The sequence below is a fragment of the Arthrobacter sulfonylureivorans genome (assembly GCF_047607445.1).
Classification (GTDB): domain Bacteria; phylum Actinomycetota; class Actinomycetes; order Actinomycetales; family Micrococcaceae; genus Crystallibacter; species Crystallibacter sulfonylureivorans_A.
In genome coordinates, this window is sequence record NZ_JBLKRT010000007.1 from 1 (window position 1) to 112,879 (window position 112,879).

Sequence of the window (112,879 nt, forward strand, 5' to 3'; positions counted from 1 at the left end):
CCGTCGCCAGCGCCTCGCCCGGGGCCTACGCTTTCGCCGATGCCGAAGTCATCACCGTCGTCGTCGCCGGTGCCGGGCCCGGACCGCGGGCCAGATCCTGCCTCAGGAAGCAAGGCCACCGCTGACCCGAAGGATTCCTTGCGGCCGTCCGTTGGCAGTACCACCCGCCCACATCCGGAGCCTGCGCCTGTTCCCCCGCAGCGCACGGCTGCCCCAGGGTCCGGCCTGCAGGAGGATACCGTCAGTCGTCGCCCGGGCGCGGAGCGACCGGGGCAGGGATCTCGTTGGACATATCCCACTCCAACGTCCAGCCCAGATCATCGAAAAGATGGCTCAACAGAATCGCGGTAAAGCCCCAGACCACCACTCCGTGGACCAGGAAAGCCGGGCTGCGGAACATCTGGTCACCCCGCCGGAGCACCGACATGCGACGGTTGGCAGGGTCGAGCAGGTCCGCGACCGGTACCCGGAAAACCTGTGCGGACTCGGCGAAATCCACCACCGCCACCGGCGAGGGAGAAGCCCACCAGGCCAGAACGGGCGTGACCAGGAAGTTGCTGACCGACAGCGGGATGTCCGGCAGGACTCCAAGAACCTCGACCCCGGTGGCGTCCAGCCCGGTCTCTTCCACGGCTTCACGCACTGCGGCGGCGACCGGGCCGTCGTCGTCGGGATCAATGGAGCCGCCCGGAAAAGCCACCTGCCCTGGGTGCGAGCTAAGGTTGGCGGCGCGCTCCACGAAGAGCACATCAAGGTCATCCGGCACGGCGGAATCATGGAAGTGGGCCGGCGCATCGTCCAGCGCACCGAAGAGCAGGAGCACCGCTGCCGGCCGGACAGCTTCCGGATCCAGGGCGGCGTTATACCAGCGCTCGCGTTCACGGACGGAAAGCCGCTGTTCCATCGGCAGCTCCATCAACCGCTGCAGATCCTTTTTGGCGCTCATTGTCAGGCTCCCAGCGGGTAACCTGCGGCGCGAAGCTCCTGGCGGGTCTCACCGGCCATCATCCGGGCCAGAAGTTCCTCACGTCCCGGCGCCAATTCGTACTTCAGCAGTTTCCGGGCCTTCTCCGGATCGACTTCACCTTCGCCGTAGGACGGGCACCATTGGGCCACCGGGCAGGCGCCGCAGGCCGGCTTGCGGGCGTGGCACACGCGGCGGCCGTGGAAAACCACATGGTGCGAAAGCATGGTCCAGTCCTTGGGTTCGAACAGTTCCGCAACGTCGAACTCCACTTTGACGGCGTCGGTGGAATCGGTCCAGCCGAAACGGCGCGACAGCCTGAGGAAGTGCGTGTCCACGGTGATCCCCGGAATGCCGAAGGCATTGCCGAGCACCACATTGGCGGTCTTGCGTCCGACGCCGGCGAGCTTGACCAGGTCTTCGAGGTTGCCCGGGACCTCGCCGTCGAATTCGTCGACGACCTGGCCGGCCATTTTGAGCAGGCTCTGGCTTTTGGCCCGGAAGAATCCGGTGGGTTTGATCAGCTCCTGCAGTTCCGCCTCATCTGCCTCGGCGAGCGCGCGGGCATCCGGGTAGCGTGCGAAGAGCACCGGCGTGGTCATGTTGACCCGGACGTCGGTGGTCTGCGCGGAGAGGATGGTTGCCACCAGCAGCTCGAAAGGATTGCGGAAATCAAGCTCGGCCACCGCGTAGGGGTAGTGTTCGGCGAGCTCCTTGTTGATCCGACGGGCCCGGCGTTTTCGTGCCAGCAGGGATTCTTCGGTCTTGCGCCGGCGGGTGGCCGGCGCCTTGTCAGGCACGCTCAATGTTCGTCAGGTCCCTCAAGACGCCCACGCGCCCGTCCGTGTGCTGAACCAGGAATTCGTCCCCCCGGTCCTGCAGCGCGAGGATCCACGAGCCGGGTTCGACGGTGAACATGACCTGGCCGGTGTTCTCGTCCAAGACCGGGCGGGTGCGTCCAACGGCGAACCAGAAGGCTTCGTACTCCTCCTCGGCTTCGTCATAGGCATCGCGCGTCGCGCTAATCGGAGACGACGCCGAGGCAGCCTTGGCAGGGCCGCGGTCAGCACCGTTCGCTGCGACGGAGGGCATCGCCGCGGTCGCCGCTTCCGGGACGGCGTCGGCACGAGTCGCGCCGGTTCGGGCTGTTGCTTCGCCAGCGGCAGCCGCGCCCGTTGGGGCTGCGGTTGGCTCGGCAGCAGCGGCAGTCTCGCCGGTCTCGGCTGGCTCGGCAGCGGCAGCCGCCCCGCCGAGCGCTCCGCCGGCAGGTACCGCCGTCTCCTGCGGTTCACCGGCCCGGGCCTGTGCCGCCGTGTCGCCGCGATCCTGGGTATCGGCGGCGCCAGCGCCGGCTGTCCCCGGAACCCGCTGGCCAGCGCCGGACGGTTCAGGGCTCCCCACCACCGTATTGGCGGAGTACCCCACGTCGCGGGCTACACCGTCGGCGGCGAGGGTAGCTGCCCGCGTGGTTGCCGATGCGCTCGAGTCTTCCGTCACCGGGATGCCGACGGCCTCGCCGTCTGCGGCACCGGGCGCGACGGAGTCGTCGGCTTCGAGGTCCGAGGCCTGCTGCACTCCGACCGGGGTGGCCGCGGTCTCCCGCCCAGCGGCATGGGTCGAGGCACCGGTGGCAGTTTCCCGCTCTTGAGTCGCTTGCGCTGCTGCGGCAGCACCCGCAAAGCCGGCTGCCCCGTTGCCGGATGGCGCGGCAAACTGGCCGGTGGCCGGCTGTTGCGCGCTGCCTTGGTCCCAGCCAGCTGCAGCCGGGGCTGTGGATCGGTGGGCACCGGTTGCACCGCCAGGGACCGCCTGATCGTGGGTGGCAGGCAGTCTACCTTCCGTGCCGTACGGTGCGCCGGGACGCTGGACGCCAGGCTTCGCTGCCTTCGGCCTGGGGGCGGCAGGAACGGCGTCCCGCGCCACCGGGTGGGCCGGCGTCTCGGGACGGCCCGCGAAATCTGCGGCCAGCTGCGGGATCCACCGTCCGCAGACGGTCCCGGCGAAGAGGACCAGCGCGCCGATGAATCCAATGACTCCGCTGACGCTGTACACGGTGACGATGGTCAGGAAGTAGAAGGCCAAGGCAAGTGAGGCCACCACGGAGGCGAATTGATCAACCGAGAGGGAGCCGATCCGCAGCGGCGTTTGCGGTGCCAGGCGGCGCACCACAAAGAGCACCAGTACCACCGCCGGCAGCAGGATGCCCAGTGCCAGTTGGAACAGCCCGGCCGAATTCCACAAGTTCACCCCGATGCCGCGGATCACTTCGAGAGGCAACACCGAGGAAAGGAACAGCAGAACGACGCCGGCGCCCACCACCAGGTCTCGCACGGTGAAGGGGCCGGCCACCGCGGTTCCTGCCGTGGCGTGGGTCTGGGAGCTCTGTGACATCGTCGTTCCTCCGGGTCGTTGCGGTTGCAGAGCGGGCCAGGCCCGCGTGCAACGTTCTGGCGCTGGTCTCAGCGTAGTCAAGGAACCTACCCTTCACTAGCCGGTTCACCGCCGTCGAACGCACTGGCTTGTGCCGTTCAGCGCAGATTCAAGACCTTTTGCATCGAGCTTTGTGACGGCCGACACTGCGGAAGGCGCACAAAGGATTAGGCTGAAAAGCAGCAGATGCGCCCGGCCAACCGAAGCGGGTGCACGCCAACGACCGCAGCAAAACGAAGGGGCCTTCTTATGTCTGAAGCCAACGGAACGCAAACTTCCACCGCCGCCGGCGACGCCTTGGAGAACCTGCTCCAAGAGAACCGCAAGTTTGCGCCGAGCGCTGAATTCGCGGCGGCAGCGGTGGCCAAACCGGGTGTCTACGCGGAAGCCGAGGCAGACCGGCCAGCGTTCTGGGCCCAGCAGGCCCGCGAGGTCCTGTCCTGGGACAAGGACTTCAGCCAGGCCCTGGACTGGTCCGAGGCACCCTTCGCCAAATGGTTTGTCGGCGGCGAACTGAACGCTGCCTACAACGCGCTGGACCGGCACGTGGAAAACGGTCTGGGCGACCGGGTGGCGATCCATTTCGAGGGCGAACCCGGCGACACCCGCAGCTACACGTACGCGCAGCTGACCGAAGAGGTAAAGAAGGCCGCCAACGCGTTCGAATCCCTCGGCGTGGCCAAGGGCGACCGGGTGGCCGTCTACCTGCCGATGATCCCGGAAGCGGTGATCACCATGCTGGCCTGCGCGCGGATCGGCGCCGTGCACTCGGTGGTCTTCGGCGGATTCTCCGCCGATGCCCTGCGGTCCCGGATTGACGACGCCGAGGCGAAACTGGTGGTTACCGCCGACGGCACCTGGCGCCGCGGCAAGCCCTCCCCGCTCAAGCCGGCCGTGGACGAGGCTCTGTCCGCCCCCGGACACACCGTGTCCAACGTCGTGGTGGTCAAGCGCAACGGCGAGCCGGTGGACTGGCACGAGGGCCGCGACCAGTGGTGGGCGGACACTGTGGAGACCGCCTCCGCGGAACACAGCCCGGTGCCGCACGACTCCGAGCACCCGCTGTTCATCCTCTACACCTCCGGCACCACCGGAAAGCCGAAGGGCATCCTGCACACCACCGGCGGCTACCTCACCCAGTGCGCCTACACCCACAAGGTGGTCTTCGACCTGCAACCGGAAACCGACGTGTTCTGGTGCACCGCGGACATCGGCTGGGTCACCGGCCACTCCTACGTCACCTACGCCCCGCTGATCAACGGCGCCACCCAGGTCATGTACGAGGGCACCCCCGATTCGCCGCACCAGGGCCGCTGGTGGGAGATCGTGGAAAAGTACAAGGTTTCCATCCTGTACACCGCGCCGACCGCGATCCGTACCATGATGAAGTGGGGCGAGGACATCCCGGCCAAGTTCGACCTGTCGTCCATCCGTGTCCTCGGCTCCGTGGGCGAGCCCATCAATCCGGAGGCCTGGATGTGGTACCGCCGCGTCATCGGCGGCGACAAGGCTCCGATCGTGGACACCTGGTGGCAGACCGAGACCGGCGCACACATGATCGCGCCGCTGCCCGGCGTCACCGCCACCAAGCCCGGCTCTGCGCAGGTCGCCGTGCCCGGCATCGCCGTGGACGTGGTGGACGAACTCGGCGCCTCCGTCCCGGACGGGCACGGCGGCTACCTGGTGGTCCGCGAGCCGTGGCCGGCCATGCTGCGCGGCATCTGGGGCGACCCGGAACGGTTCAAGGAAACCTACTGGTCCCGGTTCGAGAACATGTACTTTGCCGGCGACGGCGCCAAGAAGGACGACGACGGCGACATCTGGCTGCTCGGCCGGGTGGACGACGTCATGAACGTCTCCGGGCACCGGCTCTCCACCACCGAGATCGAATCCGCGCTCGTGTCCCACCCGGCGGTCGCCGAAGCCGCCGTGGTCGGCGCCAAGGACGAAACCACCGGCGAAGCCGTTGTCGCCTTCGTGATTTTGAGGGGCAACGCGGCCGAAGACCCGGACATCGTCGCCACGCTGCGCGCACACGTGGGCAAGGAGATCGGCCCGATCGCCAAACCGCGCACCATCCTGGTGGTACCGGAACTGCCCAAGACCCGCTCCGGCAAGATCATGCGCAGGCTGCTCAAGGACGTCGCCGAAGGACGCGAAGTCGGCGACGCCACCACCCTGGCCGACAACACCGTGATGCAGCAGATCGCCGCCTCGCTGAAGGGCTGACGCCGAGCAACAACCCACATGCCGGAGGCGGCCGCTGCCAGTGATGGCGGGCGCCTCCGGCATATGGACGGAGACAGCAGCGTGGGATCGCGCGCAACAGAAAATCTCGCCGGCATCACGATTGAGGCATAGTAAAGGCATGACTGCAGACACCCCCACATCCCGCCGCGTCCTGGTACTCAACGGCCCGAACCTGAACCTGCTCGGCACCCGCGAGCCCCAGGTGTACGGCACGGCCACCCTGGCGGATGTGGAGAAACTGGCCGCTGAGGCCGCGACGGCGCGTGGCTGGACCGCCGAGTGCTTCCAGTCCAACCATGAAGGCGCGCTGATCGATGCGGTCCATGCTGCCCGGGAAACGGCCGATGCGATCATCATCAATCCGGGCGGCTACAGCCACACCTCCGTGGCCCTCCGCGATGCTCTCTCCGGTGTGGCGCTGCCGGTAGTGGAAGTGCACATCACCAACATCCACAAACGCGAACAGTTCCGCCACCACTCCTACATTTCCGGCGTTGCCGACGCGGTAATCGCAGGTGCTGGCATCACCGGCTACCGGCTGGCAGTCGAATACCTCGCCGAAGTCCTGTAGCGGGACAACAAGCGGGATAGCGCGTGGAGGCGGCTGACTGGTACCGGAACTTCGGATTGTATGAGGCCGCGGGCCAATCCGAGACCTACGTCGAGTGGACCCTGGGCATCAGCCAAGACCCCGAGGTCCTGGACTTGATCAACGCCCTCCCGCCGGCGAAACGCCAGCCCAATCTGGTCCTTGCCGCAGCCCGCTCGCTCGGCGTCGGCACGCCCGACTACGCCGGCTTCCGCAGGTTCCTGCTGTCCCATTGGGATGCGGTCCGTGCCGTGGCACTGGCCCGCTCCACCCAGACCAACGAGCCTGGCCGCTGCGCCGTCCTCCTGCCGTCCCTCGCCGCCATCGCCACGGCCGAGGCGAAGCCGCTGGCTTTGATCGAAGTGGGCGCCTCGGCAGGTCTGGTGCTCTATCCGGACCGCTACCGGTATCAGTACGACGGCGGAGCGATCCTCGCGCCACAGACCGCCCCTTCCGCGGGGGCCGGGTTGCGAAACAGCGGTGGCCCGCGGGCTGACGGAACCGCGCCGGAGCCTCCCGTCCTGGCCTGCGCAACCTCGGGCAACCCTCCGTTGCCGACGTCGCTGCCGGGCGTCAGCTGGCGCGCCGGAATCGATTTGAATCCCTTGGACGTGACAGTCGCCGGTGACGTTGCCTGGCTGGAGGCTTTGATCTGGCCCGGCCAGGAGTCCCGTGTCCTCCGGTTGCACCGGGCCGTCGAGGTGGCCCGGCGCGATCCGCCTCGCCTGGTGGCCGGCGACCTGAACCAACTGCTTCCCGAACTCGTCTCCCAAGCACCCCAGGAAGCGGTCGTCGTCGTGCTCCACTCAGCGGTGCTGGCTTACCTGCCGGAGCCTGACCGACTGCGGTTCCGCACCATGATTGACGGGCTCATCCGGGACCGGGGCGTGCATTGGTTGGCGAATGAAGGCCCGGGCGTGATGCCGATGCCTATTGGCAGCTCCGGCGTCCCGGGTCTGGATGACCGGACGCAGCGGGGCCGCTTCCTGCTCTCCCACAACGGTCGGCCGGTGGCCGTCACCGGTCCGCATGGCCAGTTCCTGGACTGGTTCCCGCCGAAAAGCGCTTAGCGGGTCACGCACTGGCCGGCGGAGATGGTCTCCTGGTAGCCGGATGCCGCATCCACCACCGGCTGGACCTCCGCCAGCGTCAGCGCGTAGCCCACCGGCACGTTCTGCGTGGACTTGGCGAACACCACACCGGCGACGTTGCCGTCGGCGTCCAGCAGCGGTCCGCCGGAGTTGCCTTGCTTCACGTCCGCGGCCAGGGTGTACACCTCAAGCGAGGACGGGTCCGCACCGTAGATATTCTGCACCAGCACCTGGGAACGGCCCTGGACGGTGGCCGGGTTGCTCTGGAACGGTCCACCGGCGGGGTAGCCCTGGAAGGCGGCAAAGTCGCCGTCGGACAGTTCTCCACCCAAGGGCAGCGGCCGCACGTTCAAGCCGTCCACGGCCAGTACGGCCAGGTCACGCACAGCGTCAAAGAACACCACTCGTCCCGGCAGCACCCGTCCGTCCGGGATCTCCACCACCGGTTCATTGACGCCGGCCACTACGTGCGCGTTGGTCAGCACACGGTCCTGCGCCACGGCAAAGCCCGACCCCGTCTGGTTCTGTCCGCACTGGAAGGCCGTGCCGGCAATCCGCAGCACCGATGCTGACGCTTGGTTCAGCGCCGCGGTGTCCGTGCTGGTGTCGGGAACCTGCGCCGGTTCGGCCGGTGCCTGCGGGTCCAGCACCATCGGGATGCCATCCGCCACCACGACGGAACGCACTTGGGCAGCCCAGGCCTTCACCGGATTCGGGGTCAGGTGGTCGATGGCGGCGATCACCTTGGAAGAAGCAATCTGCTGGGAAACGAAAGGCACACCCATGGTGCCCAAGCTGAACGCCAGCATGGAGACCACCAGCGCCGTCACGGCAAGGTTCATCGCCCCGCCCAGCAAACGGTCCACCGGCCGCAGCGGGGGGAAGTCCATCCGCCGCCTGATGCCGGCGCCGATCCCCGATCCGAGGGCATGGCCCAGCACCACCAACAACACCGCCACGGCGATGGTTGCAGAGAGCCGCCATCCACTGTCGGGCACCCACTGGCTGACCAGCGGAATCGCGAAGAACGCCGCAACGGCTCCGGCCACGATGCCCACGATGCCGCCGAGCGTGACCACAAACCCCTTGCGCAGGCCGGAAACCAGGTAGGACAAGAGGATCAGAAGGAGGACGATGTCCAAGATGGTCAGGCCGAAAATCACACATTCTCCGTAGCGGTCGGATGTGCACTAGTCTAAGCCGTCCACCTGTGGGAATTATTCAGGCAGCCCGGCCGTTGACCACTCCGGTAGATGCTGCGCGGCCCATCACGCCGCCGGTTTTCCCGTCCTCTGGGAGCGAAAAGCCTTGTGGAAGATGTCACAAACGCTTTACATACGGCAAAATAGTAGCCAGTGCCCCCACGGGAGAGCAGCCTGACACACGCCGAACAGTACTAAATTGGAGAATTCATGGACGTAGAGATCCTTCGCCGCGCACCTCTTTTTGCCACCCTTGACGACGACGTGTTTGCAGCGCTGACCGACGAGTTGACCGAGGTCGACCTGTCCCGCGGCGCTTCGGTGTTCCGCGAAGGTGACCAGGGCGACCAGCTCTATTTCATCGTCTCCGGCAAGATCAAGCTGGGGCGCACCGCCAACGACGGCCGCGAAAACCTGGTAGCCATCCTCGGCCCGGGCGAGCTTTTCGGCGAGATGGCCCTGTTCGACCCGAGCCCGCGCAGCACTTCCGCAACCGCTGTCTCCGAAACCCGCCTGGCCGGGCTGAAGAACGAGAACCTCCGCGGCCTGCTGGAAACCCGTCCCGAGGTTTCGGCGCAGCTGCTGCAGGCCTTGGCCCGCCGCCTCCGCCGCACCAACGATTCGCTGGCCGACTTGGTCTTCTCCGACGTCCCGGGCCGCGTTGCCAAGGCCCTGCTGGATCTGGCCGACCGCTTCGGCCGCCCGGCTACGGACGGCATCCTGGTGGCGCACGAGCTGACCCAGGAAGAGCTGGCCCAACTGGTGGGCGCTTCCCGTGAAACGGTGAACAAGGCGCTGGCCGAGTTCGTCCAGCGCGGCTGGCTGCGCCTGGAAGCACGCGCCGTGGTCATCCTGGACATCCAGCGTCTGCGTCAGCGTTCTCGCTGATTCTCCACTGAAAAAGTACGACGGCGGGGGCTCACCGGTTGGTGGGCCCCCGCCGTCGTACGTGGATGGCTGTAGTGATTGCGCGGGATGGCTGTGATGATTTCGCGCTCAGCGCCCCCGCTGGACGGCCCCGCCTTCGGCAGCGGCGCTGGCCACCACCTGCAGCATCGGCACACCGTCCACCAGCACCAGCTCCGGATGGTAGCTGCGCTGCGGGCGCTTGTGGGATAGGTAGGCGATGCAGCCGCGGGCCGACGCGATCTTCTCCACGGTGATCTCCACCGCCGGCGACGTCACTTCACTGAAGGTGAGTCCCCGCGTGTCCGGCTGGTCCACCGCATCGCCCAGCGCGGTGGTTTCCCGCCCCGCCATCAGCTCCTGCGCGGGCAGCCAAGCAGCCCAGACGCCCTTGCTCTCCAACAGGGATGGCCTTTGCGTGGCTGGCTGGGCGGCGGCGAAGTAGCGCGTGTCGAACCGGCGGTGGGCGAAGTCCGGGCTCAGCCAGTGGGACAGAGGCTTGAGCAAATCAGTGCGCACGCCCAGCCCGCGCCGGGCAAGGGCCTCGGCGAAGGTTTTCTCCTGCCCGGCGACCGCCTCGCGGGTGCGCATCCAGTCCGCGCCGGAGGTGGATTCCGGCAGGCTGGACTCGTCCGGGCCGGCCAGCAGCACGCCGGTTTCCTCGAACAGTTCGCGGATCGCAGCCATCACATGGGCCTGGGCAATGCGATGGTCGTTGATCCCCATGCTTTCAGCCCATTTGGCCGGCGACGGCCCGAACCAGGTGACAGGCTCGCCGTCGGCATCATCCAGGCTGCCGCCGGGAAACGCCACCGTGCCCAGAGGAGAGGAGCCAGACCGGTAGCCGAGGTAGGTTTCGGTACCGGCCGGCCCGTCCCTGACCAGGACCACGGAGGACGCCAGGCGCGGCTTCCGCGGCGTGCGTTCCCCGTGCTCGAACCAGCTGTGGGCGGCGCCCAGCTGGTCAGGAGGCAACGGGAACAGCCGCTGCTCCTCCCGAAGCGGACTAGCTGAATTCGGCAATCAGCTCTACCTCAACCGGCGAATCCAACGGCAGCACGGCCACCCCGACGGCGGAGCGCGCGTGGGCGCCGGCGTCGCCAAGGACCTGTCCCAGCAGTTCGGACGCTCCGTTGATCACGCCCGGCTGGCCAGTGAAGGAAGGATCGGAGGCAACAAAACCGACGACTTTGACGATCCGGGTGATCCGGTCCAAGTCGCCGATCACGCTCTTGACGGCTGCCAGCGCATTCACCGCGGCCGTCGCTGCCAGCGTCTTGGCCTCGTCGGCGCTGACCAGGCCGGCGCCCTCGCCCACCTTGCCCACGGCCGGCAGTTCGCCCTGCACAAACGGCAGCTGCCCGGAGGTGTAGACGTAGTTTCCGCTGACTACCGCCGGGACGTAGGCGGCCACCGGAGCTGCGGCCTCCGGCACAGACAGGCCCAGGCCGGCGAGCCGTTCTTCGACGGCGGACATCCGGGCTTCGGTCGTTTCGCTCATGGCTACTGCTTCTCCCGCTTCAAGTAGGCAACCGGGTTGGTCCCGTTCGGGCCCGGGATGACCTGGACGAGCTCCCAGCCGTCGTCGCCCCACTGATCAAGAATCTGCTTGGTAGCGTGGATAATGAGCGGAATTGTCGCGTATTCCCATTTGGTCATGAGTCAAAGCCTAGCGCTTGCTTGTAAAGTGGACCCCATGCCCGCTCGCAAATCACCCTTCTTCGACACTGCGACCACCCTAGGCAAGATTGTTGGCTTCCTGGGTATCAGTGCGCTCTGCGGCGTCCTGGCAGCAGGCCTGCTGGTTCCGGCCGCTGCCGTAGCCGGTGTCGGAGCAACGTCATCGATCGAGTACTTCGACCAGCTGCCGGACGAACTGCAGACGCAGCCGCTGTCCCAGCCGTCGCGGATCCTCTCCGCCGACGGCAAGCTGATCGCGACGTTCTATGCCGAAAACCGTGTGCCGGTCAGCCTGGACAAGGTTTCCCAGCATATGCAGGACGCCATCACCTCCATCGAGGACGTGCGCTTCTACGAGCACAACGGCGTGGACCCGCAGGGCATCATGCGTGCCGCGGTGACCAACTTGGCGGGCGGCGACCTGCAGGGCGCCTCGACGTTGACCATGCAGTACGTGAACAACGTGCTGATCGACGCCGGCGCTTCAGCGGGCAAGGGCGCCGACGAGCTCACCATCAGCGGCACCAAGGACATCGGCGACAAGCTCCGCGAAGCGAAGCTGGCCATCGCCGTCGAAAAGGAATTCAGCAAGGAAGAGATCCTGCAGGGCTACCTGAACATTGTGTTGTTCAGCGGCCAGGTATACGGGATCGAAGCTGCCGCCAAGACATTCTTCGGCGTTTCCGCCGCGAAGCTCACCATTCCGCAGTCCGCCATGCTGGCCGGAATGGTGCAGTCGCCCAACTACTTCAACCCGGTGAACAACCCGGAGGCCACGCTGGAACGGCGCAACACCGTGCTGGCCGCCATGCTCAACGCGGGCAAGATCACCAAGGCCGAATACGACGAAGCCGTCGCCACCGACTTGGACCTGAACCTCAAGCCGGTGCGTTCCGGCTGCGTAGCGGCCAACTTCGCCGACTACTTCTGCAGCTACGTCCAGCACGCGATCATGCAGTCGGACGCCTTCGGAGCGGATGCTACCGAGCGTGCCAAGCTACTGGCCCGCGGCGGCCTGACCATTAAGACCACGCTGGACTCCCGCCTGCAGAAGGAAGCCCAGAAGCAGATCGAGCAGGAAGTCCCGCAGGGCGATAAGTCCGGCGTCGGTTCCTCCATGGTTTCGGTGGAGCCGGGCACCGGCAAGATCCTGATGATGGCTCAGAACACCAAATACAGCCCGGAAGATGGCGCAGCCAACACGGAGCTGAACTACAACGTGGACGCCGACATGGGCGGCGGCAACGGCTGGCAGCCCGGCTCCACCATGAAGCCCTACACCACCATCGCCTGGCTGGAAGCGGGCAAGGCGCTGAACGCGTCGGTAGATGCACGCCGCACCACGTACCCGGCACAGTACAACTGGCAGGCCAGCTGCCTCCCGCCGGACGCCTGGTTCAGCGAGTGGGACTTCAAGAACGCGCTGCCCGGCTACGAGCGCACGATGACCGCCAGCCAGGGCCTAACCTGGTCGATCAACTCCGCCACCGCTGCGATGGCCGCGCAGTTGGATCTGTGCGACATCCAGGACGCGGCAACCCGGCTCGGCGTGCGCACGGCCACGGACAAGGAACCGATCAGCATCGAGCATCCGTCCTTCATCATCGGTACGACCAACGTTTCCCCGATGACGATGGCCGCCTCGTTTGCCGCCTTTGCCAACGGCGGCGTGTACTGCAAGCCGATCGCGCTGGCCTCCGTCACGGACGCCGCGGGCAACAAGTACAAGGTCCCGAAGAAGTCCTGTGATCGGGCCATTTCCGAAGACGTCGCCGCTGCCATCAGTGTCCCGCTTGAGAACCTGGTCAATCTGCGGCTTGGCGGAATCCACCCGATCGGTGTTCCCGCCGCGGCAAAGACCGGCACCACGGACAAGTCCGAGTACACCTGGACCGTGGGTTACACCAAGGGCATCTCCACCGCTTCCTGGGTGGGCAACCCGCACGCGTACAAGTCGATCAACAACCTCTCGATCAACGGCGTCACCCGCAGCTATGTTGACGGCGCCACCATCGCCGGCGGGCAGTGGACCGACTACATGGAGAAGGTCGCCGGTTTGTACAAGACCGGAGGCTTCGGATCAGCCCCCAGCAGCATGCTGTATCCGCCGCAGCCGAAGAAGATCGAGACCGACGACAACAAGGACTCGGATTCCGGCAATAGCGGCGACAATGATTCAGGCGACTCCGACAACGACTCCGGTGGCTCGGACAACGGCAACGGGGGCGGCTCTGACAACGGCGGCGGCAATGGCAACCGCAACGGGAACGACGACTGACCGTGGACGCTGAAGCGCTGCGAGCACGGCTCCGCACCGCAGGCAAGCTGGCCCTTGGGGCTGCTGCCGCGGGCGGGGCCGCGTTCGTTTACGGCTCGGCCATCGAGCGCAACCTCTTCGGGCTGCGCGAAGAATCGCTGCCCATCCTGCCTGCTGGGCAGCGTCCGCTGAAGATTCTGCATTTGTCCGACATCCACATGGCGCCCGGACAGTTGCTCAAGCAGAAGTGGCTGCCGCGGTTAGTGGCGCTGGAACCTGATTTGGTGGTCAACACCGGCGACAACCTCAGCCACCGCCAGGCCGTGAAACCCCTGCTGGACTCGCTGGCTGGGCTGATGGACGTGCCTGGTGTTTTCGTTCCGGGTTCCAACGACTACTACGCCCCGGTGCTAAAGAACCCGTTCTCCTATCTCACCGGACCGTCGAAACAGCCCAAGGATTACGGTTCACGGGAGCTGCCGTGGCGCGAAATGCACGCCGCCTTCGGCACCGCCGGCTGGATTGATTTGACCAACCGGAACCAGTCGATCGTGGTGGGCCGAGTCCGTTTGGACTTCACCGGAGTGGACGATCCGCACCTGCAGCGGGACCGGTACGTCGGTTTTCCCAACGGATCCAGCTCCGCGGACAGCGCCGCCCACCTACGCATCGGCGTTGCCCACGCACCGTACCAGCGCGTGCTGGATCAGTTCACCGCCGGCGGCGCCGACCTGATCCTGGCGGGACATACGCACGGAGGCCAAGTGTGCATTCCCGGCTACGGAGCCTTGATCACCAATTGCGATCTGCCGACCTGGCGCGCACGGGGCCTGACCTACTGGGAGCACCAAGGACGCAGCGTGCCGCTGAACGTCTCGGCAGGTCTGGGAACATCCCGGCTGGCTCCGATCCGCTTCGCCTGCCGCCCGGAGGCGGTATTGCTGACGCTAACACCGACTCCATCCGCCGGTGAGGTCACGCCCCCGGGTCTCCGGCTCGGCTGAGTTCGCAGCGCTGGTTGCGCCGCTGCCCCTCCCCTGAGGCCATCCCAAGCCGGCCAGAAGCGGCTTCTTTCGGGGGCTGGACCCTGCACGACGTTCCGCAACTTTAACGTCCCGGATCATTCAATGCGATGGGGTGGGATGTGGGTTTGCCAGTAGGTGTTGCGCAGGGGTTGGCGGTCGGGGTCGATGTAGTCGGGCGGGGTGAACCAGGGGATGCCGTCGCGGACGGTGATGGTCCAGTTGCCTTGTTCGATCAGGTCGTGGTGGAGGCCGCAGAGGCAGACGCCGTTGTTGACTTCGGTGCGGCCGCCGGCCCACCAGGGCACGATGTGGTGCGCTTCGGTCCAGAACGCGGGCATGGTGCAGCCCGGGAAGGCGCAGCCTTTGTCCCGGATGAGCAGTGCCCGGCGGATCGCGCGGTTGAAGAACCGTTGTGACCGACCCAAATCCAGGACTTCGCCCTTGGAGCCGAGGATCGCGGGGATGATCTCGGCGTCGCAGGCCATCCGGCGCACGGTTTTGGCCGAGACCGGGCCGTTGAATACCGCGTTGCCGCCGCCGGTGAGCAGTCCGGCGAGTTGTTCGTAGCCGGCGGTGACCATGACCTGGGTGCGGTGCCCGCCGGAGTCCGGGAGCCGGCCGGTGTTCAGCGCGATCCGGCACGCACCGACCAGCCCGGCCAGCAGCTTCTGCGCCCGGGTGAAGTCATCGAGTCCTTCCAAGACGGCCGGATCAACCCCGCCGTTAGCTGACTCTGCCTCCGCAAGATCGCCACCCGCCTCTGGCACGGGCGTGGACGAGGCGGAGCCCGTCTCGATACGGCCGGCGTCTTGACTATCGGCCACCGCAATACCGGTCCCGTCATCCGTGGGTCCAGCGTCCCCGGTGTTGCCGATGCTGCCGGTGTCGGGGGTTCCGCGTCCGTGCAGGCCGGCGTCGGTGGCCCCGCTCTCGCGCGGGGTGGTTCCGGTGCGGGCCGGGGTGTTGGCGGTTTCGATGGCGCCGGATTGGATGCGCGGGTTTGCGGCGCTGTTCATCACGGTGGCGAGGGCTTCGTATTGGTCGTCGGTGGTGTTGATGACGAACTGGTGCAGTCCGCGCCGGCGTCCACGGTAGAACATGCCCTGCCGGGCCCGCAGTTCCTCCTCCGAGGGCTCGGCGCCGTCCTGGTCGACCGCTGTTTCCCAGGTTTTGGCGACCATCGCCAGCGTGTCCGTGTCGGTCTCGGCGGCCTGCCGGGCCAGCGACGCTTCCATCGCTTCCAGCGTCCCGGGGTCGGGAGCGGCGTGGCCGGCCCGGGCGATGGAATCGGTGACCAGGGCCGCGGCGTGACCGCTGATTTCGCCGGCGGCCATCGCTTCGGCCAGCACGGGCAGGGCCGGGGTGCCGGGTTCGCCGTCGAACCTCACCGGCGCGGTCACCGCTTTGCCGACCCGCATCCGGCGGCGGGCTTCGATGATGCTGATCCCCAGCCTCGAGCGCAGGTACTCGGCGTTGTTCCGGAACTCGGTCTTCCGCCGCCGCTGCTGTTTCTGACCCGCGCCGCCCGGCCCCGCCGGCTCAAGGCCTACGGGGTGGTCCGAAGCGTCGCCAGCACTAATCGCCGCGGCCGGGTCCGCCCACCCCGCTGCACCGGCGGCATCCTGTGCGTCTGCAAAGGTACCGGTGGTGGCTGCGGTTTCCCCGTTCGCGGCGATGTCCGCACGCTCCACCGCATAGGCGCCGGCGGCCTGCAGGAACTCCACAACCTTAGAAACGTCGTCGACAGCCGCTACCGTGTTAGCCAACTCACGGGTGCTCAGCGCCCCTGACCCGGCGGTGAAACAGTCGGCGATATCCTGCAGCATCGCACGCACCGCGAAGAGGGATTCCTCCATCTCTCCGGTCCGGTCCAACGGTGCAAGCGCCATACCACAATTTTATTCGTAGACACATTCGACCCGCCATCGAAACAACCCAATGTGTAGGGATAGTGAGATCCCACAGCGTAGAAGACAAGCGGAAGGCGATGGGGAGCGGGCGGTAGGCGGCGGCAGCAGGTGGCAGCAGGCACACCCAAACGGCAAACGGCTAGCGGCAGGCGATAGAGAGCCGGGGCGCAAACGGCGGGGGCAGGCGATTGGGAGCTTGCGGTAGGCAGCGTCGCGTGCGCAGATGGCAGGGCAGCAGGCGGCGGCAGGCACACCCAAACGGCAAGCGACTAGCGCCAGACGGAGGAACCGTGCGCCTTACGCACCCCGGTTTATTCGGGTGCGACAGCCGTCTCCTTGCTTGCGGCCCGCCACTTGGCCCAGCCGTAGAAGTGCAGCAGCGCATTCAGCACCGTGAAAGCCAGCCCTTCCGACAGCCAGACGGGGTTGTCAAAGCCCATCGAGCCCCGGCCCACGACCACATTGCCCAGCCCCATGAGCGCCAGGGCGATTCCGAGCCACCACGCCTCAACCACCCCGCGCGCCAGACCGAAGTACAACAGCATGGTGAGTGCGTTGACCAGCAGCGTGTGCACGATTGCCGCAACGTCCGTCATGTGCACGACCATCATCGGCACGACCTCGATGCCGTAGAACACCAGAACCAGCGCCACGAACACGGCCGCCGCTATGCCGTCCCGGCGTGTGACGGCATGCACCGGCGGCCGCCCGTCCGCCGCCCGTTTGCGCCACCGCCACCAGCCGTAGGCGACGATGGCAGGCAGCAGCAGGACGCCGAAACTGAATCCACCGCCCGCCACCATCAGGACCATGGACAGGACAGGTTCGATCAGCAGCACCAGCCAGCCTGCCCGTTTCCGCAGTGCCAGCAGCAGCACCGCCAGCATCCTCAAAAGCGGGAAAAGCACCCAGAAGGCAGCCGTCTCCAGGCTGCTGAAAGCTTCGGCCAGATCCATGCACTCCCCCTGATGAACGGTTTCGGCAAGACTAGCAATCACGGCACACGGAATGTGCGATCCCGTGGCCCATTCCAGGTGACCGCTGCCTCGCACTGCTCGCTAGGATGGTTGACGCGGTACATCAAGCACGCCGCGTGACGAAACCCCTGGCCATGAATCGACGAAATGACTGAGCTATCCCTCTGGCGCTCCATCGCCAGGCTCAAGGACTATGTCCGGCCCATCCTGCCCCGCCTGATGCTGGGATTCTTGAGCGCCCTCGGTGCCAGCCTCGTGGCTTTGGCCATCCCGCAGGTGCTCCGCGGTCTCGTTGACACCATCCACACCGGTGGCAGTCCCTCTGAAGTCTGGGGCCCCGCCGGCGTCATTGCCGCGCTGGGATTGGCCGAAGCGGGCTTGGTGTACCTGCGGCGGGTTTTCGCCATCGCGCCGGCCACGGATGTTGAGATGGGCATGCGCACCCGGCTCTACAAGCATGTGCAGCACCTGCCGGCCGCCTTCCACGACCGGTGGGGGTCGGGCCAACTGCTGTCCCGGGCCATGGCCGATCTTGGCCTGATCCGCCGCTGGCTGGCGTTCGGATCGATGATGCTGGTGGTCTCCTTCGTGACGGTAGCCGTGGGTCTGGCGTTGATGTTCGCGCTGAACCAACTGCTCGGGCTCATCTTCCTGGTTGCTGCCGTGCCGCTTGTCTGGCAAGGCTTCCGCTTCCGCACCTCATTTGGTGCCTCCTCGCGGCTCAGCCAGGACCAGGCCGGCGACCTGGCCACCACCGTGGAGGAATCGGTGCACGGCATCCGCGTGCTCAAGGCCTTTGGCCGGGGCAAATACGCGCTGGACAACTTCCACGGGCAGGCGGAAGAACTGCGCCAAACCGAACTGGCCAAGGCCCGCACGCTGTCCAAGTTCCTGGCCACGGTTGTTTCGCTGCCGGACCTGGTGCTGGGCGCCGCCCTGGTCATCGGCATCATTCAAGTAGCCGGCGGACACATGAGCGTGGGCGAGTTGGTTGCCTTCTTTGCCACCGCTGCGGTGGTGGCCGGGCCGGTGGAAGCCATCGGGTCCCTGATGGGCATGACGCTGACGGCCAAGACGGCGCTGGACCGGCATTTCGATGTGATGGACACGGAAAACACCATCACGGATCCGGAAGACCCTCAGCCGGCGGGCCCGGTCCGCGGAGACCTGCGCCTGAACGGCGTCGTCTTTCGGTATCCGGACGCCGCGCCGGACACGTCGCCGGTACTGGACGGCGTGGACCTGCACGTGCGCCCCGGCGAAACCATGGCGCTGGTGGGCGTGACCGGCTCCGGCAAAAGCACGCTGCTGCAACTGGTCCCCCGGCTGTACGACGTTTCCGCCGGGGCCGTGCTGCTGGACGGGACGGACATCCGCCGCTTCCCGCTCACCGACCTGCGCAGCCACGTGTCGGTGGCCTTCGAAGACTCCACGCTGTTCTCCACCTCGGTCCGGGAGAACGTGCTGCTGGGTGCCCGGCCCGGTGACGACAATCCTGAGGGGGTAATGGCCCGCGCGCTGGAGGTGGCGCAGGCCCAGTTCGCCTACGATCTGCCGCAGGGCGTGGAGACCAAGATCGGCGAGGAAGGCCTGAGCCTCTCCGGCGGGCAGCGGCAGCGGATCGCGCTGGCCCGGGCCATCGCGGCCCGGCCGGCGGTGCTGGTCCTGGACGACCCGCTGTCCGCCCTGGATGTGCGGACCGAAGAGGCGGTGACGCAGCGACTGCGCCAAGAACTGCAGGGCACAACCACCCTGATTGTGGCCCACCGGCCTTCAACCGTGGCGCTGGCGGACCGCGTGGCCTTGCTGCAGGACGGCCGCATAGCCGCCGTCGGCAGCCACTCCGAGCTGCTGCGGACCAACGAACACTACCGCTACGTGATCGCCTCGCTGGCTGTGGCCGCCGAGCCCTCCGTCGAAGACGTCCTGGACGCGTAAGGAATCCCGATGAGTTCCATGACCGGGGTCGCCGGCGAAGACAACATCAACCTGGACAAGGCCGACCGCAAAGCCGTCCGCCGGCGCTCGCTGCGTCTGTTGGGCGAACTGGTCTCCCCGCACAAGTGGCTGTTCGCCCTGTCGGTGGTGCTGGTGGTGGTCAGCAATGCCGCCCGCGCGGCCGGGCCGGTGCTGGTGGCCTTCGGCATCAATAATGCCCTGCCCGCCCTGACCGGCGGGGATGCTGCCCCGCTGGTACTGGTCGGCGCAGCCTACGCGGCCATCGCTATTGCCGGCGGCTCGCTGTTGGCCGCCTACACCTACGTGACCGCCCGGCTCAGCCAGGCCATGCTGTTGGCGCTGCGCGTCCGGGTGTTCCGGCACACCCAGCGGTTGAGTTTGGAGTTCCACGAGACCTACACGTCCGGCCGGATCATCTCCCGGCAGACCTCGGACCTAGAGGCGCTGCGGGAGCTGCTGGACAACGGCGTCACCCAGCTGACCTCCGGGGTGATGTTCATGGTCTTCACCGCCATCAGCATCGTGGGACTGGACTGGAAGAGCGGATTGATCATCCTGGTCGCCGCCGTTCCCATCGCCTTCGTCACCCGGTGGTACCAGAAGGGTTCGGAGCTGGCCAACCGTGCGTCCCGCGTGGTCTCGGCCCGGCTGATCGTGCACTTCGTGGAGACGATGACCGGTATCCGCGCGGTCAAGGCCTTCCGCCGCGAGCGGGACAACGCCGCCCGGTTCGATGAACTGGCCGGCGACTACCGCCGCGCCACGCTTCGGAACATCAGGTATTTCGGCGTGCTCCAGCCGGCGTTGAACGGCATCGGGAATCTCACGGTCGCTGCGGTGCTGCTGATCGGCGGCTTCCGCGTGCTGGACGGCGACCTTGCCATCGGCACGCTGGTGGCGGTGCTGCTGGCTACCAAACAGGTTTTCCGCCCCACCGAGCAGATCGCCATGTTCTACAGCTCGTTCCAGTCCGCCTCGTCGGCACTGGAAAAGGTCTCCGGGCTGCTGGAGGAAGAACCCACGGTGGTTCCCCCGGCCAGCCCTGTCCCGCTCGGGAACGCCCGGGGCGCCATCCAATTCCGCAACGCGGTTTTCGGTTACGGCGACGGACGGGTGGTGCTGCCGCACCTGAATCTGGATATCCCCGCCGGCCAGACCGTCGCCGTCGTCGGGCAGACCGGAGCCGGCAAGTCCACGGTCGCCAAACTCATCGCCCGCTTCTATGACCTGACCTCGGGATCCCTCACCCTGGACGGGGTCGAGCTGCGGCAGCTGTCCAATGAGGACCTGCGCCGCGCCGTCGTGATGGTCACGCAGGAGGCGTTCCTGTTCAGCGGCAGCGTCGCGGAGAACATCGCCCTGGGCAACCCGGAGGCCAGCCGCGGGCAGATCGAAGATGCCGCCCGGGCGGTCGGCGCACACGAGTTCATCCTGTCCCTGCCGGAAGGCTATGACACCGACGTCAACAAGCGCGGCGGCCGCGTTTCGGCCGGGCAGCGGCAACTGGTCTCCTTCGCCAGGGCCTTCCTGGCGGATCCCGCCGTGTTGATCCTGGATGAGGCCACCGCCTCACTGGACGTTCCGAGCGAGCGCCAGGTCCAGGAAGGCCTGCAGACATTGCTCGGCAACCGCACCGCGCTGATCATCGCGCACCGGCTGTCCACGGTGGAGATTGCCGATCGCGTGCTGGTGGTCCATGACGGCCAGGTGGTGGAGGACGGGTCCCCCGCGGAGCTGATCGCCGGCAGCGGCCGATTCGCACAGCTGCACGCCGCGTGGAAGGATTCGCTGATCTGATCCGGGCAGGCAGCCGGACGCCGATTTCTCGTTTCGGACCTGTCTCCGCTATCCTTGAACAGTTGCTTTCGCGGTCATTATGACGACGGCGGGGCACCGGTATCGGGGTGTGGCGCAGCTTGGTAGCGCGCGTCGTTCGGGACGACGAGGTCGCAGGTTCAAATCCTGTCACCCCGACCATAGAGAAGAACTCCCGCTGCTCATCCGAGCAGCGGGAGTTCTTGCTTTTCCGCTCCCGCGCCGAGTTTGTACCGCCGGGAAGTTGTGAACCCGCCCCTAAAGCGGGAAGTATGGACCCATGGCTTCACAGCAGCGCTCGGCGCTCATCGTAGGGGCCGGAATCGCCGGGCTCGCCACTGCGCGGGCTTTGCAGCGAACCGGCTGGAAAGTCCATGTGGTCGAACGCTCCGGAACGCTGCAGCCGATGGGCACCGGACTCACCATCTGGGCCAACGGAACGCGCGCCCTGGACCGCCTCGGCCTGCTCGCTGCCTTCCAGGATGCCTCGCTTCCGGTCGGCGGCAGCTCCCATGACCAGTTCGGCAACGTGCTCGCCAGCTTCAGCAGCGATGACATGCGCCACCGGTACGGCCACCCGCTGCGGGCGATCCACCGCTCGGACCTCACCACGCTGCTGAACGACTCGCTGTATGTGAACACCGTCCATCTGGGCCTGCAGGCCGTGAAGTTCCGCCGCGATGCGCATGGCGGAACGGTCACGCTGAACAACGGCGGCAGCATGCACGCCGACCTGGTGATCGGCGCCGACGGCCTGCGCTCGCTGGTCCGCCACGATCTGGTGGGCGACGGCGCCCCGCGTTCCTCCGGGATCACGGCGATGCGTGCGGTCTGCCCCATCGGCGACCTTGATCCGAACTGGCTCCCGTGGGGCGAATCGTGGGGCAACGGAGAGGTCTTCGGCATGGTGCCGCTGCCCGGCGGGCAGATCTACTGGTATGCCACCATGCCGAACACAGCGTTGGCGCAGAACGGGGACGTCCTGTGGCGCACGCTGGCCCTGCAGCGCTTCGAACATTGGCACCCGGCCGTCCGGGCCGTCATCCTCGCCACCAAGAGCCAGGACATCATGGCCCACGAGCTCTTCGATCGGAAGCCGGTCCGGGCCTGGTCCGGCAACCATGCCACCTTGGTGGGCGACGCCGCGCATCCCATGTTGCCGTTCCTCGGCCAGGGCGCGGGCCAGGCGCTCGAGGACGCCGTCGCGCTGGCCGATGCGCTGGCCGCGGATTGGAACATCACCACAGCCCTGCGCAGCTACGAACGGGTGCGTGCCCCGCATACCGCCAAGGTCGTCGGCAAATCGCGCAAGATGGCGGCGATGGCCCGGCAACAGAAGCCGTGGAAGCAGAAACTCCAGCGGTCGCTGATCAGCGCGATGCCGCAGTCACTGTTGCACCGGCAGTTGGATGACGTGATCGGCCGCGCCGAGGGCTGAGTCGGCCTGTCGTTTGAACGGGGCGCCCGGCAGCAGCCCGGGCCATTGACTGAAGGCCGCGCCCGTACTGGAATAGAGGTAACTCCGTCCCCCAGGGGTGCAGATGTTCCTCGCAGAGTTCGCGCAGCTGGCCATGGCCACCGTGGTGCTGGCGGCTGTGGTTTCGGTGACCTCGTACACGGTCGAACGCGGCCTGCGCCGCTCCCCCGACGCGGACACGGCATTCTGGTACTGCTTTTCCGGGCTCTGCTGCGCCTTGACCGTGGTGCTCGCCGCCGCGGTGCTCTTCCCGGCGGCCGTGCCGCTCTGGCTGCTGCTGGCCGCCGGCTGCGCGGCCCCCGCCGCCTGGCGGATTACCCGCCGGGCAGCCGCTGCCGTCCGCTACCAGGACACCCGCGGCTGGCATGAGGCCGCCGCCCGCCACGATGCCATCCGCGTCCGCTGGCTGGCGTATGAACTGGATCCGGCGCTGGCCATCGATTACCCGGACATGTCGGACGTATCGCGGCCACACACTGCGGCCATGCTCCGGGCCATGAAACACGCGGACGCGCTGCGCTCCCTGGGTCCTGACGACGGCGGGGCCAGCGCCTATCCCACGGCCGTCGCCGAAGCTGCTGCCCGCCTCACGGAGGCCGAACGCGCCGCCGGCCGCTATCCGGAAGCCGGCCCACCAACCGGCCGGACTTTCCTTCCGGTCAGGCGAACGTCCGGCCAGTGAGCCGCTCGTAGGCTTCCACGTAGCGGGCCCGGGTCTTCTGCACGATCTCCTCGGGCAGCGCCGGCGGCGGGGTGTCCGACGTCCTGTCCCAGCCGGAGGCCGGCGAGGTCAGCCAGTCGCGCACGAACTGCTTGTCGAAGGATGGCTGCGCCTTGCCGGGTTCGTATGTTTCCGCGTCCCAGAACCGGGAGGAGTCAGGGGTCAGCACCTCGTCGCCCAGCGTGATGTTCCCCGTCGTCGGATCGATCCCGAACTCCACCTTGGTGTCCGCCAGGATGATTCCGCGTCCGCGGGCAATCTCCTCGGCGCGGGTGTAAATCTTCAGGGTCAGCTCACGCAGCCGGCCGGCGGTCTCCGCTCCCACGGTCTGGACCACGACGTCGTAAGTGATGTTCTCGTCGTGCTCGCCCACCTCGGCTTTGGCCGACGGGGTGAAGATGGCAGGCTCCAGCCGGGAGCCGTCCACCAGGCCGGCGGGCAGCGGAAGCTCGCACACGGTCTGGCTGTGCCGGTATTCCTCAAGACCGGAGCCGGTCAGGTAGCCACGGGCAATGCATTCCACCGGGAACATGTCCAGTTTCTTGCAGATCATCGCGCGGCCGGCCACGGCTTCGGGCACATCCGTGGACACCACGTGGTGGGCCACCGGGCTGTCGCCTGCCGAGAGCTGTTCGAACCACCAGAGGCTCAGCTGCGTGAGGATCCGGCCTTTGTCTGGAATCTCGCTGGACAGCACGTGGTCGAAGGCGCTGATCCGGTCGCTTGCCACCACCAGGACGGTGTCGTTGCGCTGGTCCAGCAGGCCTTCGGCGGCAATGTCCTCGCTGGGGGTCTCCACCTGCTGGGACACGGCCGGGACGTACAGGTCGCGGACCTTCCCGGAGTAGACATGCTTCCAGCCGGGCAGTTCCAGCACGTCGGGGGCGAATGCCATGGCGATCCTCAGTCTCTCTGTGCTTCGGCCTGGGGCAGGGCGTGCGTCGCCGGCACGGTGATGGCGTCCTGGGCAGCCAGCAGGGCGATGTCGCTACGGAACTGCGACCCCTCGAGCCCGATGGTGCCGATGCCTTCGTACGCCCGTTCGCGGGCTTCCACCAGATCTTCGCCCAAGGCGACGACGGCGAGCACCCGCCCACCGGCGCTGGTCACCTTGCCGTTCTCGTCCAGCGCCGTTCCGGCGTGGATCACATGCACGTCCTCCAGGGCGTTGGCCTTCTTCAGCCCGCGGATCCGGTCGCCGGTGCGCGGCGTTCCCGGGTAATTTTCCGAGGCCAGCACCACCGCCACCGCCGACCGTTTGGACCACACCAACTGTTCGGCGTCGTCCAGTTCCCCCTTGGCCGCGGCCAGCAGCAGTCCGCCCAGCGGCGTGCGCAGCCGGGCCAGCACGGCTTGGGTTTCCGGGTCGCCGAAGCGGGCGTTGAACTCGATCACGCGCACGCCACGCCGGGTGACAGCCAGGCCGCAGAACAGCACGCCGACGAACGGTGTGCCGCGGTTGGCCATCTCGCGGATCGTCGGCAGCGCCACGCGGTCCATGACTTCATCGACGAATCCGGGCGGCAGCCAGGACAGCGGAGTGTAGGCGCCCATGCCGCCGGTGTTCGGGCCTTCGTCGCCGTCGAAAATCCGCTTGAAGTCCTGCGCGGGCACCAGCGGGATGGCGCGTTCGCCGTCGGAAATCACAAACAAGGAGACTTCCGGGCCGTCCAGGAATTCCTCGATCACCACGGAGCCGCCGGCGTCGAAGCACGCTTGGGCGTGGGCCAGGGCGGCGTCGCGGTCCCCGGTCACCACCACGCCCTTGCCGGCAGCCAGTCCGTCGTCCTTGACCACGTACGGTGCGCCGAACGCGTCGAGCGCCTCGGCTGCTTCGCTGGCATTGGTGGCCACATGTGCCATGGCGGTGGGCACGTTCGCCGCGGCCATGACCTGCTTGGCAAAGGCCTTGGAGCCCTCCAGCCGGGCGGCTTCCTTGCTGGGGCCGAACACCGGGATCCCGGCCGCGCGCAGCGGGTCCGCCACTCCGGCGGCCAGCGGTGCCTCCGGGCCCACCACCACCAGGTCGGATTCCAGCCGCTGGGCCAGCGCGGTGACCGCTGCCGGGTCGCTGGCGTCCACCGGGTAGGTGGGGACGATCTGCGCGATGCCGGCGTTGCCCGGAGCGGCGTGGACTTCGGTCACAAACGGATCGGCCAACAGGGAACGGATTATTGCGTGCTCGCGGCCACCGGGGCCGATCACAAGTACCTTCACAAAGAACTAGCCTACTTGGCGCGGGGCGGAGCCTCGAAGTTGTTGCGCCGGACCTAAACTAAGTCCATGCCCGAGACATTCAAAGCTGCGGACGCCGTGGAACTGGCGGTCGTTGAACGCAACGGTTTCATCGAATCCCGCCACTTGGGCTCCGCCGTCGTGATGGCCGCGGACGGCACCGTGGTGACCGAACTCGGCGACATCACCGCCCCGATCTTCCCGCGCTCCGCGCTCAAGCCCTTCCAGGCCTTGGCCGCGATGCAATCCGGCGTCCCGCTTCGCGGCGACCAGGTGGCCCTGGCCTGTGCCAGCCACGTGGGATCGCTGGAGCATATGGACGTGGTGGAAGGCATGCTCAAGGCCGCCGGCCTGACCGACGCGGATCTGCGCTGCCCGCAGGCCTGGCCGCAGGACGAACAGGCGCGCGGCTGGCTGGTCCGCACCGAACGCGGACAGCAGCGGCTGGCTTTCAACTGTTCCGGCAAGCACGCCGCCTTCCTGTGGGCCTGCACGGAGAACGGCTGGAACACCCGCAGCTACCTGGAGCCGAACCACCCGATCCAGCGCCGGGTCATGGAAGTACTCGAGGAGTACGCCGAAGAGAAAATCGAGCACATCGCGGTCGACGGGTGCGGCGCCCCGGCCCCGGCGCTGTCCCTGACCGGCCTCGCCCGCGCCGTCGGCAAGCTCACCAAAGCCCCGGCGGACAAGAACGCCGATGCCCGGGCGGCCACCATCGCCACCGCCATGCTGGACTACCCCTGGGCGGTCCACGGCCGCGGCCAGGAGAACACCGTGGTGATGGAGGAACTGGAGATCATCGCCAAGTCCGGCGCCGAAGGCGTGATGGTGATGGGGACGCAGACCGGGGTTTCGGTAGCGGTGAAGATCCTGGACGGCAGTTCCCGCGCCGGCTCGCTGATCGCGCTGACCCTGCTGGCAGCCTGTGACGCCATCGACGTGGACAAGGTCGGACCGGTGCTGGAGGAAGTGGTCAAGCCGGTGCTCGGCGGCGGCCAGCCTGTCGGCCGGCTCCGGCTGGCCCCGCCCATGGTTGCCCTGCTGGACTGAGCCGGAGAACCAACCATGGGAGTACGACGCCGGATCGCGGCGGCAGAGGGCAATGCCGCCTTGGCTGAGTGGCGGGCGGGGGCCACCGACCGAAAGACCACTGCCACGGCGGTGCGGTACGCGTTGGAAGAACTCTCCGAGCGCGCTCCCGGCAACAGCGTGGAAGTGCGGGTGCCGCCGTTCGGCGTCGCCCAGTGCATCGAAGGCCCGCGGCACACCCGCGGCACTCCCCCGAACGTGGTGGAAACCGATCCCGCCACCTGGCTGGCCCTGGTGACGGGGGCTCTAGGCTGGGACAGCGCCGTCGCCGAGGGCAAGGTGGCTGCCTCCGGCCTGCGGGCCGAACTGGCGGATAGGCTGCCGCTCTTCGCCCGGTAGGCTGGAACGCATGACTGCTGAGCAAGAACCGGCCTGCGACAACCGGCAGGCTGATCCGGAACGTCGCGATGTCACCGTCCGCCGGGCGCCCAGGTTCGTCCCCTTCGTCCTCATCTGGGCAGTGTTGGGCGTCGTTGCTGCCGCCATCTCCGCCTACACCGGACCGGAGAACCCCGATTTCACCCGGGGCACGATCTTCGCTTTCCTGGCCGTGCTGTTCGCGCTGGCCGGCATTCTGATCGGATCGCTGCTGTTCCTGGTCATCGACCGGATCAGCGTCAAGCGGGCCAAGACGGCGACGGCCGTTGCCGAGCCGGGACAGGAAGTCACCGAAGGCTCCGTCGCGGATGTCGACGCCACAGCTGCTCCGAGTCATGACGAGCCTGCCGCCGAGAACCGCGATGCTGTACCCGGCGAATCCACGCAGCAGCACGGCAGCGCAGGTGCCGGCGGCGACCAGGACGGCGAATCCGAAGGCGAACGCCGGACGTAACTTGCCGGGGGCCGGCCGTAATTCCCGTCACCTCGATGATGCTGCCCGTCGGGCACATGAGAGAATAAGCGGGTGGCACGCGGTGACGGAAAACTCTCCCATGATCTTCTCCCCGGCGAAAAAGGACCCCAGGATGCCTGTGGCGTTTTCGGCGTCTGGGCCCCCGGTGAAGAAGTGGCAAAAATGACCTACTACGGCTTGTACGCTTTGCAGCACCGCGGACAGGAGTCCGCCGGCATTGCAACCAGCGATGGCAAGCGCATCAACGTCTACAAGGACATGGGCCTGGTGTCCCAGGTCTTCGACGAAACGACGCTTAACACGCTGACCGGGCACATCGCCGTCGGCCATTGCCGCTACTCCACGACGGGCGGCTCCACCTGGGCCAATGCGCAGCCCACGCTGGGCGCGACGGCCACCGGGACGGTGGCGCTGGCCCACAACGGCAACCTGACCAACTCCGCAGAGCTGTACGAGAAGGTGCTGGAGAAATTCGGCAAGCCCGACCGCGGCGAAATGGCCCAGGGGAATACGACTGACACCGCGCTGGTCACGGCGCTGATGGCCGGCCAGGAGGGCCAGTCGCTCGAAGAGCGCACGATGGAACTGCTGCCCAAGCTGCGTGGCGCGTTCTGCTTCACCTTCATGGATGAGGGCACCCTGTATGCTGCCCGCGACACCGCGGGAGTCCGCCCGCTGGTGCTCGGCCGGCTGGAGCGCGGCTGGGTGGTAGCCTCCGAGACCGCCGCGCTGGACATCGTCGGCGCTTCCTTCGTCCGGGAAGTCGAGCCCGGTGAGTTCATCGCGATCGACGAGAACGGGCTGCGCTCCCAGCGTTTTGCCGAGAAAAAACCTGCCGGCTGCGTCTTCGAATACGTCTACCTGGCCCGGCCGGACACCGCCATCAACGGCCGCAGCATCCACGCCGCGCGTGTGGAGATGGGCCGCAAGCTGGCGAAAGAGCACCCGGTCGAGGCCGACCTGGTGATCCCCACCCCTGAATCCGGAACACCGGCAGCCATCGGCTATGCCGAAGCATCCGGCATCCCCTACGGCCAGGGGCTGGTCAAGAACGCCTACGTGGGCCGGACCTTCATCCAGCCCAGCCAGACCATCCGCCAGCTGGGCATCCGGCTGAAGCTCAACCCGCTGAAGTCGGTGGTACAGGGCAAGCGGTTGGTGGTGATCGACGATTCGATCGTCCGCGGCAACACCCAGCGTGCCCTGGTCCGGATGCTGCGGGAAGCCGGCGCGGCCGAGGTGCATGTGCGGATCTCGTCGCCGCCCATCAAGTGGCCGTGCTTCTACGGCATCGACTTCGCCAGCCGGGCCGAGCTGATTGCCAATGGCATCGGCGTTGAGGATGTCCGGGCCTCCCTCGGAGCGGACAGCCTTGGCTACATCTCCGAAGACGGCATGATCGAGGCCACCGAACAGCCGCGGGAGCGGCTGTGCACCGCCTGCTTTACCGGCGAGTATCCGATTGAGCTGCCGTCCGCGGACCGCTTGGGCAAAAACCTGCTTGAGCGCAGCGGCGAAGAACCGGAGCACGGCTCCTGCGATCCAGGGCCGGACTCGGACCTGGAGAACCTCCTGACCGCCGAAGACAAGAAAGAGCGAGTATGACCTCCCCCGAACAGGGCCAGATCACCTATGCCAGCGCCGGCGTCGACGTCGAAGCCGGCGACCGGGCGGTTGAGCTGATGAAGGGTGCCATCAAGGCCACTCACAACTCCAACGTGATCGGCGGGGTCGGCGGATTCGCCGGGCTGTACGACGTCTCGGCCCTGCTGAAGTACCGCAAGCCGCTGCTCGCCACCTCCACCGACGGCGTGGGCACCAAGGTCGCCATCGCACAGGCCATGGATATCCACGACACCATCGGGTTCGACCTGGTCGGCATGGTCGTCGACGACATTGTGGTGGTGGGCGCGGAGCCGCTGTTCATGACCGACTACATCGCCTGCGGCAAGGTGGTCCCGGAACGGATCGCGGACATCGTGCGCGGCATCGCGGCCGCCTGCGAAGTGGCCGGCACCGCGCTGGTAGGCGGCGAAACGGCCGAACATCCCGGCCTGCTGGGCGAGCACGAATACGATGTTGCCGGCGCGGCCACCGGACTGGTGGAGGCGGACGCGCTGCTCGGCCCCGAGCGGGTCAAGGACGGCGACGTCGTGATCGGCATGGCGTCCTCCGGTATCCACTCCAACGGGTACTCCCTGGTCCGCCGCGTGATCAACCACGCCGGCTGGGCCCTGGACCGGCAGGTGACCGAACTCGGCCGCACGCTGGGCGAGGAACTGCTGGAACCTACCCGCGTCTACGCGGCGGACTGCCTGGACTTGGCCCGCTTCGAAGCGGCCGGGGTGCACGGCTTCAGCCACGTCACCGGCGGCGGCCTGGCCGCGAACCTGGCGCGCGTGCTGCCGCAAGGGCTGATGGCCACGGTGGACCGCTCCACCTGGGAACTGCCCGCCATCTTCAAGCTCATCAGCGAACTGGGCAACGTGCCGCAGGCCGATCTGGAGCGGACGCTCAACCTCGGCGTCGGCATGGTGGCCATTGTGGACGCAGCCGGAGCCGATGCCGCCCTGCAGCGGCTGAACGAGCGCGGCATGCCTGCCTGGGTGATGGGGCAGGTTGCTCCCGTCGATACATCGCTGGGCGGCGTCGACTTTGTCCAGGGCGCCAAGGGCGTCGACGGCGGTGCCGTCCACCTGGTCAATTCCTACGCCTGAGTCCTCCCAGACGAGCCGGCACCGATGCCGAACCGCCCCTGCACCAACCGGTGCGGGGGCGGTTTTGCCGTGGCGGACAGGCCCGCGCTTCACACCCCGGTGGGACACTGGGCTTATGGGTGCGTACGTGGTGGTGGTGTTCATCAAACCGGTGCGGGCCGGACACACGTTTCAGCGGAGCGAATGGCCGTTGCACATCACGCTGGCGCGCTTCGACAGCAAACTGCCGCCCGACGGCGTGATGAAGCGGATAGACCGCGCGTTCTCCGGCCTGCAAGCCTTTGAGGTGCGTACCGGGTCGGACGACTTCTTCGGCAGGAACCGTTCCGTGCCGGTGTCGCTGGTGGAACCGCACCCGCAACTGCAGTTGCTGCACGACCGCCTGCTCGACGCCCTCGGCACCGACGTCCATCTGCTCAGCCCGCACCACATGCGCCAGAACTTCCGCCCGCACATCAGCCACCAAGCAGAAGGAAGGCTTCATTCAGGCGATGTCGTGCATGTGCAGCAGGCAGCCTTGGTAGACATGCGGCCCGACGGGGACGCCAAACACCGGCGCGTCCTCGCCGTGTGGAACGGGCAGGCTGAGCCAGCGGTGCCATGACGCCGCTCCGCTGCCGTTCACGGCAGGACTGCCGTGGGCGATCGCTCAACGGTCTGCGGTCACCTGCCCGCGACCGAGCAATACGCCCAGTCCGAGCATCCCCGCACCAAGCACCAGATGCAGCCAGTTATCCGCGTTGTTCAGCGGAACGAAGTTGGCCGGGGAATCGTGTCCGACGACCAGCCCGCAGATCCACAGCACCAGGTAGATGACCCCGCCCCAGATCAGGAAGTTCCGCGAACCGGCACGGCTACGCGACAGCGCAATTCCGGCCACGCCGAAGAGCAAGTGGACGATGTTGTGCAGGATCGACACCTGGAACACCCCCAGCAACATGGCTCCCGAGTGGTGTCCGGCCAAGCTGAGTTCGCCCACATCCGTGGTGATGCCTGGCACAAACCCGAGGACGCCGACCACCAGGAATACTGCGCCAATGAGCAGTGCGGCGTTCTGCACCGCGGACCGCCGGCCGCTGCCGACACCTGTGTTGTCTGTCCGGACCATGATGTTCTCCTCTCGTCAACCGTTTCAGGCGCCCGCATCCCGGTCTGTTCAGCCGCGGACACCTGCCAATAATTCGGAACGAGTTGCCGGACGGATTGGGTCGGTTAAGGCTGGGGTCCAATACGGGCCGGCTCCGGCTCCGAAGACAAGGTGTGAAGACTTTCAAACGACTGCCCCGATCCGTCCTGGCCGCCGCTGCCGGCGTGGTGTCCGCTGGTCTCCTGCTGGGCAGCGCAGAGCTGGTGGGCGTCTGGTTCCGCCCCACCGCGTCTCCCTTGATCGCTGTGGGAGCGGCGTTCATCGATGTCACGCCGACCTGGCTGAAGAACTTCGCAGTGGACACCTTCGGGACGGCCGACAAAGCCGTTTTGTTGGTGGCCATGGGCGCCGTGACGGCCATTCTGGCGGCGCTGGTCGGACTGCTCGCCCGGCGCCGCTGGCGGGACGGCGCCGCCGCCGTGCTGCTGCTGGGCGGCGTCCTCGCCCTGGCCGTGATCACCCGGTCAGGCGCCGAATTCTTAGACCTGCTGCCGACGGCGGCCGGAACCGTGGCCGGCCTGGCCGCCCTCCGGCTGCTGGTGCACCGGCTGCCGCCACCAGGAGCTGCCAGTGCTTCGGATGCCGATCCGACGCCCTCGCGACGCTCCTTCTTTGCCACCGCTGCCGTCCTCACCGTGGCCGCTGCTGTCCTGGCTGCCGGCGGCTCGGCGCTTAAGGGTGTGCGTGGCGGCATCCAGGAGATCCGCCGTGCCTTGCGTCTGCCAGCAGCGGCGGTGCCTGCGAAAGCCCTGCCGCCGGGCGTGGAGTCACCGGTGCAGGGCGTCGTCCCCTTCATCACGCCAAATGCTGACTTTTATCGGATCGACACGGCGCTGGCGGTTCCACAAGTGGACCCGGCGAGCTGGCAGCTGCGGGTTCACGGGATGGTGGACGAGGAATTTACCCTGTCCTTCCCGGAATTGCTGGAGCTGGACCTCGTCGAGTCGCATGTGACCTTAGCCTGTGTCTCCAACCCGGTGGGCGGCGAGCTGGCGGGAAACGCCCGGTGGCTCGGCTATCCGCTGGCGAAGCTACTGGACCGGGCGCGTCCGCTGTCCGGCGCCGATATGGTGCTGTCGACAAGCGCCGATGGCTTCAGCGCCTCCACCCCCTTGGAAGCGCTCAGGGACGGCCGGGATGCCCTGCTGGCCGTCGGAATGAACGGCGAGCCGCTGCCCTTGGAACATGGATTTCCGGTCCGGATGGTGGTCCCGGGTCTGTACGGTTTCGTTTCGGCCACCAAATGGGTTGTGGATCTGGAGGTCACCCGCTTCCGGGACAAGACCGCCTACTGGACGGACCGCGGCTGGTCCGATCGCGGGCCGATCAAGACGGCATCGCGGATCGAGGCGCCACGGCCGTTTGCCAGTGTGCCGGCAGGAGATGTGGCAGTGGGCGGCACGGCCTGGGCTCAACAGCGCGGCATTGACCGTGTTGAAATCCAGGTGGACGACGGCCCCTGGCGGGAGGCCGTGCTCGCCGCGGAAGCCAGCATTGACACGTGGCGTCAGTGGTCCTTCAGCTGGCGGGCTGAGCCCGGGCGGCACTACCTGCGGGTACGCGCCTACGACTCGGTCGACGGACTGCAGACCCCGGACCGGGCGGACCCGATCCCCAACGGCGCCTCCGGCTGGCATTCCATCTCCGTCACCGTAGAGCCCTGAGCCTTGAGCCCTGAGCCGCTTGGAAAACTTTTCCTCGAGGTCCAATCCGCCGGGCCCGCTCCTCCGAATACACGATGACAGCCCGGAGGTTCCGCCTCCTGGGACAGGGCGGCGGCAGCCGCCAACCCAGTAAGGAGAAATGCCATGTTGAAGAGCACTAGCAGGACGTTTGCAGGACTGGGACTCGTAGCGGCAGCAACCTTGGGACTGGCCGCTTGCGGTGCCTCCGGTGAGTCGGAGGCGCCGGGTGCCGCCAGTGCAGAGACCGGTGGCACCGACTCGATGTCGTCCGAGTCGATGGCGGCTGGGGAATCCGACAGCTCAATGGGAGACCCGATGGCAAATCTGGTTGGATCCGGCTGCGCCGATTACGCCGCGCAGGTTCCCGACGGCGCCGGTTCTGTGGAGGGAATGGCCGCCGATCCTGTGGCTGTCGCCGCCTCTAACAACCCGATCTTGACCCAACTCACGGCAGCCGTCTCCGGCAAGCTTAATCCCGACGTGGACTTGGTCGACACGCTCAACAGCGGTGAATTCACGGTCTTCGCGCCGGTCGATGCGGCATTTGAGGAGATTCCCGCGGCAACAGTGGAGAAGCTCAAGTCGGACGCGGACATGTTGACCAGCATCCTCACCTATCACGTGGTGGAAGGCCAGCTAGCCCCGGCGGAGATTGCCGGTGAGCACGCCACGGTACAGAGCGGATCCGTGGAGGTGACTGGAAGCGGCAATGACTTGATGGTCAACGGCGCCAAGGTCGTGTGCGGCGGCGTCCAGACCGCTAATGCCACCGTTTACCTGATCGACTCGGTGCTGATGCCTCCGGGCAAGTAGCAGCGAGCCCTCCGGTTGGGGGTGATGGGGGAAGGTACGACGGCGGCCCGCAGCCGCCGTCTTACCTTGGACAAGCAGCCGCTCCGGGCTGCAGCCGGGAATTAAACTACCGACACAGGAGTCAGGAGGTACACCATGGCCGACGGCCATGAGAACCTTGACCCCATGCGATTGCCATGGCTGCGGTCGGTGGAACCGACCGGACCAGCGACGCATCAGGAACTCATCCGCCGCGTGGCGTTGGGCGACGAAGCCGCTTTTGAGGCCCTTTATGACGCCGTGGCGCCCACCATTTTCGGCCTGGTCCGGCGGGTGGTCCGCGACCCCGCCCAAAGTGAGGAAGTCACCCAGGAAGTCTTCGTGGAAGTCTGGCAACAGGCCGGACGATTCGACGCCGATCGAGGCAAGGCCCTCTCCTGGATTCTGGTGATCGCGCACCGGCGGGCCGTAGATCGGGTCCGCGCCAGCCAGGCCAGCGCCGATCGGGACCTGAGGCAAGGGGTCAAGGAATACCAGGCCAGCTACGACGACGTCGCCGATACGGTAGAACTTCGGCTTGAATCCGAGCGGGTAGCCAAGGCGCTTGACACATTGACCGACAACCAGCGCGAAGCCATCAAGCTGGCTTACTATGGCGGCCATACGCACCGGGAGGTCGCCACCATGCTGCATATTCCGGTGGGAACAGTGAAAACGCGGATCCGGGACGGAATGATCCGGTTGAGAGACAAGTTGGGAGTGGCGTGATGGACGAGCAGTTGCATCTACTGACCGGCGCGTACGCCCTCAACGCCCTGAACGACGACGAACGGGCGGCTTTCGAACGCCATGCCTTGTCCAACGAGGACAGCCGGGAGGAGCTCCGAGGCCTGAGCGAGACCGCGGCGATGCTGGCCTACGGGACGCCGGCCGTTGCACCGCCGCCGGAGTTGAAGGACAAGGTGATGGCCTCCATCCGGAACACCCGGCAACTGCCGGTGGATGCCGTCGTGACGGATTTGGATGCCGGACGGAAGTCTCCGGGAACCGGCGCCAGCCGCGGTAAGGCTTCGCCCAAGAGCACGACGGCGGTGCGCTGGCTGGGCGCGGCGGCGGGCATCCTGCTGGTCGCCACGGCTGCCTTGGGCGGCTGGGCCGTGGGCCTGGCGAGCGAGCAGTCCCAGACCCAACAGCACTTGCAGGCGCTCGCCCACCAGCAGGCAGAAGTCCTGTCTGTCCTGATGGCGGCGGATTCGAAGGTGATACCGGGTCGTTTGCCGGATGGTGCGGTGGTCAACATCGCGGTCTCTGCCCAGAGCGGCAAGGCAGCGGTGATCGCCGAAGGCCTCCCAGCCTTGCCGGAGGACCGCGCCTACGAATTGTGGCTGATTTCCGACGAGGGGGCTGTACCTGCAGGACTAATCGCAGCCACCGGGCAGACCAGCATGAACATGCTGGAAGACATTTCCGGCGCGACCCACGTGGGCCTCACGGTTGAGCCAGCAGGAGGGTCGTCGCAGCCGACCACCGAGCCGATCTTGTTGCAGGAGCTTTAGGGTCCCGAATACCGCACCGCTGCGCCCCCTCCGGAACGGGTGTCCCCGATTACCGGGACAGATTCGTTGCGGAAGGTGGCGGGCGCTGCGCGTTAAACCACGCATAGCTCAAGCAGGGCCGGTGCAGGGAAATGACGCCCGGCAGGGACGGAGCGCCCGAGGCCGGCTAGCCGACGTTGCGGCTGCCTTCGTCCTCGTCGTCGTCGTACTGATCCGCGTACTTGTCCTCGTAACCCGAATAATCCGGCTCAGGCGGACTATCGGAGAATGCGTCGGAGGTGTGGCGTTTCGCAGCGCCGAGTTCGCGCTGGAGAGCAGTGAGGTCAGTGGCCGGGCTGTAGTACTTCATGTCCCGGGCTTGCCTGGTTGCTTTTGCCTTCTGACGGCCGCGCCCCATGGCGTGACCCCCTTTGTACGTCGATCCGGAGGTGGTCGCACGGTAAGACGCACGAGGCTCCGGAATAATTGATCAATTCTGTCGTACCTCTAGGGTACATGGTTTTCCACGCTGCTCGTGGCACGGTGGCCAGCGGCCACGAAGCGGCTCCCCGCCGGCCGGAAACGACAAAATCGTGCCGCACAACGGGATTGTTGGCTAAAGTCATCGTGGACCCGTTCTCCTTTTCTCCCGGAGGACAGCACGCACGGAAGGCAAGTTTCCCCATGAGCGAACAGGACAAGCGGCCTGAGGACCGCGGGAGGCCTTCACCAGAGGGCCCGGAGGATCCCAACGTGCCGGAACCTGACCTCCATGTGAGCGCCGACGACGTCGAACTGGCCGAACCGACCCTGCATGAGGCGCGGATCAGCGACGAAACCGCAGCCGAGGCCGATGTGGCCGTTGCTGCCGCCGAGGCCCAGGCGGTAGAGGAGGAAGCTGAGGCTGCCGGCCGCCTGGTCGGCGGCAACCGCGAGGACGACATCAAAGTTAGCGGCACCGCGCCGGCGGGAGCGGCGGCGGGCGACCAGGACCGGCTGGACAGCGCTGAGTCGATCCAGGACGCGGCGATCCCGGACGCGCACTCACCGGAGCCCTGGCCGACGTCCGCCGCAGCCCCGGCGTCGCCTGCCGCCCCGTCGTCGCCCGCGGTGTCACCGACGTCGCCCGTGCTCCCGCCGTCGGACTGGGAATCCGCACCGGCGAGTACCGACGGTTCCGCGCCGGAAAAGAAGTGGTATGCCACCCCCGACGGCGGCACGGCCCTCAACACTGACAACGACGGCGGCCTGCCTCCAGGCAGTGCCGACGACGGCGCCGCCGAGGATCCGGCTGCCGGCTCGGGCCGAAACATCGATTGGAAGCCGCTGGTCATTATCGGCGCCGTGGTCATCGTAGCCATCGTGATTATCGCCTTGATCGTTTCCAGCCTGACCAACAGTTCACCGGCCGGCGGTGCGGCCAGCCCCTCGACGTCGCAGAGCAAAGCCGAGACAGCGAACGCCGACGGCGTGATCGCCGAGGATGTCTCCCCGTTCGACTTCCAGCAGGGCCAATGCTTCACCGATTTCGAGGCCGTCATGCGTGACGCCACCGTGGTCACCTGCGACACCCCGCACACGGCGCAGCTGGTCGGAACGTATTCCTATGGCGCCGATGAAGAGTTCCCGGGTGCCGACGAACTGAACCTGAAGGCACAGGAGGTCTGCACCGCCGTCGTCCTCAACGACTCCGCGGCCGACCAGCCGGAGCTGAAGGACTCCTACGGGATGCCGTCCAAGGAAACCTGGGCCCAGGGCGACCGCAGAATCGACTGCTTCAAGATCGCCGCCGAAGGCGAAGAGATCACCGGCACGCTGGTGGGTCAGTAAGACCGCTGACGTAAACAGTCCGGCGACCACCGCTTACGCGGCGTCGCCGGACTGTTGTGTTTCCGCCGGGCTCTCTGTCTCCCGCAGGCGGGGTCCGGGTCAGCCGTTACGGACCGCACCTACCTTTGCCTGCACGGTGAGGCCGCCGGCCCCGCCCGCAGCGTCGATTTCCGGCGCATCCACCAGCACCGTGTCGCCGTCGCTGATCTCGCCGGCCAGCAGGCCCCGGGCCAGTTTGTCGCCGATCTCGCGCTGCACCAGCCGGCGCAGCGGCCGGGCGCCGAAGGCCGGATCGAAGCCGGCTAGCGCCAGCCATTCCCGGGCCGCGTCCGTGACCTCGAGCACCAGCCGGCGATCGGCCAGCCGGGCGGCAAGCGAGGCCACTTGCAGGTCCACGATCCGGGACAGCTCCTCGATGCTCAGCGGATCGAAGATGATCACGTCATCCAGCCGGTTGAGGAACTCGGGCTTGAAGCTGGCGTGCACCACGTTCAGGACGGCTTCGCGCTTCTGTTCCTGGTCCATGGATTGGTCCACCAGGAACTGCGAGCCCAGGTTCGAGGTCAGCACCAGGATCACGTTGCGGAAGTCCACCGTGCGGCCCTGCCCGTCGGTGAGGCGCCCGTCGTCGAGCACCTGCAGCAGGATGTCGAAGGCCTCGGGATGGGCCTTCTCCACCTCATCCAGCAGTACTACCGAGTACGGCCGCCGGCGCACGGCCTCGGTGAGCTGGCCGCCCTCCTCGTAGCCCACGTAGCCGGGCGGGGCACCGACCAGGCGGGACACGGAATGCTTCTCCGAATACTCGCTCATGTCGATCCGGACCATGGCGCGTTCGTCGTCGAACAGGAAGTCCGCCAGCGCCTTGGCCAGTTCCGTCTTGCCCACGCCGGTGGGGCCCAGGAAGAGGAACGAGCCGGTGGGCCGGTCGGGGTCGCTGATGCCGGCGCGTGCACGCCGCACCGCATCGGACACCGAGGCCACCGCTTTGCTCTGGCCGATCAGCCGGGAGCCAATGAATTCCTCCATGTGCAGCAGCTTCTGGCTTTCGCCCTGCAGCATGCGTCCGGCCGGGATGCCGGTCCACGCGGAGATGACCTCGGCAATGTCGTCCGCTGTCACCTCCTCGGAGACCATCAGGTCGCGGTCGGCTCCGCCCTGCTCTTCGGCGGCCTGCGCAGTGGCCAATTCCTTCTCCAGCGTCGGGATCTCGCCGTACAGGATCCGCGACGCCTCGGCCAGGTCGCCCTCGCGCTGGGACTTGTCCGCCTGCGAGCGCAGCTCGTCCAGCTTGGCCTTCAGGTCGCCCACCCGGTTCAGCCCGGCCTTTTCCGCTTCCCAGCGGGAGTTGAGGCCGGCCAGCTGCTCCTTCTTGTCTGCCATATCGGCGCGCAGCGCTTCCAGCCGGTCCCGCGAGGCCGCATCCGTTTCATTGGCCAGCGCCAGCTCTTCCATGGTGAGCCGGTCGACGGCGCGGCGCAGCTGGTCAATCTCCTCGGGCGCGGAGTCGATTTCCATCCGCAACCGCGAGGCGGCCTCGTCCACCAGGTCGATGGCCTTGTCCGGCAGCTGCCGGCCGGAGATATACCGGTTGGAGAGGGTCGCGGCGGCCACCAGGGCCGAGTCGCCGATGGAAACCTTGTGGTGCGCCTCGTAGCGTTCCTTGAGCCCGCGCAGGATGCCGATGGTGTCCTCCACGCTCGGCTCGCCCACGTAGACCTGCTGGAAGCGGCGCTCCAGTGCCGGGTCCTTCTCGATGTTTTCACGGTATTCGTCCAGCGTGGTGGCGCCGATCAGCCTGAGCTCGCCGCGGGCCAGCATCGGCTTGAGCATATTGCCGGCGTCCATCGAACCTTCGGACGCCCCTGCACCGACCACGGTGTGGATCTCGTCGATGAAGGTGACAATCTGTCCGTCGGAGTTCTTGATCTCCTCCAGCACGGCCTTCAGCCGCTCCTCGAACTCGCCGCGGTACTTGGCGCCGGCCACCATGGCGGCGAGGTCCAGCGACATCAGCGTCTTGCCGCGCAGCGATTCGGGCACATCGCCGGCCACGATCCGCTGCGCCAGCCCCTCCACCACCGCGGTTTTGCCGACGCCGGGCTCGCCGATCAGCACCGGGTTGTTCTTGGTCCGGCGCGAGAGCACCTGGACCACGCGGCGGATTTCCGAGTCGCGGCCGATCACCGGATCCAACTTGCCGGAGCGCGCTATGGCGGTCAGGTCGGTGCCGAATTTTTCCAGCGCCTGGAAGGTATTCTCCGGGTCCGCGCTGTTGACCTTCCGGTCCCCGCGGACGCCCGGCAGCGCGGCGAGCAGCGCCTCATGGGAGGCGCCGGCGTCCCGCAGGATCTTTCCGACGGCGGAGCTGTCCGCCGAGAGCCCCAGCAGCAGGTGCTCGGTGGAGACATAGGTATCCCCCAGTTGCTCCGCCTCCTGCTGGGCCGCCTGGACCGCTTGGAGCAGCCCCCGGGAATACTGGGCCTGCGCTACCGAGGATCCCGACGACGACGGCAGTGCCTTGATCGCGGTACTCGCCTGCACGCTCACCGAGTCCGGGTCCGCGCCGGCCGACTTCAGCACGGCGACGGCCACGCCGTCGCGCTGGTCCATCAGGGCCTTGAGCAGGTGGGCTGGTTCGATCTGAGGATTGCCAGCCGTTGACGCATTCATGGCAGCAGCCGACAGCGCTTCTTGGCTCTTGGTGGTGAATTTAGCGTCCAACGCTCATCTCCCTTTCACTCCCTGAGGATCCGCCCAGCCGCAGTAGTACTGGTCGAAATAGCTAACTTGAGTCTAGTCAACTCAACTTTCAAAGTAAAGTTATCCACAGGCTGCTGCACCCGTTGACTCTTACTATCCTGTCGCTACCATGGGCTGCCCGGAAGGGCTCCGGACGCCTAGGCTGTAGGCGGGACGTGCTCAAACATCCAGAACCGAGGTGGGCGGTCAATGGAAACGATGCTGGAAACGGCCCGGCTGCTGCTGAACCAGCCGACCCCGGGAGACATCGACGCCATGTTCCGCATCCTCTCCGACCGGCGCACCACGCGCTTCAACCCGTCGGACGCGCTGCAATGGAACGAGGAAGCCGACGGCCTCTTCCAGCGCTGGGAAGCCCAGTGGGAAAACTACGGGGTGGGCTACTTTGCCGTCCGCCTGCCCGGCCGCGAAGAGGCCATCGGCTTCGCGGGGGTCAGGCATGTCTCGCTGTCCGGCCGGCCGGTGCTGAACCTCTATTTCCGCTTCGACGCGGCCGTGTGGCACCGCGGTTACGGACGCGAGGCGGTGGGCGCCGTCGTCGTCCACGTCAACGAGTTCCTGGAGTTGCCGCCAATCCTGGCGCTGGTCCATCCGGACAACACCGCGTCCCTCCGCATCGTCAGGTCGCTGGGATTCGAGCGCAACGAGACGACGGCCATCAGCGGCCCGGACGGCTACCAGGACGCCTATGTGTTGAACTGGAACCGGCAGCTATAACATCCGGACAAGGAGCCCCATGGACATCATCCCTGCAGCCTCGCTGAAGGAACAGCGGTGGCGGAACGGCGGCGGTGTGACCCGGGAGGTTGCGGCCGGCGCCGTGGGCGCCGATGGGCTCCCGGCGTGGCGGCTGAGCCTGGCGGACGTCGTTTCGGACGGCAGCTTTTCCGAATTTCCCGGCATGGACCGGATTTTCACCGTGGTGGACGGCGACGTCGCCTTCCTGACCGTGGACGGCACGCAGCACCAGATGGAACGGTTCCGGCCATTCCGGTTCGACGGCGGCAGCAGCGCCGAATGCAGCCTGCCCACCGGGCCGTGCCGGGCACTGAATGTCATGGCACGCCGCGGGACCTGGGGCGCGGGACTGTTGATCGTCGAACTGTCCAAGAAGCAGCCGCTGACTGTCGCTGACGGACAGTTCCTGATGCTGCTGCAGGGCCAGGCGCAGGCGTCCGCGGACGGCAGCCTGCACCCGTTGGACACCTACGACACCGTGGTCGGCTCAGCGGTTCCTGCCCAGGTCAGCGGACGCGGGTTCGCTGCCCTGATTTCGGTGTACCAGGCTGCCGACTAACCGCGGCTCGCTGTCCCCTTGCCGCCGGACCCCTGCTGCCGGGCGGGTTGCTGCCGGGCGGGTTGCTGCCGGGCCTTTACTGCCGGGCGGATTCCACCTTGACGGCGGAGACTTCGAATTCCAGCATCACGCGGTCCGAGACCAGCATGCCGCCCGAATCCAAGGCAGTGTTCCACTTGACGCCGAACTCCTGGCGGTCGATGCGTCGGGAACCTTCGAAGCCTGCGCGCAGCTGTCCGCCCGGGTCCCGTTCCACGCCGATAAAGTCGATTGGCACCGCCACCTGCTTGGTGACGCCGCGGATGGTGAGGTCGCCGTTGACAATGAAGTTGCCGGCCTCCACCTGGTCGATTCGCGTGCTGACAAACGTGATCTCCGGGTAGTTGGGCGCGTCAAAGAAATCGTTCGTCCGCAAGTGCTCGTCCCGCTGCGGGCTGCGGGTATCGATGCTGGCGACCTTGATGCTGAGCCTGACCGAGGAATTGGCCGGGTTGTCCACGTCGGCCTGGATGACACCCTCTATGTCGTTGAACGCCCCGCGGACTTTGGTCACCATGGCGTGGCGGGTGGAAAAGCCGATGCGCGTATGCGCCGGATCGAACCGCCACTCGCCGGATAGATCCGAAGTTAGTTCGGACATGGCAGAGCCTCCTCCTCATGGGCACAGGCGCTGTCTCCCCCACTGACAGATCGATGCGTCTGGCCGTCCCCTTCAGCCGCGTGCGGCTCGTGTGGTAATTCCAACACATAATGGGGAGCATTGCACCACATTGGCCGTGTATTTCCGAGCCGCGTCTCCGACGGCAAATCCGCGCTCGTCCCGTTGAGGCCACCCCTGTCCCGGTCCGCCGGGGACCAATACACTGATGCCATGACCACCGCGAACGAGATGCCGTCTTCAACCACCCAGTTGCCGGCGGACGATTGCTGGAAGTTGTTCCGCAGCGCCGACTTTGGCCGGCTGGGAGTCATCGTCGAGTCCCATCCGGAGATTTTTCCGGTCAATTACGTGGTAGACCACGGAAGCCTGGTGTTCCGTTCCGCCCCGGGAACCAAACTGGACGCCGCCCTGGCCAACGAGGTGGTGATGGAGGTCGACGGCTTCAATCCGGACACCAGCGTGGCATGGAGCGTGGTGGCGCGGGGCAGCGCCCAGCGGATGATCACGATCGACGACGTGCTGGAATCGGCCATGCTGCCGCTGTTCCCCTGGCAGTCGGGTGAGAAGAACAATTTCGTTCGCATCGTTCCCACGGTCGTGACCGGACGGCGTTTTGTGGTGCCGGCGTCAGCCCGCCGCGGCCCCGGACTCAGCGACAGCCACCGGCTTCGGATCGAATAGCGCCCGAGGTGGACGGGAGTGCTGGCCACACGGCCGCCGGCCAGGTTGGCGCGCCCTGCGGCCGAGCCACGAACTCTTAGCGCCAGGTAGCGGAGCCCGGCTGGTAGCCGGCAACATAACCGCGGAACATCCGGTCGGTGGACACGATCTCTTTGCCCAACGGTGTGAGGGACACCGGGATCATTTTGATGTTCGCAATGGCCAGCGGAATCCCGATGATGGTGATGGCCTGCGCGATGGCGGTCAGCACGTGCCCGATCGCGATCCAGATGCCGGCCACCAGGATCCAGATGATGTTTCCCAGCGTGGACAGGAAGTAGGTGCGTCCACCGCGGTCCACCACCATCCGTCCGAACGGCCACAAAGCGTAGCCCGCGATCCGGAACGAGGCGATGCCAAACGGGATCGTCACGATCAACAGGCAGCACACGATGCCGGCCAGGAAATATCCCAGGGCGAGCCAGATGCCGCCGAAGAGCAGCCAGATGATGTTCAGAAGGGCCTTCATCCCTCCATTCTGGCCCGCCGGTGCCGCCGGCCGCTATGCGGGTCGCCCCTGAACTGCCCCTGAACCTGACGGCAGCGCATACCCTGGGGCCTTTCCCGGTGGAAGACGGCGCGAAGGCCGCAGGGTGGCCCTTCCAGCTGGAGGGTCACCCTGCGGCCTTCGTCAGTCCGCGGTCCGGAGCCAGGAACGGAAGCGGCTAGCCTGCTTGGCAAACTAGCTGGCCAGCTCGGGGTCGGCTAGCTATGGCTGGACCAGCTCTGGCCTGGCCAGCTCCGGCGTGGCTAGCTGGTCCGGCGCTTCTCCTGCGATGCCGGAGCCGTGGCGCGGCGCGGTCCCCGGCGGGCCGGGCGCTCGGTGGCCGGAGTCTCCGAGCGGTACACCGGACGGGTGCCGCCTGCGGAGCGCGCGGCACCGGCGGATCGCTGTGCGCCGCCGGAACGGCCGGCGCCGCCGGAGCGTGCTGCGCCCGAGCCGGTGCGGCCGCCAGCCGAGCCGGCGGACTGGCGCCCGGCCGAAGCCGAAGTGCCGGAGCTGCTCCGGTGGCTGCCGTGGCTGGGGGCCGCAACGTCCTGGGAGCGGCCGCCGCGGTTCTCGCCGCGCGAGGGCTGGCGCTGACCGGATTCCGGCCGGCCGCCTCGGGCGGCACCGGCCTGCTGGCGGCTCTCACCGGTGCGGGCTCCACCGCTGCGGGAACCGGCGTTGCGGGAACCGGCGTTGCCGCGGCCACCACCGGTACGCAGGGCCCGCTTGCGCTGGGCGTTGGCGCCGGTGGAGGTACCGCCGCCGCGCTGCGGCATCTTCGCCGCCTGCTGCTGGGCGCGCAGCTGCGGATCCACCGGTGCGGCGACCTCGCCCACCAGGTTCACCAGCAGCTCAGAGGAGGCGCTGACGTTCTCGAAGGCCACGTCCACGCCGGCGGCCTTCATCAGCTTGCCGACCTCGAGTCGCTGTTCCGGCAGCGCCAGGGTCACCACCGTGCCGTCGGACCCGGCGCGGGCGGTGCGGCCGGAGCGGTGCAGGTACGCCTTGTGCTCGGTGGGCGGGTCCACGTGGATCACGAGTTCCACCTCGTCCACGTGCACGCCGCGGGCCGCGACGTCGGTGGCCACCAGCACCCGCACGTCGCCGGAGGAGAACTCGGCCAGGTTGCGGTCGCGTGCGTTCTGCGACAGGTTGCCGTGCAGGTCCACCGCAGGGATGCCGGCGGCCGTCAGCGCCTTGGCCAGCTTGCGGGCGTGGTGCTTGGTGCGGGTGAACAGCACGCGGCGGCCGGTGCCGGACGCCAGCTTGTTGAGCACCTGCTTCTTTTCCGAAGCGTCGCGTGTCACCAGTACGTGATGCTCCATGGTGGTGACCGCGGCCTGCGGGTCGTCGACGGAGTGCGTCAGCGGGCTGGACAGGTAGCGCTGCACCAGCTTGTCCACGCCGTTGTCCAACGTGGCGGAGAACAGCAGCCGCTGGCCGCCGGCCGGAGTGGTGTCCAGCAGCTTCTTCACCACGGGCAGGAAGCCCAGATCGGCCATGTGGTCGGCCTCATCCAGCACGGTGATTTCCACCGATTCCAGCGTGATGATCTTCTGCTTCATCAGGTCTTCGAGCCGGCCCGGGCAGGCAATCACAATGTCGATGCCGCCGCGCAGTGCCTTTTCCTGGCGCTGCTGCGAGACGCCGCCGTAAATCACCGTGGTGTTCAGGCCCAGCTCGGCCGCCAGCGGTTCGATGGTGTTGTTGATCTGCGTGGCCAGTTCACGCGTGGGCGCCAGCACCAGGCCCAGCGGGCGGCCCGGCTTGCGGAAATGGGCGGCTTCGCGCTCGGCCAGCCGTGCCACCAGCGGCAGTGCGAAGGCCAAGGTCTTGCCGGAGCCCGTGCGGCCGCGGCCCAGCACGTCACGGCCGGCCAGCGTATCGGGCAGCGTCTCGGCCTGGATGGGGAACGGGGCTTCAATGCCGTCGGCAGCGAGCTTCGCAGCGAGGGGCTTGGGCACGCCAAGGGCAGCAAAAGTAGTCATAGTAAAGTGCAAATGTCTTCCGGTCAGTGTCCCCGCGGCAGGTCAGCCCAGGGTCGCCGAAGAAAAATCAGACAGTGCCAACCGCCCCGGATCAGCCCGGTCACGTCGTCAGACGGAAAAGCGGCGGTGCAAATGAAAGCGTTCATCGACGCAGGAAAACGCGTCAATTGCGTTTTCGAGTACCTCCAGTCTAACAGCAGGGCCGGGCCGCACCCGCGCAGCCGATACGCTGGTAGGGATGACCAGCAACTCCCCCACCCCTGAATCTTCCGCGTACGACGACGGTGCGCGACGCACGCCGCCCGTCCATCTCGCCCAGCCCGTCAGCTTTGTGCGCCGCGGCTCGCGGCTGCAGGGCCGCCGCCAGCAGGCCTGGGACGACTACGCCCCGAAGTTCGCGATCGACCTCCCGCGGGACGGCGGCGACACGACGGTGGACCCGGACTACGTCTTCGATCCGGACACAGCCTTTGGGCGCTCGGCCCCGCTGGTGGTGGAGATTGGCTCCGGCCTGGGCGAAGCCGTGTGCCACGCTGCCGAACAGGATCCGGACCGGAATTTCCTGGCCTTGGAGGTCTACCGTCCCGGACTGGCGCAAACCCTGCTGCGGATCGGCCAGCGCGGCTTGGCCAACGTCCGCGTCGCCCAGGTGAACGCCCCGGAGGCCTTGGCCACGATGTTGCCCGAGGCCTCGCTCTCCGAGCTCTGGGTGTTCTTCCCCGACCCGTGGCACAAGACCCGCCACCACAAGCGCCGGCTGGTACAGGACAGCTTCGCGGAGCTTGCAGCCCGCGTGCTGCAGCCGGGCGGGATCTGGCGGTTGGCCACCGACTGGTCCGATTACGCGATCCAGATGCGCCGGGTCGCCGACGCGTCGCCGCACTTCAGCAATCTGTATGCCGGCGAACGCACCGGCACCGACAGCCCGTTGACCCAGGTCTGGGAAAGCGGCGTCGAAGGGGTTGTGGGCGGCGCGCCGGTGCGCGAGGGCAAGGTCCCGGTCAGCACCGGCAACGCCAGCACCGGCGAAGGCATGGACGATCTTGGCGGCTGGGCACCCCGCTTCGCCGGCCGGACCATGACCAGCTTCGAGCAGAAGGCGCACGACGCGGGACGGATGATCTTCGACCTCGCCTACCGCAGGAACTGATCCAACCCGGCCCCGGCAGGGGCTTAGTTGGTGGCCACCGCCGCCAGCGTTGTGTCCGCATCATCGCGCAGTTCCACCTGGGCGATCTGGTCGGTGTCCATGGCGCAGGCTGCGGTGAGGGTGGCACGGCCGGCCGGAGTGGCCTGCCAGGATGCCACCTGATAGGTGTAGCCGGACTTACCCGTCACCCACAGGGTGAGGATGCCGTCCTCGGGCAGCTTCTCCCCCGCCACGGCCATCTCCGTCCCCCAGGTCTTGTGCACCAGGGCCACGTCAAGCTGCAGGCCGCCGTCGGCCGTCATGGTGTAGGTATCCGACGGCGGTTGTTGCTGCTGGGCCAGCAGCGGCCCGACCGATGCCCCGGCCACCAGGCACACCCCCGCCACTGCCGCCACCAGCCCGGTCCACCGGCGTCGTTCTTTCCTGCGCCGCAGGGCCAGTTCATCCACCAGCTCGCGGGTGCGTTCCTCGAGCTCATGCGGCGGCGGTGTTTCCAAGTCCAGCGCCACGCTGCGCGGCAGCGCGTCCAGCAGATCCGGCAGCGACTCCAGTTCGGCCGCTTCACGCCGGCAGTCCGGGCAGCCCGCCAGATGCTCTTCGAAGGCCGCCCGTTCATGGCGATCCAGCCCGCCCAGAATATAGAGCCCAAGCAGTTGGTGCTGTTCCTCGCTGGTGTTCACGGCTGACCCACCCCCATCTCGTCCAGTACCGACCGCAGGGCCTTCGCCGCGTAAAACGCCCGCGACTTCACCGTGCCCAGCGGAATGCCCAGCGACTGCGCGGCCTCAGCGGCAGTGAGCCGCTGGTAATGCAGGGCCACCACGATGTTGCGGTGGTCCGTGCTGATCCGTGCCAGGGCTTCCTCCATGACCACGCGCAGCAACAGCCGGTCAAACTGGTCTTCTTCAATGGCCGGCCCGTCCTCGCCCAGTTCGGCCTCTTCCGGCCTGCGGCTGCGGCGCCGGTAACCGTCGATGATGACGTGCCGGGCGGTCTGGTACAGGTAGCCGCGCATGTTCTCCGTTTCCGGGCCGCGTTTCCACACCCGCAGGATCGTTTCCTGGACAACGTCCTCCACTTGGTCCGCGTTGGAGGTGGCGGCGCGCACGAACCGCCGCAGCGCCGTGGCGTGCTCGCGGTAGAGGCGGGCCACAGCCTCGTCATCAAGTGACACGGCCGCCTCCTCCCTGGATGGGAACCGCCCTGCGTACTGCCCGTGGCCGGGTGTCCGGCGCGGTCCAGACTTCTTCTATACAGTACGACGACGGCGGCGGCCTTCCGGTTCATCCGGCCCGCAATCATCGGTGCGATATTTTCGACGGCCCGGCGTTGAACCATTGTGGGCGGGTGCGGCGTCTTTTGCCAATAGCGGGTCGCGCCCCGCGGCACCGCGCTCCGGGCAGCACCGGGGAGACGGCAAAGGAACCCTCATGAAAATCACACAGACAGCCCGGGCCGCCCTGCTGGCCGCTGGCATGCTGGTCCTGGCCGGTTGCGGCGGCGGCTCAGGCACCGAACAGCCCGCCGCGACGCAGGCGCCGCCGGCGAGCGAATCCGGCATGGCGTCGGAATCGGCGTCCCCGCAGATGTCGGAGAGCGGGCAGGCCGGCAGCGAAATGGGCGCTGCCGACACGCTGGCCACCGCGGAGACCGATCTCGGCACCATCGTCGTGGACGGCAAGGGCATGACCGTCTACTACTTCACCAAAGATGTTCCCAACTCGGGCAAGAGCGCCTGCACCGGCGATTGCTTGGCCGCGTGGCCGCCGGTACTGGCCGAGACAGAGCCGAAGCTCGACGGGGTCACCGCCAAGGTGGGGCTCATCGACACCCCTGACGGCAAGAAGCAGGTCACGCTCAACGGCATGCCGATCTACTACTGGGCCCAGGACAAGGCCCCCGGCGACACCACCGGGCAGGACGTGAACGAGGTCTGGTACGTAGTTGCCCCCAACGGAGACATGATCAAATAACCCGAGCCGCCATCCGCCCGCAACTGCCCGGACGGGGACCGGGTGGCTGCGGGTCCCTCCCGGCGGCACGGCGGGCGGCGCCCCGAGAACGGATCAACGCTGCGGGCGCCACACCATCAGTGCCTGGCTGCGCGGACGCGGCCGTTGGCCGCGGACCAGGCTGACCACATCTCCTGCCAGCCCCGCGGCGAACACGCGGCTGGAATCGGCACGGCGCTGTCGGGACACCAGTTCCTCGGACAGTTCCCGAACCTGGGCCTGCAGGGCAGCGACCTCATTCTGCAGTTGCAGGATCCGCTTGATCCCTTCCAGCGAAACGCCTTCCTGGGACAACCGCTGGACTTCGCGCAGCGTGTTGACGTCCTGCTGCGAATAGCGGCGCTGGCGGCCGCGCTGACGCGACGGGGAGACCAGGCCGAGTCGGTCATACTGGCGCAGGGTCTGCGGGTGCATGTCAGCCAGTTCGGCGGCCACGGAAATCACGAAAATCGGCGCATTCATATCTATACCCACGGTGCTCTCCCTCCTGCGCTGCGCGCTTTTACCGCCCGGTCTTTCCGGTCTGCTGAAAAACCGGTCCGCTACAACCGCGCCTTGGCGGCAAGGTTGCCGCGCGGGTCCGATCCTGCTGTCGCCGCCGCGAAGGCGTTGACCGCTTCTTCTGCTTCCTTGCCAAGGTTCTGCGGGACCACCACATCGATGGTGACCAGCAGGTCGCCGGTGTTCTTCGAGGTCTTCACTCCGCGTCCCTTCACGCGCAGCGTCCGGCCGGAAGGCGTTCCGGCCGGCACCTTGACCTTGACGAATTCACCGGCCAGCGTCGGCACTTCGATCTGTGCTCCCAGGGCGGCTTCCGGGAAGGTTACCGGGACGTGGATCCGGATGTTGTCGCCGTCGCGCTGGAAGAAGGGGTGCGGCTTGACGTTGACGGTCACCATCAGGTCACCGGAGCCGGCCGGACCCGGCTGGCCCTTGCCGCGGACGCGGACCTTCTGCCCGTCCTTGATGCCGGCGGGAATCCGCACATCGATGACCTCGCCGCTGGGCTCACGCAATCCGATGGTGGTGCCGTTGATCGAACCGGCAAAGGAGATGCTGGTGCTCGCGGTGCGGTCAGTTCCCTTGCGCGGCGGCTGCTGCTGGTAGCCACCGAAACCGCCGAACAGGTCGGCGAACTCCGGCGGCACGTTTCCGGCCGTGCTGGTCCGGGTGCGCGAACCTTGGCCAAACAGGTTGCCGAAGATGTCCTCGAAGCCGCCGGCCCCGGGCCCGCCGGCACTGCCCGGCCCACCGGCGCTGAAGCGGGCGCCGCTGCCCATCGCCCGGATCGCGTCGTATTGCTCGCGTTCCTCCGGGTCCGACAGGACGGAGTATGCCTCGGAGACATCCTTGAATTTTTTCTCCGACGCAGCGTCGCCCGAATTGGTGTCCGGGTGGTGCGTCCGGGCGAGTTTACGGTAGGCCTTCTTGATGTCGGCGTCGGACGCATCTTTGGAGACACCGAGGATCTTGTAGAAGTCCTTCTCGACCCAGTCCTGGCTAGCCATGCAGGCGCCTCCTTTCAGTTTCACAAAGTCTATGGGCCTTCCGGCCCGGACGATGACGGGTTGGCTTCCGGCGGACCGGAAACCAACCCGTCATCTGTTCTCAGGCGTCACGGCACCCTCGCGGGTGTCATTCTGCCGGTACTGCCACCACTACCTGGGCGGCGCGCAGCACGCGGTCGCCCGAGCGGTAGCCCAGACGCAGGATCTGGCTGACCGAGTCCACCTCCACGTTGGCGTCTGGCTGCTGCATCAGGGCCTCGTGGATGTTCGGGTCGAACTCCACGCCGGTCTCCTCGATGCGGGTCAGGCCGTAGGTCTTGAGTACGCCGTCCAGCTTGGTGGCAATGGCAGCGAACGGGCCGTCGGCCAGGTCGCCGTGCTGGCGTGCCGCGTCGATGTCATCCAGGACCGGAAGCAGCGAGTTCATCACGCCGATGACCGCCATTTCCCCGGCTACCGCGCGGTCGCGTTCCACCCGCTTGCGGTAGTTCACGTACTCGGCCTGCAGCCGGAGCAGATCGTTCCTGAGCTCCTCGGCTTCCTGCGACGTGGTGCCCTGGGCGACGGACTCCCCCGCCGGGACCTCGGCCCCGTTGAGGATCTCCTCTGCCTGGGCCAGCGCGTCCGCGTCGGCGCCGGCTGCGGGAGCTGTTCCCGCGGCCTGGTCCGCGTCGCCGCTACCGGCAGCAGCTCCGCGGACCTTGCCGGTCTCCGGATCGATCTTGCGGTTGTCGCGGAAGTTCACCGGCTCTGACTGGTGTTCTTCTTCGTTACCGTTGGCCATGGTTACTTCTTCTCGTCTTCCTCGTCGACCACTTCCGCGTCCACGATGTCCTCGTCGGCGCCGGCCTCGGAGGCCCCGTCACCGGCGGGTGCTCCATCGGCACCGGCGGCGCCGGATGCCTGGGCCTGCGAGTAGATGGCCTCGCCCAGCTTGGTCTGGGACGCCTGAAGCTTCTCGAACGCGGCCTTGACCTCGTCGTCGTTGTCCTGCTTTTCCAGGGCGGACTTCAGGGCGTCGACGTCGGCCTTGACCTCGGTCTTGACCTCTTCCGGCAGCTTGTCGTCATTGTCGGCGAGCAGTTTGTCGACGGAGTAGGCCATCTGCTCTGCCGAGTTACGGATGTCGGCTGCCTCGCGGCGCTTCTTGTCCTCGGCAGCGTGCTCTTCGGCTTCACGGACCATGCGGTCAATGTCGTCCTTGGACAGCGCGGTGCCGCCGGTAATGGTCATCGACTGCTCGGCGCCGGTGCCCTTGTCCTTGGCGGACACGTGCACAATGCCGTTGGCGTCGATGTCGAAGGTGACCTCGACCTGGGGCACGCCGCGCGGGGCGGGGGCGATGCCGGTCAGTTCGAAGGTGCCCAGCGGCTTGTTGTCGCGGGTGAACTCGCGCTCGCCCTGGAAGACCTGGATGGCCACGGACGGCTGGTTGTCGTCAGCAGTGGTGAAGGTCTCGGACCGCTTGGTCGGGATCGCCGTGTTGCGCTCGATCAGGTGCGTCATGATGCCGCCCTTGGTCTCGATGCCCAGCGACAGCGGGGTGACGTCGATCAGCAGGACGTCCTTGCGCTCGCCCTTCAGGACGCCGGCCTGCAGGGCGGCGCCCACGGCCACGACCTCGTCCGGGTTCACGCCCTTGTTCGGCTCCTTGCCGCCGGCCATTTCCTTGACCAGGTCAACAACTGCCGGCATGCGGGTGGAGCCGCCCACCAGGACAATGTGGTCGATGTCGGAAACCTTGATGCCGGCTTCCTTGATGACGTCGTGGAACGGCTTCTTGGTCCGGTCCAGCAGGTCCTTGGTCAGGTCCTGGAACTTCGCACGGCTGAGGTGCTCGTCCAGGTGCACCGGGCCCTCCGGGGTGACCGAGAGGTACTGCAGCGAAATGTTGGTGGAGGAGGCAGAGGAGAGTTCCTTCTTGGCCTGCTCGGCTGCTTCCTTCAGGCGCTGCAGGGCGATCTTGTCCTTGGACAGGTCGGCGCCCTTGGCCTTCGCCTGCTGCAGCAGGAAGTCGACGACGCGCTGGTCCCAGTCGTCGCCGCCGAGCCGGTTGTCGCCCGCGGTGGCGCGGACCTGGATGGTGGAGAAGTCATCCTCGTCCTTGCCGACTTCCAGCAGGGACACGTCGAAGGTGCCGCCACCGAGGTCGAAGACCAGGATGAGCTCGTCTTCCTTGCCCTTGTCCAGGCCGTAGGCCAGTGCGGCAGCGGTCGGCTCGTTCACGATGCGCAGCACATTGAGGCCGGCAATTTCGCCGGCTTCCTTGGTGGACTGGCGCTCGGCGTCGTTGAAGTACGCCGGCACGGTGATCACTGCGTCGGTGACCTTCTCGCCCAAGTAGGACTCGGCGTCGTGCTTGAGCTTCTGCAGCACACGGGCCGAGATTTCCTGGGCGGTGTAGTTCTTGCCGTCGATCTCGACCTTCCAGTCGGTGCCCATGTGGCGCTTGACCGAGGAGATGGTGCGCTCGATGTTGTTCACGGCCTGGCGCTTGGCGATCTCGCCGACCAGAACCTCACCGGACTTGGAAAAAGCAACAACGGACGGAGTGGTGCGGCCACCCTCGGCGTTGGCGATAACGGTGGGTTCGCCACCTTCCAGAACAGAGACAACGGAGTTGGTGGTTCCGAGGTCGATACCTACTGCACGAGACATACGCGTGTCCTTCCTTTGCGGCCGCAGCGGCGGCCTTGTTCACTGTGGCGGCCCACTCACCGGTACTGGACCGACGGCCGCCGCAGGGGCGGCAGCCTGTTGAGCCTTCTGCACTCAAGTTTACTCGGCCAGGAAACTTTGTCAATCAAGTTGAGCGTACTTGGCTCAACTTTCACACAGGGCCGGGAGACGGCAACGGCGGGGGTCGCCGGCAACCGCCCCGACCCCCGCCGTGCCGCATCGGCCCGCGAAACGCCGGTCAGTCCGCGGAGTACCCGCTGCCCGCCGCGACCAACTCGCGCTCCTGGGACTCCTTCCGGGCCAGCTTGGACGGCCACCAGATCTTCGGCCCGATGTCGTAGGACAGCGCCGGGATCAGCAGCGAGCGCACCAGCACGGTATCCAGCAGGACACCGAATGCCACGATGAACGCGAGCTGGCCCAGGAACAGGATCGGGATCACGCCGAGGGCGGCAAACGTCGCCGCCAGCACCACCCCGGCCGAGGTGATGACACCGCCGGTGGAGCCCAGGCCGCGCAGGATGCCCGGCCGGGTGCCCAGCCGCAGCGATTCTTCGCGCACCCGGGTCATCAGGAAGATGTTGTAGTCGATCCCCAGCGCCACCAGGAAGACGAAGCCGTACAGCGGCACCGAGGCATCCGCTCCCGGGAACCCGAACACATGGTTGAAGACCAGCGCGGAAACCCCCAGCGCGGTCAGGTAGGACAGCGCCACGGACAGGATCAGCAGCACCGGCGCCAGGATGGAGCGCAGCAGCAGGATCAGGATGACCAGGATGACGCCCAGCACCATCGGCGTGATCTTCAGCAGGTCCGCCTGCGCCGTGACATTCGTATCCAGCGCCACCGCGGTGACGCCGCCAACGAGCGCCTGCGGATCTGCGGAGTCCAGTGCGGTGCGCAGGTCGGCTACGGTCGCTTCGGCCGCATCGGAATCCGGTACGTCCTGCAGCGTCGCGTTGATCATCACCCGGCCGTCCAGTTCCACCACCTGGTCGCTGCGGGTGAAAAACTCGGCGGAGGCAACCCCGTCCTCGCTGCGGACCAGCTCCAGCACCTGCTCCCGCTTGTTGCTGTCGGTGACAACAACGGCGGGACTGCCCGCGCCGTCGTCGAAGTGCCGGACCAAGGCATCCTGCCCGTCCGCGGAGTCGGTTTTCACCAACACCAGCTCCGACTGCGGGACACCGTGCGCCTGCAACTGCAGCACGCCCAACGCCCCGGCGGCCAGCAGCAGCACCGAAACCAGCCAGGTGGCCCGGGGCATCCTGGCCACCAGATTGGCCACCCGGAGCCACAGCCCGCGCAGGCCCTCGGTGCCCGGCACGGAGTTTTCCGGCCGCGCGGCGTGGACGTGGTGTCCCGGGCGGGGCACGATGGGCCAAAAGGCGCTGCGGCCGGTCAACAGCAGCACCGCGGGCAGGAAGGTCAGCGCCGCCAGCACCGCGAACACAATGCCAATGGCAGCGATCGGCCCCAGGCTGCGGTTGGAGTTCAGGTCGGAGAACAGCAGGCACAACAGCGCCAGGATCACTGTGGCGCCGGACGCGGCGATCGGCTCGACCGCGCCACGGTAGGCGGTCTTCATCGCGGCCCACTTCAACTCCTGCTCGCCCAGCGCCTCGCGATAGCGGGCCGTCAGCAGCAACGCGTAGTCAGTGGCGGCGCCGATCACCAGGATGAACAGGATGCCTTGGCTCTGGCCGCTGAGCTGAATCCACCCCTGCAGGGCAAACCAGTACACCACCAGGATCGCCGCGCATAGGGCGAACACCGAGGTCAGCAGCACCAGGAACGGCAGCAGGAGCGCGCGGTAGACCAGCAGCAGGATCACGAAGACCGCGCCCAGTGCCACCGCCAGCAACAATCCATCAATGCCGCCGAAAGCCTCCACCAGGTCGGCGATGAACCCGGCCGGACCGGTCACGTAGCCGGTGGCGGAACCGGGGAGCTCGGCCGCCAGCACCGCGCGCAGGTCGGTGACCACGTCGCCGGCGTCCAGGTCCTCCGGCACCGGCACGATGAACTGCACCGCTTCGAAGTCTTCGGACGGGATGGGCCCCACCACTTGATTGGCGCCGCCGCTCTCCAGACCGGCCGCCTCCGCCAGCTGTTCGCCCAGCGGGGCGTAGTCCGCCAGCTGCTGCGGCTGGATCGGCTGATCAAATTCGACGACGACGATGGCCGGCACGGCGTCCGAGTCACGGAAACGCTCCTGCCATTCACCTGCCGTGGTGGACTCGGCACTGGCCGGCAGGAATCCGGCCTGGTCGTTGGTGGAGACATCGGAGAGCTTGCCGAAAGTCGGCCCGCCAAGGCCGGCGGCGGCGAGCCAGGCCACCACCACCAAGGCGGGTAAGAGCATTCTGAACCAGCGGGCCATGGGATCGGTCCTTCGGAATCTAGGCAGCGAAAACAAACTCCACTATAGAGTAGTTCCATGCTGGAGATAAACACCTGGTGAACTATCCTGTGGAGGGGTGAAGGAAAGGAGGGCCAGGTGGAACAGCGCACCGACCGGCTGATGCTCTTATTGCAAGCGTTCGTCGTCGAAAGCGAACGCTACGTGGAAGCGGTCAGCGAACGGGATGCCCTGCACCGCACGGACCTCAACGCCCTTGCTGCCATGGTGCGGGCCGCCGCGGCAGGACACACCGTGACTCCCGGCATGCTGCGCACCGAACTGGGCCTCAGCTCTCCGGCCACCACTGCCCTGGTGGACCGGCTGGACCGCTCCGGGCACGTCAACCGCACGCGCAGCGAGACCGACCGGCGCAAGGTGTACCTCGAACTGACGGACAAGGCCCGCGCCACCGGCGGGGCGATGTTCGCCCCGCTGGCCCGGAACATCGGCCAGGTGCTGGACGGCTACCCGGCCGAGGACCGCCAGCGGCTCGCCGGCTTCCTGACCGACATCATCGCCGCCACCTCCGCTGCCCGCGTGGAGGTCGCCGAGCAGGACGGACAGCGGGGCGTCGATGGCGATTCCGGCGGCCAGGGGAACCCGGGCCGCCAGGGGAACCCGGGCAGCCACGGGAACCCGGACGTCCAGGACCGAAGCAGCGGCGAAGCGGGGACGCCTCCCCCCGCAACCGACCAATAGCGCAACATTCCGGCACGGCAGCTACGTGCCGGCAAGGGCGCAGAGTAGTCTCCCACTATGAAGGACGAGGTCTACTCCCACGGCCACCACAAGAGCGTGGTCAACGCCCATGCGATCCGCACCGCAGAGGACTGCGCAGCCTATCTTCTGCCCGAGCTCAGGTCCGGCATGATGCTGTTGGACGTGGGCTGCGGCCCGGGCAGCATTACCGTTGATTTGGCTGAGCTGGTGGCTCCCGGCCAGGTCATCGGCCTGGACCGGTCCGACGACGTGCTGACCCAGGCGGCCGAACTCGCCGCGCTGCGCGGCATCGAGAACGCCACGTTCGTCAGCGGCAACATCTACGACCTTGAGTTCGACGACGACACCTTCGACGTGGTCCACGGTCATCAGGTCCTGCAGCACCTGACCGATCCGGTGGCCGCCCTCTACGAAATGCGCCGGGTGGTCAAGCCCGGCGGCATCGTCGCTGTGCGGGATGCCGACTTCCACGGCATGAGCTGGTACCCGGAACTGCCCGAACTCACCGACTGGATGGACACCTACCAGCAGATCGCCCGCGGCAACCGGGCGGAGCCCGACGCCGGCCGCCATCTGATCTCCTGGGCACAGGCCGCCGGCTTCCGCGAGATCATCCCGTCGTCGTCCAACTGGCTGTACGCCACCGAAGAACAGCGGCGCTGGCAGGGCGATGTGTGGTCCGAGCGTGTCCTGCACTCGGCCTATGCGGAGCAGGCACTGGAACGCGGGCTGCTCGACCAGGCCGGGCTGGAGCGGATCGCGCAGGGCTGGCTGGCCTGGGCGGATGCGCCGGATGCCTGGTTCCTGATTCCCAACGGCGAGATCCTGGCCCGCAAACCCTGACCCCACAGCAGACAGGAGTTGGCGCAGATGCCCGGACAATATGACGTAGTGGTCATCGGCGGCGGCCACAACGGCCTGGTTGCCGCTGCCTATCTGGCCCGCGCCGGGCAGAGCGTGCTGGTGCTTGAGCGCGAAGACCGGCTCGGCGGGGCCGCAGTGTCGGCGGAAGTCTTCCCCGGCACCGGAGCCCGCATCTCCCGATATTCGTACCTGGTCAGCCTGCTGCCGCGGCGCATCATCGAGGATCTGGGACTGGACCTGCGGCTGCTGCGCCGGCGCTACTCGTCCTACACTCCGCTGCCCGGCAGCTCCACCGGGCTGCTGGTGGACAACCAGGACCCGGAGGCCACCCGCGCATCCTTCGATGCCGTGGGCGCCGCTGAGGATTTCAGCCCGTTCACCGAGTTCTACCAGCGCACCGGCCGGCTGGCCCAGGCCGTCTGGCCGACGGTCACCGAGCCGCTGCCCCGCCGCGCTGATCTGCGCCGCAGGCTGGGCGACGACGACGCCTGGAATGACTTCATCGAACGGCCGATCGGCGAGGTGCTGGAGCGCAGTTTCGCCTCGGACCTGGTCCGCGGCGTGGTCCTCACCGACGCGCTGATCAGCACGTTCGCCGGCGCCCACGACGCCGACCTACAGCAGAACAAATGCTTCCTCTACCATGTGATCGGCGGCGGCACCGGCGACTGGGACGTGCCCGAAGGCGGCATGGGCGCCGTCACCGCCGCGCTGGAAACGGCCGCCCGCCGGGCCGGTGCGGAACTGCGCACCTCGGCGGAGGCCACCTCGGTGACCCCGGACGGCCAGGTGCGGTACACCGACGGCGGGACCGACGTCGTCGTCTCCGCGACGCGGATCCTCGCCAACGTCTCACCCTCAGTGCTCAACGGGCTGCTGGCCGCAGGCGGCCACGGCCCGGCCACGCCGAAGGCTCCCCCGCCCGAGGGGGCGCAAGCCAAAGTGAACCTGCTGCTGTCCCGCTTGCCGAAGCTTCGGGACGGCACTGTGGCGCCGGACGCGGCCTTCGGCGGAACCTTCCATATCAACGAGCTGTACTCACAGCTGCAGCAGGCCTTCGCGGCGGGCGCCGAAGGCCGGATCCCGGATCCGTTGCCTGCCGAAATCTACTGCCACTCACTCACCGACCCGTCGATTCTTTCGCCTGGGCTGCAGGCCTCCGGCGCCCAGACCCTCACCGTGTTTACGCTGCAGACCCCGCACCGGCTGCTCACCGAACAGAACAACGACGCGATGCGCGCGCAGCTGCAACAGGCCGTGCTGGACTCGCTCAACTCTGTGCTCGCCGAGCCGATCGAGGACTGCATCCTGCGGGACGACCGCGGCGAGCCGTGCATCGAAACGAAGACCACGCTCGACCTGCAGCACGCGCTGAACCTCACCGGCGGGAGCATCTTCCACGGACCGCTCGACTGGCCGTTCGCCGAAGACGACGAGCCGCTGGACACCCCGGCGCAGCGCTGGGGCGTGGCCACGGCCCATGACCGGATCCTGCTCTGCGGTGCCGGCGCCCGGCGCGGCGGTGGCGTCAGCGGCCTCGGCGGCCACAATGCTGCGATGGCGGTACTGGAAGAGGGCGGCGATGAGCGCGACGGCATGGGCCGCGTAACCTCACAGAGCGCCTGAACGGGTAGCGCTGGCCTGCACCGTAGGATCATCTGGTGCAAATTTCGTTATGGCTGGCGCTGCTCGGCGCCACGGTAGTGATTAGCTTCACCCCGGGCGCCGGTGCCATCAACACCATGAGCAACTCGCTCAACGCCGGCTTCCGCCGGTCCATCTGGGGCATCTTGGGCCAGCAGGCCGCTCTGGTGATCCACGTGGCGATTGTGGCGCTGGGCCTGGGCCTGCTGGTCTCCAACTCCCCGGTGCTCTTTGCCGCCATCAAGTACGCCGGTGCGGCCTACCTGATTTACCTTGGCCTGCGCCAGTTCCTGGCCACGCCGAAGGGCAGCGCGGAGGTGGAAGCAGCGCGCCGCGACGAACCGGCCTTCTCCATGTTCCGGCGCGGGATGTGGGTCAACCTGCTCAACCCGAAGGCGATCGTCTTCTTCCTGGCGTTCATGCCCGGCTTCATCCGGCTGGACCAGCCGCAGCTTCCGCAGTACCTGGTCCTGATCGCCACGGTGCTGGCCGTGGACATCCTGGTCATGTGGTTTTTCTTCGCCGCAGCGGCCAGGTCCTTCCAGCGGTTCACCCGGACGGTCCGCGGACTGACCGTGATGAACCGGGCCTTCGGTGTCCTTTTCATTGCGGTCGGCCTGATGCTGGCCTTCCTGTAGCCGGCTTCTCATAGACTCGACACATGTACCGCATCATCGCCGTCTGCACCGGGAACATCTGCCGCTCGCCCATGGCCGAGCGGATGCTGGCCCGCGCCCTCAAGGAAGCCGGACTCGCCAGCCAGGTCAGCGTCGACTCCGCCGGCACCACCGGCTGGGAACTGGGGCGGCCGATCGATCAGCGGGCCGGCCAGCGGCTGGAACAGTCCGGACTCACCGCGCTGGACCACCGGGCCCGCCAGTTCGAGGCATCCTGGTACGAGGAACGCGACCTGATCCTGGCCCTGGACGTGGACCACTATGACCATCTGCGGAACAGTGCACCGCACGACGCCGCCCGGGACAAAGTCCGGCTGTGGCGCTCCTTCGACCCCGCCGTCAGCCATCTGGGCCCGTCGGCGCAGGGTATCTACGATCCGTGGTTCGGCGAGGCCTCCGATTTCGACGCCAGCTGGCAGATGATCGACGCCGCGCTCAAGGGAATCATTGAGTTTGTGCGCAAGGAACTCGATGCCCGCTAAGCCGGTCCTGATTGCTGTGGACGGGCGCTCCGGCTCCGGCAAGACCACGCTGGCGGTGGAACTGGTAGCCCTGCTGCGGGTCCACCGCACCGTCTCGCTGTTCCATCTGGAGGACATCTACCCGGGCTGGCACGGCCTGGCCGGCGGACAGCAGCGCTACCTGGAGACCGTGCTGCGACCCTTGGCCGCCGGCCAGTCCGGCCACTGGACCGCCTGGGACTGGACCCGGGACGACGACGGCGCCTCCCGCACCACGGAACCCGCCGACGTCGTGGTCCTGGAGGGGGTCGGTGCTGCGCACGCCGCGGCGCGCGGCCTGCTCGACGCCGTGGTGTGGCTGCAGGCACCGTCGGATGACCGGAGGAGACGGGCCTTGTCCCGGGACGGTGCGACGTATGAGCCGTTCTGGGACACCTGGGCGGAGCAGGAGGAGGCGTGGCTGGCCGGCGACGACGTGGCTGCCGCCGCGGACGTCGTTGTCGATTCCAGCGTTGCCGGCGCGGCCCCCGCGCAGGTGCTCGCGGCGTTGGCCTCGCTGCCCGTACTGGAACACGCGCTGGCCCCGGAACGGACGGCGCGCGAGGGCGTCCGCCTGGTGGCCGAACGGGTGGAGGCCTATCCGGACGCCGAGGCGGTCTATCGCCGCTTGTACGCCGGTGCGGACCGCAGCGTCTGGCTGGACAGTTCCAATGTCCACGAAGCCGCCGACCGGAACCGGATCAGCATTATGGCCGACGACGGCGGCAGCTTCGGCCAACGGGCCGAGCACCGGAACGGCACAACGCTGGTGAGCCAGCACAACACCACCGCGCGGATCAGCGGCGGGTTCTTCCGTTGGCTGGACAGCGCGTGGTGCCACCTCCCCTCCGCCGCGGCCCAAGACGTTCCCGGCGGCTTCGCGCTGGGCTGGCTGGGCTACCTGGGCTACGAGCTCAAACGCGAAACCGGCGGCAAGGACGCGGCCGGCCCACGGCAGGACACGGTGCAGGAGAACACGCACGACGGGGCGCAGGAGAACTGGCCGAGGCACGCCCACGGCACCGTCCCGGATGCCGCGCTGCTGTTCGCCGGCCGCGCCGTCCTGCTGGACCATGTCCGGCAGTGCACCTGGCTGCTGGCCCTGGCCGGACCGTCCCATCTGGACGAAGCTGCCGAGTGGATCGCCGGCACCGCAGCAGTCATCCGCGGCCTGCCGCAGGCTTCCGCCGGATCTCCGGAACCGTCCCGGCCGCCGGCCGCCCTGGTCTTCCAGCCGCGTGACTCACGCGAGGCCTACCTGGCCAAGATCCGCGAGGCCCAGGCGGAAATCAGCGAGGGCAATACCTACGAGGTCTGCCTGACCACGCAATTGCACGCCACGGCGCCGGAGCAGCTGGATCCGCTCCACACCTACTTGCTGCTCCGCCGTCGCAATCCGGCGCCATTCGCCAGCCTGTTGCGGTTCGGCACACTCACCGTCGCCAGCACGTCGCCCGAGCGGTTCCTCAGCATAGCCGCCGACGGCGCCCTGCGGGCCGAACCGATTAAAGGCACCCGGCGGCGGCTGGCGGATCCGGAGGCCGATGCGGCCGTCGTCGAGGAGCTCGCCGGCAGTGTGAAAGACCGGGCCGAGAACATCATGATCGTGGATCTGCTGCGGAACGATCTGAGCCATTTTGCCGTGCCCGGTTCGCTGCAGGTCAGCCGGCTGTGTGCCATCGAGTCCTACGCCACCGTGCACCAGATGGTCTCCACCATCGACGCGCAGTTGCTGCCCGGCGCTGTTCGGGCCGAAGCCGTGGCGGCGGCCTTTCCCGCCGGATCGATGACCGGTGCCCCGAAGATCAGCACCATGGAGATCCTGGACCGGCTGGAGACCGGGCCGCGCGGCGTCTACTCCGGGGCGGTGGGCTATTTTTCGCTGGACGGCTCCGCGGACCTGTCGGTAGTGATCCGGACGCTGGTGATGGACGGTAACCGGCTGAGCCTGGGCGTCGGCGGGGCCATCACAGCTGATTCCGTGCCCGACGACGAGTGGGACGAAGTGCGGGCCAAGGCCTTCGGCGTGCTCTCGGCGTTGGGGGCGGTGTTCCCGGACTAGCCTCCGCGGCCGCTGCAGGTCGGCGGTGTTCCCGGACTAGTGCCCGGCAGCTACTGCAAGGTGGCGGTCAGCCGGGCGACGTTATCCACGTAGCGCTGCCAGCGCGGCCGCTGCTTCCACTCCTCCAGCGTGAGCTCCTTGGAGATCACCCGGTAACTGTCCTGGATGTCTGACAGTTCCTCCACGATGTGGTCACCGAGCATCATCACGGATACTTCCATGTTCAGCGAGAAGGACCGCATGTCCATGTTGCTGGAGCCGATGACGGCAACTTCGTTGTCCACGGTGAAGTGCTTGGCGTGCAGCACCAGCGGCTTGGGGTAGCGGTAGATCCGTACGCCGGCCTCCAGCAACGCCTGGTAGTAGGACTGCTGGGCATGGTGGACCATCGCCTGGTCGCCCAGCTCGGAGACGAAGAGCTCAACCTCGACGCCGCGCTGCGCCGCCGTCGTGATCGCGTAGAGCAGCGAATCATCGGGCACGAAGTACGGGCTGCAGATGGAGAGCCGCTCCACCGCCGCATAGATCAGCGTGTTGAACAGGCGCAGGTTGTTCTCGGTGGCGAAGCCGGGGCCGCTGGGCAGTGCCTGGCAGGTCATCGGCCCGGGCTCGCGGAACGGAACCGGGGTGAACAGTTCGGCTTCGAGCGTGTCTTCCGTTTCGCTCAGCCAGTCGGTGGCGAACACCACGTTCAGGGCGGTGACGATGGGACCTTCGTAGCGGGCCATCAGTTCCACCCACTTGCGGCCGATCTTTTCGCTGGAGCTGCGCCGGTAGCCGGGCTCGATCAGGTTCTGCGATCCGGTGAAGGCCACGCGTCCGTCCACCACCAGGATCTTGCGGTGGTTGCGCAGGTCGATCCGGCGCCACTGGCCGCGGACCGGCAGCACCGGCAGGGAACGACGCCAGTCGATCTGGGTGGTCTCCAGCCAGCGGCGGAACTTTCGGTAGCCGGTCACGCGGAGGGTACCGATGTGGTCGAACAACAAGCGCACCCGGACGCCGCGGGCGGCGGCCTCTTCGAGGGCGGCAAAGAGTTCGCTGGTGGTCGAGTCGTTGCTCATGATGTAGAACTCGATGTTGACGAACTCGCGGGCCTCGCGCACGGCTTCGGTCATCGCGGCAATCGAGGCGTCGTAGTCCGGGTAGAGCTCCACGTGGTTGCTGTCCACCATGGGGAAGGCGCCCAGCCGCCGGTTCAGCTCGGCAGCCGAATGCACCCAGGCCGGCGCTTCCTTCTCGCTGCGGGGCTCCTCCATGTCATGGGTGGCTGCCCAGACCCGCTGGTTGATGTCCGCCTGCTTGGCGATCCGGCGTTGCGAGAGCCGGTAGCTGCCGAACATGAAAAACAGCAAGAGGCCGATCAACGGGATGAAGAAGATCGCCAGCAGCCAGGCCATGGCCGTGTTGGGCCGGCGGTTGCCGGGAATCACGCCCAGGGCGATGATGCGGATCGCCATATCGACCACGCCCAGAATGGCGACGATCCAGTCGGGGAATGTGCCCAGCCCCGCAAACGACCACAGCACGCGGCTGCTCCTCCCCTCCCGCCGTGTGCCGGCGCAATCCTCCCCAGCCTACCCGGCGGCCAGCGACAAACTAAGCTGGGCATATGACAGTTCTGGTGTTCTTGGACCCTGCCTACGAGGCGGGCCGCATCGCAGATGCATCACAGCCTCAGCTGATGGCCACCGACCTCGGTGCCACCCGCGGGGACGGCATTTTCGAATCCCTGCTGGCGGTGAACGGAATTCCGCGCAAGGTGCAGGCCCATCTGGACAGGCTGGCCACGTCCGCCGAAACCATGGATTTGCAGCTGCCGCCCGCCGACGCGTGGGAGCGGGCGATCAAGACGGCGATCGCGGAGCACCCGCCCGTCGAGGAGCTGGTCATCAAGCTGTTGGTGACCCGTGGCGTGGAAGGCGCCACCGCACCTACTGCCTGGGTGCAGGCTTCGCTGCCGCCGTCGGCAGGACAGCGCCAGCGCACCGACGGGATCTCGGTGCTGCTGCTGGACCGCGGCTATGACAGCTCGCTGGCCGAACGCGCCCCGTGGTTGCTGATGGGCGCCAAGACGCTCTCCTACGCGGTCAACATGGCGGCTCTGCGCTACGCCCGCAAGAACGACGCCGACGACGTGATCTTCACGTCCAGCGACGGCCGCGTCCTGGAAGGACCCACCTCCACCGTGCTGATGGCGCGGGTGCGCGACGGCGTCAGGACCCTGGTCACCCCGCTGCTGGAGAGCGGCATCCTGCCGGGAACATCCCAGGCCGTGCTGTTCAAGGCGGCGGCGTCGGCCGGCTGGCAGCTGGGCTACGGCCCGCTGGAACCGGACGACCTCTACGAAGCCGCTGCCGTCTGGCTTGTCTCCAGCATCCGGCTGCTGGCACCGGTGAAGAGCATCGACGGCAAGGAGATCCCGATGTCGCCGGAGCTGACCGAGGAACTGACCGCGTTGCTGGCCGAAGGCAGCCGGGAGTAGCTGCCGCGGTCCCGGCCGCCGCCAGGCCCGCCGCCCTCCGCCGCCGGCTCAGACGAAGATGAAGTTCCAGGTGCCGGCGGCTACTGCTGCGGCGGCCGCGGCGGCCGCGATCAGCACGCCGCCCAGCAGCACCCAAAGGTCCACCAAGCTGTAGCGGGACTCGCGCGCCCAGGTCCGCCGGCCGGCGCCAAAACCGCGGGCCTCCATGGCCACCGCCAGCCGGGTGGCCCGCCGGATGGCCTGCACAATCAGCCCGAAGGCCTGCCCCACGAACGCGCCGGCCTTGGCCAGCGGCCGGTTCTCCGCTCCGACCCCCCGGGCACGGCGGGCCAGCCCGAGGGTCCGCCATTCCTCCACCAGCAGGCCGACCAGCCGCATGGCGGCCAGCGCTCCCAGCACGAACCGGTGCGGCAGCTTGAGCTTCTGCGCCAGCGCGTCCGCCAGGTCGGTGGGGTCGGTGGTCAGCAGCAGGAAAATGCCCGGCAAGGCGACGGCGAGCGACCGCAGGCCGATGGCGATTCCGCCGGCTACCGAATCATCGGTGAACGCCACCGGACCAAGCTGGAACAGCACGGCCCCGGTCTTCTCCGCCAACAGCGCCGTGGCCCAGGCCCCGGTGGCCGCTGCCGCGAGCAAGGGCCAGCCGCGCTTGAACAGCAGCCACGGGTTCACCCCCAGCACGGGCATCAGCAAAAGCTCGGCCGCCAGCACCACCGACGCGCTGACCCAGTCCACGCTGAGCATGACCACCACGGTGATCACGGCGGCGGCGGCCAGCTTGGACACCGGGTTGGCGCGGCTGAACGGCGACGCGCTGAGCCGCGGTGTCATCAGCACCGCGCTCATGCTGCCCTCCGCAGCGTCTGCACCGGTTGGACGCCGCCGTCGGCCACGCGCACGGCGGTGCCGCCCAGCGCTGCGGTGAAGTCGGCGTCATGTGTCACGGACACCACGCTTTTGCCGTCGGCCACCAACTCGGCCAGCAGGGTGACCAGTTCCGCCCAGGTGTTGGCGTCCTGCCCGAAGGTGGGCTCGTCCAGCATCAGGATGTCCGGCCCGGTGGCCAGCATGGTGGCCACCGAAAGCCGGCGCTTCTCGCCGCCGGACAGGGTAAAGGGGTTGGCGCGCAGCAACCGGGTCAGCCGGAGCCGTTCGGCGATGCTGTCCACCCGCCGCCGGACTTCCGCCTCGGGCAGCTTCGCCACCCGCCGCGGACCGAACTCCAGTTCCTCCGCCACCGTGCTGGTCAGGAACTGATGTTCCGGTTCCTGGAACACGCTGCCAATCCGGGCCACCAGCTGTGCGGACTTCCATTTCGCCGGAGACTGCGCCGCGCCACGGTGCAGCGCCGGGGTTGCGGACAGTTCACCGCGGGCCGGTGCCAGCAGGCCGCCCAGCGTGAGCGCCAGCGTGGACTTGCCGGCGCCGTTCGGTCCGGTGACACTCACGGCTTGCCCGCTGAGCAGTTCCAGGTCCACGGCCCGCAGCACCGGCCCGGCCTTACGGCTCCGGGCGACGTCCAGACCCACCGCCTGCAGCAAAGGTCCGCCGGGCGCCGGAGCGGCGGGCAGCCTGAGCTGCGGAGTATGTCCGGGAACCCAGACGCCGGCCTCCACCAGCCGGGCACGGGTGGCACTCTCGGCCAGCACCTTGTTTGGCGGGCCGTCTGCCAACACGCCGCCTCCGGCCGCCAGCACGATCACCCGGTCCACGACGTCCGCCCAGACGGCCACGCGGTGTTCCACCACCACCAGGGTGGCCCCGGTGCGGTCCAGCACCCGGGCCACGGCGTCGCGCACTTCCCGCACGCCGTCCGGGTCCAGGTTGGCGGTCGGCTCGTCCAGCAGCAGCAGCCCCGGCCGCATGGCCAGCACCGAGGCCAGCGCCAGCCGCTGTTTCTGTCCGCCTGACAGCGCCGCGGTGGGATGCTCCAGCGGCACGTCCAGGCCAACGTCGGCCAGGGATTCGCGGACCCGGTCCCAGATCTGCCCGCGCGGGACGGACAGGTTCTCCGCCCCGAAGGCCACCTCGTCGCCCACACGGGCCAGCACCAGTTGGCTCTCCGGATCCTGCAGCACCAGCCCGGCGCGGCCGCGGGCCTCCGAGGGACGCAGCCCGGCGACCGTGAGCCGGCCGGTCTCCTCGCCTTCCCCGTCGTCGCCGAGGACACCCGCCATCGCGTGCAGCAGGGTGGACTTTCCGGCGCCCGAAGCACCCAACAACAGGACCCGTTCACCCGGCGCAATGCTGAAGCTGGCGCCGTTGACCGCCGGGTCCTTGCGGCCGGCGTGGCGCCAGCCCCACCCCTCGGCGAGGACCGGCACCGGGCCGGGCACCGCCGTCGTACTCTGCAGTCCCATGGAACGGCTCAGACGTCCGCCGTGCGGCCCGCCGCGAAGGAGGACAACACGCCCGTCCTGGCCAGGCCCTTGACCGCCAGCCACGGCAGCACCCCGGCAATCACCACACCGGACACGGCGGCGAAGCCCACGTAGGCCAGCTGCCAGGCGGGCGCCCAGAGCATGTTGTACAGGATGTTCTCGCTGATCGACAGCGCCAGGCCCGCGCCGAGGCCGGCCAGCATGGCCACCGCCAGGTTGAACTTCCGGTACAGGAAGAGCAGGAACACCAGCTCGGCCCCGAGGCCCTGGATCAGGCCGGAAACCAGCACGGTCATGCCGAAGCTGGTGCCCAGCAGCGCCGAGACAATTGCGGCCAGCATCTCGCAGTAGATCGCTGCGCCGGGCTTGCGGATGATCAGCCCGCCCAGCACGCCGGCCATCAGCCATCCGCCGGTGTAGAGGCCGGCAGCGGGCGGGAAGGCAACGGTGAGGCCCTCGATCAGCGGCCAAGCCGCCGACCAGGCCCAGAAAATGACGCCCACGGCCACGGCCACCACCGAGGCGACAACGATGTCCACCACCCGCCAGCGGTAGCGCGGTGTGCGCGCGGGAGTGGGCGTGGACGGTGCATTCGATACGGTACTCACGAAATCCTCCTGGGTGCAGGAGGGGAGGGCGGCCGAATGGCACACCCCGAGAACTCGACTCCCTTCGCCGGTACTAACCGGAGCAGGTTCGAGGGTCTGCGGTCTCTCCGCACTCTCAGCGTCCCTCCCGGTGTCCGGCGTGTGCCGGGCGGTCGGACGCTCCCCTGTCGTTATCGATGCTGTCTAGCAGCATGCACCAGTTTACACTCGCCGCCGCGGCGGGCCCATTCGGCCGCCATCGGTTGGAAAATGCACGACGACGGCGGGACGGGCGGGTGCCGGGCAGTAGGCTGGGAGCGGTAGAGCTGATGACACGGGGACGCGGCGCCCCGGGAAGGAGCAGAGATGACCGTTGTATTGAGGCTCTTGGGCACCCTGGTGAGTATTGGGGCCGGTTTGGCAGCCACCCGCATTTTGGGCCACGTGTGGAAAGCGGTAACCGGCCGCGATGCGCCCCAGGCCGACGATGATCTGGAAAACAGCCTGCAGTCCGCCGTGGTGTTCGCGGTGGTGTCCGGCACCGTTGGCCGGGTGATCCAGGTTCTGCTCAAGCGGGCCACCGCCAAGGCCGTGCTGCACTACGAGAAGACCCCGGAGATCGTCTAAGCCGGCAGGTTTGACGGACGCGCCGGCGGGGGCGGGGCTGCGGCCCTGCCCCCGCCGGCGTTCCTAGTCCTTGGTCGTTCCGGTGGAGTCCTGGTCGTTCCGGACTGGACCGGCCGCCGTCGCGGCACTCTGCCGGTCCCCCACCACGGGGTCCGCGCCGCGGGCAGCGGTGCCGCCCTCGGCGTCCGCCGGATCGGACGCTGTGCCGTCCTCAACCGACGGGTCCGCCGGGTCCGATGCAATGGGGTCGAGATCGGCCTGGTCGCCGGCGATACCGGCGCCGGGCTGCGCGTCCGGTTCTTCCCTGGCGGCCGCTTCCACCACCGCGTCGAGGTCGTCCACGCTGAGGATTTCACGGCGCAAGTGTTTAGTGCGGTAGCCGGCGCGGCCCACCATGTGCGCCGAGACCGGCACCGTGAGCAGCTGGAACAGCCACGCGATGACCAGCACGGGCACGACCACCCAGCTGCGCAGTTGCAGGGCCAGGCCGGTCAGCAGCAGCAGTAGACCGAACACCTGCGGCTTCGTGGCGGCGTGCATCCGCGAGAGCAGGTCCGGGAACCGCAGCAGGCCGATGCCCGCGGCCAGTGACATCAACGAACCAACGATCAAGCAGGCGGCAGTGGCGATGTCGAGGATCAGGTCAGTGTTCACGGGGCCGCCCATCGGTAACGAACCGGGCCACGGCCACCGAGCCGATGAAGCCGATCAGGCAGATCGCGACGACCAGCGTCAGGTTGTTCATGTGGCGTCCGGCGGCCATGTCCACAATCAGTCCGGCGCAGACAACGGCAAGCAGCACGTCAATGGCAAGCAGCCTGTCCAAGAGAGAAGGCCCGCGGGCCAGCCGGACCATTGCCAACACCGCCGACAGGGCGAGGATGACGCTGACGATGATTTGGGCAATCGACATGATCTCCACGTTTACGCTGCCCCTCCCCTGCCGGCGCCTTCGGCCTTCACCAGCTCCAGTTCTTGCTTGGTCCCCATCATCCTGATCAGACCCGCCTCGATCTGGCGCACCTCGGCTTGGAACGCCTCAGCGGCTTCCTTGGTGTCCACGTCGATCACGTGCAGGTACAGCGTGGAGGTGGACCGGTCCACATCCACCACGAAGCTGCCCGGGATCAACGAGATGGCATGCCCCGTGGCAGTCACCAGCAAGTCCGAGTGGCTTCGCAGTTGCACCGCCACCACCGCATTGCGCAGCTTGGGCCCGGTGGTGAGGGCCAGCCACCACACTTCGAAGCTGGCCACCGCCACCTTCCATACAAAGGTCGCGGCGAAGACCACGGCTGCCAGCGGATTGAAGCGTCCGCTCAGCTCGACCGGCGGCAGGTAGAACAGGTTCACGATCAGCAACGCGATCAGCAAACCGAAAATCAGGTTGCCGGCGCTGAAATCCTGCCACAGGGCGCCCCAGAGGAAGACCAGCCAGGCCAGCAGGGGCAGCTCGATCCAGATGGAGATGCGCGGTTTCCTCATTGGCCGGCCCCCTGCATGGCGCCTTCTCCGAGAACTGCCTCGATGTACGGCGTGCGCTGCAGCATCTCGCGGGCCGCCTGGTCGCTCAGATCGAAGAGCGGCCCGGCGAAAATCGTCAGGGCCAGGCCCATCGCCACCAGCCCGATCGTCGGCCAGACCATCGGCATGGGCAGCAGCTGCACAATGCCCCGCCCGGTGAACCGGCCGTGCGGACGCTCCTCCACGTGGCGGGTGGTCCGTACCGCCGACCCGTCGGGCTTGGTCGCTACCAACACCGGGTCCGGGTGCTCGGCGTCTTCCGGGCGCCGCCAGAACACGCGGTTCCAGACCCGGGCCAGAGCAAGCAGTGTCAGCAGCGAGGTGATCATGCTGCCCGCCACCAGCACCCAGGCGACCGGGGTGCCCAGGTCCACGCCGCCCTGTACCAGGCCGATCTTGCCGAGGAAGCCGGAGAACGGCGGGATCCCGGCTAGATTCATCGCCGGCACAAAGAACAGGATGGCCAGCAGCGGCGACAGTTTGGCCAGCCCGCCCAGCCTGTCCATGTTGGTGGTGCCGCCGCGGCGTTCAATCAGCCCCGCCACCAGGAACAGGCTGGTTTGCACGGTGATGTGGTGTGCCACGTAGTAGACCGCGGCGCCCAAACCCACCACCGAGGACATCGCCAAACCGAACACCATGTAGCCGATGTGGCTGACCAGGGTGAAGGAGAGCATACGCTTGATGTCGATCTGGGCCACGGCACCCAGGATGCCGACCAGCATGGTCAGCACGGCCACCACCATCAGGAAGGTGTTCAGGCGGTCGCCCGGGAACAGCAGCGTCTCGGTGCGGATCAGCGCATAGACGCCGACCTTGGTCAGCAGGCCGGCGAACACCGCGGTGACCGGAGCCGGTGCCGTCGGGTAGGAGTCGGGCAGCCAGAAGGACAACGGGAAGACCGCCGCCTTGATACCAAAGGCCACCAGCAGCATGAGGTGCAGCGTCATCTGCGTCGACGGCTCCAGCTCGCCGAGCTTGATCGCCAAGTCGGCCATGTTGATGGTTCCGGTCGCCGCATAGATCATCGCGATGGACACCAGGAACAGCATCGAGGAGATGACGCTGACGACGACGTAGGTCACCCCGGCGCGGATGCGCGGGCTGGTGCCGCCCAAGGTCATCAGGACATAGCTGGCCGTGAGCAGCATTTCGAAGCCCACGTACAGGTTGAACAGGTCGCCGGTCAGGAACGCGTTGGACACACCGGCCACCAGGATCAGGTAGGTCGGGTGGAAGATCGAGACCGGGCCTTCTTCGTCGCTGTCGGTCATGCCCTGGCCGGAGGCATACAGCAGCACCGCCAGGCTGACGGCGGAGGAGACCACCAGCATCAGCGCGGACAGCTCGTCCACCACCATGGTGATCCCGAACGGCGGGATCCAGCCGCCGATGTTCACTGCCTGGGCGCCGTTGGCCCAGGCCGACGCCAGCATGACGATCTCCAGCGCCAGCGTCACGGTCAGCGTGATGGCACCGGTGCGACGTTGGGCATTCGGGTGGCGGATCAGCACGAACGCCAAGGCTGCGCCCAGCAGCGGCAGGACTACTGCCAGCGGCGCGATCTGTGCGGCGTTCACTTCTCCCTCTCCGTCCGGGCCCGGTTGGTGGCAGGTGTTTCCTCCGCCTCGTCCGGCGGGACGAACTCGGTGGTTTCCGCCGGAATCTCGGCGTCGTCTTCCGCGTCGAACGTCGGCTGGTTTGCCACGCGGCGGTCTTCGATATCGTCCTGGACCTCGTCTTGCCGTCCCAGCACCCAGGAACGGTAGATGATCGCGAGCATGAACGCCGTGACCGCGAATGAGATCACGATGGAGGTGAGGATCAAGGCCTGTGGCAGCGGATCGCTGTAGGTCTCGGCGGGGACGTCCATGCCGAAGATCGGCGCCAGTCCGGCGGGTCCGCCGGTGCTGAGCAGCAGCAGGTTCGCGCCGTTGGTGATCAGCATGAGGCCGAGCATCACGCGGGTCAGGCTACGTTCCAGGATCAGGTAGACGCCCACGGCGAACAGCACGCCCATCACCAGCAGCAGGGTCAGGTTGACCGTCATGGGGACACCTCCTCCTCGATCGTTGCCGGCGGATGGAGTTCTGACGTCTTGCGCCCGCGGGAGGTGCGCTCTTCGGAGCGTTCGTCGATTTCCGCGCCGAAGCTGCGCAGCACGTCCAGCACCAGTCCGACCACCACCAGGTAGACACCGATATCAAAAATCGTCGAGGTGACGAACTTGTGGTCGCCGAAGACCGGCAGGCTGAACTCGATGATGGCGCTTTGGAAGACCTGCCCGCCCAGGAAGAGCGGGACGACAGCGGTCAGGGAGGCGGCGGCGAGCCCCAGACCGAGCAGCAGGCCGGCGCTGACCGGCGTGGCTTCCGCCAACTCCACCCGTCCACCGGCCAGGTAGCGGATGGTCAGTGCTATGCCGGCCAGCAGGCCGCCGGCAAAACCGCCGCCGGGCAGGTTGTGGCCGGCCAGCAGCAAGTAGACGGAGAAGATCATGACCGAGTGGAAGAGCAGCCGGGTGATCACTTCGAAGATGATGGACCGGCGTTCCGGTGCCAGTGTCCGGCCGGCCACCAGCCAGGCGTCGCGCGGCACTACGGCGAATTTGCGGGCGGTCGCCAGGGCCGCAGCCTCACGGTCTGAGTGCGCCACCATTTCGTAGCCGCGGCCCACCGAGCCGCTGGCAACGGCGTCAACGGACTGCGGGCGTTTGTCCCCGCGGCCGCGGATAAAGATCAGGCTGGCCACGCCGGTGGCGGCAAGGGCCAGGACGGAGATTTCCCCGAAGGTGTCCCACGCCCGGATGTCCACCAGGATGACGTTGACGATGTTCCGGCCGCCGCCGTCCTCGTAGGCCAGCTGCGGCAGGGCAAGTGATATCGGATCTGCCGTGCGTGCCGCCATCGCCGTCATCGCGATAACGATCATGGTCAGGCCAAAGCCCGCACCAATGATGGCGCGGAGCAGTTTGAACCGGCCGGGGGTGCGCAGCCATAGCCGCGCCGGCAGCGATCGCAGCGCCAGCACGATGGCCACCAGGGAGATTGTTTCCACCAGCAGCTGGGTCAGGGCCAGGTCCGGGGCGCCTTGGATGGCAAAGATAAAGGCCAGTCCGTAGCCGGTCACCGAGACCATCAGCACCGCCATGAAGCGCTTGTTCGCGCGGATGGCGCCGAGCGCTCCGGCTGCCACGATCAGCCCCGCGATGGCCTGCGCCGGCGTGTCGAACCACACCAGGCTTTCCGGCAGCGGGGCATCCATCAGCACGACGGCGGTCAGCGGCGTCACGATCGCCACCACCAGGATCACGCACAGGTAGAAGACCAACGAACCGCGCTGGGTCCGGCCGGTGACCCAGATGGCCACCTCGTCCAGGACGCCGATGATGCCGCGGTAGATCCGGTCGGCGTCGGGAATGACATGGATTTTCGCTTGGAAGGCGGCAACCGGGGTACGCAGCAGGAACAGGGCCACACCGGCGGCCAGGGTGATTCCGGTCAGCCCCAGCGCCGGGGTCAATCCATGCCAGAGCGCCAGATGCGTGGCTACCGTGTCCAGCGGGAAAAGTCCGGCATACGACTCCACGGCTTCTTCCACCGGGACCGGCCACAGCCCGAACAACAAGGTGGCCACGGCCAGGATGGCGGGCGCCGCCAGGAAGGCCCACGGGACAGGTTTGAAATCGATGGCCGCGAGCCCGGGCTTGGCCGCGAATCCGCCCCAGATGAAACGGGCGCTGTAGGCGAAGGTCAGGATGGAGCCAACCACGATGCCGGCCAGCAGCAGACCGCCCACCCAGCCGGAGGCTTCCTCGCGGTGGATGAAAGCTTCGTAGACCGATTCCTTGGCAACGAATCCCAACAACGGGGGCAGGCCGGCCATCGAGGCGGCGCCCACCAACGCGACCGCAAAGAGCTTCGGTGCCTTGCGGTACAGGTGGGACAGCTCGCGGATGTCGCGTGTTCCGGACTGGTGGTCAATGATGCCCACCACCAGGAACAGCGTCGCCTTGAAGAAGCCGTGGGCCAAGAGCAGGCCCAGGCCGGCCAGGGCAGCTTCCTGCGAGCCAAGTCCCACCACGAGGGTCAGGAAACCCAGCTGGCTGACCGTGCCGTAGGCCAGGATCAGCTTCAGGTCGTGCTGGCGCAGGGCCTGCCAGCCGCCCACCAGCATGGTCAGCAGCCCGAGTCCCAGCACCACGGGATGCCAGTACTCGGTGCTGGAGAATCCGGGCGACAGTCTGGCGATGAGGTAGATGCCGGCCTTCACCATGGCCGCTGCATGCAGATACGCGCTGACCGGCGTCGGAGCGGCCATCGCGGCCGGGAGCCAGAAGTGGAACGGCACCAGGGCCGACTTGCTGATGGCCCCGACCAGGATGAGCAGGATGGCAACGTCAATGATCTGCCCGTAGGCCAGGATCGAGCTGGCGTTGGCGAGGATCTCGGAGATCCGGTAGGTGCCGGCGGTCTGGCCGATCATCAGGATGCCCACCAGCATGGCCAGGCCGCCGAAGGTGGTGACCATCAAGGCCTGCAGCGCCGACCTACGCGCCGACAGCCGGTGCCGGGCGTAGCCGATCAGCAGGTAGGAGAGGACACTGGTCAACTCCCAGAAGATGTACATCAGGATCAGGTCGTCGGCGGTGACCAGACCGAACATGGCTCCGCTGAAGGCCAGCAGCTGTGCACCGAAGGGACCGATGTCGGGATCGTCGGCCTTGAAATACCGGGCGCAATAGAACAGCACCAGTGCCCCGACACCGAGAATCAAGATGCAGAGCACGGCGGCCAGCGTGTCCATTCGGAATGCCAGCTCCAGCTGCAGTCCGGGCACCCAGTCGTAGACTTCCGACGGCGGAGCATTGGGGGCGCCGTCCAGAGCCTGCTGGTTCGCGTTGGTGTAATTGCCGAACGTGGCGATCAGCCAGATGAAACCGGCCGCCGGCACCGCGGCAAGAATATAGAAGGTTGACCGACCCAGTTTCCGGAAAATCAAAGGCGCTACAAAGGCCACCGCAAAAAGCAGGGTGAGCACAATCAGCACGAGGATACTCCGGAACTTCCTTCAGGTTTTGCAAGGATCAGGCGGACAAGGGCATAGTTCATTCTACCCATGGCATAAACGGCTCGATGCCCGCCGGATATGGCGCCCGGACGCCTGGCCTGCCCCACCGGCCCTCGGACCCGCTGTTCGGCAAAGATTCACGCGGCGTGCGGCGCTGCTCGAAGTTCGCAGCAGGCGAAACGGATAGCATCGCGGTATGACTGACTCGGCGGGCATTCCGGCAACCCAAGTAGCGGGTGGTGCGGCAGCAGAACGCTTGAACAAGAAGCAGGTCCTCGCCTGGGCGTCCTGGGACTGGGGGTCGGCGGCCTTCAACGCCGTGATGACGACGTTCGTCTTCACTGTCTATCTGACCAGTGACGCCTTCGGCGGCGAGGCGTTCGCTTCGGAAATCCTCGGCTACGGACTGGCTATTGCCGGGCTGGCCATTGCCCTGCTGGCGCCGGTGACCGGTCAGCGTTCGGACACCGGTGGCCGCCGCAGACTCTGGCTTGGCATCAACAGCGTGGCGGTGGCGGTGCTGACCGGCCTCTGCTTCTTCGTCTTCCCCTCGCCCGGCTTCCTGTTCCTTGGTGTAGCGCTGATCGCTCTGGCCAATGTGTTTTTCGAGTTCGCGAATGTGAATTACTACGCGATGCTCACGCAAATTTCCACGCCGTCGACGATCGGCAAAGTCAGCGGTTTCGGCTGGGCCATGGGCTATGTTGGCGGGGTCGTGGCGCTCGCCCTGGTGCTGGTCGGGTTTGTCCTGCCGGAGATCGGCTGGTTCGGCGCCACTGCGGACAACGGGCTGAACATCCGCCTGGTCGCGGTGTTCTGCGCCGTCTGGTTCATGGCCTTCGCGCTGCCGGTGCTGTTTGCCGTTCCGGAGATCCCCCGGCAGCCGGCGGCCGCATCGCTGGGTTACTTCGCGTCCTACGGGCTGCTCTTCCGCCGCATCAAGGCCATCTTCCGCTCCAGCCCGCACACGATTTTCTTCCTGATTGCCAGTGCCATTTTCCGCGATGGGCTCGCCGCAGTGTTTACCTTCGGCGGGGTGATTGCCGCCGGCACCTTCGGTTTCTCACTCAGCCAGGTGATCGTCTTCGCCATCGCCGGCAACGTCGTTGCGGCGCTCGGCGCGGTCTGCGGCGGGGTGCTGGATGACCGGGTCGGCCCGAAGAACGTGATCGTCTGGGCCTTGTCCGGTCTAATTGTCGCGGCCGCCGCCATCTTCGTCCTGGGTGCCGGCGACCATGTGTTCTTCGGCAACACTTGGACCGGCGACACCACCTTCTGGGTGTTCGGACTGCTGCTGTGCCTGTTCGTCGGCCCGGCACAATCGTCATCGCGTGCCTATCTGGCGCGGCTTGCGCCCCGCGGCGAGGAAGGCGAATTTTTCGGCCTCTACGCCACTACCGGCCGGGCGGTCAGCTTCCTGGCTCCCTCGCTGTTCGCGCTCTTCATCACCGTCTTCGGCGAACAGCGCTACGGCATCCTGGGCATCCTGGTGGTGCTGCTGGCCGGCCTGCTGATGCTGCTGCCGGTCAAAACGCCGGCACAGATCCAGCCCGCCGCCACACCCGCGGCCTGAGCGGGATCAGCGGTCGATGACCGTGCGGTGGAAATTCTGGAAGCTGCGCGACGCGGTGGGGCCGCGCTGGCCCTGGTAGCGGTTGCCGTATTCGCCGGAACCGTAGGGGTGCTCAGCCGGCGACGACAGCCGGAAGAAGCACAACTGGCCGATCTTGGAGCCCGGCCACAGCTTGATCGGCAGTGTTGCCATGTTGGAGAGTTCCAGCGTCACGTGCCCGGAGAAACCGGGATCAATGAATCCTGCCGTCGAGTGCGTCAGCAGGCCCAGCCGTCCCAGCGAAGACTTGCCCTCCAGCCGGGCGGCAATGTCGTCGGGCAGGGTCACCGTCTCGTACGTGGAGCCGAGGACGAATTCCCCCGGATGCAGGATGAGCGGCTCGTCCGGGTCCACCTCCACCAGGCGGGTGAGCTCGGGCTGCTCCAGTTGCGGGTCGATGTGTGCGTACTTGTGGTTGTCGAACAGCCGGAAGAACCGGTCAAGCCGCACGTCCACGCTCGAGGGCTGGATCATGTCCGGCTGGAACGGATCAAGAATGATGCGTTCGGAGTCCAATTCGGCACGAATATCACGGTCGGAGATCAGCACACTCTAAAAATACACGGGACCGGCGGCCTCCCTTGCCCGCATGACGCGGGCCGCCGTCGTGAAGGTTCCGTGCTGGGCCCCTGTCCCGATCCACGCTGGGGTGCGACCATGGAATCAGTCGGCCGCACAACGTCCGTTGGCGGCCACCAGGCCGCTGTCGGCGGGGGAACGAACGGCCTCCGCCGGCAGCCCTCTCCGCTAGCGCTGGTCGACCGGGTCAGCCTTGCCGATCTCCGTACGCACCGCATACAACTCCGGGAAGAACGTGAGCTCCAGTGCCCGGCGGAGGAAGCCGACGCCGGAGGATCCGCCGGTGCCGCGCTTCATGCCGATGGTCCGCTCCACCGTTTTCAGGTGCCGGAAGCGCCAGAGCTGGAAGTTGTCTTCCAGGTCCACCAGTTCCTCGCAGGCCTCGTAGACGTCCCAGTTCTGCCCGGCGTTCTCGTAGACGGAGGTGAAGGTTGCTACCAGTTCCGGGTTGAAGACGTGCGCCTCGGTCACATCCCGGTCCAGCAATTCCGCCGGAATCCGATAGCCCTGCCGGTGCAGGTAGGCCAGGAACTCGTCGTAGACGCTGCTCTGGTCCAGCAGCTCCGCGAGCAAGGCCTGCGCCGCCGGATCATCTGCGAAGACGTTAAGCATGTCCTTGTTCTTATTGCCCAGCAGGAACTCCACCGCGCGGTATTGATAGGACTGGAAGCCCGACGACGATCCCAACGCCCCGCGGAACTCTGCGTACTCGGAGGGTGTCAGCGTTGCCAGCACCGACCACTGCTCGGTCAGCGAGCGCTGGATGTGCTTGATCCGGGCGATGCCCTTCATTGCGAAGCGCAGGTCGTCGTCGCGCAGTTTCTGCCGCACTGTGCGCAGCTCGTGCAGCACCAGTTTCAGCCACAGCTCGGAGGTCTGGTGCTGGATGATGAACAGCAGTTCGTCGTGGTGCTCCGGCCGGCTGACCGGGTGCTGGGCAGAGAGCAACTGGTCCAGTGACAAGTAGGAGCCATAGCTCATCTTGTCCGAAAAATCGGTCTCGATATGGTCTTCGAGCCGGCGGGTGTTCTTGTCTACGGTCATGGCAACTTCCGTCGGTTCCCCTGCGTCCTTGCAGGACTGCTACCAGCCTACGGCCAAGCCAAGCTCCTGCCGGCGCGCCTCGACCTCAATCGCGGACCGATGAGTCCCAACGCCACTTCTGTCCACGGGTTTCCGGCGTTCTGCCGCTGGCCCTCAAGAGGTCCTGCCAGGCGTCGTCCGTCCGCTCCGCCGTCGGAAAAATCCGATCCAGCACCCTGCCGATCACCCCGTCATCCGGGCGGTAGTCGATTCCCTGCGCTGCGAGGATGTCGAAGCCGTGCAGCACCGCTTCAGCCACGCCCATCGCGGCAAAGCCGGAGGCGTCGGAATTTCCTGCCGGGTGGTAGCCCCGGTGGTCCGCCGGTGCAGTGGCGGTGACGGCGTACAGCAGGCCGGCCGAAGCGTCGAAGCAGCTGACGATCCCGGCCGTCCCAGCGGCGGGGTCGGGCCACATCAAGATGTCCGGCCCGCCTGGCCGCCACGGCGGCGGATCCAGCAACACCACATAGTCATCCTGCGGCGGACGCCGGCCTGACAACTGCATCGCGTAGAACGCGAAGTCGTCCATCACGTGGGCGGCCGTCTCGCGGCAGTTCCAAGCCAGTTCGAGCGCCGGGGTGGCCCAGGCATCGTCCGGCAGTTCAGCGAAGCGGTCGGCCAGGTCGTCGGTAATGATGCGGAAATCGTCCGCCGTTGGTCCCATCCGACGATCCTCCCCCAGACCGGCTTCCGGCGCCACCGTTTCCGCCGCCGGGTTCAGCGCGCCCGGCGTTCACCGGCTTCCACCGGGGCTGCGATGACGTTGCCGTCCACCGGCATCGGGCAGGTGCCGAAATCGGTGAAGGCGCTGGGAAAGTTCGTGGCGCGGTTGAAATCGATCAGCACCGATCCGTCCGGTCCGGGGCGGCGTGTGGCGACGGACCGCCAGCCTGCAGTGGTGTCGCCGTTGGTGGCGTCGTGGAAGTTCAGCGACAGCGCACCCAGCTTCTCCGGCTCGGCCACCAGCCGGTGCACGGTGCCGTCCAATTCGAAGCTGACCGTGCCGACCGCGGTGATGGCGCCAGAAACGTCCGGGTTCGATGTGCCGATCGGCAGGATCTGCGGCTGGTCGTATTCCTCGAACGTGCCGGCCACCACCAGATCGGGGTTGTAGTCGAAAACCGGCACGGCCTCGAAGTCCGCATGCACCGGCGAGTCATTGTCCCGGGTCCGCACGGCATAACGGTCGCCGCGGGCGGCGAGTTCGACGGCGATGCTGCCGTGGCGCACCCAGAACAGCGATTCCTCATTGCCCAAGGTAGCGGTAAACGTCCCGACCGCCGGCTCGCCGGTCTCCATGAAGTACAAGCCGTCGTCGGCGGTCGCTGTCAGGGTGGCATGTCCGCCGGCGGAGGCGGGACCGTTGGCGCTCCACAGGCCGGTAAGGTGCTCCAGTGGCGCGGGCTCGGCGGGCAGCCACTGCAACGAGGTCAGCGTCAGCCAGCCGTAATCGACGGCCAACGCCCGGTTCCGGTTATCCCGGAAGCGCAGCCAGCTCTCCCGTTTCCGGGCATCTTCACTTGGATTCACCGGTGAATTCCGCATGCTCGCCTTTCCTCACACTGCGCCGACAGTTGCCGGACGGTATGCGGCACAACGTCCCATCCTGCTCCCCGTATTCCCCCGGATCGCGCGCTCCTGGGCCCGCACGAACCATGGCGCAATTGCCTGCAGGAGAATACGCTCTACTTCTACGAGGCAGCGTGGCACATACCAGCGACAGAAGCCGCGCAGCCGGAGCGTCTACCAGAACGGGGAGGCCAGCCGATGCCCAGAGACGGAAACCGGCCGCGCTACCGGCGCGGCACAGCTCGAGCCGGAGCGGTGGTGCTGGCGCTCGGAGCCACCCTGCTGGCCGGCTGCAGCGCTGAGGAGGGGCCTCCCACCCTGACCTGGTACATCAACCCCGACGCCGGCGGCCAGGCAGCGATCGCCGAGAAGTGTACCGAGGCAGCCGGAGGCGAGTACCGGATTGAGACCTCGCTGTTGCCCAATGACGCCGCCTCACAGCGGGAGCAGCTGGCCCGGCGGCTGGCGGCCGGCGACACGTCGCTGGACATCATGAGCCTGGACCCACCGTTCATTCCTGAGCTGGCGGAGCCGGGATTCCTGGCGCCCGTCCCGGACACGGTTGCGCAGCGCACCACGCAGAACGTCGTGGAGGGGGCGCTCACCGGGGCCACCTGGAAGGACAAACTCGTCGCCGTTCCGTTCTGGGCCAATACGCAACTGCTCTGGTACCGGAAGTCGGTGGCCGAGGCCGCCGGCCTGGACATGTCGAAGCCGGTGACCTGGCAACAGTTGATCGACGCCGCCGCCAAGGAAGACAAGTTCCTGGGCGTGCAGGGCCAACGCGGCGAATCCATGACGGTCTGGCTGAATGCCCTGGTCGAATCGGCCGGCGGCCACATTTTGGAGAACCCGGAGGCCACGGCCGACCAGATTCAGCTGGGCCTGGCCGGCAAGGCCGGCACGGAGGCCGCCCAGGTCATCTCCACCATCGGCAAAGACGGTCTGGGCGGACCGGGGCTGCCCACCCAGGACGAGAACAATTCGATGATCCTGTTCCAGGGCGACAAAGGCTCGTTTATGGTCAACTGGCCGTTCGTCTGGCCGGCGACCAACGCTGCGGTGGAGGACGGCACACTGGATCCGTCGCTGATCGAAGACATTGGCTGGACGCTCTACCCGCGGATGACCGAAGGCGAGCAATCCGCGCCGCCGCTCGGCGGCATCAACCTGGGCGTTGGGGCCGCGAGTGAACATCCTGATCTGGCCTACGCCGCGATCGAGTGCATCGTCTCCCCGGAGAACCAGGCCGAGTACTTCATTACCAACGGCAACCCGCCCTCGAATACTGAGGCTTACAACGATCCGCGGATCAAGGAATCCTTCCCGATGGCCGACACCATCCGCGAATCCCTGGAACTGTCGGCGCCGCGTCCGCAGACGGTCTTCTACAACGAGGTTTCCACCAGCCTGCAGCAGAACTTCGCCCCGCCGGACCAGGTGGATCCCGCCATCACGCCACAGGAGACGTCGGACTTCATCGTTTCCGTCCTACGGGGGGAGAACCTGCTGTGAGCACCACGACCGAAACGCCCACGCTCCCGAGCGGCGAAACCGGACGCGCCGGCCGGCGCCGCGCCGTCCAGCAGTTCAGTGACCGTGCCAAAGCCGAGCGCCGGCTGGGCTGGTGGCTGGCGGGCCCGGCCTTCGTCGTCATGCTCGCTGTCACCGCTTACCCGATCCTGCAGGCGATGTACGACTCGCTGTTCAGCTACCGGCTCACCGCTCCGGACGAGCGTGCGTTCGTCGGTCTGGCCAACTACGGCGTGGTCCTCACGGACGTGGTCTGGTGGCGGGACCTCGGGGTGACGCTGCTGATCACGGTGGTGACCGTCGTCGTGGAACTCATCCTGGGCTTCGCACTGGCGCTGGTAATGCACAAGGCGCTCAAGGCAGTGCGCGGTTGGCTGCGCACCGCCATTCTGGTCCCGTACGGGATCATCACCGTGGTCTCCGCGTTTGCCTGGTTCTACATGTTCGATATCAATTCCGGCTTCGTGAATACCTGGTTCAACTGGGTACCCGGCATCGATCCGGACCTGAACTGGTTCGCCGGCACCTGGACCTCGCTGTTCGTGATCATGGCCAGTGAAATCTGGAAGACCACGCCGTTCATTTCGCTGCTGCTGCTGGCCGGCCTGGCGCAGGTGCCGGACGAACTGACCGAAGCCGCGGAAGTGGACGGCGCCACATGGTGGCAGCGGATGCGCCGGGTGATCCTGCCGAATATGAAGGCGGCGATCATGGTGGCCGTACTGTTCCGGGCACTCGATGCGTTCCGAATATTCGACAACGTCTTCATCATGACCAACGGTGCGTTCAACACCGAGGTGCTCTCGCTGTTGGCCTACCGGACATCCATCGGCCGCCTGGAAATCGGCCTCGGCTCCGCAGTCTCGGTGCTGCTGTTCGTCTGCGTGCTGCTGATCTGTTTCATCGCCATCAAACTGTTCAAAGTGGACCTCGCCAGCCAGAGAGGAGGGAAGTGATGAAAGCATCACGGACCAAAGAACGGGTGACCTGGATCATCATCTCCCTGTTGGTGCTGATCTATGCGCTGTTTCCGGTGGCGTCCATTCTGGCGACCTCGTTCAAGCTGCCCAGCGACCTGACCTCGGGCAAATTCCTGCCCACCACGTGGACCGGATCAAACTATGAACAGATTCTGGTCGGCTCGGCGCAGGAGTTGTTCCTCAGTTCCTTGCGGAATTCCATCGGCATCGCGCTGATCGCAACATTCATCGCCGTTGTCCTGGCCACGCTCTGCGCCTATGCCATTGCCCGGCTGGACTTCCCGGGCAAGAAGGTCATCCTCACCACCGCGCTGGCGGTATCCATCTTCCCGGTGATCTCGATTGTCACCCCGTTGTTCAACCTCTGGCGCAACATCGGCCTGTACGACACCTGGCCGGGCCTGATCATCCCCTACCTGTCGCTGACCCTGCCCATCTCCATCTGGACGTTGGCGGCGTTCTTCCGCCAAATCCCGTGGGAACTGGAACAGGCCGCACAGGTGGACGGGGCCACCACGTGGCAAGCGTTCCGCAAGGCCATCGTGCCGCTGGCCGCGCCGGGCGTCTTCACCACGGCGATCATTGCGTTCTTCATCGCTTGGAACGACTTTGTCTACGGCATCTCGCTGACCTCGACTGAGGCCGCGCGGCCGGTTCCCGCGGCACTGGCCTTCTTCACCGGCGCTTCCCAGTTCGAGTCTCCGGTCGGCGCAATCTCCGCGGCGGCCATCATCGTCACCATTCCCATTGTGCTGCTGGTCCTGTTGTTCCAGCGCCAAATCGTCTCCGGCCTGACCCAAGGCGCCGTCAAGGGCTAGGCCCGCGGCAGGAAAGGACATCCCATGGCATCGATCACGTTGCAGAACCTCGTCAAGCAGTACGGCGACGGCTTCCCCGCAGTCAACGACGTCAGCATCGACATCGAAGACGGCGAGTTCATTATCCTGGTGGGTCCATCCGGCTGCGGCAAGTCCACGTTGCTGCGCATGATCGTGGGGCTGGAGGACATCACCTCCGGTGACTTGCTGATCGACGGCCAGCGCGTCAACGAAAAGGCGCCCCGGGACCGGAACCTGGCCATGGTGTTCCAGAACTATGCCCTCTATCCGCACCTGACGGTGTTCGAAAACATCGCGTTTCCGCTGCGGTTGGCCAAGGGAAAGCACACCGAAGACGAGATCCGGAAGTTGGTCACCGACGCTGCGAAGACGCTGGAGCTGACTGATCATCTGGAGCGCAAGCCGGGCAATTTGTCCGGCGGCCAGCGGCAGCGCGTGGCCATGGGGCGGGCGATCGTCCGGCAGGCCGATGCGTTCTTGTTCGACGAGCCTCTGTCCAACCTGGACGCCAAGCTGCGCGGGCAGATGCGCTCGGAGATCTCGCAGATGCAACGCCGGCTCGGCGTCACCAGTGTCTACGTCACGCACGACCAGACCGAAGCAATGACGCTGGGCGATCGCGTAGCTGTGCTGAAGAAGGGGATCCTGCAGCAGATTGCTTCGCCGCGTGAACTGTACGAGCAGCCGGTCAATCTGTTCGTGGCGGGCTTTATCGGCTCGCCGTCGATGAACTTCCTGCCTGCCACCTTGGAGGGCAGCGTTTTGAAGACGCCGATCGGGAACATTCCGGTGACCGAGGACAAAGCCAGGGCCGCCGAAGGCAAGAGGGTGGTGCTGGTGGGCCTGCGGCCGGAGTTCTTCGAAGATGCTTCGCTGGTGGAAGAGCATAAGAAGGACAAGGGGTCCACGTTCACGGCCGAACTGACCCACACCGAGTGGCTTGGCAACGAACAGTACGGCTACATCAACTTCGACCCCGATCCGGAGGTCCGCGAACTGCTCAACTCACTGGCCGCGGACATGGACGCCGACGAGTTGCGGCCGCAAATTGTGGTCACCTTGGACGCCGCCAGCCGGATCCGTGGCGGGCGCTCGGCGGAACTCTGGCTGGATACCCGCAAGATGCACCTGTTCGATCCGGAAACCGGGGAAAACCTGACTCGTGATGCCGAAGCCGGTGCAGCACTGACCCAAGAGGCCAACGCTGCCCGGGCCGAAGAAATCAGCGAAGCCCGCGAGCGCGAAGCCTCCACGGCAGGCCAGCCGGCCTGAATTCCGGCTCCTCGCCGACCTGGGGTAAACTCGGTTTCATTGTTTGACCGGGTCCGGCTTCCACGCCGGACCCTGTGCGGGCGTAGCTCAATGGTAGAGCGCTAGCTTCCCAAGCTCGATACGCGGGTTCGATTCCCGTCGCCCGCTCCACGCGCACCCCGGCCCATCGGCCGGGGTGCTTCTTTTCCCGCCGCCGGTCCCCGGCTGGTATTACTCGATGTCCTCGTCGGGCTCGAAGCCGGACCGGTCAACCGCCCGGTGGTAGCGCATGCCGGCGGCGCCGCCCAGAAGGGCTCCGGCCAGGCTGGCCAGCAGCACTACGGCCAGCGCAATCAGGCCCGGAACCGTCAGCTCTTGGAGAGGTCGCTCAATGACCGGCACCGACGGCCCGGTCAGTACACCGAGACCGCCGGCGGCCAGCCCAATCAGTCCCGCGAGGAACGACATCACGAGTCCCCACAGCCAGACCGCCAGGCCCTGCCGGATGCCGTCAAACCGTGCCATCCGCCCGGCCACGTAGCCGCCGCCTAGATACGCCAGCAAGAAGATGACCGCCAAGGCGATCGCCGAGGTCAGGGCTGCCGGACCGCTGCTGGCCGCGATGTTGTCCAACCAGCCGCGCACTTGGGCCTCATTGGCCCACCCGAAGGCCGCGGCCACGCCCACCGCCACGGACGTGATCAGCACGATCAGGCCCGACGCGCTCAGCCAGCCGAAGAATGCCGAACCCAGTCTCACCCCTCCGAAGGCATTGTGCTCGCGCAGATACAGCGACTCCGCGTCGAGGGCTGCTTCGGGCCGGTAGGCACTGGTGTCGCTGTAGTTCCGTTCGGCGACGATCGGCCGGTCCTGCCCCGCGCGGCCGGCGCGGGCATCCGGGTCCATGCTGTCCGCGGTGGGCCGGTCCGCCGTGGGCCGGCGCTCGAAGGCGGCAGTCTGCTGTTGGTCCGCGCCCGCGGCCGGCGTCGCCTGCGCGGGCGCAGGTGCCGTTTGTGTGGCGGCCGGCATGGCCTGTGTGGGCGGAGGCGCTGCCTCCCTGGGCGCCGGCACGGGTTCCTGAGGTTTCCCCGGGCCCGCCGGGGCATCGGCTCCCCGCCGGGGGCTGCCGTCGTCGTACCGATCACTGCCGATATCCGAACTCATGAATGCCTCCTGCTTCGATGGATCACATCGTGGCCTTCCGGTGGGTCCACCCTAGTCGCGGGGCTACCGGCAAACCAGAACCGGATCCGTTTCACCGGTGGCCGGCGGGAGACTAAACTTGGACCCGATGATGCGCAAAATGTTCAAGTCCAAGATCCACCGGGCGACGGTGACGCACGCCAACCTGCATTACGTAGGGTCCGTGACCGTGGACCTTGATCTGCTGGACGCCGCCGACATCCTTCCCGGCGAGCTGGTGTCCATTGTGGATGTCACCAACGGTGCCCGGCTGGAGACCTACACCATTGCCGGCGAACGCGGATCAGGCGTGGTGGGCATCAACGGGGCCGCTGCGCACCTGATGCATGAAGGTGACCTGGTCATCCTGATCACCTACGCGGACATGACCGACGCGGAGGCGCGGTCCTTCGTTCCCTCCGTGGTGCATGTGGACGCGGACAACAAGATCGTGGAGCTGGGCTCCGACCCGGCTGAGTCCGTGGACGAAGGGCTGATGCGGCCGCCATACGCGGTTAAGTAGCTCCCCCACCATCCCGGGCCGGCCGGAAGTCTAGCGCCGGTGGAACCGCTGGTGCAGCCCGCGGACCTCGTCCGTCAGCTCCGCGGACGGCCCGCCGACCTCGATGCCCGGTGCCACCTGCTGGATCGGCAACGCGGCGACCGGTGCCGGTCCGATGCCCCATTCCGCCAGCCAGCCGCCCAGCTGGTCCGACGACGCGGCGTAGATGATCCGTCCCAGTCCTACCCAGGCGTGTGCGGCCGAGCACATCGGGCAGTGCTCGCCGGAAGTGTAGACGGTTGCCCGGAGCCGTTCCTCGGGCGGCAGGTTGCTGGCCGCCCAGCGGGCAATCTCGAATTCCGGGTGCCGGGTCTGGTCGCCGCCCTTGACCCGGTTGCGGTCCTCGAACAGCACGTTGCCGCCGGCGTCGACCAGTACCGAGCCGAACGGCTCATCGCCGTCGTCCAATGCTTCACGGGCCAGGTCCACGCAGCGGCGCAGATGCCTGAGGTCCTCGGGAGTCAGTTCCATCCGCTGATTATGGCAGAGCCGGCGTCGCAGAGCCTTTGGCGGGCAACGTGCGTGGTCTACGCTTCTGCCATGGTGCGGACTCCGGCAGAACATGTGGCAGCCATCCGGCAGGGTTATGGCTTTGACGGGCCTGCCATCCAACTGGGCGCAGCCCTGGTGGACGGCGCAGTGCATCCGGACGCAGCGGTACGGTTGCCGCTGGCCATGATGAACCGGCATGGCTTGATTTCCGGTGCCACCGGCACGGGGAAGACGATCACGCTGCAGGTCATCGCCGAACAGCTCTCCGCCCACGGTGTCCCCGTGTTCCTGGCGGACATCAAGGGCGACCTGACGGGCCTGTCCACGCCGTCGGCCGGGAGCACCAAGCTCGCCGAGCGGACGGCCGCAGTCGGGCAGGACTGGAAACCGGCAGCCTACCCGGTGGAGTACCTGTCGCTGGGTGGCGACGGCACCGGTGTGCCTGTCCGCGCCCGGATCTCCGATTTCGGGCCGCTGCTGCTGTCCCGGGTGATGGAACTGAACGAGACGCAGGAATCCAGCCTGCAGCTGGTCTTCTACTACGCGGACAAGAACGACCTGGAGCTTTACAATCTTGCGGACCTGCGCGCCGTCATCCAGTTCCTGGTCTCCGACGAGGGCAAAGCTGCGCTCGAGAACCTGGGCGGGCTGTCCAAGGCCACGGCCGGAGTGATCCTGCGCGAGCTGGTCTCCTTGGAGGCCCAGGGCATGGACGCGTTCTTTGGCGAGACCGAATTCGACACCGCCGAACTGCTGCGGACCGCTGCGGACGGCCGCGGCATCATCTCCTGCCTGGAGCTGTCCTCGCTGCAGCAGCGGCCGCTGCTGTTCTCCACCTTCATGATGTGGCTGATCGCCGACCTGTTTGCGGAACTTCCGGAGGTGGGCGACGCGGCACAACCCAAGCTGGTGTTCTTCCTGGACGAGGCGCATCTGCTGTTCCGTGACGCCTCCAAGGCCTTCCTGCAGTCCATCGCCACCACGGTGCGGCTGATCCGCTCCAAGGGCGTGGGGATCTTCTTCGTCACCCAGACACCGCGGGATGTACCCTCGGACGTGCTGGGCCAGCTGGCCAACCGCGTCCAGCACGCGCTCCGCGCCTTCACTCCCGAGGATGCCAAGGCGCTGAAGTCCACCGTCTCCACCTTCCCGGTGAGCGACTACGACCTGGAAGAGGTACTGACCAGCGCCGGGATCGGCGAAGCGGTGGTGACCGTGATGAATGAGCAAGGTGTTCCGACGCCGGTGGCCTGGACCCGGCTCTGCTCCCCCGGCTCCACCATGGGGCCTTCCTCGGCAGCCACCGTGCAGGCCATTGTGGACGGGTCTTCGCTGATGCCCGTCTACGGGCCGGTGGTGGACAGCCGCTCGGCGTTCGAAAAGCTCACCGGCGCTCCGGTGCCCGCCTCCCCCGAACCCGGCGGCTCCGGGAACTATACATCCCCCGAAAGCACGACGGCGGAGGGTTCGGCCCCGCAGTCCGCCTCGCCGCAGGCCGCCGCGCCGCCGTCCGCGGCGGACATCGACGCCGAGGCCCGCCGCATCGAGGAAACCATCCTCGGCCGTCCGTCCACCCGTCCCGCCACGCCTGCCCCGCCGGTGGACAGCTCCCGACCCGCCCCGGTGCCGGACAACGCGCCGCCGCAGACCGGACGGGGTGCCGACAACGATGCGCTGAAGGACATGGCTCTGCAGACCGCCTCCGTGCTGGGGCGTGAACTGATGCGCGGCCTGTTCGGGACGCGACGGCGCCGCCGACGCTGGTAGCAGGCGCACCGCCGTCGTTGGCGTTGTAACCTGGCCCATGCCGACCCCGGCTGTCGCCCCGAGCGGGTAACGTAGGGTTGGTGGGAAATTCGAGAGTACTCAGGACCGTGGCCACGTGGCTGCTGTGCTTGATGCTTGCCGTGGCCGCTGCCGCGCTGACCATTGTGCTGGTCAATGCGTTCGTGTTCAGCCCGCAGCACCAGGTCAAGGCCTATTTCAACGCCTTGGAAGACGGTGACGGCGGAACCGCGCTCGGCTTGTTGCACGCGACCGTGCCCGACGCCAACGCCGCCATGCTCGACGGCGCCGCGCTCAAGGCCTCGGTGGACACGCTGGCCAATCTGGAAATCCAGGATCCGGTTCCGACGGGCGACAACAGGGTGGACCAGCCGGTCAGCTACACGGTCGACGGAGTCGCCCACACCACAACCTTCTCCTTGGAAAAGACCGGCACCACCTGGCTCTTCTTCAACCAGTGGTCCTTCGTGCCCAGCGCCCTTCCCACCATCAGCGTGGACGTGGTCAATGAAAACGAAGCCTCGCTGAACGGTACCCGGGTGGCCCTGCCGGAGGGCAAGAATGACTTCGCCGTGTTCTACCCCGGCAGCTTCGAAGCCCACTACGCCAGCGAGTACTTCGCCGCACCGGTGGTCGAATCGGTCCTGACCGGCCCGCAGAACGCCCAGGACGCCAGGCTCTCGCTGGCCACCGCGGCGACGCCCAAGCTTGTGGATGATCTGAGCGGCCAGGTCAATGCCTTCCTCGACTCGTGTGCGGAGCAGCGCGTGCTGCAACCCTCCGGCTGTCCGTTCAGTGCAGCCATGGACCGGGTCCAGGACGACACCATCGACTGGTCGATCGAAGACTATCCCGAGGTCAAGGTGGAACCCTTCAAGGGCAACTGGGTGCTCAGCCCGCTGACCGGGGTGGCGAAGCTGAACGTGGTGGAAATCGACCTGTTCACCGGCGCCTCGGTGGAACGCGAACTGAAGCAGTCCTTCGATTTCAACGGCCGGCTGTCCGTTAATGACGGACACGTAACGCTGACCCCGGTGGTGGAGTACTAGCAACCAAACGCCGGGGGCGGACAGGAATCCCTGTCCGCCCCCGGCGTTTGTGTTGCGTGGATCTGTTTAGTCCAGCCCGCGCAGGTCCAACGTCAGTTCTCCGGTTCCTGAGCCGATCACTACCGGGATGCCCCAGTCCTGCTGGTAGAGGTGGCAGGCTGCGTGGTCCGGGATCTCGCCGCCTGGCTCGCCGTCGCACGCCGCCGCCCGGGCAGTGATGTGCAGGACGCCCTCGCTGACGTCGCCGGACAACACCAGTTCGCGCTGCAGGCCAACCGAAGTGCCGCCGCCGGAAACCAGCAGGTTCTCCGGCGAGGAGGAGATCTTCAACTGGGTGGGATCGCCCCAGCGGTCATCCAGCTTCTGGCCCTTGGGGGCGGCGAAACGGACGGTCAGCGCCAGCGGGCCAGCCGACACTTCGGTCTTGGGCCGTTGCGTCTGCGAGGCCCCCTCGTCCACCGTCAGCGCTTCCTTGGGGATGGGCAGCCGGATGAGCTGGTGCTTGTTCGCCTCGACCACCAGCAGCAGCGGTTCGCCGCCGTCGGCCACGGCCGAGGTGTCCAGCAGCACGTCGGAGGGCTCGGCGAGGCCGCGTGCCAGCGTGGAGACGGTCTCGGTGGCCGGATCGTAGCGGCGTACCGCCCCGTTGTAGGTGTCCGCCACCGCCACGGAACCGTCCGGCAGCACCGCGACGCCCAGCGGATGCTGCAGCCGCGCCTCGGCGGCCGCGCCGTCGCGGAAACCAAAGTCGAACAGTCCGGTGCCAATGGCCGTGGACACCTGGACCCGGCTTTCGCCATGGACGTCCACGAAGGAGATCTTGCGCAGCGCCGACGTTTCCGAGTCCGCAACCCAGATGTTGCCGGCCGCGTCGCCGGCCAGGCCGGACGACTGGGCGAACCAGGCCACGGTGGCATCGCCGTCCTGCAGGCCCTCCAGCCCGGTACCGGCCAGGATGGCCACCTTGCCGGAGACCGGATCAAAGGTGAAGATCTGGTGCACGCCGGCCATCGCGACGACGACGGCGTTCAGTTGCGCCGACCAGTAGACGTCCCAGGGCGAACTGAGCGAGACGGCCAGCGGGTCGGCTGCCAGCTGCGTCCAGTTGGAAGCGATGGCTTCGGCGAGTTCCTCTTCCAGCGCCTCGCCGGAAGGGGCTTCGTCCGCGACGGAGCCAGGACCGGCCTGCGCCATGCCCGGTGCGGTCCGCTGGGTGTCCGCATCCAGCAGCCGCTGCACGCCGTTGCCTGCCACCGTGGTGACCCGGCCGGTGGCCAGGGATAGCCCGCGCAGCCGATGGTTCACCGAGTCTGCAATCACGACGTCGTAGCCCGCCTGGGCGCGGATCTCTTCCGGCAGCAGGGCCAGGCCCTGGGGTTCGTTGAACTTGGCCTCGCCGGAAGGCCCGTCCTGCCAGCCCTTGTCACCGGAGCCATAGGTCCCGAGCACCGTGGACAGGTCCGCGGCCAGTTCCACCAGCCGGTGGTGCCCCGTGTCGGTGACCAGGAAGGAGCCGCCTTCGGACCCCACACCGTCCGGCAGCGGGATGACCTTGCCCGGGAAGCGCAGGTCCCCGGCGGTGGTTTCCGCGGGGACGTAGGGGCCGTCGCCGCGGTGCAGCGTGCCCTTGGCTTCGTGCTCGGCCACCAGTTCCTCCATCAGCGACTCCAGGCCGCCGGCGTGGCCTTCGCCGGACAGGTGCGCCACGATGTAGCCCTCCGGGTCAATCACCACCAGCGTCGGCCATGCCCGGGCGGCGTACGCCTGCCAGGTGTCCAGCTCCGGGTCGTCCAGCACCGGGTGCTGGATCTCGTAGCGCTCCACGGCTGCGGCCAGTGCCACCGGGTCGGCCTCGTGCTCGAACTTGGGCGAGTGCACGCCGACCGTGACCAGCACGTCCTTGTACTTCGCTTCCAGCGGCCGCAGCTCGTCCAGCACATGCAGGCAGTTGATGCAGCAGAACGTCCAGAAATCCAGCAGCACAATCTTGCCGCGCAGGTCTTCCAGTCCCAGCTGCTTGCCGCCGGTGTTGAGCCAGTTGCGGCCCACTAGGTCGGAGCCACGGACCCGGTAGCTAGTGCGGATGGTCTCGGCTGCCTCTGTCATCTGGATTCTCCTTGGGTCCGGCCGGCGTTATCCGGGTCCGGAGCGGGCTCCTGCCCGTTGGTGGTTTTCGGTACGTCTTGCTGGCTGCCGGGGGTCCGGTGGCCAGCGGCGGGCCGGGCGGCCCCGGGCGGGACCATACGTTCGTCCTGCCGGGCCATCCTGGCAAACATATCGTTATAAGCTGCCAGCTCGGCGTCGTTATTCCTTTCGGCTGAACGATCTTTACGCTTTGTTTCCCGGGCATCCGAGCGCGACCACATGATCGCCACTCCGACAGCGACGCAGAGCGTGGGGATTTCGCCGACGCCCCACATGATGGCTCCGCCGACTTGCTGGTCGTCCATGGCCGAAAGACCCCACTCCCGGCCCATGCTGCCGAACCAGGAAGCCTGGATCAGGGTGGTGGAGCTGGTCAGGGCCACCCCGAAGAAGGCGTGGAAGGCCATCGTGGCGAACAGGATTAGCAGCCGCATGGGATACGGGGCCCGCCGCGGCAGCGGGTCCTGGCCGATCATCGTGAGGATGAAGATGTAGCCGGTCAACAGGAAGTGCAGGTTCATCAACTCGTGCCCGGTGTGTTCATCCAAGGCAAACCGGAACATCGGCGAGTAGTAGAAGATGATGATCGAGCCGGCAAAGTTCGCCGCGGCGAAGAGCGGGTGCGTGATGACCTGCGAGTACTTCGAATGCACCAGCCAGAGGATCCATTCGCGCAGGCCCTTGCTCCCGTCCCCGCGGGGCGGCAGCGCTTTCAGCGCCAGCGTGATCGGCGAGCCCAGGACCAGGAACAGCGGCACCACCATGGTCAGGGCCATGTGGTCCAGCATGTGCGCGCTGAAGAGCACCATCCCGTAGACGGCCGGGGCCCCGGAGGTAACGTAGGTCAGCGCCAGCAAGCCGACAATCCAGCTGACGGTCCTGGCCACCGGCCAGCGGTCGCCGCGGCGGTGCAGCCTGACGGCGGCCACCAGGTAGGCGATGCCGGCGACCAAGGCGAAGGTGACCCACAGCCAGTCCCAGCGCCAGACCGTCAGCCAACTGTTGCCGACAAGTTCGGGCGGCAGGTCGTAGCCGGTCAGGATGCGTGCCGGCGACGCATCCACCGGCAGTTCTTCCGGCGTGGGCGGCGCGGTGCGGCCCAGGGCCGTGGCAATGCCGAACACCGCTGCCATGATCAGCAGTTCCACCGTGATCAGCTGCCACAGCACCCGCTTGCCGGACAGGGTGCCGAGCTCGGGGATGATCCACTGCCGGTGCATCAAGCCGATCGCCCCCAGCAGCAGCGTGGCAAGGGCCTTGATCACCACCAGCACGCCGTAGGGGCTGGAGAGCTGGTCCAGCGAGGTGATCCGGATCGAGGCGTTGATAACGCCGGAGAAGAAGACCAGGAAGAAGCTGATCAGGGCCAGCGAAGAGTAGCGGCGCAGCACCTGGCCGGTGATGTCCTTGGTGCCCAATGTTCCGGAAATGAACGCCAGCACAATGATGCCGCCCACCCAGAGGCAGGCACCCAGCAGGTGCAGGCCGATCGAGTTGACGGCCCCGTAGTGGTCGTCGCCGCCGGCGGAGTGCCCGATCAGGGCCATCGGCAGCAGTCCGCCAATCGTGGCCAGCGCCAGCGTCATGCCCAGCCCTGGAAGCGAGCGGATGCCCAAAATGAGCGTGGCTACGATGGCTGCCACGATGGTGATGGACAGCCAGGCCTGGCCGGTGCCGATATCCGTCATGAATCCGACGAATCCGGCGGTGTAACTGGCATCTCCGCTGACCGGCAGACCGGCGATGTCAGAGAAGCTGAAGACCAGCACGGTCATCGCGGCCAGCGTCCAGACAACCGCCGCAATCGCGGCCAGCCGCAGCGCGGCGGTGAAGGCCGGATGCTCTGGCCCCTCGTCGCCTCGGCCGGGCCTGCGGTTGGGACGCAGCTGTTTGGGCAGGATCCCGACGGCGAACAGCAGCGAAGCGATGACCGCTGCCAGGGCCGTGTTGTTGACGGCCTTCGCCAGTGGGAGGGCCCAGCGGGTCAGCGCACCGGGATCCGACAGCTGCCGGGCCGCGGCAGCCCCGGAATACAGCAGCGCGGCAACTAGCGCCAGCACCAAGACAATGGCGCCGGCCAGAATCCAGCCCCGGCCGACCCCGTCTGCGGTAATCGCCGCAGGACGTGGTTTAGCTGGTGGAGCCAAGCGCTCAGCCACGACCGCCGGTGCCTCCGCCACGCTTGCTGATCACAAAAGCGGCCAAGCCTGCGGCGATGGCCAACGCGCCGGCGCCAAGTGCGACGAAGAGCCCGGTAGTGCTGGGGCCCTTCGCCTGTTCGGCGGGAGCCGCCGCGCTGCCGGTGTCCTCGGCTGCGGGTGACGTTGCAGGACCGGCCGCCGCCACCGAGAACTTCAGGTTGCCCTCGATCGGGTGGCCGTCGCTGGAAACGACGCGCCAGCCCAGCTGGTAGTCCCCGTCCGGCATCCCGTCTTGCAGCGGAATGCTGACCTTGCTGCCGCTCAGCACCGGTGCCCCCGCGGCCCAATCGGTGCCTTCGGTGTCCAGCACCTGGGTAGTGGCGCCGATGTCCATCACGTTCGCGCTGAAGCTGAGCGTGATCTCCGCCGGCGGCGTGTCCAGGACCGCGCCGTTCTCGGGAGTCGATCCGATCAGTTCGTCGTGGGCAGCGGCCGGGCGGGCCATGGCCAGTGCCAAGGCCAGCCAAAGCAGCATGGCGATCAGGGCAGCCGCGAGCAGCCGGCGAGTGGTCGCTTGCCGTGCAGCACGGAGGTGTTCCTCGCGGCGCCGCCGGGAGGCCGAAGACTCGTCGGTACTGATGCGCACCGGGGCAGGGGTGTTCAGGTGGTGGTTCATCACGTTCTTTCGTCAGGGGATGCGCTGTGTGCGCGGGTCAGAAAGCGTGATTCAACGGCGGGCCCCGGTGCCGCAAGGCCAGCAGCGGCACACCCAGGGCCGCGAACGGCTGGATCAGCAGTTCCACCGGAGCGGCCAGCCTGACCCGGGGAATGGGGCGCCAGCTGCTCAGCCTGCGCGGAGCGGCCAGGGCCACTGTTCCAACCAGCGCGGCCGCAGCATGTTCGCCGCGGCGCAGCAGCAGGACCGTGGCCGCGGCCGCAGCGAGATGTGCTGCCAGCATGGCTGGATCCGTGGCGGTGGCCGCCTGGCCGGAGACTTCTGGGAGCAGCGCTCCGGCCGGCAGCAGGGCATCATGATGGCCCGCATGGCCAAGCGCCGGAGTAAAGCCCGCAGGTGCGGCGTGGCCCAATTGGAACAGCAGGTGGTAGATGGCTTGGCTGGTGCACACTGCCACCAGCAAACGTGCCCAGGACAGCGACTTGCCGGCCAGGCCGACGCAGACCAGCCCGGCGAAGGCAAACGCCAGAAGCCAGACGGCCGGCGCGGGGACGTGGCCGCCACCGGCCAAGTGCGATAGCGCTGCGAGGGAGGTGGCCACGGCAGCGCCCAGCCAGCCGCGCAGCAGCCGACCTTCCCGCTGGACCATGCCCTCAGTCCTCCGTCCACAAATCGTCGGATGCGCGCAATGCGGCACACACCCGCCGCCTATTTTACCGCCCGTAGAAGGCCGGGGGTTAAACAGCAGGACCGCCACCGGTTGCCGGTGACGGTCCTGCGGAAGTAAAGGTGGGACTACTTCTTGGCGACAGCAGCCTTCAGCTTGGAACCAGCGGTCAGCTTAACGCTGTGGCCGGCCGGGATCTGGATGGATTCGCCGGTCTGCGGGTTGCGGCCGGTGCGGGCCGCACGGTCGGTGCGCTCGACGGCGAGCCAGCCCGGGATGGTGATCTTCTCGCCCTTGGCGACGGAGGTTGCGAAGATGTCGAAGACAGCGTCCAGGACACCGTTCACTGCGGTCTGGCTGGTGCCAGCCTTCTCTGCAACAGCTGCAACAAGTTCACTGCGGTTGATAGCCAATTTTTGTCCTCCTGGACTGCTTTGGTTTGGTCAGAGCTTCCGCGGCTGCGGAAAGCTACTGAGCGAAAACTTACCAGCTTGGCACCCCAGATCCGGCAAAATCCGCGGAATCTGGCGGTTTTTTTAGCGAATTACCCGGATTTTGAGCCGAATCCGCCCTCGGGGACTCGCTTTTTCCGCCGAGAGCATAGGATGTGCGCTTTCCGCGCGTCGCGCCGACGGAACCTTTCCGCGCCGCGGCGGACACCGCCGTCGTCATTCAAGGGGTCCTTGAGGATGCCCAGGGCGGGCCGCCCGGGCTGCACGTCCGACCGGAAGGCACCTTCCGGGCAGCGAAAAGGGCGGCGGTCCCGGACTGGGACCGCCGCCCTTCAAGCAGCTTCATGGTGAAGCCAGCAGGTTCTTACCAGCTGGACTTCTTGATGCCCGGCAGTTCGCCGTTGTGCGCCATGGTACGGAAGCGCACGCGGGAGATGCCGAACTTCTGGAGCGTGCCGCGGGGGCGGCCATCGATCTGGTCGCGGTTGCGGACGCGGACCGGAGAAGCGTTGCGGGGCAGCTTCTGCAGGCCCAGGCGGGCCTCTTCGCGGGCCTCGTCGGTCGCGTTCGCGTCGACCAGGGTCTTCTTCAGCTCGGCACGCTTCGCGGCGTAACGCTCGACAACGACCTTGCGCTGCTCATTGCGAGCAATCTTGGACTTCTTGGCCATGTTTAGCGCTCCTCTCGGAATTCGACGTGCTTGCGGATGACCGGGTCGTACTTCTTCAGGACAATGCGGTCCGGGTCGTTACGACGGTTCTTCCGGGTCACGTAGGTGAAGCCGGTGCCAGCGGTGGACTTCAGCTTGATGATCGGACGTACGTCCTTGTCCTTTGCCACTAGAGCTTCACACCCTTCGCGAGGAGCTCGGCGACGACTGCGTCAATGCCGCGGACGTCGATGGTCTTGATGCCGCGGGCCGAAACCTGCAGCGTGACATTGCGGCGCAGGGACGGAACCCAGTAGCGCTTCTTCTGAATATTCGGGTCGAACCGGCGCTTGTTGCGGCGGTGCGAGTGCGAAATGCTGTGGCCAAAGCCGGGCTCGGCTCCGGTCACCTGGCAGTGTGCTGCCATGATCTCTCCTCCAGTTGTAGTAAATATGACGGACCTGACGCAGAGTCGTAAGTAAAGCGGCCTGCGAATCTGCGTGTAAGAGCGCCCGCCACCAGTTGTGACACCGTTATTACTGCGACTTTCCGGAGGTGAACCTGGCGGGGTGAGATCCAGCCGAAGTGCCTCGCCGCGGGGAAGACGGTGAAGTCAGGTGCAGATAAACCACATCCTCCCGGGGGGGGGAGAACGGCCTATCCGCGATCCTTATTTCTAGGTAAACACGGACGCCACACAACTCCCGCACCGCCTGCCTGGGCAAGGGGGTGCCGATGCTGCGTGACTTAACGCCTTCCCATCTTAGGGGCAGCAGCCGTTTGGATCAAACCAACGACGGCGGCCCTCCCCTCGGCGGCGGATCGTCACCTCAGGCGTTCAGTCGCGGCTCGCGCAGCACCCAGCTGTTGGGCTCCAACTGCTGCACAATCTTCTTGCCGATCCGCTCCAAATCCTGCACATCCCGGCGGTCCAGTCCGTCAAAGACGGCTTGGCGCACGGCTTCCACGTGGCCCGGCGCGAGCGACTGGATGGCCGCCATGCCTTCTTCCGTGAGCAGGGCCATGGTGACCCGCGCGTCCTCGGCGCATTGGGCCCGCTCGACCCAGCCGCGGCCCTGGAGCTTCTTCACCACATGCGACAACCTGGACAGCGAGGAATAGGTCCGGGAAGCCAGTTCGCTCATCGGCAGCGAGCGGTCCGGAGCCTCGGACAGCATGGCCAGGACATGGTAGTCGAACAGCGTCAGCTTGCCCTCCCGGTACAGCGGCGCATCCAATGTGCCGGGCAACAGGGTGGACACCGCCAGCAAAGCCAGCCAGGCCTGGCGTTCTTCGGGGTCAAGCCAGCGCGCAGAAGTCATGCCTCCATTCTGCCACAAAACTTGATCCTTCAACCGTTGGGCTGAAGAACGCTGCACAGAAGAAGGACCGGCAGGGCGTACCTGCCGGTCCTTTCGTCTCCGCACTGGCTGGGGCCGGGTTCCACTCTCTGGTGGCTCGGTCCGAAGTCCGGGGTTAGACCCGGGCAGGCTCCTTGGTCTGGTGCGTCTCCGGTCCCACCCCTGGCTCCATGCCGGGTTCCGGGATCCGCTCCAGCGGCATGTGCTCCGGACCAAGCAGCGGGTTGCCGTCCTGCCCGGCAACCAATTCACGCGCCTCGGCCTGGCTATCGACGGCGGGCATTGAGCCCGGCATCGGCCGGCAGGAGCTTTCCGGCATCCGCCAGATGGCCACCAAGCCCAGCAGGGACATGGCCACCAGGTAGTACGCCGGCATCATCGTGTTTCCGGTCGCGTCGATCAGCGCCTGGGTGATCAGCGGCGTCGTGCCACCGAAGATCGCCACCGCGAAGTTATAGGCAATGCCCATGGAGCCGTAACGGCTGGCGGTGGGGAACATGGCCGGCAGCGCCGAAGCGAGAATGGAAACGTAGAAGGCGGTGGCGGTGCCCAGGATGGCCAGGCCCAGCAGGGTGGCCCAGATTTCCCCCAGGCCAATCAGCATGAAGGCCGGGACACCGAGCACCAAGGTGATGCCGGAACCGGTCATCAGCACCGGGCGGCGGCCCACCTTGTCCGACAGCTTCCCGGCGAACGGAATCGCGGCCGAGAGCAGCACCAGCACCGGGATGGTCAGCAGCGTGCCTTGGAACGCGTCGTAGCCCATGGTGTCCTGCAGGTAGGTGGGCATGTAGGAGGTCAAGGTGTAGCCCACCGTGTTGGCGGCGGCCACCACCAGCATGGCCAGCAGGATCGGGCGCCAGGATCCGGCGATGATCTGGCGGTAGGTTTTCGGCCCCTCCGCCACGGCTGCCTTGGTTTTGTCTTCCTGCGCATCCTGGGCAGCCTGGAAAGCGGGCGATTCTTCGATCTTCAGCCGGAAGTACAGTCCCACGAGTCCCAGCGGTCCGGCCAGCAGGAACGGCAGGCGCCAACCCCACTCCAGCATGGCGTCGCTTCCCAGCAGGATCTGCAACCCGGACACCACGGCGGCACCGAGGGCAAAGCCGAGATAGCTGCCGGTGTCCAGCAGGCTGGCCAGGAAACCGCGGCGCTTGTCCGGGGCGTATTCGCTCACGAACGTGGTGGCGCCGGCGTATTCGCCGCCGGTGGAGAACCCCTGCACCAGGCGGCACAGCACCAGCAGCACCGTGGCCCATCCGCCCACCGCCAGATAGGTCGGAAGCAGGCCGATGGCAAAGGTGGAGGCAGCCATCGCGATCATGGTCAGCGCCAGCGTTTTCTGCCGGCCAATCCGGTCACCCAGTCGACCGAAATACAGCCCGCCGAGCGGCCGCACCACGAAACTGGCAGCAAAGACAGCCAGACTGCCCAGCAGCCCGTCGCCCTCCTGGCCACCGGCGAAGAACAGCTGGCCCATGGTGACTGCCAGGTAGCCATAGATGCCGAAGTCGAACCATTCCATCCCGTTGCCCACGACCGTGCCGCCGACGGCACGACGCAGCATGGGCCGCTGGACCACGGTGACGTCGTCCACGCGCAGTCGCCGGCGGCGTAGCCGGGGCAGTCGCGGGGAGGATTTGGCCGGGCTTTTTCCGGCAGGAGAATCGGGCGCTACGGGGTGCGCGGCGGGCGGGTTGTCCTTCAGCATTTGGGCTTCTCTCATAGAGGTCATTTGCTTGTGACGCGTCTGAAGCCCCGCGCATTCCGGCCCGGGGCAGGCCCACGACGTTACCGGCTGGGACGTGCTCCGTCCCAGCCGAGACCCCGAAAAACGCACTCTGAGCGGGCCAAATGATCAGGTTCCGGCACGTGCAGATTCAGGCTGAAAATGCGGTCCCGGCAAGGTCCGGATTCCCGCAAGATCACGCGCCATTTTCCGCAGGCGCACTGCTGCGTTTCACCCGGCGTTCCGACGACGGCGGCGCACGAATTTTGTGAAATGCGCCACCCGACGCCCAAAACCGGCCCTAGACGACCCCGGCGCCTCCCAGCCAGGTGCCGATCAGCAGTGTGGCCACCAGGGCGAGCGCACCGCCAATCACCACCCGGCAAGCCGCCCGGAAAACCTTGGCGCCGCCAAGCCAGGCGCCGGTCGCACCGGTGGCGGCCAGGGCCACGAGAACTGCTGCGAAAGTGACCGGAATCCGCAGGTCCGCCGGCGGCAGCAGCATGGCCAGCATGGGCAGGGCTGCACCGAGCAGGAAGGCTATGGCGGAGGCGAAGGCCGCATGCCACGGGCTGACCAGGTCGTCGTCCTGCATATTCAGCTCCGCGTGCAAGTGTGCCGCGAGCGCATCGTGTGCGGTCAGCTCCTTGGCCACCTGCATGGCCGTCCCCGGTGTCAGTCCGCGGTCTTGGTAGAGCGCGGCCAGCTCCGCAAGCTCTTCCTCCGGTTGTTCCTGCAGTTCCCGTTGCTCCTTGGCGATCAGCGCCTTCTGGCTGTCGCTGGAGCTGGACACGGAGACGTACTCACCCAGGGCCATGGAGATGGCACCGCCGATCACCGCCGCCAAGCCTGCTGTCAGCAGCGTCCCGAAGTCGCTGGTGGCGCCCGCAACGCCCACCACGAGCGCGGCAACGGAAACAATCCCGTCGTTCGCGCCGAGGACACCGGCGCGCAGCCAGTTCAGGCGGGCGGCGAGGCCGGTAACATCGTGCGGCTCATCGTCATGGAACTCCGGTTGGTCAGCTGGCTGGGTCCGGGCATCTGCGTCCATGGTCTAAGCCAAGCACTCCGGGCGCCCGGCTTCCAGACAGGACAGCCAACCCTCAGCAGCCGGCCGGGATCTCTGCCAGGCCCGGCAGCCTTGTTCAGGCGGTGGCGTGCAGCCCGGTCAGCTGGGGGTACTTCGGTGAGAGGGCATCACCGGAGGAGGTGCCGCGCAGCCGGCGGCCGATCCACGGGCCCAAGTACTCACGCGCCCAGCGGACATTGGCCACCATGGCAGCACGGCGGGACAGCACCGCCAGGTCCGGCAGCGCCGGCAGATCGATCACGTCCTCCGCCTGCAGCACTTCCAGCACCTTTTTGGCCATCAAGGTATGGCCGGCGATGGACATGTGCAGCCGGTCGGCGTCCCAGTAACGCCAGTCGCGGAAATCGCGCATCCGCCAATAGTCAACGATCTTCGCTCCGTGCAGGTCGGCGATTTCCCGCACCCATTCGTTGTAGATGGCGGTACGGCCCCGGGTCTTGCCGAAGACCGCAGAGGCCACGCTATCGAAGCCGGTGAACAGCACCACATCGGCACCGGTGGCCGCCAACTTGCCGACGCCGGACTCGTAGCCGGCCATCAGGGCGTCGATGTCCACTCGAGGGCGCAGGATGTCGTTGCCGCCGGCGTAGAGGGTGACCATGGTCGGCTTGAGCGCGACGGCGGCGTCCACCTGTTCGTCCAGCACTTGGGCAATCTTCTTGCCGCGGATGGCGAGGTTGGCGTAGCCCCAGCCGGAGTCGGCCAACATGAGCTGCTCGGCAACCCGGTCCGCCCAGCCGCGCACCCCATTGGGCAGACTGGGGTCGTAGTCCCCTACTCCTTCGGTGAACGAATCCCCCAGAGCCACAAACCGCTTTGTAAAAGTCACCGGTTCAGATTAACAAAGAACCGCTCTAGCCGCGGCTCGGCTCATCAACCAAGCCGCGCGGCCCTCAGCTGCCGCTGCGCGGGGCATACATGATGACCGCGACGCCGGCGAGTGCGATGCCGGCACCGACGTAATCCCAACGGTCCGGCTGGAATCCGTCCAGCAGCATGGCCCAAGCCAGCGACCCCGCAATAAAGACGCCTCCGTACGCGGCCAGCACCCGGCCGAAATTGGCGTCGGGCTGCTGCGCGGCGATGAAACCGTACAGGCCCAGTGCCATCACGCCCAGGCCAGCAAACCACCATGCCCGTCCCTCGCGCACGGCCTGCCACACCAGCCACGCTCCGCCGATCTCAGCGACGGCGGCCAGGACAAATAGAATGGCGGATTTAGCGATCGTCATGCAGCCATTGTCCCAAGCCGCCAGCCGCCCACTGCGCCGTTAGTGGTTGGTCAGCTCCCGGATGGCTTCCTCGAAAATTTCGTGATGCCGTTCGACGTCGGCGCTGGTGGTCTGCGGGGACATCAGCGCCATGTTGTGGAACGGGGTGAGCAGGATGCCGCGGTTGGCCAGATACAGGTGCAGGTAGTCTTCCAGCGCGCCGTCGTGGCTGGCCGCCGAAGCGGTTCCGTTCCGCGGCGCCGGGCTGGCGAACCGGTATTCGGCACGCGCGCCGAGTTGGGACACCGACCACGGCAGCGAATAGCTGTCGATCACCCTCTGGATGCCGGCGGCGAATTCGGTGGCCCGGCCGATCATCGATTCGAAGGCCTGGTCCGTCAAGACGTGTTCCAGCGTGGCGCGCATGGCCGCCACGGACAGCGGGTTGCCGGCCAATGTGCCGCCAACGCCGCCCATGTCCACCAGGTCCAGATCGGCCCGACCCAGGGCCCGCTCGGCCAGTTCGGCGCTCAGCCCGTAGGCGCCGCACGGGATGCCGCCGCCGATCGATTTGCCGATCACCACGATGTCCGGCTCCAGCCCCCACGCCGCCGTTGCCCCGCCAGGACCGGCGGAGAAGGTGTGCGTCTCGTCGATGATCAGCAGCGTCCCGTGCCGGCGGGTCAGCTCCCGCACACCCTGCAGATAGCCCGGTTCGGGCAGCACGATGCCGATGTTGGTCAAAGCCGGCTCCATCAACACCGCTGCCACGTCGCGGTGGGCCAACTGCCGCTCCAAGGCAGCGAGATCGTTGAACTCCGCCACCCTGCTGGTCTCGGTGACATCCACCGGCGCGCCGACATTGCCCGGGCGGCTCATCCCCTCACCGTCGGAACCGGCCACGATCAGCGACTCATCCACCGACCCGTGGTAACAGTACGGATTAAACAGGATCTTGCCCCGGCCGGTCAGCGCGCGGACCAGCCGGATGGCCCAGCGGTTGGCGTCCGTGGCAGTGAGCGAAAAGCTCCAGCGTTCCACGCCGAACCGCCGCGCCAGTTCCGCCCCCACCCACTCTGCATCGGCTGTGGGCAACATCGTCGCCAGTCCGCCGTCGTCGGAAACCCGCCGGATGATCGCGTCCACGGTGGGCTGTGGGGAATGGCCGGCCATCGCACCGGTGTCCCCCAGCGCAAAATCGATGTACTCCAGGCCGTCCACGTCCCACACCCGGCAGCCGCGCGCCCGTTCCAGATAGAGCGGGAAGCCGCCCGCCTTCTTGTTCATCCAGGTCATCGGGACCTTGCCGAAAAGGTGGGCGGCGCCGTCGTACAACGCTTTGGACTGGGGGTGCTTGGCTTCGAAGTCCTGCAGCTCGCGGTCGAACAGTTCAGCCAGCCGGGTGCGGTCGATCATGAAGTGCTCCTCTCAACGGGCCGGCAGCGTGCCGGGCGACGGGGGTGTCAGCGGGCGGCCAGCATTTTGCGGCGGCGGTGCGCCAGGACCTGGCCGCCGATCACGATCAGCAGCGCGATGATGAACATCGCCGAGCCGATCACATTCGCCTGCGCAGGAATGCCGCGGGTGGCAGCCACGTAGATGAACTTCGGGAAGGTGTCCACAGCGCCGGAGTTGAAGTTGGTGATGATGAAATCGTCGAAACTGATCGCGAAGCTCAGCAGGCCGGCCGCCACGATTCCGGGCAGCAGCAGCGGGAAGGTCACGCGCCAGAAAGCCTGCATCGGCGAGGCATAAAGGTCTGCCGCTGCTTCCTCCAGCTTCGGATCGAGGCTGGCCACCCGCGCCTTGACGGTGACCACCACGAACGAGATGCAGAAGACGGTGTGCGCGATGATGATGGTCCCCTTGCCCAGCTCCGCGCCCACATTCAGGAACTGCGCCAGCAGCGAGGCGCCGAGGACAACTTCGGGGGTGGCCAGCGGCAGGAAGATCAGCATGTTGGCGGTGGCGTTGAACCGGAACCGGTAGCGTACCAGCCCGATGGCGATGGCCGTTCCGAGGACGACGGCGATCAGTGTCGCCGTCGCGCCGATCTGCAAGCTGTTTCCCAACGCCGCACAGACTTCCGGGGCGCCGCACGGGTTGCGCCAGTTGTCCCAGGTAAAGCCGCGCCAGGTGAGGTTGGTGCGCCCGGCGTCGTTGAAGGAGAACACGAAGACGTAGGCAATCGGGACCAGCAGGAAAATGAAGGCCAGCCCGCCGATCACAGGTACCAGCCAGCGGCCGAAGGAGTTTTTCACCGTGGTTTCCCCCTACAGCAGTTCTTTGGTGCCGAAGCGGCGGACGTAGATGAAGACCAGGGCCAGGATCGCCAGCATCAGCACGAAGGACAGCGCCGACGCCCCTGGATAGTCGACCACCCGGAAGAATCTGGAGTCCACAACCTGCCCGATCATGGTGGTGTCCCGGTTGTTGCCCAGCAGCGAGGAGTTGATGTAGTCGCCGGCAGCGGGAATGAATGTCAGCAGCGTCCCGGCGATCACGCCCGGCATCGACAGCGGCAACGTTACCGTTCGGAACGTGGTGAAGCCGCTGGCGTACAAGTCGTTTCCGGCCTCGATCAGGCGGAGGTCCAGCCGCTCCAGGTTCGCGTAAATGGGCAAGGCCATGAACGGCAGGAAGTTGTAGGTCAGGCCGCAGACCACGGCAAATGCGGTGGCCGTGAGCCGCCCGTCGTCGGGCAGCAAAGCGAGGGCGCGGAGCACGGAAACCACCGGGCCCTCGTCGGCCAGGATCTGCTTCCACGCCTGCGTGCGCAGGATGAAGCTGGTGAAGAACGGGGCGATGATCAGCACCAGCAGGATGCCGCGCAGCAGGGCATGGTTGCGCAGCCTGACCGCAATCAGGTAGGCCATCGGATAGCCGATCGCCAGCGCCGCCACCGTAGCGATCAGGGCGAAAGCGAAGGACCGTAACAGTTCCGGCCAGTAGCTGCCCAGCATCCGGACATAGTTGTTGAACTCCAGCGCCGGCACAAACTGGCCGATGTCGGCTCCCGGCGGCTTCGTATAGAGCGACGTCGCGAGCAACGAGAACACTGGCAGCACAAAGAACAGCAACAGGAAGACAAAGCCCGGCAGGATCAGCCAGTAACCCATCCGGCCCCGCCGGCGGTCCTCCTTGAGTTCGCCGCTGCCGGGCTCGCCGTTGCCGCGCCGTTTATCCGGTGCCGGCGTTTCGTCCGCCGTCGTGGTCTGGGTGCTCATCACTCGTCAGCCTCGGGCGCCCCGTACTGTGCGTCCTCGGCGCCGTCCAGGCCGAACGCGTGCTCGGTGTCCCAACTGAGCACCACGCCGTCGCCAGGCTGGGCCAACTGCTGGCCGTGGTTCTGGCTGAAGACTCCCACGGTCCCGATCCCTGGTACCTCCACCAGGTAATCGGTGCTGACCCCGGTGAATGAGGTGTCCAGCACCGTGCCATGCAGCACGTTGGCCGCGTCCGCGGGCGCGTCCTGCGGCCACATCATCCTCAGCTTTTCGGGCCGGATGCCGATCAGGGTCTTGCCGTGGTGCACGGTGGCGCGCTCCTTGAGCACCGCCAGCCGGTTCCCGTTGGCATTGACCACGACGGCGTCGCCGCGGTCCTCCACAATCTCACCGGCGACCAGGTTGGACTTGCCCAGGAAGTTCGCCACGAAGACGGTGCGCGGCAGTTCGTACAGTTCGCGCGGCGCCCCCATCTGCTCCACCTTGCCGGCATTCATGACGGCTACGGTGTCCGCCATGGTCATGGCTTCCTCCTGGTCGTGCGTGACGTGCACAAAGGTCAGGCCGACTTCGGTTTGGATCTTCTTCAGTTCCACCTGCATTTGCCGGCGCAGCTTCATGTCCAGGGCACCCAGCGGCTCATCCAACAACAGCACCGCCGGATGGTTGACGATGGCGCGCGCCAAGGCGACCCGCTGTTGCTGTCCGCCGGAGAGCTGGGCCGGCCGGCGTGCGGCCAGGTGCGACAACTCGACCAACTCCAGCGCCGCCTCGGCTTGTGCCCGGGCATCGCGGACTTTGCGCCGCCGGAGCCCGAAGGAGACGTTGTCCAACACACTCATGTGCGGGAACAGCGCGTAGTTCTGGAAGACCGTGTTGACTGGCCGCTGGTGGGCGCCGGATCGGCTGATGTCCTTGCCGCCAATGCTGATGGTCCCGGAGGTGGGCTGTTCCAGGCCTGCCACCATGCGAAGGGTGGTGGTCTTGCCGCAACCGGAGGGCCCCAACAGGGCGAAAAACTCCCCTGCCGGGATGGTCAGGTCGAGCTCCTCCACCGCGACGAACTCGCCGAACCGCTTGGTGATGGACGTTAACACCAGGTCCGCTCCGCTTTCGTCGCCGACGGCACCGGCTTTTTCTGTCTGCAGTGGTGCCTGAGTCATCAGTTGCCGATCGCCTGCTGGAAGCGGTTGCTGAAGTCGGTTTCCTCATCGGCTTCCAGGCTGCGGAACACGCTGACCTTGGAGAGGTCTTCCTCGGTCGGGAAGATCAGCGGATTGTCCACCAGCTCCGGATCGATCTTCTCCATGGCTTCCTTGGCGCCCTCCACCGGGCAGATGAAGTTGACGTAGGCGGCGGCGGTCGCTGCGTTCACCGGGTCGTAGTAGTAGTTCATCAGCGCTTCCGCATTCTTCTTATGCGGCGATCCGATCGGCACCATGAGGTTGTCCGACCACAGGGTTCCGCCGGCTTCCGGAATGGCGAATTGCCACTTGTCGCCTTCCTCGAAGTTCAACTGGGTGATGTCGCCGGACCAGCAGATCACCGCTAGCGCGTCACCGGAAATCAGGTCCTCCTTGTAGGAGTTGCCCTTAACCTGCCGGATTTGGCCGCTGGAAATCTGCTTCTGCAGCACCTCCAGCGCGGCGTCGTATTCGTTCGCGCCCCAGTTGCCCGAGATGTCCACTCCGTTCTCCATCATCAGCAGGCCCATGGTGTCGCGCATTTCGTCCAGTACTTCCACGCGTCCCTTGAGCTCCGGTTTCCACAAGTCGCTCACGGTCTTCAGTCCGCCCGGGACGGCTTCTTTGTTCCAGGCGATACCTGCGTAGCCGGACTGCCAGGTCAGCGAATTCTTCCGGCCGGGGTCAAAGTCAACGTTCTTCAGGGTCTCCAGCAAGTTGGCCGAATTCGGGATGTTGGCGTGGTCCAGTTCCTGCGTGTAGCCCAGCCGGATCAGGCGCGCAGCCATCCAGTCGGTCAGCGTGATGATGTCCTGGCCAATGTCCTGGCCGGCGGCGAGCTGGCCCTGGATCTTGCCGAAATAGGTGTCGTTGCCGTCAATGTCCTCGGAGTAATTGGCCTGGATGCCGCTCTGCTTAATGAACGCCTCGAGTGACGGGTACGTCTGGGTGGAGTCGTCGTAGTCCAGATACAGCGTCCAGTTGGCCCAGTTGACTTCCTTTTCCTGGTCGGACAAGTCCGCCGCTGGCGACAATCCGCCCGAGGCGCTGGTATTCGACGAGCTGCCGGTGCCGCCGGTGCCGCAGGCGGCGAGCAGCCCGGCCAGCGTGAGTCCTCCGGCGCCCATCAGTACGTTGCGGCGGGACATCTGCGCAGAAATCAGGCCGCGCAGGCGTGGGTCTTCAGGTAGTCGTTTCGGCATCTGATGCTCCCCAGTCGTCGGAGTGGACCTCACTTGGTGGGTTGATACTCCCAGACACCGGAGGGGCCCGACAATAGTTTCAGTTGTAAATTTTCGGTTACACGACGGATTCCGAAGCGGGGCCTGCCTTCCGGTTTGCGATTGCCCTGCCGTGCGGTGCACCCGCGAAGTATGCGCCGCCGGACCGGACCTCCCGCAGCACGAAAGGCTTGTGACCCGCTTCACAACAGATAGTAACCGCAAGAAGTTCGTATTTCGATAGCTACCGCTGCATATTTTTTCGAATCCACTACTTGCGCAAGCCGCAGACAACGGATTCAATAGCAAGCAGTCCCGCCGATGGCGGAGATCCGTTTCACAGGAGGTGGATACGCTTGACCTTGCTTCCCAGTGCCGGGCACGGCCACAACGGCAACTCCCACGCTGCGGTGGACGAGGTCTCCAAAGCCATCATCGAGCAATTGCAGGAAGACGGCCGGCGCTCCTACGCCGCAATCGGAAAAGCCATTGGCCTCTCCGAAGCGGCGGTACGGCAACGCGTGCAGAAGTTGACCGACGCCGGCATCGTGCAGATCGTAGCGGTCACCAACCCGTTGCAGTTGGGCTTTGCCCGGCAGGCCATGCTGGGCATCAAGACCGCTGCCGACCTGCTGGAGGTGTCGGACAAGATCGCCGCCCTGGACCAGGTGGATTACTGCCTGGTCACCGCCGGATCATTCGACATTCTGGCCGAAGTTATTTGCGAAAACGACCAGGATTTGCTGCGGCTGGTCAACCAGATCCGCGGCATTCCGGGCGTCCTGAGCACTGAAACATTCATGTACCTCTCGCTGCGCAAGCAGGAATACAACTGGGGAACCCGATGACACAGACATCAGCATCGCCAAGCACCAGGCTTCCGGGCCAAGGAACACCGGCCGGGACCACCACCGACGCACCGATCCGCCGGACGTACACCACGCCGATGGGAACGGACCGCCAGCAGGCTGCCCGCGACCATCTGTGGATGCACATGGCACGCCATGCACCGCTGGCCGCCGGAGGCAACGTTCCGGTGATCACCCGCGGCGAGGGCCACCTCATCTACGACGACCAGGGCCGCGAGTACATTGACGGCCTCGCCGGGCTCTTCGTGGTGCAGGTGGGCCACGGCCGCGAAGAACTCGCGCAGGCCGCCGCCCGGCAGGCCAAGGAACTGGCCTTCATGCCGCTGTGGTCGTATGCGCACCCGGCCGCCATTGAACTGGCCGAGCGCCTTGCCCACCATGCCCCGGGCGACCTGAACCGGGTCTTCTTCACCACCGGCGGCGGCGAAGCCGTGGAGACGGCGTGGAAGCTGGCCAAGCAGTACTTCAAGCTGCAGGGCAAACCCAACAAGACCAAGGTGATCTCGCGCTCGGTCGCCTATCACGGCACTCCGCAGGGCGCGCTCTCCATCACCGGCATCCCGGATATGAAGGCGCCCTTCGAACCGCTGGTCCCGGGTGCTTTCCGCGTTCCCAACACCAATCAGTACCGCGCGCCTGTGGGCCTGGAAGACCCGAAGGCGTTCGGCCGCTGGGCTGCGGACCGGATCGGCGAGGCCATCGAGTTCGAGGGTCCGGACACTGTCGCCGCGGTGTTCCTGGAACCGGTGCAGAACTCCGGCGGCTGCTTCCCGCCGCCGCCCGGGTACTTCGAGCGGGTACGCGAAATCTGCGATGAGTACGACGTCCTGCTGGTGTCCGACGAGGTCATCTGCGCCTTCGGCCGGATCGGTTCCATGTTCGCATCCACCGATTTCGACTACGTGCCGGACATGATTACCTGCGCCAAGGGGATGACCAGCGGTTACTCACCGATCGGTGCCATGATCGCCTCGGACCGGCTGTTCGAGCCGTTCAAACACGGCGACACCACCTTCTACCACGGCTACACCTTCGGCGGGCATCCGGTCTCCGCCGCCGTCGCGATGGCCAACCTGGACATCTTCGAACGCGAGGGCCTCAACGACCACGTCAAGGAAAACGCCCCCGCTTTCCGGAAGACCCTGGAAAAGCTGCTGGACCTGCCGATCGTCGGGGATGTCCGGGGCGAGGGCTACTTCTACGGAATCGAACTGGTCAAGGACAAGACCACCAAGGAGACGTTCAACGACGAAGAGTCAGAGCACCTGCTGCGCGGCTACCTGTCCAACGCACTCTTCGACGCCGGCCTGTACTGCCGCGCCGACGACCGCGGCGACCCCGTGGTCCAGCTGGCGCCGCCGCTGACCGTGGGCCAGCGCGAGTTCGACCAGATGGAACAGATCCTGCGCTCTGTGCTGGTGGAGGGCATGAACCACCTCTGACAGCACTCCCCTGACCCCAAGGGAGGGATCTCCACGCGGCCGGATCTCCACGCGGCTGGATCTCCACGCGGCCGCGAGCGGCCTTGGTCGATCACCGGACCTTGGTCGTGCGAGCGGCCTTGGTCGATCACCGGGCCGTGGTCGAGCACCGGGACCTTGGGATGAGATGGCGGCGGGTGGCAGGCTCATAGCCAGCCACCCGCCGTCGTTGTCAGCCTTCGCCGCGGACCTGCCGCAGCCAGACGCGCCGCGCATCCAGGTACGGTTCGATGTTGTCTACACTCCGCAATTGCACCCGGTCGGGATCAAGTCCGGCGGCTTCGATCATGATGCCGTAGCCGTCGCGCTCGGCTCCGGCCCACCATTTTGGGCCTTCCTGCCAGAGGGCAAACTCCACCTCGTGACCGTCGACGGCGATGCCCACCATCCGCGGTTCCTGCAGCTCCAGCTCGTTGAGTTTCTGCCGGAAGGAGTCCTTGTCCGGTGGCATCGGACCCGCCCCCAGCCGCATCGTTCGGATGCTCTGGTTCACCCCATGCACCGTGGTCAGCACCTGGGCATGCGGCATGCCCAGACCTGGATCGCCGTGCAGCAGCCCGTGCGGGCCGTTATCTTCAATCCATTCCCCCACCATGCCGGGGCCGTCCCAATCGGCGAGCGCGAAGCAGGGTAGCCCGGGGAACGTCTCCCGGATGCGCTGTTCACCTTCCGCCACCATGGCCCAGAAACCGTCCGGTTCCACCTGTCCGTCTACGTCCATGGATTTAGTATGGCAGCGGACGGGTCAGCTGCGCCCGGAAACTTTATCGGCCACCCGGGCGATCAGCGAGGTGGATTTCAACCGGCCATTCTCGGCGCGGTCGGCCGCGTGGTAGGCGGCGTACATGGCCTGGACGGCGATCCAGCGCAGCGGTTCCACTTCCCAGCGGCGCACCTTCCGGTTCACCCACGGCATCCGGGTCAGCTCGCTGCCCGGATCCACGATGAGGTCGCGCAACGTGCGGGCGGCAAGGTTGGTGGCGGCCACGCCGGTGCCCACATATCCCCCGGCCCAGCCCAGCCCGGTCTGCGGATCCAGGCCCACCGTGGCCTTCCAGTCGCGCGGGACGCCCAACACGCCGGACCAAGCGTGCTCAAGGCGGGCGCTGCGGGTGGCAGGGAACATCGAATGCAGGATGTCGGCCAACTGCGCCAAGGTTTTCGGCTGCGTGGCGCCGTCGGCATCCAGGCCGGAGCCGTAACGGTAGGGCACGCCGCGGCCGCCGAGTGCGATCCGCCCGTCGGCCGTGCGCTGCGCGTACATGTAGGCGTGGGCCATGTCGCCCAAGGCCTCGGCCCCGTCCCAGCCGATCTGCGCCCAGACGTCCTCCGGCAGCGGTTCGGTGACAATCAGCGAGGAGTTCATCGGCAGCCAGTCCCGGTGCGCCGACTTCAGGCCGGCGGTGAACCCTTCGGTGGCGCGCAGGATGTACCGTGCTTCCACGGTCCCGCGGTCGGTCCGGGCCTGGCCCGGCAGGATCTCGGTGACGGTGGTCCCTTCGTACAGCCGCACTCCCATCCGCCGGACGGTCTCGGCCAGCCCGCGGACCAGCTTGGCCGGCTGGATCCGCGCGCAGTGCGGCTGGAACAGCGAACCCACCGCCCGGTCAATCCGGATGCGCTGGCTGGTCTCCGCCGCATCCAGCAGCCGGGCGCCGGCCTCGGGCCAGACCGACTCCGCCGCGGCCCAGTCCTGCAGCCGCTGCAGCTGAGCCGGGTTCCGGGCCACAATCAGTTCGCCGCCCTTGGCAATGTCTGCGTCGATGCCCTCGGTGGCGGCCACCCGGATGACCTCATCCACGGTCTGGTTCAGCAGCGTTTGGAACCGGCCGGTCAGCTCGCGGCCGTGGCTGGCCGCATAGTCCCCGCGCCCGCCGGTCATGCTGTTGGTCAGCCAGCCGCCGTTGCGCCCGGACGCGCCGAAACCGGCGAAGCGGCTCTCCAGCACCACCACGTCAAGATCCGGCCGCGCCTGTTTCAGGTAGTAAGCCGTCCACAATCCGGTGTAGCCCGCGCCGACCACGGCGACGTCCGCCGTCGTGCTCTCCGTCAGTGCCGGGCCGGGCTGGGGCAGCCCTCCGTCGGCATACCAAAAAGACACTTCGCCGTTGACGATCGCCACACCAACTCCTTGTCCCGGCCACCGGATCAGCGGCCCGCTACGGACAGGCTAATGGCAACGGCTACAGTTCTGCTTTACCGGCCCGCCAGTACCCCATGAACGCCACCTGCTTGCGGTCCACGCCCACATCGCGGACCAAGTAGCGCCGCAGCTCACGGATCACCGCCGCCTCACCGGCTATCCAGGCGTAGAACGGACGCGTGGACCCCGTGGTGGTCTCCCAGAGGATCGTCCGGTCAACATCCACCTCCTCCGGGTCCTCTCCCGCGACCTCGGCCAGGCCTGCTCCCGGAACAACGACGGCGGTGCGCACCGCTTCGCTCAGCAGCTCGCCGTGCGGGCGGTCGCCTCGCGCCAGCCAGGCGACCTGGACGTCTGCGGCCGACCGGATGTCCTGGAAGTCCGCGGCATCGGGCACTTCCAGCACCGCATTGCCGGTCATGTCCTCCGGGAGGCTTTCCAGGATGGCCGCGATGGCCGGCAGGGCGGTTTCGTCGCCGGCCAACAGCACGTGGGACGCCAGTCCGGGACGCCACTCGATGCCGCCGTAAGCTTTCGCCGTGGCGCACTGGGCCGCCTCGGCGTTCGGGCCGATGATCGTGACCTCGTCGCCCGGGCGGGCCGCCGCGGCCCAGCAGGATGCCGGGCCCCCGTTGCCTGCGGCGTCGAAATGCAGCACAAAGTCAACGTCCAGTTCGGCCCCGAGGGCGCCTGCCGCGGGTCGGAATTCGCGGACCGTGTAGGTGCGCATGGAGCCGCGTGCGGCCGGGTCCATGGCCAGCCACTGCTGATACCAGCCGCCGCCCAGTTCCACCGCGACGTCCGTGCTGGTCCGGCCGTCCGGCACTCCATGGGTCGCGCCCACCCCGCCCGAGCCTGTCGAGACCCCAAACGCAGGCAACGGGAGCCGTCGCCCATCGGCGTCGAGCGACGGGATCATCACCTTGATGCGCAGGTCCAGCGTGGGCCCGTCCACGCCGAAGCGGCGCAGCGATTCGCCGGAGAACGTGATGCGCCGGTAGCTTGGCGAGAGCTCCTCCACCCGGCTGACGGCAACGCCGAAGGCCAGCACCGGCACCACCGCGGACGTTTCAGTTGCTACAGCGGTCATTCTGCGGATCCCTTCGTTGCGGATTCATCGACTGTACGGATAAGGCCCGGTTTCGCTCCTGACGACGGCCAGATCCGTACAGTCGATATGGACGGGGCAGACCGGCTCATGCTGCCGGTTCCTTGTGGTCGAACTCCATCCTGGTCAACGGTGGAGCAGCGTTTGCCAACGGTTCTGCGGCTCGGTCCTGCGCCGAGTCAGCGGGGGCCTCGCAGTGGTGGCGTCCTACCGGAACCACCATCGGCGTCCCGGAAACCGGATCCGGGATCACCCGGGACTCCAGCCCGAACACGGTCTGCACCAGCTCCGCGGTGACCACCTGGGCCGGTGCGCCCTCGGCCACCACCCGGCCGGCTTTCATCGCCACCAGATGGTCGGCGTAGCGGGCGGCCAAGTTCAAATCGTGCAGCACAATGGCCACCGAGGTGCCGCGGCGCCGGTTCAGGTCGGTGATCAGGTCCAGTACCTCCACCTGGTGCGAAACATCCAGGAAGGTAGTCGGCTCATCCAGCAACAGCACGTCGGTCTGCTGCGCCAGCGCCATGGCAATCCACACCCGTTGCCGCTGCCCGCCGGACAGCTCGTCCACATTCCGCTCGCCGAGTTCCAAGGTGTCGGTCGCCGCCAAAGCCGTGTTCACGGCGTCGTCGTCCTCCCGGGTCCACTGCCGGAACCACCCTTGGTGCGGATAGCGGCCGCGCCCCACCAGTTCCGCCACGGTGATTCCCTCCGGCGCGGCCGGGCTCTGCGGCAGCAGGCCCAACACCTTGGCCACGTCCCGGGTGGACTGCCGGTGGATGTCCTTGCCGTCCAGCAGCACGGATCCCCCGGTAGGCTTCAGCAGGCGCGCCAGACCGCGCAGCAGCGTGGACTTGCCGCAGGCGTTGGCGCCGACAATGATCGTCACCTTGCCCTCGGGCAGCCGGACGGTAAGGTCCTGCACCACAGTGCGCTGGTCATACGCCAGCGTCAGGTTCCGGGATTCGAGCGTGCGCACTTAGCCTCCTTGGCCTCGGCGGTTGGTGCTGACCAGCAGCCAGAGCAGGAACGGCGCGCCCAGCGCACCGGTCACCACT

The 112,879-nt window shown here is 66.9% G+C and carries 107 protein-coding genes, 2 tRNA genes and 1 riboswitch (1 of these 110 cut by a window edge); of the genes, 46 read left to right on the top strand and 63 right to left on the bottom strand.

Annotation, left to right across the window (positions count from 1 at the left end; all coding sequences use genetic code 11):
• Positions 1-241 precede the first annotated feature (241 nt).
• Genes ACMX2H_RS04765 through ACMX2H_RS04775 form a run of 3 tightly spaced genes read right to left on the bottom strand, consistent with a single transcriptional unit; the run spans position 242 to position 3,355 of the window.
• Positions 242-946: an NUDIX hydrolase gene (locus tag ACMX2H_RS04765; RefSeq protein ID WP_414959237.1), complete on the bottom strand. Its 705-nt coding sequence runs from the start codon at positions 944-946 to the stop codon at positions 242-244.
• 2 nt (positions 947-948) lie between these two features.
• Positions 949-1,764, bottom strand: coding sequence for an endonuclease III (nth, locus tag ACMX2H_RS04770; protein ID WP_414959239.1), 816 nt, complete (start codon positions 1,762-1,764; stop codon positions 949-951).
• Positions 1,757-3,355, bottom strand: coding sequence for a hypothetical protein (locus tag ACMX2H_RS04775; protein WP_414959241.1), 1,599 nt, complete (start codon positions 3,353-3,355; stop codon positions 1,757-1,759). The genes nth and ACMX2H_RS04775 overlap by 8 nt, the downstream gene beginning before the upstream one ends.
• A 288-nt stretch (positions 3,356-3,643) precedes the next feature.
• Here ACMX2H_RS04775 and acs point away from each other — a divergent pair, with 288 nt between their 5' ends.
• From acs to ACMX2H_RS04790, 3 genes are all read left to right on the top strand, one after another.
• Positions 3,644-5,623 (top strand): acetate--CoA ligase, encoded by a 1,980-nt coding sequence (acs, locus tag ACMX2H_RS04780; protein WP_414959242.1) that lies wholly within the window; start codon positions 3,644-3,646, stop codon positions 5,621-5,623.
• Positions 5,624-5,762: 139 nt separating this feature from the next.
• Positions 5,763-6,215, top strand: coding sequence for a type II 3-dehydroquinate dehydratase (gene aroQ / locus ACMX2H_RS04785; protein ID WP_414959243.1), 453 nt, complete (start codon positions 5,763-5,765; stop codon positions 6,213-6,215).
• Positions 6,216-6,238: 23 nt separating this feature from the next.
• Positions 6,239-7,303 carry a DUF2332 domain-containing protein gene (locus ACMX2H_RS04790; RefSeq protein ID WP_414959245.1) on the top strand — a complete coding sequence of 355 codons (1,065 nt, stop codon included), beginning with the start codon at positions 6,239-6,241 and terminating at the stop codon, positions 7,301-7,303.
• Here ACMX2H_RS04790 and ACMX2H_RS04795 read toward each other — a convergent pair.
• Complete coding sequence (locus ACMX2H_RS04795) at positions 7,300-8,484, bottom strand: MarP family serine protease (protein ID WP_414959402.1); 1,185 nt, start codon at positions 8,482-8,484, stop codon at positions 7,300-7,302. The genes ACMX2H_RS04790 and ACMX2H_RS04795 overlap by 4 nt on opposite strands.
• Before the next feature lie 252 nt (positions 8,485-8,736).
• Here ACMX2H_RS04795 and ACMX2H_RS04800 point away from each other — a divergent pair, with 252 nt between their 5' ends.
• Entirely contained in the window at positions 8,737-9,414 is a 678-nt protein-coding gene (locus tag ACMX2H_RS04800) for a Crp/Fnr family transcriptional regulator (protein WP_127512919.1), read from the top strand.
• Between the two features lie 108 nt (positions 9,415-9,522).
• Here ACMX2H_RS04800 and ACMX2H_RS04805 read toward each other — a convergent pair whose 3' ends face one another.
• From ACMX2H_RS04805 to ACMX2H_RS04815, 3 genes are read right to left on the bottom strand one after another with little or no spacing between them, the layout of a single operon-like run.
• Positions 9,523-10,455: an NUDIX hydrolase gene (locus ACMX2H_RS04805; protein WP_414959247.1), complete on the bottom strand. Its 933-nt coding sequence runs from the start codon at positions 10,453-10,455 to the stop codon at positions 9,523-9,525.
• Entirely contained in the window at positions 10,439-10,933 is a 495-nt protein-coding gene (locus tag ACMX2H_RS04810; RefSeq protein ID WP_414959248.1) for a RidA family protein, read from the bottom strand. Before ACMX2H_RS04810 ends, ACMX2H_RS04805 begins: the two co-directional genes overlap by 17 nt.
• Positions 10,934-10,935: 2 nt before the next feature.
• Positions 10,936-11,091, bottom strand: a complete 156-nt coding sequence (locus ACMX2H_RS04815; protein ID WP_136785798.1) for a DUF4177 domain-containing protein — start codon at positions 11,089-11,091, stop codon at positions 10,936-10,938.
• Between the two features lie 37 nt (positions 11,092-11,128).
• Between ACMX2H_RS04815 and ACMX2H_RS04820 the strand changes: the two genes are divergently transcribed.
• Both ACMX2H_RS04820 and ACMX2H_RS04825 read left to right on the top strand, forming a co-directional pair.
• Entirely contained in the window at positions 11,129-13,390 is a 2,262-nt protein-coding gene (locus tag ACMX2H_RS04820) for a transglycosylase domain-containing protein (RefSeq protein ID WP_414959250.1), read from the top strand.
• Positions 13,391-13,392: 2 nt separating this feature from the next.
• Positions 13,393-14,373 (top strand): metallophosphoesterase, encoded by a 981-nt coding sequence (locus ACMX2H_RS04825; RefSeq protein ID WP_414959251.1) that lies wholly within the window; start codon positions 13,393-13,395, stop codon positions 14,371-14,373.
• Positions 14,374-14,489: 116 nt separating this feature from the next.
• Here the strand turns inward: ACMX2H_RS04825 and ACMX2H_RS04830 are convergent, their stop codons facing one another.
• Entirely contained in the window at positions 14,490-16,283 is a 1,794-nt protein-coding gene (locus ACMX2H_RS04830) for an HNH endonuclease signature motif containing protein (protein WP_414959252.1), read from the bottom strand.
• 332 nt (positions 16,284-16,615) lie between these two features.
• Positions 16,616-17,260, bottom strand: a complete 645-nt coding sequence (locus tag ACMX2H_RS04835; protein ID WP_414959253.1) for a nicotinamide mononucleotide transporter — start codon at positions 17,258-17,260, stop codon at positions 16,616-16,618.
• A gap of 168 nt (positions 17,261-17,428) precedes the next feature.
• Between ACMX2H_RS04835 and ACMX2H_RS04840 the strand changes: the two genes are divergently transcribed.
• From ACMX2H_RS04840 to ACMX2H_RS04860, 5 genes are all read left to right on the top strand, one after another.
• Positions 17,429-19,219 carry an ABC transporter ATP-binding protein gene (locus ACMX2H_RS04840; RefSeq protein WP_414959254.1) on the top strand — a complete coding sequence of 597 codons (1,791 nt, stop codon included), beginning with the start codon at positions 17,429-17,431 and terminating at the stop codon, positions 19,217-19,219.
• A gap of 9 nt (positions 19,220-19,228) precedes the next feature.
• Positions 19,229-21,037 (top strand): ABC transporter ATP-binding protein, encoded by a 1,809-nt coding sequence (locus ACMX2H_RS04845; RefSeq protein ID WP_414959255.1) that lies wholly within the window; start codon positions 19,229-19,231, stop codon positions 21,035-21,037.
• A 103-nt stretch (positions 21,038-21,140) separates the two neighbouring features.
• Positions 21,141-21,217: transfer RNA gene (locus ACMX2H_RS04850), tRNA-Pro, on the top strand.
• A 118-nt stretch (positions 21,218-21,335) separates the two neighbouring features.
• On the top strand, positions 21,336-22,493 hold the full coding sequence (locus ACMX2H_RS04855; RefSeq protein WP_414959257.1) for an FAD-dependent oxidoreductase: 1,158 nt from the start codon (positions 21,336-21,338) through the stop codon (positions 22,491-22,493).
• Between the two features lie 103 nt (positions 22,494-22,596).
• Complete coding sequence (locus tag ACMX2H_RS04860; RefSeq protein ID WP_414959258.1) at positions 22,597-23,214, top strand: hypothetical protein; 618 nt, start codon at positions 22,597-22,599, stop codon at positions 23,212-23,214.
• Here ACMX2H_RS04860 and ACMX2H_RS04865 read toward each other — a convergent pair.
• Complete coding sequence (locus tag ACMX2H_RS04865) at positions 23,192-24,148, bottom strand: phosphoribosylaminoimidazolesuccinocarboxamide synthase (protein ID WP_414959260.1); 957 nt, start codon at positions 24,146-24,148, stop codon at positions 23,192-23,194. The genes ACMX2H_RS04860 and ACMX2H_RS04865 overlap by 23 nt on opposite strands.
• 8 nt (positions 24,149-24,156) lie before the next feature.
• On the bottom strand, positions 24,157-25,470 hold the full coding sequence (gene purD / locus ACMX2H_RS04870; protein ID WP_414959262.1) for a phosphoribosylamine--glycine ligase: 1,314 nt from the start codon (positions 25,468-25,470) through the stop codon (positions 24,157-24,159).
• Between the two features lie 66 nt (positions 25,471-25,536).
• Between purD and ACMX2H_RS04875 the strand changes: the two genes are divergently transcribed.
• From ACMX2H_RS04875 to ACMX2H_RS04900, 6 genes are all read left to right on the top strand, one after another.
• The gene (locus ACMX2H_RS04875) at positions 25,537-26,541 is read left to right on the top strand and encodes an asparaginase (protein ID WP_414959264.1); all 1,005 of its coding nucleotides are present in this window, start codon (positions 25,537-25,539) and stop codon (positions 26,539-26,541) included.
• A 15-nt stretch (positions 26,542-26,556) separates the two neighbouring features.
• The gene (locus ACMX2H_RS04880; protein WP_414959265.1) at positions 26,557-26,919 is read left to right on the top strand and encodes a sterol carrier family protein; all 363 of its coding nucleotides are present in this window, start codon (positions 26,557-26,559) and stop codon (positions 26,917-26,919) included.
• 10 nt (positions 26,920-26,929) lie between these two features.
• Positions 26,930-27,412 (top strand): tripartite tricarboxylate transporter TctB family protein, encoded by a 483-nt coding sequence (locus tag ACMX2H_RS04885; protein WP_414959267.1) that lies wholly within the window; start codon positions 26,930-26,932, stop codon positions 27,410-27,412.
• Between the two features lie 72 nt (positions 27,413-27,484).
• Positions 27,485-29,038 (top strand): amidophosphoribosyltransferase, encoded by a 1,554-nt coding sequence (purF, locus tag ACMX2H_RS04890; protein WP_414959269.1) that lies wholly within the window; start codon positions 27,485-27,487, stop codon positions 29,036-29,038.
• Positions 29,035-30,150 carry a phosphoribosylformylglycinamidine cyclo-ligase gene (purM, locus tag ACMX2H_RS04895; protein ID WP_414959271.1) on the top strand — a complete coding sequence of 372 codons (1,116 nt, stop codon included), beginning with the start codon at positions 29,035-29,037 and terminating at the stop codon, positions 30,148-30,150. Before purF ends, purM begins: the two co-directional genes overlap by 4 nt.
• Before the next feature lie 127 nt (positions 30,151-30,277).
• Entirely contained in the window at positions 30,278-30,754 is a 477-nt protein-coding gene (locus ACMX2H_RS04900) for a 2'-5' RNA ligase family protein (protein WP_414959273.1), read from the top strand.
• A gap of 45 nt (positions 30,755-30,799) precedes the next feature.
• Here ACMX2H_RS04900 and ACMX2H_RS04905 read toward each other — a convergent pair whose 3' ends face one another.
• Positions 30,800-31,258, bottom strand: coding sequence for a DUF4383 domain-containing protein (locus ACMX2H_RS04905; protein ID WP_414959274.1), 459 nt, complete (start codon positions 31,256-31,258; stop codon positions 30,800-30,802).
• Positions 31,259-31,410: 152 nt separating this feature from the next.
• Here ACMX2H_RS04905 and ACMX2H_RS04910 point away from each other — a divergent pair, with 152 nt between their 5' ends.
• The 4 genes from ACMX2H_RS04910 to ACMX2H_RS04925 all read left to right on the top strand — a co-directional run bounded on the left by ACMX2H_RS04910 (position 31,411) and on the right by ACMX2H_RS04925 (position 35,330).
• Positions 31,411-32,961 carry a molybdopterin-dependent oxidoreductase gene (locus ACMX2H_RS04910; RefSeq protein WP_414959276.1) on the top strand — a complete coding sequence of 517 codons (1,551 nt, stop codon included), beginning with the start codon at positions 31,411-31,413 and terminating at the stop codon, positions 32,959-32,961.
• 144 nt (positions 32,962-33,105) lie between these two features.
• The gene (locus ACMX2H_RS04915) at positions 33,106-33,795 is read left to right on the top strand and encodes a fasciclin domain-containing protein (RefSeq protein WP_414959278.1); all 690 of its coding nucleotides are present in this window, start codon (positions 33,106-33,108) and stop codon (positions 33,793-33,795) included.
• Between the two features lie 135 nt (positions 33,796-33,930).
• Positions 33,931-34,542 carry an ECF RNA polymerase sigma factor SigK gene (gene sigK, locus ACMX2H_RS04920; RefSeq protein WP_414959279.1) on the top strand — a complete coding sequence of 204 codons (612 nt, stop codon included), beginning with the start codon at positions 33,931-33,933 and terminating at the stop codon, positions 34,540-34,542.
• Complete coding sequence (locus ACMX2H_RS04925) at positions 34,542-35,330, top strand: anti-sigma factor (protein WP_414959280.1); 789 nt, start codon at positions 34,542-34,544, stop codon at positions 35,328-35,330. The genes sigK and ACMX2H_RS04925 overlap by 1 nt, the downstream gene beginning before the upstream one ends.
• 166 nt (positions 35,331-35,496) lie before the next feature.
• On the opposite strand, the gene ACMX2H_RS04930 is transcribed toward ACMX2H_RS04925, so the two are convergent.
• Positions 35,497-35,727 carry a DUF3073 domain-containing protein gene (locus ACMX2H_RS04930; RefSeq protein ID WP_136785780.1) on the bottom strand — a complete coding sequence of 77 codons (231 nt, stop codon included), beginning with the start codon at positions 35,725-35,727 and terminating at the stop codon, positions 35,497-35,499.
• A 266-nt stretch (positions 35,728-35,993) separates the two neighbouring features.
• On the opposite strand from ACMX2H_RS04930, the gene ACMX2H_RS04935 reads away from it, so the two are divergent.
• A complete protein-coding gene (locus ACMX2H_RS04935; RefSeq protein ID WP_414959282.1) occupies positions 35,994-37,139 on the top strand; it encodes a septum formation family protein in 1,146 nt (381 codons plus the stop codon).
• Between the two features lie 99 nt (positions 37,140-37,238).
• Here ACMX2H_RS04935 and clpB read toward each other — a convergent pair whose 3' ends face one another.
• Positions 37,239-39,863: an ATP-dependent chaperone ClpB gene (gene clpB / locus ACMX2H_RS04940; RefSeq protein WP_414959283.1), complete on the bottom strand. Its 2,625-nt coding sequence runs from the start codon at positions 39,861-39,863 to the stop codon at positions 37,239-37,241.
• 228 nt (positions 39,864-40,091) lie between these two features.
• On the opposite strand from clpB, the gene ACMX2H_RS04945 reads away from it, so the two are divergent.
• Positions 40,092-40,619 (top strand): GNAT family N-acetyltransferase, encoded by a 528-nt coding sequence (locus tag ACMX2H_RS04945; protein WP_414959285.1) that lies wholly within the window; start codon positions 40,092-40,094, stop codon positions 40,617-40,619.
• 19 nt (positions 40,620-40,638) lie between these two features.
• Positions 40,639-41,199: a HutD/Ves family protein gene (locus tag ACMX2H_RS04950; RefSeq protein WP_414959287.1), complete on the top strand. Its 561-nt coding sequence runs from the start codon at positions 40,639-40,641 to the stop codon at positions 41,197-41,199.
• A 76-nt stretch (positions 41,200-41,275) separates the two neighbouring features.
• Here ACMX2H_RS04950 and ACMX2H_RS04955 read toward each other — a convergent pair whose 3' ends face one another.
• Positions 41,276-41,839, bottom strand: coding sequence for a YceI family protein (locus ACMX2H_RS04955; protein WP_414959288.1), 564 nt, complete (start codon positions 41,837-41,839; stop codon positions 41,276-41,278).
• 231 nt (positions 41,840-42,070) lie between these two features.
• Between ACMX2H_RS04955 and ACMX2H_RS04960 the strand changes: the two genes are divergently transcribed.
• The gene (locus ACMX2H_RS04960; RefSeq protein ID WP_414959290.1) at positions 42,071-42,541 is read left to right on the top strand and encodes a pyridoxamine 5'-phosphate oxidase family protein; all 471 of its coding nucleotides are present in this window, start codon (positions 42,071-42,073) and stop codon (positions 42,539-42,541) included.
• Positions 42,542-42,617: 76 nt separating this feature from the next.
• Here ACMX2H_RS04960 and ACMX2H_RS04965 read toward each other — a convergent pair whose 3' ends face one another.
• A complete protein-coding gene (locus tag ACMX2H_RS04965; RefSeq protein ID WP_414959292.1) occupies positions 42,618-43,049 on the bottom strand; it encodes a YccF domain-containing protein in 432 nt (143 codons plus the stop codon).
• Between the two features lie 281 nt (positions 43,050-43,330).
• Positions 43,331-45,058, bottom strand: a complete 1,728-nt coding sequence (locus ACMX2H_RS04970; RefSeq protein WP_414959293.1) for a DEAD/DEAH box helicase — start codon at positions 45,056-45,058, stop codon at positions 43,331-43,333.
• Positions 45,059-45,296: 238 nt separating this feature from the next.
• On the opposite strand from ACMX2H_RS04970, the gene trmB reads away from it, so the two are divergent.
• Positions 45,297-46,208 carry a tRNA (guanosine(46)-N7)-methyltransferase TrmB gene (gene trmB / locus ACMX2H_RS04975; RefSeq protein ID WP_414959295.1) on the top strand — a complete coding sequence of 304 codons (912 nt, stop codon included), beginning with the start codon at positions 45,297-45,299 and terminating at the stop codon, positions 46,206-46,208.
• Positions 46,209-46,231: 23 nt separating this feature from the next.
• Here the strand turns inward: trmB and ACMX2H_RS04980 are convergent, their stop codons facing one another.
• Positions 46,232-46,888 (bottom strand): anti-sigma factor, encoded by a 657-nt coding sequence (locus tag ACMX2H_RS04980; protein ID WP_414959297.1) that lies wholly within the window; start codon positions 46,886-46,888, stop codon positions 46,232-46,234.
• Complete coding sequence (locus ACMX2H_RS04985) at positions 46,885-47,382, bottom strand: sigma-70 family RNA polymerase sigma factor (protein WP_414959299.1); 498 nt, start codon at positions 47,380-47,382, stop codon at positions 46,885-46,887. Before ACMX2H_RS04985 ends, ACMX2H_RS04980 begins: the two co-directional genes overlap by 4 nt.
• A gap of 256 nt (positions 47,383-47,638) precedes the next feature.
• Here ACMX2H_RS04985 and ACMX2H_RS04990 point away from each other — a divergent pair, with 256 nt between their 5' ends.
• A complete protein-coding gene (locus tag ACMX2H_RS04990; protein ID WP_414959300.1) occupies positions 47,639-48,181 on the top strand; it encodes a COG4315 family predicted lipoprotein in 543 nt (180 codons plus the stop codon).
• A gap of 93 nt (positions 48,182-48,274) precedes the next feature.
• Here ACMX2H_RS04990 and ACMX2H_RS04995 read toward each other — a convergent pair whose 3' ends face one another.
• The 5 genes from ACMX2H_RS04995 to ACMX2H_RS05015 form a co-directional block, all read right to left on the bottom strand.
• Complete coding sequence (locus ACMX2H_RS04995; protein WP_414959404.1) at positions 48,275-48,682, bottom strand: heat shock protein transcriptional repressor HspR; 408 nt, start codon at positions 48,680-48,682, stop codon at positions 48,275-48,277.
• Positions 48,683-48,762: 80 nt separating this feature from the next.
• Positions 48,763-49,728, bottom strand: a complete 966-nt coding sequence (locus tag ACMX2H_RS05000) for a DnaJ C-terminal domain-containing protein (RefSeq protein ID WP_414959302.1) — start codon at positions 49,726-49,728, stop codon at positions 48,763-48,765.
• A gap of 127 nt (positions 49,729-49,855) precedes the next feature.
• The gene (locus ACMX2H_RS05005) at positions 49,856-50,512 is read right to left on the bottom strand and encodes a nucleotide exchange factor GrpE (protein WP_414959303.1); all 657 of its coding nucleotides are present in this window, start codon (positions 50,510-50,512) and stop codon (positions 49,856-49,858) included.
• A gap of 2 nt (positions 50,513-50,514) precedes the next feature.
• The gene (gene dnaK / locus ACMX2H_RS05010) at positions 50,515-52,386 is read right to left on the bottom strand and encodes a molecular chaperone DnaK (protein ID WP_414959305.1); all 1,872 of its coding nucleotides are present in this window, start codon (positions 52,384-52,386) and stop codon (positions 50,515-50,517) included.
• 259 nt (positions 52,387-52,645) lie between these two features.
• The gene (locus ACMX2H_RS05015; protein ID WP_414959306.1) at positions 52,646-54,790 is read right to left on the bottom strand and encodes an MMPL family transporter; all 2,145 of its coding nucleotides are present in this window, start codon (positions 54,788-54,790) and stop codon (positions 52,646-52,648) included.
• A 117-nt stretch (positions 54,791-54,907) separates the two neighbouring features.
• Here ACMX2H_RS05015 and ACMX2H_RS05020 point away from each other — a divergent pair, with 117 nt between their 5' ends.
• From ACMX2H_RS05020 to pabB, 6 genes are read left to right on the top strand one after another with little or no spacing between them, the layout of a single operon-like run.
• Complete coding sequence (locus ACMX2H_RS05020) at positions 54,908-55,510, top strand: MarR family winged helix-turn-helix transcriptional regulator (RefSeq protein WP_414959308.1); 603 nt, start codon at positions 54,908-54,910, stop codon at positions 55,508-55,510.
• A 57-nt stretch (positions 55,511-55,567) separates the two neighbouring features.
• On the top strand, positions 55,568-56,374 hold the full coding sequence (locus tag ACMX2H_RS05025; protein WP_414959309.1) for a class I SAM-dependent methyltransferase: 807 nt from the start codon (positions 55,568-55,570) through the stop codon (positions 56,372-56,374).
• Between the two features lie 27 nt (positions 56,375-56,401).
• The gene (locus ACMX2H_RS05030; RefSeq protein ID WP_414959311.1) at positions 56,402-58,021 is read left to right on the top strand and encodes a phytoene desaturase family protein; all 1,620 of its coding nucleotides are present in this window, start codon (positions 56,402-56,404) and stop codon (positions 58,019-58,021) included.
• A gap of 35 nt (positions 58,022-58,056) precedes the next feature.
• Positions 58,057-58,677, top strand: a complete 621-nt coding sequence (locus ACMX2H_RS05035) for a LysE family transporter (RefSeq protein WP_414959312.1) — start codon at positions 58,057-58,059, stop codon at positions 58,675-58,677.
• A gap of 23 nt (positions 58,678-58,700) precedes the next feature.
• A complete protein-coding gene (locus ACMX2H_RS05040) occupies positions 58,701-59,198 on the top strand; it encodes a low molecular weight protein-tyrosine-phosphatase (protein ID WP_414959314.1) in 498 nt (165 codons plus the stop codon).
• A complete protein-coding gene (gene pabB, locus ACMX2H_RS05045; RefSeq protein WP_414959316.1) occupies positions 59,188-61,278 on the top strand; it encodes an aminodeoxychorismate synthase component I in 2,091 nt (696 codons plus the stop codon). Before ACMX2H_RS05040 ends, pabB begins: the two co-directional genes overlap by 11 nt.
• Before the next feature lie 50 nt (positions 61,279-61,328).
• Here the strand turns inward: pabB and cls are convergent, their stop codons facing one another.
• Positions 61,329-62,807, bottom strand: a complete 1,479-nt coding sequence (cls, locus tag ACMX2H_RS05050) for a cardiolipin synthase (RefSeq protein ID WP_414959318.1) — start codon at positions 62,805-62,807, stop codon at positions 61,329-61,331.
• 83 nt (positions 62,808-62,890) lie between these two features.
• Here cls and ACMX2H_RS05055 point away from each other — a divergent pair, with 83 nt between their 5' ends.
• Positions 62,891-63,763, top strand: coding sequence for an aminodeoxychorismate lyase (locus ACMX2H_RS05055; protein ID WP_414959319.1), 873 nt, complete (start codon positions 62,891-62,893; stop codon positions 63,761-63,763).
• Positions 63,764-63,811: 48 nt separating this feature from the next.
• Here the strand turns inward: ACMX2H_RS05055 and ACMX2H_RS05060 are convergent, their stop codons facing one another.
• From ACMX2H_RS05060 to ACMX2H_RS05070, 3 genes are read right to left on the bottom strand one after another with little or no spacing between them, the layout of a single operon-like run.
• On the bottom strand, positions 63,812-64,609 hold the full coding sequence (locus ACMX2H_RS05060) for an energy-coupling factor transporter transmembrane component T family protein (protein ID WP_414959321.1): 798 nt from the start codon (positions 64,607-64,609) through the stop codon (positions 63,812-63,814).
• Positions 64,606-66,123 carry an ABC transporter ATP-binding protein gene (locus tag ACMX2H_RS05065; protein ID WP_414959323.1) on the bottom strand — a complete coding sequence of 506 codons (1,518 nt, stop codon included), beginning with the start codon at positions 66,121-66,123 and terminating at the stop codon, positions 64,606-64,608. The genes ACMX2H_RS05060 and ACMX2H_RS05065 overlap by 4 nt, the downstream gene beginning before the upstream one ends.
• 8 nt (positions 66,124-66,131) lie before the next feature.
• Complete coding sequence (locus ACMX2H_RS05070; protein ID WP_414959324.1) at positions 66,132-66,752, bottom strand: ECF transporter S component; 621 nt, start codon at positions 66,750-66,752, stop codon at positions 66,132-66,134.
• A gap of 42 nt (positions 66,753-66,794) precedes the next feature.
• A riboswitch (TPP riboswitch) is annotated at positions 66,795-66,928 on the bottom strand.
• A gap of 169 nt (positions 66,929-67,097) precedes the next feature.
• On the opposite strand from ACMX2H_RS05070, the gene ACMX2H_RS05075 reads away from it, so the two are divergent.
• Positions 67,098-67,358 carry a DUF4235 domain-containing protein gene (locus tag ACMX2H_RS05075; protein ID WP_414959326.1) on the top strand — a complete coding sequence of 87 codons (261 nt, stop codon included), beginning with the start codon at positions 67,098-67,100 and terminating at the stop codon, positions 67,356-67,358.
• 63 nt (positions 67,359-67,421) lie between these two features.
• Here ACMX2H_RS05075 and mnhG read toward each other — a convergent pair whose 3' ends face one another.
• From mnhG to ACMX2H_RS05105, 6 genes are read right to left on the bottom strand one after another with little or no spacing between them, the layout of a single operon-like run.
• A complete protein-coding gene (mnhG, locus tag ACMX2H_RS05080) occupies positions 67,422-68,012 on the bottom strand; it encodes a monovalent cation/H(+) antiporter subunit G (RefSeq protein WP_414959328.1) in 591 nt (196 codons plus the stop codon).
• On the bottom strand, positions 68,002-68,271 hold the full coding sequence (locus ACMX2H_RS05085; RefSeq protein WP_414959329.1) for a monovalent cation/H+ antiporter complex subunit F: 270 nt from the start codon (positions 68,269-68,271) through the stop codon (positions 68,002-68,004). The genes mnhG and ACMX2H_RS05085 overlap by 11 nt, the downstream gene beginning before the upstream one ends.
• Positions 68,272-68,282: 11 nt before the next feature.
• Positions 68,283-68,843, bottom strand: a complete 561-nt coding sequence (locus tag ACMX2H_RS05090) for a Na+/H+ antiporter subunit E (RefSeq protein ID WP_414959331.1) — start codon at positions 68,841-68,843, stop codon at positions 68,283-68,285.
• On the bottom strand, positions 68,840-70,462 hold the full coding sequence (locus tag ACMX2H_RS05095) for a Na+/H+ antiporter subunit D (protein ID WP_414959333.1): 1,623 nt from the start codon (positions 70,460-70,462) through the stop codon (positions 68,840-68,842). The genes ACMX2H_RS05090 and ACMX2H_RS05095 overlap by 4 nt, the downstream gene beginning before the upstream one ends.
• Entirely contained in the window at positions 70,459-70,932 is a 474-nt protein-coding gene (locus tag ACMX2H_RS05100; RefSeq protein ID WP_136785751.1) for a Na(+)/H(+) antiporter subunit C, read from the bottom strand. The genes ACMX2H_RS05095 and ACMX2H_RS05100 overlap by 4 nt, the downstream gene beginning before the upstream one ends.
• Entirely contained in the window at positions 70,929-73,931 is a 3,003-nt protein-coding gene (locus tag ACMX2H_RS05105) for a Na+/H+ antiporter subunit A (protein ID WP_414959335.1), read from the bottom strand. Before ACMX2H_RS05105 ends, ACMX2H_RS05100 begins: the two co-directional genes overlap by 4 nt.
• A gap of 217 nt (positions 73,932-74,148) precedes the next feature.
• On the opposite strand from ACMX2H_RS05105, the gene ACMX2H_RS05110 reads away from it, so the two are divergent.
• Entirely contained in the window at positions 74,149-75,525 is a 1,377-nt protein-coding gene (locus ACMX2H_RS05110; protein ID WP_414959336.1) for an MFS transporter, read from the top strand.
• 6 nt (positions 75,526-75,531) lie between these two features.
• On the opposite strand, the gene dcd is transcribed toward ACMX2H_RS05110, so the two are convergent.
• The 4 genes from dcd to ACMX2H_RS05130 all read right to left on the bottom strand — a co-directional run bounded on the left by dcd (position 75,532) and on the right by ACMX2H_RS05130 (position 78,771).
• Positions 75,532-76,113 carry a dCTP deaminase gene (gene dcd, locus ACMX2H_RS05115; protein WP_414959338.1) on the bottom strand — a complete coding sequence of 194 codons (582 nt, stop codon included), beginning with the start codon at positions 76,111-76,113 and terminating at the stop codon, positions 75,532-75,534.
• A gap of 198 nt (positions 76,114-76,311) precedes the next feature.
• Complete coding sequence (kynA, locus tag ACMX2H_RS05120) at positions 76,312-77,187, bottom strand: tryptophan 2,3-dioxygenase (RefSeq protein ID WP_414959340.1); 876 nt, start codon at positions 77,185-77,187, stop codon at positions 76,312-76,314.
• Positions 77,188-77,272: 85 nt separating this feature from the next.
• Positions 77,273-77,890, bottom strand: coding sequence for a DinB family protein (locus ACMX2H_RS05125; protein ID WP_414959341.1), 618 nt, complete (start codon positions 77,888-77,890; stop codon positions 77,273-77,275).
• Between the two features lie 53 nt (positions 77,891-77,943).
• Positions 77,944-78,771 carry a DUF1684 domain-containing protein gene (locus tag ACMX2H_RS05130; RefSeq protein ID WP_414959342.1) on the bottom strand — a complete coding sequence of 276 codons (828 nt, stop codon included), beginning with the start codon at positions 78,769-78,771 and terminating at the stop codon, positions 77,944-77,946.
• Between the two features lie 222 nt (positions 78,772-78,993).
• Between ACMX2H_RS05130 and ACMX2H_RS05135 the strand changes: the two genes are divergently transcribed.
• From ACMX2H_RS05135 to ACMX2H_RS05155, 5 genes are all read left to right on the top strand, one after another.
• Positions 78,994-80,310 (top strand): extracellular solute-binding protein, encoded by a 1,317-nt coding sequence (locus tag ACMX2H_RS05135; protein ID WP_414959343.1) that lies wholly within the window; start codon positions 78,994-78,996, stop codon positions 80,308-80,310.
• A complete protein-coding gene (locus tag ACMX2H_RS05140; protein WP_414959345.1) occupies positions 80,307-81,284 on the top strand; it encodes a carbohydrate ABC transporter permease in 978 nt (325 codons plus the stop codon). Before ACMX2H_RS05135 ends, ACMX2H_RS05140 begins: the two co-directional genes overlap by 4 nt.
• Positions 81,284-82,126: a carbohydrate ABC transporter permease gene (locus ACMX2H_RS05145; RefSeq protein WP_414959346.1), complete on the top strand. Its 843-nt coding sequence runs from the start codon at positions 81,284-81,286 to the stop codon at positions 82,124-82,126. The genes ACMX2H_RS05140 and ACMX2H_RS05145 overlap by 1 nt, the downstream gene beginning before the upstream one ends.
• 24 nt (positions 82,127-82,150) lie before the next feature.
• Entirely contained in the window at positions 82,151-83,419 is a 1,269-nt protein-coding gene (locus ACMX2H_RS05150) for an ABC transporter ATP-binding protein (RefSeq protein WP_414959348.1), read from the top strand.
• Positions 83,420-83,495: 76 nt separating this feature from the next.
• Positions 83,496-83,569 (top strand) — tRNA-Gly (locus ACMX2H_RS05155).
• 60 nt (positions 83,570-83,629) lie between these two features.
• Here the strand turns inward: ACMX2H_RS05155 and ACMX2H_RS05160 are convergent.
• Positions 83,630-84,562: a hypothetical protein gene (locus tag ACMX2H_RS05160; RefSeq protein WP_414959350.1), complete on the bottom strand. Its 933-nt coding sequence runs from the start codon at positions 84,560-84,562 to the stop codon at positions 83,630-83,632.
• 127 nt (positions 84,563-84,689) lie between these two features.
• Here ACMX2H_RS05160 and panD point away from each other — a divergent pair, with 127 nt between their 5' ends.
• Positions 84,690-85,103, top strand: a complete 414-nt coding sequence (panD, locus tag ACMX2H_RS05165) for an aspartate 1-decarboxylase (protein ID WP_414959352.1) — start codon at positions 84,690-84,692, stop codon at positions 85,101-85,103.
• Between the two features lie 30 nt (positions 85,104-85,133).
• Here panD and ACMX2H_RS05170 read toward each other — a convergent pair whose 3' ends face one another.
• Positions 85,134-85,613, bottom strand: a complete 480-nt coding sequence (locus ACMX2H_RS05170; protein ID WP_414959353.1) for a nucleoside deaminase — start codon at positions 85,611-85,613, stop codon at positions 85,134-85,136.
• Positions 85,614-85,682: 69 nt separating this feature from the next.
• Here ACMX2H_RS05170 and ACMX2H_RS05175 point away from each other — a divergent pair, with 69 nt between their 5' ends.
• Positions 85,683-87,401: a helicase HerA-like domain-containing protein gene (locus ACMX2H_RS05175; RefSeq protein WP_414959355.1), complete on the top strand. Its 1,719-nt coding sequence runs from the start codon at positions 85,683-85,685 to the stop codon at positions 87,399-87,401.
• An 80-nt stretch (positions 87,402-87,481) separates the two neighbouring features.
• Positions 87,482-88,468: a hypothetical protein gene (locus ACMX2H_RS05180; protein ID WP_414959357.1), complete on the top strand. Its 987-nt coding sequence runs from the start codon at positions 87,482-87,484 to the stop codon at positions 88,466-88,468.
• A gap of 66 nt (positions 88,469-88,534) precedes the next feature.
• Here ACMX2H_RS05180 and ACMX2H_RS05185 read toward each other — a convergent pair whose 3' ends face one another.
• The 18 genes from ACMX2H_RS05185 to ACMX2H_RS05270 form a co-directional block, all read right to left on the bottom strand.
• Positions 88,535-90,574: an NHL domain-containing thioredoxin family protein gene (locus ACMX2H_RS05185; protein WP_414959359.1), complete on the bottom strand. Its 2,040-nt coding sequence runs from the start codon at positions 90,572-90,574 to the stop codon at positions 88,535-88,537.
• Positions 90,571-92,772: a cytochrome c oxidase assembly protein gene (locus tag ACMX2H_RS05190; protein ID WP_414959361.1), complete on the bottom strand. Its 2,202-nt coding sequence runs from the start codon at positions 92,770-92,772 to the stop codon at positions 90,571-90,573. Before ACMX2H_RS05190 ends, ACMX2H_RS05185 begins: the two co-directional genes overlap by 4 nt.
• The gene (locus ACMX2H_RS05195; RefSeq protein ID WP_414959363.1) at positions 92,765-93,430 is read right to left on the bottom strand and encodes a copper resistance CopC family protein; all 666 of its coding nucleotides are present in this window, start codon (positions 93,428-93,430) and stop codon (positions 92,765-92,767) included. The genes ACMX2H_RS05190 and ACMX2H_RS05195 overlap by 8 nt, the downstream gene beginning before the upstream one ends.
• A 37-nt stretch (positions 93,431-93,467) precedes the next feature.
• Positions 93,468-94,079 carry a hypothetical protein gene (locus tag ACMX2H_RS05200; RefSeq protein ID WP_414959364.1) on the bottom strand — a complete coding sequence of 204 codons (612 nt, stop codon included), beginning with the start codon at positions 94,077-94,079 and terminating at the stop codon, positions 93,468-93,470.
• A gap of 146 nt (positions 94,080-94,225) precedes the next feature.
• Entirely contained in the window at positions 94,226-94,510 is a 285-nt protein-coding gene (locus ACMX2H_RS05205; RefSeq protein ID WP_136785733.1) for an HU family DNA-binding protein, read from the bottom strand.
• A 403-nt stretch (positions 94,511-94,913) separates the two neighbouring features.
• Positions 94,914-95,219 carry a 30S ribosomal protein S14 gene (gene rpsN, locus ACMX2H_RS05210; RefSeq protein WP_127512988.1) on the bottom strand — a complete coding sequence of 102 codons (306 nt, stop codon included), beginning with the start codon at positions 95,217-95,219 and terminating at the stop codon, positions 94,914-94,916.
• 2 nt (positions 95,220-95,221) lie between these two features.
• A complete protein-coding gene (gene rpmG / locus ACMX2H_RS05215) occupies positions 95,222-95,389 on the bottom strand; it encodes a 50S ribosomal protein L33 (protein WP_127512989.1) in 168 nt (55 codons plus the stop codon).
• Positions 95,389-95,625: a 50S ribosomal protein L28 gene (gene rpmB / locus ACMX2H_RS05220; protein ID WP_136785732.1), complete on the bottom strand. Its 237-nt coding sequence runs from the start codon at positions 95,623-95,625 to the stop codon at positions 95,389-95,391. Before rpmB ends, rpmG begins: the two co-directional genes overlap by 1 nt.
• Positions 95,626-96,028: 403 nt before the next feature.
• Complete coding sequence (locus tag ACMX2H_RS05225; protein WP_414959367.1) at positions 96,029-96,520, bottom strand: MarR family winged helix-turn-helix transcriptional regulator; 492 nt, start codon at positions 96,518-96,520, stop codon at positions 96,029-96,031.
• Between the two features lie 154 nt (positions 96,521-96,674).
• Positions 96,675-98,285, bottom strand: a complete 1,611-nt coding sequence (locus ACMX2H_RS05230; RefSeq protein ID WP_414959369.1) for an MFS transporter — start codon at positions 98,283-98,285, stop codon at positions 96,675-96,677.
• 304 nt (positions 98,286-98,589) lie between these two features.
• Positions 98,590-99,339: a VIT1/CCC1 transporter family protein gene (locus ACMX2H_RS05235; RefSeq protein ID WP_414959371.1), complete on the bottom strand. Its 750-nt coding sequence runs from the start codon at positions 99,337-99,339 to the stop codon at positions 98,590-98,592.
• Between the two features lie 94 nt (positions 99,340-99,433).
• Complete coding sequence (locus ACMX2H_RS05240; protein WP_414959372.1) at positions 99,434-100,207, bottom strand: SGNH/GDSL hydrolase family protein; 774 nt, start codon at positions 100,205-100,207, stop codon at positions 99,434-99,436.
• Positions 100,208-100,271: 64 nt separating this feature from the next.
• A complete protein-coding gene (locus tag ACMX2H_RS05245; protein WP_414959374.1) occupies positions 100,272-100,610 on the bottom strand; it encodes a YnfA family protein in 339 nt (112 codons plus the stop codon).
• A 39-nt stretch (positions 100,611-100,649) separates the two neighbouring features.
• Complete coding sequence (locus ACMX2H_RS05250; RefSeq protein WP_414959375.1) at positions 100,650-102,005, bottom strand: transaminase; 1,356 nt, start codon at positions 102,003-102,005, stop codon at positions 100,650-100,652.
• Positions 102,006-102,052: 47 nt separating this feature from the next.
• Positions 102,053-102,850: an ABC transporter permease gene (locus ACMX2H_RS05255; RefSeq protein WP_414959377.1), complete on the bottom strand. Its 798-nt coding sequence runs from the start codon at positions 102,848-102,850 to the stop codon at positions 102,053-102,055.
• A gap of 12 nt (positions 102,851-102,862) precedes the next feature.
• Positions 102,863-103,816 (bottom strand): ABC transporter permease, encoded by a 954-nt coding sequence (locus tag ACMX2H_RS05260; RefSeq protein WP_414959379.1) that lies wholly within the window; start codon positions 103,814-103,816, stop codon positions 102,863-102,865.
• Positions 103,816-104,979 carry an ABC transporter ATP-binding protein gene (locus ACMX2H_RS05265; protein ID WP_414959381.1) on the bottom strand — a complete coding sequence of 388 codons (1,164 nt, stop codon included), beginning with the start codon at positions 104,977-104,979 and terminating at the stop codon, positions 103,816-103,818. Before ACMX2H_RS05265 ends, ACMX2H_RS05260 begins: the two co-directional genes overlap by 1 nt.
• Complete coding sequence (locus ACMX2H_RS05270) at positions 104,979-106,202, bottom strand: ABC transporter substrate-binding protein (RefSeq protein ID WP_414959382.1); 1,224 nt, start codon at positions 106,200-106,202, stop codon at positions 104,979-104,981. The genes ACMX2H_RS05265 and ACMX2H_RS05270 overlap by 1 nt, the downstream gene beginning before the upstream one ends.
• Before the next feature lie 380 nt (positions 106,203-106,582).
• Here ACMX2H_RS05270 and ACMX2H_RS05275 point away from each other — a divergent pair, with 380 nt between their 5' ends.
• Entirely contained in the window at positions 106,583-107,068 is a 486-nt protein-coding gene (locus ACMX2H_RS05275) for an Lrp/AsnC family transcriptional regulator (protein ID WP_414959406.1), read from the top strand.
• 98 nt (positions 107,069-107,166) lie between these two features.
• Entirely contained in the window at positions 107,167-108,531 is a 1,365-nt protein-coding gene (locus ACMX2H_RS05280; RefSeq protein ID WP_414959407.1) for an aspartate aminotransferase family protein, read from the top strand.
• Positions 108,532-108,742: 211 nt separating this feature from the next.
• On the opposite strand, the gene ACMX2H_RS05285 is transcribed toward ACMX2H_RS05280, so the two are convergent.
• The 5 genes from ACMX2H_RS05285 to ACMX2H_RS05305 form a co-directional block, all read right to left on the bottom strand.
• Complete coding sequence (locus ACMX2H_RS05285; protein WP_414959383.1) at positions 108,743-109,291, bottom strand: hypothetical protein; 549 nt, start codon at positions 109,289-109,291, stop codon at positions 108,743-108,745.
• 24 nt (positions 109,292-109,315) lie between these two features.
• Positions 109,316-110,686, bottom strand: a complete 1,371-nt coding sequence (locus ACMX2H_RS05290; protein WP_414959409.1) for an NAD(P)/FAD-dependent oxidoreductase — start codon at positions 110,684-110,686, stop codon at positions 109,316-109,318.
• 67 nt (positions 110,687-110,753) lie between these two features.
• Positions 110,754-111,803, bottom strand: coding sequence for a siderophore-interacting protein (locus tag ACMX2H_RS05295; RefSeq protein ID WP_414959385.1), 1,050 nt, complete (start codon positions 111,801-111,803; stop codon positions 110,754-110,756).
• Between the two features lie 106 nt (positions 111,804-111,909).
• Positions 111,910-112,800 carry an ABC transporter ATP-binding protein gene (locus ACMX2H_RS05300; RefSeq protein WP_414959387.1) on the bottom strand — a complete coding sequence of 297 codons (891 nt, stop codon included), beginning with the start codon at positions 112,798-112,800 and terminating at the stop codon, positions 111,910-111,912.
• Positions 112,801-112,879 carry the end of a FecCD family ABC transporter permease gene (locus tag ACMX2H_RS05305; RefSeq protein ID WP_414959410.1) on the bottom strand. 1,004 nt of this gene lie beyond the right edge of the window, so only the last 79 of its 1,083 coding nucleotides appear in the window; the start codon falls outside the window, past its right edge — the gene reads right to left on this strand; it ends in the stop codon at positions 112,801-112,803.

Excerpts from the sequence above, each read along its gene's own strand:
- ACMX2H_RS05260 (WP_414959379.1), bottom strand. The coding sequence starts at position 103,816 with ATGAGCACCCAGACCACGACGGCGGACGAAACGCCGGCACCGGATAAA.
- panD (WP_414959352.1), top strand. The coding sequence starts at position 84,690 with ATGATGCGCAAAATGTTCAAGTCCAAGATCCACCGGGCGACGGTGACG.
- ACMX2H_RS04775 (WP_414959241.1), bottom strand. The coding sequence starts at position 3,355 with ATGTCACAGAGCTCCCAGACCCACGCCACGGCAGGAACCGCGGTGGCC.
- ACMX2H_RS05005 (WP_414959303.1), bottom strand. The coding sequence starts at position 50,512 with ATGGCCAACGGTAACGAAGAAGAACACCAGTCAGAGCCGGTGAACTTC.
- ACMX2H_RS05235 (WP_414959371.1), bottom strand. The coding sequence starts at position 99,339 with ATGGACGCAGATGCCCGGACCCAGCCAGCTGACCAACCGGAGTTCCAT.
- ACMX2H_RS04800 (WP_127512919.1), top strand. The coding sequence starts at position 8,737 with ATGGACGTAGAGATCCTTCGCCGCGCACCTCTTTTTGCCACCCTTGAC.
- ACMX2H_RS04945 (WP_414959285.1), top strand. The coding sequence starts at position 40,092 with ATGGAAACGATGCTGGAAACGGCCCGGCTGCTGCTGAACCAGCCGACC.
- ACMX2H_RS05055 (WP_414959319.1), top strand. The coding sequence starts at position 62,891 with ATGACAGTTCTGGTGTTCTTGGACCCTGCCTACGAGGCGGGCCGCATC.
- rpmB (WP_136785732.1), bottom strand. The coding sequence starts at position 95,625 with ATGGCAGCACACTGCCAGGTGACCGGAGCCGAGCCCGGCTTTGGCCAC.
- ACMX2H_RS04810 (WP_414959248.1), bottom strand. The coding sequence starts at position 10,933 with ATGAGCGAAACGACCGAAGCCCGGATGTCCGCCGTCGAAGAACGGCTC.
- ACMX2H_RS04885 (WP_414959267.1), top strand. The coding sequence starts at position 26,930 with ATGACTGCTGAGCAAGAACCGGCCTGCGACAACCGGCAGGCTGATCCG.
- ACMX2H_RS05285 (WP_414959383.1), bottom strand. The coding sequence starts at position 109,291 with ATGGACGTAGACGGACAGGTGGAACCGGACGGTTTCTGGGCCATGGTG.
- kynA (WP_414959340.1), bottom strand. The coding sequence starts at position 77,187 with ATGACCGTAGACAAGAACACCCGCCGGCTCGAAGACCATATCGAGACC.
- aroQ (WP_414959243.1), top strand. The coding sequence starts at position 5,763 with ATGACTGCAGACACCCCCACATCCCGCCGCGTCCTGGTACTCAACGGC.
- ACMX2H_RS05175 (WP_414959355.1), top strand. The coding sequence starts at position 85,683 with ATGGTGCGGACTCCGGCAGAACATGTGGCAGCCATCCGGCAGGGTTAT.
- ACMX2H_RS04845 (WP_414959255.1), top strand. The coding sequence starts at position 19,229 with ATGAGTTCCATGACCGGGGTCGCCGGCGAAGACAACATCAACCTGGAC.
- ACMX2H_RS05280 (WP_414959407.1), top strand. The coding sequence starts at position 107,167 with ATGGGAACGGACCGCCAGCAGGCTGCCCGCGACCATCTGTGGATGCAC.
- ACMX2H_RS05135 (WP_414959343.1), top strand. The coding sequence starts at position 78,994 with ATGCCCAGAGACGGAAACCGGCCGCGCTACCGGCGCGGCACAGCTCGA.
- ACMX2H_RS05130 (WP_414959342.1), bottom strand. The coding sequence starts at position 78,771 with ATGCGGAATTCACCGGTGAATCCAAGTGAAGATGCCCGGAAACGGGAG.
- ACMX2H_RS05075 (WP_414959326.1), top strand. The coding sequence starts at position 67,098 with ATGACCGTTGTATTGAGGCTCTTGGGCACCCTGGTGAGTATTGGGGCC.
- sigK (WP_414959279.1), top strand. The coding sequence starts at position 33,931 with ATGGCCGACGGCCATGAGAACCTTGACCCCATGCGATTGCCATGGCTG.
- ACMX2H_RS04765 (WP_414959237.1), bottom strand. The coding sequence starts at position 946 with ATGAGCGCCAAAAAGGATCTGCAGCGGTTGATGGAGCTGCCGATGGAA.
- ACMX2H_RS05265 (WP_414959381.1), bottom strand. The coding sequence starts at position 104,979 with ATGACTCAGGCACCACTGCAGACAGAAAAAGCCGGTGCCGTCGGCGAC.
- ACMX2H_RS04875 (WP_414959264.1), top strand. The coding sequence starts at position 25,537 with ATGCCCGAGACATTCAAAGCTGCGGACGCCGTGGAACTGGCGGTCGTT.
- ACMX2H_RS04995 (WP_414959404.1), bottom strand. The coding sequence starts at position 48,682 with ATGAATGCGCCGATTTTCGTGATTTCCGTGGCCGCCGAACTGGCTGAC.
- ACMX2H_RS05060 (WP_414959321.1), bottom strand. The coding sequence starts at position 64,609 with ATGAGCGCGGTGCTGATGACACCGCGGCTCAGCGCGTCGCCGTTCAGC.
- ACMX2H_RS05100 (WP_136785751.1), bottom strand. The coding sequence starts at position 70,932 with ATGACGGTCAACCTGACCCTGCTGCTGGTGATGGGCGTGCTGTTCGCC.
- ACMX2H_RS05250 (WP_414959375.1), bottom strand. The coding sequence starts at position 102,005 with ATGATCGACCGCACCCGGCTGGCTGAACTGTTCGACCGCGAGCTGCAG.
- ACMX2H_RS04965 (WP_414959292.1), bottom strand. The coding sequence starts at position 43,049 with ATGAAGGCCCTTCTGAACATCATCTGGCTGCTCTTCGGCGGCATCTGG.
- ACMX2H_RS04990 (WP_414959300.1), top strand. The coding sequence starts at position 47,639 with ATGAAAATCACACAGACAGCCCGGGCCGCCCTGCTGGCCGCTGGCATG.
- ACMX2H_RS05225 (WP_414959367.1), bottom strand. The coding sequence starts at position 96,520 with ATGACTTCTGCGCGCTGGCTTGACCCCGAAGAACGCCAGGCCTGGCTG.
- ACMX2H_RS04855 (WP_414959257.1), top strand. The coding sequence starts at position 21,336 with ATGGCTTCACAGCAGCGCTCGGCGCTCATCGTAGGGGCCGGAATCGCC.
- ACMX2H_RS05200 (WP_414959364.1), bottom strand. The coding sequence starts at position 94,079 with ATGGTCCAGCGGGAAGGTCGGCTGCTGCGCGGCTGGCTGGGCGCTGCC.
- ACMX2H_RS04935 (WP_414959282.1), top strand. The coding sequence starts at position 35,994 with ATGAGCGAACAGGACAAGCGGCCTGAGGACCGCGGGAGGCCTTCACCA.
- ACMX2H_RS05025 (WP_414959309.1), top strand. The coding sequence starts at position 55,568 with ATGAAGGACGAGGTCTACTCCCACGGCCACCACAAGAGCGTGGTCAAC.
- ACMX2H_RS04835 (WP_414959253.1), bottom strand. The coding sequence starts at position 17,260 with ATGGATCTGGCCGAAGCTTTCAGCAGCCTGGAGACGGCTGCCTTCTGG.
- trmB (WP_414959295.1), top strand. The coding sequence starts at position 45,297 with ATGACCAGCAACTCCCCCACCCCTGAATCTTCCGCGTACGACGACGGT.
- ACMX2H_RS04865 (WP_414959260.1), bottom strand. The coding sequence starts at position 24,148 with ATGGCATTCGCCCCCGACGTGCTGGAACTGCCCGGCTGGAAGCATGTC.
- ACMX2H_RS05170 (WP_414959353.1), bottom strand. The coding sequence starts at position 85,613 with ATGGAACTGACTCCCGAGGACCTCAGGCATCTGCGCCGCTGCGTGGAC.
- ACMX2H_RS05195 (WP_414959363.1), bottom strand. The coding sequence starts at position 93,430 with ATGAACCACCACCTGAACACCCCTGCCCCGGTGCGCATCAGTACCGAC.
- ACMX2H_RS04925 (WP_414959280.1), top strand. The coding sequence starts at position 34,542 with ATGGACGAGCAGTTGCATCTACTGACCGGCGCGTACGCCCTCAACGCC.
- ACMX2H_RS04905 (WP_414959274.1), bottom strand. The coding sequence starts at position 31,258 with ATGGTCCGGACAGACAACACAGGTGTCGGCAGCGGCCGGCGGTCCGCG.
- ACMX2H_RS05185 (WP_414959359.1), bottom strand. The coding sequence starts at position 90,574 with ATGACAGAGGCAGCCGAGACCATCCGCACTAGCTACCGGGTCCGTGGC.
- ACMX2H_RS05150 (WP_414959348.1), top strand. The coding sequence starts at position 82,151 with ATGGCATCGATCACGTTGCAGAACCTCGTCAAGCAGTACGGCGACGGC.
- ACMX2H_RS04970 (WP_414959293.1), bottom strand. The coding sequence starts at position 45,058 with ATGACTACTTTTGCTGCCCTTGGCGTGCCCAAGCCCCTCGCTGCGAAG.
- pabB (WP_414959316.1), top strand. The coding sequence starts at position 59,188 with ATGCCCGCTAAGCCGGTCCTGATTGCTGTGGACGGGCGCTCCGGCTCC.
- ACMX2H_RS04830 (WP_414959252.1), bottom strand. The coding sequence starts at position 16,283 with ATGGCGCTTGCACCGTTGGACCGGACCGGAGAGATGGAGGAATCCCTC.
- ACMX2H_RS05125 (WP_414959341.1), bottom strand. The coding sequence starts at position 77,890 with ATGGGACCAACGGCGGACGATTTCCGCATCATTACCGACGACCTGGCC.
- dnaK (WP_414959305.1), bottom strand. The coding sequence starts at position 52,386 with ATGTCTCGTGCAGTAGGTATCGACCTCGGAACCACCAACTCCGTTGTC.
- ACMX2H_RS04860 (WP_414959258.1), top strand. The coding sequence starts at position 22,597 with ATGTTCCTCGCAGAGTTCGCGCAGCTGGCCATGGCCACCGTGGTGCTG.
- ACMX2H_RS05040 (WP_414959314.1), top strand. The coding sequence starts at position 58,701 with ATGTACCGCATCATCGCCGTCTGCACCGGGAACATCTGCCGCTCGCCC.
- ACMX2H_RS05160 (WP_414959350.1), bottom strand. The coding sequence starts at position 84,562 with ATGAGTTCGGATATCGGCAGTGATCGGTACGACGACGGCAGCCCCCGG.
- ACMX2H_RS05030 (WP_414959311.1), top strand. The coding sequence starts at position 56,402 with ATGCCCGGACAATATGACGTAGTGGTCATCGGCGGCGGCCACAACGGC.
- ACMX2H_RS04955 (WP_414959288.1), bottom strand. The coding sequence starts at position 41,839 with ATGTCCGAACTAACTTCGGATCTATCCGGCGAGTGGCGGTTCGATCCG.
- ACMX2H_RS05065 (WP_414959323.1), bottom strand. The coding sequence starts at position 66,123 with ATGGGACTGCAGAGTACGACGGCGGTGCCCGGCCCGGTGCCGGTCCTC.
- ACMX2H_RS04950 (WP_414959287.1), top strand. The coding sequence starts at position 40,639 with ATGGACATCATCCCTGCAGCCTCGCTGAAGGAACAGCGGTGGCGGAAC.
- ACMX2H_RS05110 (WP_414959336.1), top strand. The coding sequence starts at position 74,149 with ATGACTGACTCGGCGGGCATTCCGGCAACCCAAGTAGCGGGTGGTGCG.
- ACMX2H_RS04840 (WP_414959254.1), top strand. The coding sequence starts at position 17,429 with ATGACTGAGCTATCCCTCTGGCGCTCCATCGCCAGGCTCAAGGACTAT.
- ACMX2H_RS05000 (WP_414959302.1), bottom strand. The coding sequence starts at position 49,728 with ATGGCTAGCCAGGACTGGGTCGAGAAGGACTTCTACAAGATCCTCGGT.
- ACMX2H_RS05230 (WP_414959369.1), bottom strand. The coding sequence starts at position 98,285 with ATGAGAGAAGCCCAAATGCTGAAGGACAACCCGCCCGCCGCGCACCCC.
- ACMX2H_RS05015 (WP_414959306.1), bottom strand. The coding sequence starts at position 54,790 with ATGGCCCGCTGGTTCAGAATGCTCTTACCCGCCTTGGTGGTGGTGGCC.
- ACMX2H_RS05145 (WP_414959346.1), top strand. The coding sequence starts at position 81,284 with ATGAAAGCATCACGGACCAAAGAACGGGTGACCTGGATCATCATCTCC.
- rpsN (WP_127512988.1), bottom strand. The coding sequence starts at position 95,219 with ATGGCCAAGAAGTCCAAGATTGCTCGCAATGAGCAGCGCAAGGTCGTT.
- ACMX2H_RS05270 (WP_414959382.1), bottom strand. The coding sequence starts at position 106,202 with ATGCCGAAACGACTACCTGAAGACCCACGCCTGCGCGGCCTGATTTCT.
- ACMX2H_RS05245 (WP_414959374.1), bottom strand. The coding sequence starts at position 100,610 with ATGACGATCGCTAAATCCGCCATTCTATTTGTCCTGGCCGCCGTCGCT.
- ACMX2H_RS04820 (WP_414959250.1), top strand. The coding sequence starts at position 11,129 with ATGCCCGCTCGCAAATCACCCTTCTTCGACACTGCGACCACCCTAGGC.
- ACMX2H_RS05295 (WP_414959385.1), bottom strand. The coding sequence starts at position 111,803 with ATGACCGCTGTAGCAACTGAAACGTCCGCGGTGGTGCCGGTGCTGGCC.
- ACMX2H_RS04915 (WP_414959278.1), top strand. The coding sequence starts at position 33,106 with ATGTTGAAGAGCACTAGCAGGACGTTTGCAGGACTGGGACTCGTAGCG.
- ACMX2H_RS04930 (WP_136785780.1), bottom strand. The coding sequence starts at position 35,727 with ATGGGGCGCGGCCGTCAGAAGGCAAAAGCAACCAGGCAAGCCCGGGAC.
- ACMX2H_RS05085 (WP_414959329.1), bottom strand. The coding sequence starts at position 68,271 with ATGTCGATTGCCCAAATCATCGTCAGCGTCATCCTCGCCCTGTCGGCG.
- acs (WP_414959242.1), top strand. The coding sequence starts at position 3,644 with ATGTCTGAAGCCAACGGAACGCAAACTTCCACCGCCGCCGGCGACGCC.
- ACMX2H_RS05090 (WP_414959331.1), bottom strand. The coding sequence starts at position 68,843 with ATGAGGAAACCGCGCATCTCCATCTGGATCGAGCTGCCCCTGCTGGCC.
- ACMX2H_RS04880 (WP_414959265.1), top strand. The coding sequence starts at position 26,557 with ATGGGAGTACGACGCCGGATCGCGGCGGCAGAGGGCAATGCCGCCTTG.
- ACMX2H_RS04815 (WP_136785798.1), bottom strand. The coding sequence starts at position 11,091 with ATGACCAAATGGGAATACGCGACAATTCCGCTCATTATCCACGCTACC.
- purM (WP_414959271.1), top strand. The coding sequence starts at position 29,035 with ATGACCTCCCCCGAACAGGGCCAGATCACCTATGCCAGCGCCGGCGTC.
- ACMX2H_RS04960 (WP_414959290.1), top strand. The coding sequence starts at position 42,071 with ATGACCACCGCGAACGAGATGCCGTCTTCAACCACCCAGTTGCCGGCG.